The organism is Mycolicibacterium agri, from assembly GCF_002553505.1.
Lineage (GTDB): Bacteria > Actinomycetota > Actinomycetes > Mycobacteriales > Mycobacteriaceae > Mycobacterium > Mycobacterium agri.
This window is the reverse complement of the sequence record NZ_PDCP01000021.1, coordinates 1-95,612: the sequence shown is the minus strand read 5'-3', so window position 1 is coordinate 95,612 and position 95,612 is coordinate 1. Positions and strand designations below refer to the sequence as shown.

Below are 95,612 nucleotides of genomic sequence, written 5' to 3'. Positions count from 1 at the left end.
GCCACCGCCACCGCCGCCGCTGAAGCCGCCGCCGCTGCTTCCACCCGACGATGATGACTGCGATGCGGTGTAGGCGCCGATCGACGACGACAACGCCGACTCGAAGCTGTCAAAGCTCGCGCCGCCGGACCCGCCGGTCAGACCCCACCCCGACGACGTCGATGAGGACGTGCCGAACCAGTCCGGTTGCGGCGCAGGCGCACCCATCGACATCTCATACTTCTTGGCCCACAGCGCCGCGGCGCCCGCGGCGACCGCGAACGGTACGTAGGCGGTGTAGAGATCCTTGCGGGCGGCGAAGTCGAACCGCGACTCGGCCGAATCCGTGGTCAGCAGGCGATGGAATCCGCCTGCCTGCGACCACAATTCGCGTCCCGCCGCGGTACGGCGGGTGCCGACGCCGGGCAACCAGCACCGACTGGTGGCCAGGAAGAACGCCGCGAACGGCAGGCCCACCGCGGTGAACGGGATGCCGAACCACAGCAGGAAACAACACCCCGCCGCCAGGAATGCGATCGCGTTGGCCGTGCGGACCCACAGCTCCTTCTTGCGTTTGACCAGCAGGCCGCTGTCGAAGGCCCATTTCTCGACCGCCTTGGCCACGTCGGTCTTGGCCTTGTTGAGTTTCTCACCGGATTTGACGGTTTTCTTCGCCTCGAACTGTTCGCCCGGCCGGTTCACCCGCAGCGCAAGCCCGACCTTGCGGCTGACGGGATCGAGCCTGTCCCAAGCGGATTTCTCGGCCAGGCCGGTGATGCGCCAGTGCTGCTCGTTGATCTGCTGCAGCTGGATCATCTTGCGTTCGGCGAGATAGAACAGCGTCGCGGTGAGCGCGTTCTTGGGAACGGCTTCGGTGCGGATGTATTCGGTCTGCACCGGACCGAGGCCCGGCGGCGGCGCGTACTGCAACGGGAATCCCGGCGAGGGCTCCACGGTGGTGCGGTACCAGAGGAACCCGCCGAGCCCGAACACCACGGTGAGCGTCAGGATCGCCACCATCTCGGCCAGCGACGAGCCGAAGATGCGGTCCCACGTGTAGGGCCACCACACCTCCTGTCGCGGCGGGGTCGGCACGTCGACGCCTGCGCGCAACGTCACCGGTGTGCGTGAGCCCAGATAGCTTTTGGACAAGTCGATTTTGTTGCCGCTGACGGTGAGACCGTCGCAGGGTTCGCCGACGCCGTAGCCGACCGAACACTGCGCGCCGGTGACGTCGGACGGCACCGTCACCGAGATGTCGACCTGTTGCATCCGGTTGTTCCACGACCCCGCGACGACGTTCCAGTAGAACACCGACTGCGCCGCGACATCGCCGACCGATTCGGCGAACTGTCGGTCGGCGGCGGTGTCGCCGGGGTCGAGCACGCCCGGCACCGTGTAGCGGATCTCGAAGACATGGGTGCCGTAGCTGAGGTACTTGTCGGGATCGCCGATCTTGGCGACCCTGACCCGCCTGCCCTCGGTCCACAGCATTTGATACAGCGCGGGCTCGCCGTCGATGGTCACCGAGGTGACGTCGGGGATCTGCCGGACGTAGGGGTGGTTGGGATTGGCCGTGTCCCACCACTGGAACAGCCCGTGCCTGTCGGAGGGGAACTCGGCGGTGATGGTTTCGACGGCCTCCATGCGGCCGTCGGCGTCGATACGGAAGTCGGCCTTGAAATTGCTGAACACCACCGGGTCGTCGGCGGGTGTCTCCACGCTCTGGCCCTTGAAAACCAGCGGCCACAACAGCCCAATCGCGATGAGCATCAAGGGGATCGACCAACCGATCAACCGCCGCATGTCACCTCCCGGGTCCGGCCCCCGCGATCACCCTATGTGCAGCGGGTCGATTTGCACGCGAACTGGCTGCTGATCGTGGCGAGCGCTGAGCACGCCGGTGGCCCGGCGCAGCGCCGCGGCCAGCTTCAGCCCCTCGGTGCGCGGCACCCGCACCAGCATCCGGTTGATTGGGCCCGCGGCAGGGACGCCCGGTGGCCTGCGGGCTCCGAGCGGCAGGTCGACCGGGCCGAGCAACTCCGCCGAGTCGGGCAATTCGGCGGTCTGCAACAGCGCGGCCACGGCCTCGGGTGCGCCGTCGACGGCGGCCATGTGCACACCGGGCGGCAGGCCGACCTCGTCGCGGGCCGCGAGCTCGGCCTCGGCGTGGCCCACCGGATCCCAGCGGATCAGCGCCTGCACCGTCGGCACCGCCGATTCGGCCACCACCGCCACCACGCCGCCGTCGTTTCGGCTGCGCACCAGCGTGGCCGCCGCCATCCAGCGGCGCAGTGTGTCCTCGGCCGCCCGCAGATCCTGGCGGCCCAGCAGCGCCCACGCGTCGAGCAGCAGCGCGGCGCCGTACCCGCCCTCCGCGACGGGTTCGGCGCCCGGGGTGGCGACAACCAGCGCCGGCTGGGCCGACACCGCGGCCACGACGGCATCGCCGCCGGAGGTGACGACCGTGGTGCCGGGGAACGCCCGGCCGAGTTCCTCGGCGGTGCGGCGCGCGCCGACCACCACGGCGCGAACCGCGTCGGATCCGCACCGGGCGCAGCGCAGCGCGGGCTGCTCGCGACCGCACCACCGACACAGCGCGCCCGCGGCGTCCCGGTCCGGCAACGACAGCGGGCCGGTGCAGTGCCGGCAGCGGGCGATGGTGCGGCACCGATTGCAGGCCAACGCGGGCACGTAGCCGCGGCGCGGCACCTGCACGAGAACCGGGCGGCCCGCCTCCAGCGCCGAGCGCGCGGCCTGCAACGCCATCGACGGCAGCCGCGCGGTGTGCGCGGCGGGGTCGCGTTCCTGGGCGAAGCCGCTGTCCTCCAGAGCGATGACCCGCGGCGCCCTGGTCCGCACCACCGGCCGCGGCGCCACCAGGTCGTGGGCCCACCCGCTGCGCACCAGCGCCTGCGCCTCGGCGGTGCGCGAGTAGCCGCCGATCATCGCCGCGCACCGCAGCTGATGGGCCCGCAGCATGGCGACCTCGCGGGCGTGCGGATAGGGTGCGCGGGGTTCGGCGAGCGAGTCGTCGCCGTCGTCCCACACGAGCACCAGCCCCAGGTCGGCGACGGGTGCGAACACCGCGCTGCGGGTGCCGATCACCAACCGTGCCGAGCCGCGCAGCACCGACAGCCAGCGCCGGTACCGCTGGGCAGGCCCGAGCCCGGCCGACAGCGCCACCAAGGCGGCTTCGTCGATGAGGCGGATGCTGGCCTCGTGCAACGCGTCCACATCGCGCTGATCGGGCACGATGGCGAGCACACCGCGTCCGGCGTCGACGGTGGCCGCGGCGACCTCGGCGAGCCGGTCGGCCCACCGCTCGCCGGGCAGCGCCTGCCACACTGCGCGGGCGGCGCGGCCGTCGCGAATTGCGGCGAAAAACTGTGCGGCCCTGCCGTATTGGTCCCAGTGCGTCATGTCGACGGGTGCCACGGTGACGGGCGCAGGACCGGCGGGCGTTTCCTTCTCGACGTTGGCGTGCCGCGGCGGGATCGCCAGCCGCAGCACGTCGGCGCGGGTGCCCGCATAGCGCGCCGCGACGGCGTCGACCAAGCGGCGCACGTCCGGCGTCAGCACCCGTTCGGCGGAGATGACCCGGTCGAGCCAGCCGAGTTTGCCGACATGGTCTGTCTCCGAACGTCTTTCGAGGATGAACGCGTCGACCAGCCTGCCGTGGAAGCGCACCCGCACCCGCACGCCCGGCTGCGCGTCGTCGGACTGCTCGGCGGTGACCAAGTAGTCGAATTCGCGGTCCAGGTGTGGCACCGACAGCATCGGCAACACGCGGGCGATCGGTTCATGCTCCGCGGGAGATTTTCTGCTCCTCGCGTCCGCCGAACTTTTTCTGCTCCTCGCGTCCGCCGAACTTTTCACCCCCCGCGCTTTGCTCACACCTACCGTCTAGCAGACGTGTCGGACGTGCGGCCGAAGAAAAGGCCCGCGGTGATCAGCACCAGCGACGCGGCGTACATCCACCAGATCGGCACCGCGAGCTTCTCGGATCCCAGCACGAACTTGTTGATGCCGATCATCGCGTCCGACACCGCGAAGCACACCGCGCCCAGCGCCGTCCATGGCGTCGGCAGCCGCGCCAACAGCGCCGCGCACACCATCGCGCCGAGCACCGCGATGTACACCACGACCGGCGGCGCCATGCCCTCGGCGATCAGGCTCGGCCAGAACCAGATCAGCAGCGCGACGCAGGCCGCTACCACCGCTGCGGCCGCGACGAGCCGCGGCGGTGACGGCGCAACCAGCGGCAGCAGCGCGGCCAGAAAGCACAGATGGGCCACCAGGAAGGCGGCCAGCCCGAGCACGAAGGAGGGCTGCCACCACGGCAGGGCCAGCAGGAAGTCGCCGGCGGCAGAGCCCAGCAGCGCGCCGATCAGCCAGCGCCGCTCCCTGGCGATCGGGTGAGAGGTTGCCGCCGCGGCCAGCAGAACGGCGGCCGCGGCCTTGACCACCGGCTGCAGCCAGAACTGGCCGGTGAGGTCGGCGCCAAAGGGCAGCCGCGCCGCGGTGACGATCAGGAAGACGCCGTAGGCCGCCGCGACGAGGACGGCCGCCAGCCACAGGCCCCGGGTTCGCCGGTGCGCGTTGGTTACCGAGGAAAAGCCGGCCATTCCGGCATCGGTGGACGCCATCCTGCTGAAGGTACACAGGTTGGATTCGCTAGTGTCGAACTCGGAGGCCCTATGACAGCGCCCGACTACGAGACCCGTCATCGTCGGTGCCGGATTCTCCGGGATCGGCACCGCCATCCGCCTGGACAAGTCGGGCATGGGCGACTACCTGCTGATCGAAGCCGCCGACGGGCCGGGCGGCACCTGGCATTGGAACACCTATCCCGGTATCGCCGTTGACATTCCGTCGTTCTCCTACCAGTTCTCGTTCGAGCAGAGCCCGAACTGGACGCGCAGCTACGCCCGCGGCAGCGAACTGAAGGCGTACGCCGAGCACTGCGTCGACAAGTACGGGCTGCGGGCCAGGATCCGGTTCAACACCGAGGTGCTCGGCGCCGCGTTCGACGACGACGCCCGCCTCTGGCGGATCGACACCGACGCCGGCGACCGCATCACCGCGCGGTTCCTTATCAACGCGTGCGGAGTGTTGACCACGCCGCAGCTGCCCGACATCGACGGTGTCGACTCGTTCGCCGGGGTGATGATGCACACCGCCAGGTGGGATCACAGCGCCGACCTCACCGGCAAGCGCGTCGCGATCATCGGCACCGGCGCCTCAGCCGTGCAGGTGATCCCCGAGATCGCGCCAATCGTCAAGCAGCTTACGGTTTTTCAGCGCACACCGATCTGGTGTTTTCCGAAGGCCGACGTGCCGCTGTCGCTCACCGCGCGGCGACTGATGCGCATACCCGGCGGCAAGGTCGTGCAGCGGCTGATCAGCCAGTTCTACGTCGAGTTGACGTTTCCGCTTGCCGCGCAGTACTTCACGATGAACCCGATGGCCAAGCGGGCGGCCAAGGTCGGCAAGGCGTATCTGCGCCGCGAGGTCAAAGATCCGGTCGTGCGCGACAAGCTCACCCCGCGCTACGCGGTGGGATGCAAGCGGCCCGGGTTTCACAACGGTTATCTGTCGACGTTCTCAACCGCGACAACGTCGAGTTGGTCACCGAGCCGATCGAGAAGATCACCGGCTCGGGCGTCGTCAGCGCCGACGGGTCAGCCCGTGATGTCGACGCGCTGATCCTGGCGACCGGCTTCAAGGTGACGGACCCCGACGAGGCGCTGACCTACCCGGTCACCGGCGCTGGCGGACAGTCACTGGCCGGCTACTGGAACGAGAACCGCCTGCAGGCCTACGAAGGGGTGAGCATTCCCGGTTTCCCGAACTTCTTCACGGTATTCGGGCCGTACGGGTATGTCGGCTCGTCGTATTTCGCGCTGATCGAGGCGCAAAGCCACCACATCGTGCGCTGCCTTCGGCACGCCAGGCGTCGCGGCGCCACCCGGGTGGAGGTCAGGCGGGAGGCCAACGACCGCTATTTCGCCGAGATGATGCGCAAGCGGCACCGCCAGATCTTCTGGCAGGACAGTTGCAGGCTGGCCAACAGCTACTACTTCGACAAGAACGGCGACGTGCCGCTGCGGCCCGCCACGACGTTGCACGCCTACTGGCGCAGCCGCCGCTACCCGCTCGCCGACTACCAGTTCTCCCCCTAACGCCCAAACCGACATTTGGGCGTGAAAGTGCGAGTAGGACGCGCCATTTCGTCGATCTCGGCGCGCGGACCGACTAGACGGCTCTCGTCGCGTCCGACTCCTCGACGCGGCTCGTACCTCGCCGCTTGATCGTCGTCAGACGGAGGCTTTCAGGTCGTCGACCTTGTTCAGCTGCTCCCACGGCAGCTCGATGTCGGTGCGCCCGAAGTGGCCGTACGCCGCGGTCTGCGCGTAGATCGGCCGCAGCAGGTCCAGGTCGCGGATGATCGCGCCGGGACGCAGGTCGAACACCGAGGTGATGGCCTTCTCGATGCGGGCCGGGTCGACGGTCTCGGTGCCGAAGGTCTCGACGAACAGCCCGACCGGGGCGGCCTTGCCGATCGCGTAGGCGACCTGCACCTCGACGCGTTCGGCCAGACCCGCGGCGACGACGTTCTTGGCCACCCAGCGCATCGCATACGCCGCCGAACGGTCCACCTTCGACGGATCCTTGCCGGAGAACGCGCCGCCGCCGTGGCGGGCCCAGCCGCCATAGGTGTCGACGATGATCTTGCGGCCGGTCAGCCCGGCGTCACCCATCGGGCCGCCCAGCACGAACTTGCCGGTCGGGTTGACCAGCAGGCGGTAGTCCGAGGTGTCCATCGACTCGTGGCCGAGGTCGTTCAGCACGGTGTTGACGACCTTCTCGCGGATGTCGGGGGTCAGCGTCGCCTCCAGGTCGATGCCGTCGGCGTGCTGTGTGGAGAGCACGACGGTGTCCAGCCGCACCGGCGTCGTGCCCTCGTACTGCACGGTGACCTGCGTCTTGCCGTCGGGCCGCAGGTAGTCCAGCACGCCGCTCTTGCGGACCTCGGTGAGCCGCCGCGACAGCCGGTGGGCCAGCGCGATCGGCAGCGGCATCAACTCCGGGGTGTCCTTGATGGCGTAGCCGAACATCAGGCCCTGGTCACCTGCGCCCTGCAGATCGAGCGGGTCGGCCGCGCCACCGACGCGGATCTCGTGCGCGGTGTCGACGCCCTGGGCGATGTCGGGCGACTGCGCACCGATGCCGATGTTCACCCCGCAGGTGGTGCCGTCGAAGCCCTTGTCCGACGAGTCGTAGCCGATCTCGAGGATGCGCTCCCGCACCGTCTTAGTGATGTCGGCGAAGGCCTCCTTCGCGTTCGTCGACACCTCGCCGACGACGTGCACCTGACCGGTGGTGACCAGCGTCTCGACGGCCACCCGGGACTTCGGGTCGTCGGCCAGCAGCGCATCGAGCACCGAGTCGCTGATCGCGTCGCAGATCTTGTCGGGGTGCCCTTCGGTCACCGACTCACTGGTGAACAGCCGACCTTCGCTCACGGTGTCATTCCTCTCGAAAGTTAGGTAATCAAATTATAGGTGCGCTCAGTTGCACCCAAGCGTGCGCCCCCGGCCGCGCGCAACCGTTATGCGCAGGCGGATGCGTACGCCGTGGTCAGCCGCTGCTGTTGCGCAGGAACGCCACGATCGCGTCAACAATACGGCTGGCCATCAACGTTTTCGAACCGTGCTCCAGCGCGACCTCGGTGCCGTCGGACGCCAGCAGCCAGCCGTCGTTGCTGTCGACCTCGAACGCGCGGTTCTCGCCGACGGCGTTCACGACGAGCAGGTCGCATCCTTTGCGGGCGAGCTTGGCGCGGGCGTGGAACAGCACGTCGCCGTTCGCGTCGCCGGTTTCGGCGGCGAATCCGACGATGGCCCGCATGTTCGGCAGCTGGCCGTCGGCGCGGGCGCGCACGGCGCCGGCCAGCACGTCGTCGGTGCGGGCCAACTCGATCGACGTCGGCTCGGAGGCGCCCTTCTTGATCTTGCTGGTCTGCACGTGGGCCGGCCGGAAGTCGGCGACGGCCGCGGCCATCACGAGCACGTGGGCGTCGGGCGCGTGCTTGGACACCGCGTCCTTGAGCTGGGCCGCCGAGCCGATGTGCTCGACGTGGACGCCGGCTGGGTCGACGAGCCCGGCGGTGTTGCCTGCGATCAGCGTGACGTCGGCGCCGCGCTGAGCGGCGACGCGAGCCATCGCATAGCCCTGCTTGCCCGAGGAGCGGTTGCCGATGAAGCGGACCGGGTCGATCGGCTCGCGGGTGCCGCCCGCGGACACCAGCACCTTGACGCCGGCCAGGTCGTAGGGCAGCGCGTCGGCGCGCTCCAGAAGCAGATGGGCCAGCGTGGTGATCTCTTCGGCCTCGGGCAGGCGTCCCGCGCCGCTGTCGGCGCCGGTGAGCCGGCCCGACGCCGGTTCCAGGACCACAGCGCCGCGGCGGCGCAGTGTGGCGACGTTGTCGACGGTGGCGGGGTGGAACCACATCTCGGTGTGCATCGCGGGTGCGAACATCACCGGACATCGCGCGGTCAGCAGAGTGGCCGTCAGCAGGTCGTCGGCCCGACCGGCGACGGCACGGGCCAGCAGGTCCGCGGTGGCCGGTGCGACGACGACGAGATCGGCCTCCTGGCCGATCCGCACGTGCGGCACCTCGTGCACGTCATCCCAGACACCGGTGTGCACCGGGTTGCCGGACAGGGCCTCGAAGGTGGCGGCGCCGACGAACCGCAGCGCCGATTCGGTGGGAACGACGCGCACCGAGTGGCCGGCTTCAGCGAGTTGTCGAACGACGGTGCACGCCTTGTAGGCGGCGATTCCTCCGGATACGCCGACGATGATCCGCTTGCGGTCCACCACCTCGGGGGCGCCTAGCTACTCGCCCTCGGTGTGCTCGAGCAGGTCTGCGTGGATCTCGCGGAGAGCGATCGACAGCGGCTTCTCCTGCAGGCCCGGCTCGACGAGAGGCCCGACGTACTCGAGGATGCCGTCGCCGAGCTGGTTGTAGTAGTCGTTGATCTGACGGGCGCGCTTGGCGGCGTAGATCACCAGCGCGTACTTGCTCGACACGCGCTCGAGCAGCTCGTCGATCGGCGGGTTCGTGATGCCCAGCGGCGTGTCATATCTGCTGTTGGCGGGATCGTGCTCGTTGTCGTCGACGGCGGCCAACGGCGCGTCGGCGTGCGGGGTGCTCACTAAGGATTCTCCTGGCGTTTTGGTGAAAAAGCTCAAGGGGCTTTCGGGGCGCCCCGACGAGAACAGGCGCCGGTTCGGCGTTTGGCTATCGGGGGTCCACCAGCAAGGATACCAATTCGGCGCACGCCGACTCCAATTCGCTGTTGACGACGACGCGGTCGAAGTCGTCCCTGGCAGCCATTTCGGCCTTGGCGGTGGCCAGCCGGCGGTTGATCACCTCGGGCGTTTCGGTGCCGCGACCGGTCAGCCTGCGCTCCAGCGTCTCCCAGTCGGGCGGGGCCAGAAACACCGTCAGCGCCTCGGGCATCGCCGCTTTGACGGCGCGCGCCCCGGCCAGATCGACTTCGATGAGAACCGGATGACCCGCGGCGATCGCGTCCCGCACCGGCTGAGCCGGTGTCCCGGACCGGTGCAGACCCCCATGGATCTCGGCCCATTCCAGCAGCGCGCCTTCGTCGATCAGCTGCTGAAACTGCTCGGCCGAGACGAATTTGTAGTCGACTCCGTCGACCTCGCCGGGGCGGGGAGCCCTGGTCGTCACCGAAACGCTGAAGTGCAGATTCGGCACGCGCTCCCGCAGACAGCGGACGATGGTCGACTTGCCGACGGCAGACGGGCCGGACAACACCACGACCGGAGCCTTCTGGTTGCCCGGCCCTCCGCCTTCGCTCACTGACTCCCTACGACTGGTCGAACTTCTCCAGCAGCGCCTTCCGCTGACGATCACCCAGACCGCGCAGCCGGCGTGTGGGGGCGATCTCGAGCTCGGTCATGATCTCCTGCGCCTTGACCTTGCCGACCTTGGGCAACGCCTCCAGGAGCGCGGAAACTTTCATCTTGCCCAAGACCTCGTCGGTCTCGGCGTCCTTCAGCACCTGCTTGAGGTTGGTGCCGCCGCGCTTGAGCCGATCCTTGAGTTCGGCTCGTGCTCGACGTGCGGCAGCAGCCTTCTCCAACGCTGCCGCGCGCTGTTCGTCGGTCAACTGGGGAAGGGCCACGGGTTCCTCCGTCTCATCACCATCACTGTTTTTGCCTTGCCTGGTGATAACACCAGCCAGCAGCGACGACCGTACCCACGCAATCTGACGAAAGCGAACCCCACCCCCCTCTTCGGCGGCCAAAACCCCAGCATGTAAGGCCGACGCCGACGCGTCCTTCGAGCCGGGCCGAAAACCGGTCATCATCTGCCATTTCTGGAAAAGCCCAGGTCACTGCGCCTTTTCGCGGCAGCGTCGCGGTGTGATCTTGGCGTCACACCGCCAGCGGGACCGCCGAGCCGTTGTGTGAACCTTCAAAAAAAGAAATTTTCGCTGGTCATCGAGTTTCGGGCGTGTCGTGGACCGTTTTGAACCCTCTTCCGCGGGCGATCCCGACTGACTACGACGTTGCGTAATACAGCGCCGTTCGGCTTGCTGTCCCGGGGTGTCCCAGCGCGCCGGCGGATCGGCACGGGGTGTTCGGCTGCCGTGCGCCCGAGCCTGGTTTAGGCAAGGTAGGCCACCGAGTCGCGCATCTTCTCGGCCGCGGCCTTCAGGGCGGTGCGGTCGGGACCGGCACGCAGAATTTCCCGCGACGCCGCGGGCAGCAGCTGGCCCGGCCGTGCTCCGCCGAAGCCGCGCAACGCATCAGGGCGACCACCTTGGGCGCCCACGCCGGGCACCAGCACAGGGCCGCCGAGCGTGCTGACGTCGGGCGGCTCTGCCAGCGTGGCGCCGACCACCACGCCCACCGAACCGGGCTCACGTGATGAGGCATTGAGGGTGGCCGCGGCGTCGACGATCGATTGCGCCACCGTGCGGCCGTCGACCGTCGCGCGCTGCACCTGCGCGCCTTCCGGATTGGACGTGGCGGCCAGCACGAACACCCCGCAGCCGGTGGCCGCGGCGTTGTCGAAAAGCGGCTGCAGCGAGCCGAATCCGAGGTACGGCGATGCCGTGACGGCGTCGGCGGCCAGCGGTGACTCGCCACACCAGGCGGCGGCATAGGCGGCCATCGTGGAGCCGATGTCGCCGCGCTTGGCGTCGGCCAGCACCAGCGTGCCTGCACTACGTAGCGACGCGATGGTGTCTTCGAGCGCCGAATAGCCCGCGGAGCCGTAGGCCTCGAAGAACGCCACCTGCGGCTTGACGATCGCGAATCCGGCGAACACCTCGACGCAGATGTCGCAGAACCGCCGCAGACCGTCGGCGTCGACGGACAGGCCCCAGGCCTCCAACAACTCCGGATGCGGGTCGATACCAGGGCAGAGCGGGCCGTGCTCGGCCACCGCGTCGGCGAGCCGTCGGCCGAACGACGGCGCCGTCAACCCGACCCCAGCGAGCTGTGCAGCTCCTGCAGCGACATCACGCCGATGTCGCCGCGGATGCCCGATTCGATGCCCTGCACCGCCGCCGACGCACCCTGCACTGTGGTGACGCACGGTATGTTTCCGGCGACCGCGGCCGACCGGATCTCGTAGCCGTCGATGCGCGGGCCGGAATTGCCGTACGGGGTGTTGATCACCATGTCGACCTCGCCTGCCTTGATGGCGTCGACGGCGGACCGGAACGGGCGGTCGGCGGTCGGCTCCTCGAAGTGCTTGCGCACCTCGTCACACGGAATTCCGTTGCGCCGCAGCATTTCCGCCGTTCCGCTGGTGGCCAGCACGCGGAAGCCGAGGTCGGCGAGCCGTTTCACCGGGAACACCAGCGAACGCTTGTCCCGGTTGGCCACCGACACGAAGACGGTGCCCTGCGTGGGCAGCGAGCCGTACGCGGCGGACTGGCTCTTGGCGAAGGCGCTGCCGAAATCGTGGGCGATGCCCATCACCTCGCCGGTTGACTTCATCTCCGGTCCGAGCAGCGAGTCGATGTTGGAGCCGTCGGCCCTGCGGAAGCGGTGGAACGGCAGCACCGCCTCTTTCACCGCCACCGGCGCGTCGGGAGGCGTGGTGGCGCCGTCCCCCGTCTTGGCCAGCAGGCCTTCTTCGCGGAGCGCAGCGATGGTGGCGCCCAGCATGATTCGCGAACACGCCTTGGCCAGTGGCACCGCGGTGGCCTTGGACACGAACGGCACCGTGCGGCTGGCCCGCGGATTGGCCTCCAGCACGTAGAGCACGTCGTCCTTGAGCGCGTACTGCACGTTGAGCAGGCCGACGACGCCGATGCCGTGGGCGATCGCCTCGGTGGCGCGGCGCACCGACTCGATGTCGCTGCGGCCCAACGTCACCGGCGGCAGCGCGCACGCCGAATCGCCGGAGTGGATGCCGGCCTCCTCGATGTGCTCCATGATTCCGCCGATGTAGACCTCGGTGCCGTCGCACAGGGCGTCGACGTCGATCTCGATGGCGTCCTCGAGGAAACGGTCGACGAGCACCGGGTGCTCGGGCGACAGTTCGGTGGCGCGGGTGATGTAGCCCTGCAGCGTCTCCTCGTCGTAGACGATCTCCATGCCGCGCCCACCCAGCACGTAGGACGGCCGCACCAGCACGGGGTAGCCGATCTCGGCGGCGATGCGGCGGGCCTGCTCGAAGCTGGTGGCGGTGCCGAACCGCGGCGCGGGCAATCCCGCGGTGTTGAGTACTTCCCCGAACGCGCCGCGGTCCTCGGCCAGGTCGATGGCCTTGGGACTGGTGCCGACGATCGGAACGCCGGCCTTCTCGAGACGCTCGGCCAGCCCCAGCGGTGTCTGCCCGCCGAGCTGCACGATGACGCCGACGACGCCGGGACCGCCTGCGCCGGAAGCGGATTCGGCGTAGTACACCTCGAGGACGTCCTCGAACGTCAGCGGCTCGAAGTACAGCCGGTCGGCGGTGTCGTAGTCGGTGGACACGGTCTCGGGGTTGCAGTTGACCATGACGGTCTCGAAGCCGGCCTCCGACAGCGTCGTCGCGGCGTGTACGCAGCTGTAGTCGAACTCGATGCCCTGGCCGATCCGGTTGGGCCCCGAACCGAGGATCAGCACCTTGGGCTTCTCGGTTTGCGGCGCCACCTCGCTCTCGGCGGCGGGGTCGAGTTCGTAGCTGCTGTAGTGGTAGGGGGTTTTGGCCTCGAATTCGGCCGCGCAGGTGTCGACGGTCTTGAACACCGGATGGATTCCCAGCCGTTCGCGCAGCGCCCGCACACCGACCTCGCCCGCCAATTCCGGTCGCAGCGAGGCGATCTGGCGGTCGGACAGGCCGCTGTACTTGCTCCGCCGCAGCAGGTCCTCGTCGAGCACCGGCGCGTCAATCAGCTCGGCGCGCAGCGCGACCAGTCCGTTGATCTGCTCGACGAACCACGGGTCGACGCCGGAGGCGGCCGAGACTTCCTCGACGGTGGCGCCGAGCCGCAGGGCCAACTCGATGTCGTAGAGCCGGCCGTTGGTCGGGGTCTTGAGCCGATCCAGCAGCTCCTCGACGGTGACGTCCGGGTCCGGTGCGGTCCAGAAGCCGGCCTGACTGGTTTCCAGCGAGCGCATCACCTTGCCGAGCGCTTCGATGAAGTTGCGGCCCAACGACATGGCTTCGCCGACAGACTTCATCGTGGTGGTCAGCGTCGCGTCGGCGCCGGGGAACTTCTCGAACGCGAACCGCGGCGCCTTGACGACGACGTAGTCCAGTGTCGGCTCGAAGCAGGCAGGCGTTTCCTTGGTGATGTCGTTGAGGATCTCGTCGAGCGTGTAGCCGATCGCGAGCTTGGCGGCGATCTTGGCGATCGGGAAACCGGTGGCCTTCGACGCCAGCGCCGAGGACCGCGACACCCTGGGGTTCATCTCGATGACGATCAGCCTGCCGTCGTCGGGGTTGATCGCGAACTGGATGTTGCAGCCGCCGGTGTCGACGCCGACTTCGCGCAGCACGGCGATCCCGAGGTCGCGCATGCGCTGGTACTCGCGGTCGGTCAGTGTCATCGCGGGTGCGACGGTGACCGAATCACCGGTGTGCACACCCATCGGGTCGAAGTTCTCGATCGAGCAGACCACTACGACGTTGTCGTGGCCGTCGCGCATCAGCTCGAGCTCGAATTCCTTCCAGCCGAAGATGGATTCCTCGATCAACACGTTGGCCGACGGCGATGCGGCAAGGCCGTTGCCCGCCATCCGGTCGACGTCTTCGGCGGAGTAGGCCATGCCCGAGCCCAGTCCGCCCATGGTGAACGACGGCCGCACCACAACCGGCAGGCCCAGTTCGGCGACGGTTTCGCGGACCTCGTCCATGGTGAAACACACCCGCGAGCGCGCCGATTCACCGCCCACCTTGGCGACGATGTCCTTGAAGCGCTGCCGGTCCTCGCCGCGCTGGATCGCCTCGAAGTCGGCGCCGATGAGTTCGACGCCGTAGCGGTCGAGCACACCGTTCTCGTACAGCGCGACGGCGGTGTTCAGCGCTGTCTGGCCGCCGAGGGTGGCGAGCAGGGCGTCGATCTTGTTGCCGCGCTCGGCCTGCTGGGCGATGACCTTCTCGACGAACGCCGGCGTGATCGGCTCGACGTAGGTGTTGTCGGCGTACTCCGGATCGGTCATGATCGTCGCCGGATTCGAGTTGATCAGGGTGACCTGCAGCCCCTCGGCCCGCAAGACCCGGCAGGCCTGGGTGCCCGAGTAGTCGAACTCGGCGGCCTGCCCGATGATGATCGGGCCCGACCCGATGACCAGCACGTGCTGCAGATCGGCGCGCCTCGGCATCAGCACCCACCCCCCTCATTCCGGCGAGCGTGCGTGTCTGCAGGCGACACGCCGGTCATTTTCGATAGTTCACGCACGCTCGCGGTCACCGGTCCTCCGCCATCAGGTCGACGAACTGGTCGAAGAGATAGTTCGCGTCGTGCGGACCGGCCGCGGCCTCGGGGTGGTACTGCACCGAAAACGCCCGCCCGTCAAGAAGTCTGACGCCTTCGACCACCCCGTCATTGGCGCAAGTGTGGCTGACCTCGGCGGCGCCGAACGGCGTGTCGAACCGCTCGCCCGCTTCGCCCTCCAACGCGAAGCCGTGGTTCTGCGCGGTGACGGCGACGCGGCCGGTGGCGTGGTCCATGACCGGGATGTTGATGCCGCGGTGGCCGTAGACCATCTTGTAGGTCGACCGGCCCAGCGCGCGGCCGAGGATCTGGTTGCCGAAGCAGATGCCGAACAACGGGATTCCGGCGTCGAGCACTTCGCGCGTGACGCCGACGATGTGGTCGGCCGTGGCCGGGTCACCGGGCCCGTTCGACAGGAACACGCCGTCGGGCTTCAACTCGGCGATCTGGTCGAAGGTCACCCCCGACGGCAGCACGTGGGTGCGGACACCGCGTTTGGCGAAGTTGCGCGGCGTGTTGGTCTTGATGCCGAGGTCGATCGCGGCCACTGTGAACCGTTGCGGCCCATCGGGTTCCACGATATAGCCACCGTCGGTGCTGACCTGCCCGGCCAGATCGGCGCCCAGCATCGACGGCTGGTCGCGGACCCGGGCAAGAAGCTCGTCGGGTTCGGCGAGCGCGGGTCCGCTGAAGATTCCGGCCTTCATCGACCCGAAGTTGCGTAGATGCCGCACCACCGCGCGGGTGTCGATGCCGGCGATGCCGACGATGTTCTGCCGGACGAGTTCGTCCTCGAGCGTTCCGGTCGAGCGCCAGTTCGACGCCCGCGGCGACGGGTCGCGCACGGCGTACCCGGCGACCCAGATCTTGTCCCCGCGGCTTTCGGCGTCCTCGTGGTTCCAGCCGGTATTGCCGATCTGCGGCGCGGTGGCGATCACGATCTGCCGGTGATAGCTGGGGTCGGTGAGCGTCTCCTGATATCCGGACATTCCCGTGGAGAACACCGCCTCGCCGAGCGTCTGACCGATGGCACCGAACGACGTTCCGGTGAAAACCCGGCCGTCATCCAGGACCAGCAACGCCTTGTGTTGCTGGCGGCGCGCACCCGTCGGTGCCATTTGAGTCAAGCCGCCTCTTCCTCCTCAAGCCATCGTGCGTATTCCGAACGGTCATCGCCGCGGAAACCGGTGTCGATTTCGGTGCCGGATGGCAGTCGCCACCTGATAGCCAGGATGCCTTGATGAGTGAGGGCTTTGCCAGCTATGCCGCGCTCGGTGCGGATCGCGGTGATCGACTCGTCGGGGATCCAGATCGGATGAGCGCCGCTGCGCTGCAGCATGATGCCCTCCGGATAGCGGGTGAGCACCGCTTTTGTCCGGAAGCCGAGGTCGCCGACCACGATCCGGTCCTGCCAGCTGGGCGCGATCGTGCTGCCGACATACAGCCCCTTCATGGCAGGAACTGTGACCGGACCGACAGTGTCCGGCAGCGGCGGCAGCGTGCCGATCAACTCCGCCTGCCGCTCGGCGCGGTGTCGCCAGCCACGGATCATCGCCCGGACCGCCAGCCCGATCACCGCCGCCAGCGCGGCGGCCATGATCAGCGACGTGACCAGCGTGGGGGTGTTCATGCAGGCGATTTTCCGTCTCTGGCGGTGACCTTGCCACGCAGCATCGTCAGCGTGACCGCGCCGGGTAGCGTCATCGCCTCGTACGGGGTGTTGTCGGACCGGCTGGCGAGCGCGGCGCCGGTGACCGTCCACGTCGCGTCGGGGTCGACGACGGTCAGGTTGGCAGGCTCGCCGACCTCCAACGGGCGGCCCTGGTCGGGCAGCCCGACGATGCGGGCCGGGTTCTCGCTCATCACCCGGGCGACGTCGCGCCAGCCGAGCAGCCCGGGCCGCACCATCGTCTCGACGACGACCGACAGCGCGGTCTGCAGTCCCAGCATGCCGGGCCTGGCGTTGGCGAACTCGCACATCTTCTCGTGCTCGGCGTGCGGCGCGTGGTCGGTGGCCACGCAGTCGATGACGCCGTCGACGAGCGCCTGCCGCAGCGCTTCGGCGTCGGTGGACTCACGCAGCGGCGGGTTGACGCGGTTGCGGCCGTCGTAGGTGGCCAACCGGGTGTCGTCGAGCAGCAGGTGGTGCGGTGTGACCTCGGCCGTGATCGAGATGCCTTGTGATTTCGCCCATTTCAGAAGCTCGACGGTGCCGGCGGTGGAGGCGTGGCAGATGTGCACTCGCGCACCTGCGTCGCGGGCCAGCAGCGCGTCGCGGGCCACGATGGACTCCTCGGCGGCGCGCGGCCAGCCGGACAGGCCCAACCGGGCGGCGTTGGGGCCCTCATGGGCGACGGCGCCGACGGTCAGTCGCGGTTCCTCGGCGTGCTGGGCGATCAGGACGCCCAGGCCGGTGGCGTACTCCAGCGCGCGGCGCATCACCAGCGGGTCGTGCACGCAGACGCCGTCGTCGGAGAACATCCGCACCTGGCCCGCGCCGGCGGCCATCATGCCCATCTCGGTCAACTGCGTGCCTGCCAGCCCCATGGTGACGGCGCCGACGGGATGCACGTCGACAAGGCCGACCTGCTGACCGCGGTGCCACACGTGGTCGGTGACGACGGGACTGTCGGCCACCGGAGTGGTGTTGGCCATTGCGAAGACGGCGGTGTAACCGCCCAAAGCCGCTGCCGCCGAACCTGTTTCGATGTCTTCGGCGTATTCGCGGCCGGGCTCGCGCAGATGGGTGTGCAGGTCGACGAAACCGGGCAGCAGGATCTGGCCGGTGGCGTCGACGACGTCGGCGTTATCCGGGATCGCCAGATCGGCCCCGATGTCGGCGATCTGTCCGTCGTCGACGAGCACGTCGACCCGGTCGCCCTCGCCGTAGAGCTGCACCCTTCGAATCAAGACGCTCATGCGCTGATCCCTACCTCTTCTGCGCCGACCAGCAGGTGGAAAAGCACGGCCATTCTGATATGCACGCCATTGGAAACCTGTTGCAGCACAGCGGATTGCGTGGAGTCCGCCACCGAGTAGGAGATCTCCATGCCGCGCAGCATCGGCCCGGGATGCATCACCACCGCGTGGCCGGGCAGCATCGCCTGCCGCTTCTCGGACAGCCCGTAGCGCACCGAGTACTCCCGCGCCGACGGGAAGAACCCGCCGGTCATGCGCTCGGCCTGCACCCGCAGCATGAGCACCGCGTCGGCGACCGGCAGTTCGGCGTCCAGGTCATAGGACACGGTCGCGGGCCATTCCGACACCCCGACCGGCAGCAGCGTCGGCGGCGCGACGAGGACCACCTCCGCGCCAAGCGTGTGCAACAGCGAGACGTTCGACCGGGCCACCCGGCTGTGCAGCACGTCGCCGACGATCACCACCCGCTTGCCCTCGATGCTGCCGAGCCGCTGGCGCAGCGTCAGCGCGTCGAGCAGCGCCTGCGTCGGGTGCTCGTGGGTGCCGTCGCCGGCGTTGATGACCGACGGGCCACCGCCGTCTTCGGTGGCGGTCCACCCGGCCAGCTGCTGGGCCGCTCCCGATGCGGAGTGCCGGATGATCAGCGCGTCCGCGCCTGCAGCCCGCAGCGTCAGCGCCGTGTCGCGCAGCGACTCCCCCTTGGCGACCGACGATCCGGAGGCGCTGACGTTGATGACGTCGGCGCTCATCCACTTGCCCGCCACCTCGAACGACACCCGAGTGCGGGTGGAGTTCTCGTAGAACATCGTGATGACGGTGCGGCCGCGCAGGGTCGGCAGCTTCTTGACCTCGCGGCCGAGCAGCGCCTCACGGAACCGGTCGGCGTCGTCGAGGATCGCGGTGGCCTCGTCGCGCGTCAGGTCGACCGCCGCAAGCAGGTGGCGTGGACTCATCGGGGTTGCTCTCTCTTCGCGCAAGCACTCATCGGGGTTGGTCTCTCTTCGCGCAAGCGCTCATCGGGGTTGGTCTCTCTTCGCGCAAGCGCTCATCGGGGTTGGTCTCTCTTCGCGCAAGCGCTCATCGGGGTGGACCTCCGTGCGAGGCGATGCTGACGCCGTCGTACCCGTCGTGCTCGGTCAGGCGCACTTTGATGTTGTCGCTGCGAGATGTCGGCACGTTCTTGCCGACGTAGTCGGCCCGCAGCGGGAATTCGCGATGTCCTCGGTCGACGAACACGGCGAGCTGCACGGCACGGGGCCTGCCGATGTCGCGCAGCGCGTCGAGTGCGGCGCGCACCGAGCGGCCGGTGTAGAGCACGTCGTCGACCAGCACGACGATCGTGCCGTCGATGCCCTTGTCGGGAATCGACGTCTCCTCCAGCGGCCGCGGCGGCTTGGTGTTGAGGTCGTCGCGGTAGAGCGTGATGTCGATGGCGCCGTGCGGCACGTCGACGCCGGAGAACTCGCGGATCTTGGCGGCCAGCCGGGCAGCCAGCGCGACGCCACGGGTCGGGATGCCGAGCAGGACGACGCGCGGCGCGTCGGGACCGTCAAGCGCGGTCTTCTCGATGATTTCGTGGGCGATGCGGGAAACGGTCCGATTGACATCCGCCGCGGTCATCAATTCGCGGTCGGTGTCGGAAGAGTCGGTGGCGCCCAAGGGCCATGACCTCCTTCTCCGCCTCACGGGACGGATCGTTAAAGGACGTCGAACTGCCGGGCAGCTTAGCAGGCTTCTCCCGGCAACCGTGCAAGCTAGCCTGGCGTGCGTGAATCTCGACGCGAACAAGGCGTCCATCAGTGACGCGATCGATGCGGGCCTGCTCTCCGGAGCGGTGACGATGGTGTGGCAGGCCGGCGAGGAGCTGCAGGTCAACGAGCTCGGGTACCGCGACGTCGAGGCCCGCCTGCCGATGCAGCGAGACACCTTGTTCCGCATCGCGTCGATGACCAAACCGGTGACGGTGGCCGCGGCGATGACGCTCGTCGACGAGGGCAGGCTGTCGCTGAGCGATCCCATCACGAAGTGGCTGCCCGAGTTGTCCACGCTGCGAGTGATGAAAAGCACCCGCGGCGCGTTGGACGACACCGTGCCTGCCGAGCGGCCGATCACGATCGACGACCTGATGACCCATCGCAGCGGCTTCGCCTACGCCTTCTCGGTGCTCGGCCCGCTGGCGCGCGCCTACGGCAAGCTGATGCGTCGTCAGGATGAGGACTCGTGGCTGGCCGGCCTGGCCGAGCTACCGCTGGCGCATCAACCGGGTGCGCGGCTGACCTACAGCGTGTCCACCGATGTGCTGGGCATCGTGCTGTCGCGGATCGAGGACAAGCCGCTGTCACAGGTCCTGTCGGAGCGGATCTTTCAGCCGCTCGGCATGACGTCCACCGGTTTCAGCGTCGGCCAGGACGGGCGCAAGCGCGCGGCGACGATGTATCGCCTCGGCGACGACGAGACCCTGCACCACGACACGATGGGCCCCGCGCCCATCACGGATCCGCAGTTGTGCAGCGCCGGGGCGGGTCTGTGGTCGACGGTCGACGACTATCTGCGGTTCGCGCGGATGCTGTTGTCGGGCGGTGAACTCGACGGCGTGCGGGTGCTCTCCGAAGCCTCCGCGATGGCGATGCGCACCGACCGGCTCACTGACGAGCAGAAGCGCTATCCCTTCCTGGGCATGCCGTATTGGGTCGGCCGCGGTTTCGGCCTGAACCTGTCGGTGGTGACGGACCCGGCGAAGTCCAAGCAGCTGTTCGGCCCCGGCGGCGAGGGCACGTTCACCTGGCCGGGCGCCTACGGGACCTGGTGGCAGGCCGACCCGTCGGCCGATCTGATCCTGATCTATCTGATCCAGAACCATCCTGACCTGTCCGGCGATGCCGGCTCTGCGGTGGCCGGCAACACGTCACTGGCGAAACTGCAAAGCGTGCAACCGAAATTCGTCCGCAGGACGTATCAGGCACTGGGCCTCTAGTTCTGCCTCTAGTCCTCCGCGAGCGTATGGGCTACGGACGAGATTTCCGTCAACCGCATACGTAGGCCATACGCTCGTGGCGCTGTCAGGCCGATGTTGCTTGCGCTAACGAAGGGCTTCTCGCTACCAGCAACTTGCCCGCAGTTGACCCTGCCGATGGCCGTCAGCATTTAGATTGAATTCGTGGCACAACCAACCGTCCTGATCAGCGGCGCGGGAATCGCCGGACCATCGCTCGCCTTCTGGCTCACGAAGAACGGCTACCGCGTCATCGTCGTCGAAATCGCCCCGGGCATTCGTCCGGGCGGCCAGACCGTCGACCTTCGCGGCGCCGGCGGCGACGTCGTTGAACTCATGGGCCTGATGCCGCAGATGCGGGCGCACGCCCTCGAGCAGAAAGGCCTGGCGTGGGTGGCATCCGACGGAAGCCGCCGCGGCGAGATGCCGGTCACCGCCTTCGACGGCAACGGCATGGTGTCCAAACTCGAGATCCTGCGCGGTGATCTGGTCGGCGTGCTCTACCAAGCCACCAAGGACATCACCGAATACCGCTTCAGCACACGGATCTCCGCGCTGGAGCAGGACGAAGACGGCGTCGACGTCACCCTTTCCGACGGCACCCGGGAACGGGTAGACATCGTCGTCGGTGCCGACGGCCCGCATTCCTCGGTGCGCAGCATGGTGTTTGGGCCGGAAGACAAATTCGCCAAACCGCTTGGCGGATACAACGCCTGGTTCACCGCGCCGGACACCGTCGGGCTTGACGGCTGGTACCTCATGTACCTGGCGCCCGGCGGCCTCAACGCCTCCATGCGCCCCACGCACGATCCCGCAACCACCAAAGCGGGCTTGGCTTTTGCGTCTGAACCGATCGTCTACGACCGCCACAATCTCGACGAGCAACGCAAGCTGCTGATCGACCGCTTCGCGGGTGCCGGATGGCAGTGCGACGCGCTGCTGGCCGCCGCGCAGGAGGCCGACGACTTCTACTTCGACGCGTTCCTGCAGATCCACATGCCGGCGTGGACATCGGGCCGAGTCGCCCTTGTGGGCGATGCCGGCTACTGCGCATCCCCGCTCAGCGGCATGGGCACCAGCCTGGCGCTGGTCGGCGCCTACATCCTCGCCGGCGAACTCGGCTCCGCGGAAAACCTTGACGCCCAACGCATCAAGGAGGCCTTCGCGCAGTATCAAACCAAGATGCGACCCTACGTCGACAAGTGCCAGGACCTGCCCAACCGTGTCGACCGGTACGCCCCCAACACCGCCAGAGACATTTCCATGCAGATCAAGGCGATGACATGGATGCAGCGCTGGCCGCTGCGGCCGATCGCGCAACGGTTGTGGTTCAAAGTCGCCGATTCGATTGAGCTGCCGAAGTATTCGACGGTCTGAGCTAGATCGAGCGCGACAGCACCCGACCGAACTGCAGCAGCCGCTCCATCTGGGCCAGGCCGCCGTTGTCGACCGACTTGTCGTAGCGGAACGACTCGCAGAAGAAATCGGTGTCGGTGGCCGACTTCTCGTGGCTGCGCGTGATCAGCTGCGTGTACATCCGCAACCGCACTTCCGCGAGCCGCCGTGTGCCGTCGTTCAGGATCTCGAACTCGGTCGTCAAGATGTGGTCGGTGATCGTCGACAGCAGGATCGTGCGCACCGACGCGTTGAGCACCTGGCGCTGCTGCCCATCGCTGGTCGACAGGTCATCGTCGGCGCGCCACATGATCAGCCGACGCCCGTCGGTCAGCACCACTTCCTGGGACAGGGCCTCGCCCCATGACTCCTCGGTCACGCGCCGGGACATGAAGAACGACTGGATCGACGGGAATTCCACCACGCCCCGAAGCTGGTCGAGCGCCATCGTGGGGTCGCGCAGATACACCTTGGCGGCGTCTTCGATGCCGTAATACGGCGCCCAGTCCTGTGGTGCAGGCACCGGACAAGCGTAGACCCGGCCGATTGACTTAGCTGTCGTCGGATCCGCCGCGGATGGCGGCCGCCGCGGCGCGGATCTGCGGCGTCACCAACATCACCTGTCCCAGTACACCGTTCACGAATCCTGGCGAGTCATCGGTGGACAGATTCTTGGCCAACTCCACCGCCTCGTCGACGGCGACGGGTTCGGGAACGTCGTCGGCATGCAGCAACTCCCATACTGCGACGCGCAGGATCGCGCGATCGACCGCGGGCAGACGGTCCAGCGTCCAGCCCTGCAGATGCGACGAGATCAGGTCGTCGATGTGGGCCGCGTGCTGCGTGACACCGCGCGCCACCTTGATCGTGTACGGGTTCAGCGGTGACACGTCAGGTTGCTTCTGCGCCAACTCTTCTCGCGCCTCGGCTGCTTCCGCCGGAGTGATCCCGCGGGCCTCCGCCTCGAAAAGCAGGTCGACTGCCCGCTTGCGGGCCTGGTGCCTGCCTCGCTCAGGCTTGGCCATGGTCAGTTGACTCGCCCCAGGTAGCTGCCGTCGCGGGTGTCGACCTTGATCTTGTCGCCGGTGTTGATGAACAACGGCACCTGAATCTCCGCGCCGGTCTCCACCGTCGCCGGCTTGGTGCCCGCGCTGGAGCGGTCGCCCTGCAGGCCCGGTTCGGTGTGGGTGATCTCCAGTTCGACGCTCACCGGCAACTCGATGTACAGCGGCGTGCCGTTGTGGAACGCCACCTGCACGGGCAGTCCCTCCAGCAGAAAGCGCGCGGCGTCGCCGACCATCGACTCGGGCAGGTGGTGCTGCTCGTAGTCCTCGCTGTCCATGAACACGAAGTCCGAGCCGTCCTTATACAAGTAGGTGGTGTCGCGGCGGTCCACCGTCGCCGTGTCGACCTTGACGCCCGCATTGAACGTCTTGTCGACGACCTTGCCCGACAGCACGTTCTTCAGCTTGGTCCGCACGAACGCCGGACCCTTGCCCGGCTTGACGTGTTGGAACTCGACGATGGACCACAGCTGGCCATCAATCTGCAGGACGAGCCCGTTCTTGAAGTCGGCGGTCGATGCCACGGCGGTACTACTCCTAGTCTCTCAGCCGAGAATGGCCAGTTCCTTGGGGAACTGGGTAAGCAGTTCTGATGTCTGATGCCGCCGGTCCTCCGGCTCCTCGCACACGACCAGAGTGTCCTCGATGCGGACACCGCCGCGATCGGGCAGGTAGACACCTGGCTCCACGGTCACCGCAGAGCCAGCAAGCAGTGTACCGGCGGCCGAGGAATTGATTCCTGGCGCTTCGTGGATCTCCAGGCCGACGCCGTGTCCGAGGCCGTGGGTGAAGTTGTCGCCATAGCCGGCCTCGGCGATCACCCGACGCGAGGCGGCGTCGATATCGCGCAGCGGCGCCCCGGCGACAACCGCCTCGCTGCCCGCCCGCTGCGCCGTGGCGACCAGCTCGTAGAGGTCGAGCTGCCACTGCGCGGCCGGCGCCAGCACGAAGGTGCGGGTCATGTCGGAGTGATAGCCGCAGACCAGAGCCCCGAAATCGATTTTGACGAAGTCGCCTGCGGCCAGCACGGCATCGGTCGGCCGGTGGTGCGGAATCGCGGAATTGGCCCCGGCGGCGACGATGGTCTCGAACGACACCCCGTCCGCGCCGTGGTCGAGCATCAACGACTCCAACTCGCGGCCCACCTCGCGTTCGGTGCGGCCCGGCCGCAGCCCGCCGCGCTGCACGAGGTCGGTCAACGCGGCGTCGGCCGCCTCGCAGGCCAACCGCAGCAGGGCGATCTCGCCCGCATCCTTGACCTCGCGCAGCTGTTCGACGATGCCTGCGGCGCGGACCAACTCGGTGTTGCCCGCCGCGGTGGTCAGCGCGTCGAACCCCTCCACCGTGACGACATGGCTCTCGAAGCCGAGCCGTCCGACGCCGGCCTCAGCGGCCCGCCGCGCCAGGTGCGGCCCGCACGCGCGTTCGATGACGATCTCGGCGTCGGGCACCTGCTGCGCGGCCTGCGTGCGATAACGCCCATCGGTGGCCAACACCGGTGTGTCGTCGTCCACGCGGATCAGCAGGGCCGCGTTGGAGCCGGTGAATCCGGACAGATAACGCACATTGACCAGGCGCGTTACCAACAACGCGTCAAGTCCTTCTGCCTCCAGCCGCTGCCGCAGCCGGTCTCGGCGCGCAGATATAGTCACAGGTATTGACGCTACTCGCTAAGGTGATGGCCCATGAGTAAGTGGTTGCTGCGCGGACTGGTGTTCGCCGCCCTGATGATTTTCATCCGTTTGGTGCAGGGCGCCGCGATCAACGCGTGGGAAACCAAGGCGCTCACAATCAGCATCACACTCGTTGTCATCTTCGCGATCGCCGTGTTCATTTGGGGATTCCTCGACGGCCGCGCCGACGCGCGGGCCAACCCGGACCCCGACCGGCGTGAGGATCTGGCGATGGCGTGGCTGCTGGCCGGCCTGTTCGCCGGCATCGTCAGCGGCGCCCTGTGCTGGCTGATCTCGCTGTTCTACCGCGACCTCTATGTCGGTGGGCTGGTCAACGAGCTCACCACCTTCGCGGCATTCACCGCGCTACTGACCTTCGTCGCCGCCATCGCGGGCGTCGCGATCGGGCACTGGCTCATCGACCGGCACGCCGAAGATGTGCCGCGCAAGCGTCACGGTCTGGCCAGCGACGACGACGACCGCGCCGACACCGACGTCTTCGCCGCCGTCAGCCACCCCGACGCGCCCAGCGACGCGACCCAACCTGTGGCCACAGACGAACGTCGCGGGCAGGGTCAGCCCTAGGCTGTCTGCCACGGCGAAACGCGTTGCGCGACAGCCCGAAAGCAATCGGGGCGTGCGAAACGCCACACCGCCGCGTCGCTGACGGTATTACCCGGGTTGCCTGTAGAGTCGCCGCGTGCCACAGAGTTCGACCGTGACAATGAAATCTGTAAATGCCCGTCTTGCCGAGGAATTGGCCGTCGCCGAGACGCAGGTCGCCGCGGCCGTCCGGCTGCTCGACGAGGGCGCGACCGTGCCGTTCATCGCCCGCTACCGCAAGGAGGCGACCGGTAGCCTCGATGATGGTCAGCTGCGCCTCCTCGAGGAGCGTCTGCAGTATCTGCGTGAACTGGACGCTCGCCGCGCTGCGGTTATGGCGTCCATCGAGGAGCAGGGCAAGCTCACCGATGAGTTGAAGGCCGCGCTGCTGGCCGCCGACACCAAGTCGCGCATCGAGGACATCTACCTGCCCTACAAGCCGAAGCGGCGAACGAAGGCGCAGATCGCCCGGGAAGCCGGGCTGGAGCCGCTGGCCGACCGGCTGCTGGCCGATCCGACCCAGGTCCCCGAAGAAGCCGCCGGGGAATTCGTCGGCGACGGCGTGGCCGACGCCGCAGCAGCGCTCGAGGGCGCACGGCACATCCTCGCCGAACGCGCGGCCGAGGACGCCGAACTGGTCGGGGCCATCCGCGAGAAGTTCTGGAAGAACGGGTCGCTGCGCACCGAGCCGTGGTCGGAGGAGGTCGCGAAAAGCCCGGCAGCGCAGAAGTTTCGGGACTACTTCAACTTCCGCGAGCCGCTCGAGACCATGCCTTCACACCGCGTGCTTGCCGCCATGCGCGGCGAGAAAGAGGAAGTGCTGGCGCTGACGTTCGACGGCGGCGACGACGCGGGCTATTACGCCATGATCGCGCAGACCCTTGGCGTCGACATGACCGCGGACGCCGCGGCGACCCCGTGGCTGGTCGGCACGGTCGAGTGGGCGTGGCGCACCAAGCTGCTGATCTCAACCCGGGTCGACGCCAGAATGAGGCTGCGCAAACGCGCCGAAGAAGAGGCCGTCGCGGTGTTCGCGAAGAACCTCAAGGACCTGCTGCTGGCCGCGCCCGCCGGTAACCGCACCACGCTCGGCCTCGATCCCGGCTACCGGACCGGTGTGAAGGTGGCGGTCGTCGACGGCACCGGCAAGGTGGTCGATACCGCGACGATCTACCCGCATCAGCCTCAGCGCCAGTGGGATTCGGCCAAGGCCACGCTGGCCGCGTTGGTCGCGCGCCACGAGGTCAAGCTGATCGCCGTCGGCAACGGCACCGCATCCCGCGAAACCGATGCCCTGGCAGCCGAACTCATCGCCGACATCCGCACCGCAGCCGCCGAGCCGCCGACCAAGGTGATGGTCAGCGAGGCTGGCGCGTCGGTGTACTCGGCCTCCGCCTATGCCGCGCGCGAGCTGCCCGATCTCGACGTGACGCTGCGCGGAGCGGTGTCGATCGCTCGGCGGTTGCAGGACCCGCTGGCCGAGCTGGTGAAGATCGACCCGAAGTCGATCGGTGTCGGCCAGTATCAGCACGACGTGACGCCGGGGACGCTGGCGCGCAGCCTGGACGCCGTCGTCGAGGATGCGGTGAACGCGGTGGGTGTCGACCTCAACACCGCGTCGGTTCCGCTGCTCGCGCGGGTGTCCGGTATGACGGAGTCGTTGGCCGAGGCGATCGTCGCGCACCGGGACAAGTCCGGCCGGTTCCGCAACCGCAAGGCACTGCTCGACGTTCCTCGGTTGGGCGCCAAGACTTTCGAACAGTGCGCCGGCTTCCTGCGGATTCTCGACGGCGACGATCCCCTCGACGCGTCCGGTGTGCACCCGGAGGCCTACCCGGTCGTCCGCCGCATCCTCGACCGCGCCGGTATCACGCTCGCGGAACTGATCGGCAATGAGCGAGTGCTGCGGTCGGTCAAGCCCGTCGATGTCGCCGACGACCGGTTCGGCATCCCCACGGTGACCGATATCCTCGCCGAACTCGAGAAGCCCGGACGCGATCCGCGGCCCGCGTTCACCACCGCCAAGTTCGCCACAGGGGTCGAGACGGTGGCCGACCTGAAGGTCGGCATGGTGCTCGAGGGTGTGGTGACCAACGTCGCGGCATTCGGGGCATTCGTCGACATCGGCGTGCATCAGGACGGCCTCATCCACGTCTCGGCGATGGCGGATCGCTTCGTGTCCGACCCGCACGAGATCGTCCAGTCCGGTCAGGTCGTGCGGGTGAAGGTCATCGATGTCGATGTCGAGCGCCAGCGGATCGGGCTGAGCCTGCGGCTGAACGACACTCCGCAGAGCCAGCGCGGCCCGCGGCCGGATCGCGCCGGCGCCAAAAACCAGCGAAACCCGCGCCGCGGCAAGGACTCTGGTCGGCAGGCCGCGAAACAACCGACGGGAGCGATGGCCGAGGCGCTTCGCAAGGCCGGCTTCGGGAAGTGACGACGCTAGGACGCGGTGGCGGCGAGGTAGCGCAGGGCCAGCAGATAGCCCTGCACACCGAGGCCGACGATGACTCCCGTGGCGACACCGCTGAGATAGGAGTGATGCCGGAACTCTTCGCGGGCATGCACGTTGGAGATGTGCACTTCGATCAGCGGGGCGCGCAGTTCGGCGCACGCATCCCGCAGCGTGATCGAGGTGTGGGTGAATGCGCCGGCGTTGAGCACCACCGGTTCACCCGCGTCGGCGGCGCGGTGGATCCAGTCCAGCAACTCGGCTTCGCTGTCTGACTGCCGCACAACGACTTTCAGTCCGAGTTCGGCCGCCTCGCGCTCGATGAGCTCGACGAGGTCGTCGTGGGTGGTGCTGCCGTAGACGTCGGGTTCGCGGCGGCCCAGCCGGCCCAGGTTGGGGCCGTTGATCACGTTCACCGTGGAGATCGAAGTCGTCACATCCCCACCTGCTTTCCCACCTCCGCGTATGCCGCCGCCAGAAGCGACGGGTCCGGTCCCTCGAGGCGCCCGGGTTTCGCCAGGCCGTCGAGGACGACGAAACGCAGCACGCCCGAACGGGTCTTCTTGTCGCCGGCCATGTATTCGAGCAGCTGCGGCAGCGCGTCGGCGTCATAGCCGACCGGAAGGCCCAGCGACGTCAGGACGGCACGGTGGCGGTCCGCGGTCGCGTCGTCGAGGCGTCCGGCCAACCGCCCCAACTCGGCCGCGAACACCAGACCGACCGACACTGCGGCCCCGTGGCGCCACTGGTAGCGCTCGCGCCGCTCGATGGCGTGCGCCAAAGTGTGCCCGTAGTTGAGGATTTCGCGCAGCTGCGATTCCTTCTCGTCGGCGGCGACCACCCCGGCCTTCACCGCGACGGCGCGGCGGATGAGCTCGGGCAGAACGCGGCCCGACGGGTCCAGTGCGGCCTGCGGGTCGGCCTCGATCAGGTCGAGGATCACCGGGTCGGCGATGAAACCGGCCTTCACGATTTCGGCCATGCCCGCGACGATCTCGTTGCGGGGCAACGTCTCCAGCGTCACGAGGTCGACCAGCACAGCCGCCGGCTGGTGGAAGGCCCCGACGAGGTTCTTGCCCGCATCGGTGTTGATGCCCGTCTTGCCTCCGACGGCCGCGTCCACCATGCCGAGCAACGTCGTCGGCACATGCACAATGTCGACCCCGCGCAACCAGGTGGCTGCGACGAAGCCGGCCACGTCGGTCGCCGCTCCCCCGCCCAGGCTGATGACGGCGTCCTTGCGGCCGAGGCCGATGCGGCCGAGAACCTCCCACACGAAGCCGACGACCGGCAGATCCTTGCCCTTCTCCGCATCCGGAATCTCGATGCGGTGGGCATCGATTCCCCTGTCGGAGAGCTGGTTACGGATCGCCTCGGCTGTCTGTGTCAGCGTCGGCTGGTGCATGATCGCGACCTTGTGCCTGTCCTCGACCTGGGCGATCAGCTCCCCCAGCAGGCCGGTGCCGATGATCACCGGGTAGGGCGGGTCGGTCTTCACTTCGACGGTGACGGGTGTGGTCAGATCAGTCATGGCGAGCCTCTGCGCGGCGGGCCAACTCCGCGGGACTGGTCGGAGTCGGCGCCTCGGATGTGGTGGGTGACAACGACACCGGCGTGCGACGCCACGGCGGGCGGCGACGTCGGCGCGGTTTGGCTTTCGGCTTCTGGGCGGCCTGCTCGTCGTCGGGGTTCTCCAGCCGCGCCGCGATGTAGCGCACCACGGCGCCGGGGTTGCGTCGGTTGGTGTTCACGCGGATGGTCGCGGCCCGCCGGTACAGCGGAACCCGCTGCGCCATCAGCGCCCGGAACTTCTCGGCGGGATCGTCGCCCGCCAGCAGCGGACGGACCGTACTGCCGCTGGTGCGGCGCACCCCCTCGGCAGCGCTGATCTCCAGATAGACCACGGTGTGACCGGAAAGGGCTTCTCGCACACCGGGGCTGGTGATCGCCCCGCCGCCGAGCGACAGCACGCCGTCGTGGGTCTGCAGCGCCTCGCGGATCACTTCTTCTTCGATGCGGCGGAATTCCTGCTCGCCGTCGTTGGCGAAGATGTCGGGAATGGTGCGGCCGGTCTTCGTCTCGATTGCCACATCGGTGTCGAGCAGCTCGACGTCGAGCGACTTGGCGAGCCGGCGACCGATCGTGGACTTGCCCGAACCGGGCAACCCGATCAGAACCGCCTTGGGTGCCATCAGCCCGACGCCTGCGCGCGTTGGGCAGGCTCGCGCTGCTCGCTCTGCTGTGCTCCCCGCATGTGCACCGAACGCAGGTAGTTGTCGATGTTGGCGCGCGTCTCGTTCAAAAAGTCGCCGCCGAACTTCTCCAACGCCGCGCGCGCCAACACAAGCGCCACCATCGTTTCGACCACGACCCCGGCCGCCGGGACCGCGCACACGTCGGAGCGCTGATGAATGGCGACGGCCTCGTCGCCGGTGGCCATGTCGACGGTGGCCAGCGCCCGCGGCACCGTCGAGATCGGCTTCATCGCCGCACGCACCCGCAACGGCTGGCCGTTGGTCATGCCGCCTTCCAGTCCGCCCGCGCGGTTCGTCGAGCGCATCACCCCGCCGGGGCCTGGATACATCTCGTCGTGGGCGACGCTGCCGCGACGGCGGGCGGTCTCGAAGCCGTCGCCGATCTCGACGCCCTTGATCGCCTGAATTCCCATCACCGCGCCTGCCAGTTGGCTGTCGAGTCGGTTCTCGCCGCTGGTGAAGGAGCCCAGCCCGATCGGCAGGCCGCTGGCGACGACTTCCACGACGCCGCCGAGTGTGTCGCCGTCGGCCTTGGCTGCCTCGATCTCGGCGATCATCCTGGCCTCGGCGTCCTTGTCGTAGGCGCGCACCGGGCTGGCGTCGATGGCGGCCAGGTCGGCGGGTTCCGGCGGCGGGCCGACATAGGGGTCGGACGCGCCGATGGAGATGACGTGCGACAGCACCTCGACGCCCAGCGCCTGCCGCAGGAACGCCCGCGCGACGGTGCCCGCCGCGACACGGGCCGCGGTCTCCCGCGCGCTGGCCCGCTCCAGCACCGGGCGGGCGTCGTCGAAGCCATACTTGAGCATCCCGGCGTAATCGGCGTGGCCGGGCCGCGGCCGGGTGAGCGGCGCGTTGCGGGCGCTGTTCTCCAATTCGGCGGGGTCGACCGGGTCGGGGGCCATGACGGTTTCCCACTTCGGCCATTCGGTGTTGCCGATCTCGATGGCCACCGGGCCGCCCAGCGTCACCCCGTGTCGAACCCCGGCCAGCATCGTGACCTGGTCCTGCTCGAACTTCATCCGGGCGCCGCGGCCGTATCCCAGCCTGCGACGGGCGAGCTGCCTGGCGATCTCATCCGAGGTGACGCCGACTCCGGCGACCATGCCCTCCAGCACGGCCACCAGCGCGCGGCCGTGGGATTCACCAGCAGTCGTCCATCGCAACACGCGTCCCATCTTCCCACGCTCGGCCCAGACGGAATCTACGCAGGTGTCTTCTCGGCCTTTCGCGGCGCGGATTCCGTCTCGCGAGGTCAGGCCCGGGGGCCCTGCCGTCGACGGGCCTGGTCATCACGTCTTCGATCCGGCGAGTCGGCGCAACATCTCCGGGCTGCCTGGCCACGCGTCGGCGAGCACGTCGTGCGGGATCCGCTTGGCGGCATAGCGGAGCAGCAAGGCGACCACGATGATGTCGTCCAGCGGTCCGATGACGGGCAGGAATTCAGGGATCAGGTCGACCGGTGAGAGCAGCCAAACACCAGCGCAGACGACTGCGATCTTGACCCGGCGCGGAACCCGAGGATCTTTGCGGAGCCGCCGCACGGTCGTGACGCAATCGGGCAAGAAGGCCGCTAGATCCCTGGCGAGGCCGGGCGGCAGCGACCGCGCCAGCACGATCAACGCCAGCCAAAGGCAAACGAGCACCGCCGCCGCGATCAGTACTGACTGCAACCACCCCGGCATCACACGAGCCCTTCGTCGTTCGTGCCGTGAGCGGCTTGGAAGACCCGCTCGGTGTAATCCTCGAGCCGTTCAGCGCACCTCTTTAGTTGCTGTTCGGCCTGGCGCGCTTCCGGTGCGCTGAACACGTCGCGAAGCTTGATTTCGCGATACCACCGACGCAACCGATCGAGGCTCTGCTCTTCTTCTTCAAGTTCGGCGACGGTGAGCTTGCCCTTGCCGATCTCCTTGTCGATCTCGGCGTCGAATTTGTGGCACTCCGCAAGGAATTCGCTCCACTCCTCCTGTCGGGCGGAGGTGAACATGGTCTCCAACCTGGCATTGTCGGACTCGTCGCGGCCAGCAGCGGCAAGCGTCACGACCTCGCCATCGCCGCGGCGGACCAACTCCAGCACACGCTGCACGCCGTCGTCGAAAACCGGCAGGTCGGGCACGGCCCACGTACCTTGACCGAGCTGGATCGCGCCAGTCCTGCGTAACTCGCGCCAGACGGCAACTCTGTGTCGCGAAGGCCCAGCCGGCAACCTCGTCGCCAGCACCCACCAACGTGGGGTTGTATCGTCTGTCACAGCTCCTAATGTAACACTGGTTACATGTGCCGTGTTAGTGTCAGCGCTACGGCGAGAAGACGACGAGGGCCAACGCGGCCAGGGTAGCCGTACACATCGAAACACCGTGCGGCACCGAAGAATTAGGTCGGCGCACAACAGCGACCGCGACGAGCGCCCACATCGCGCTCAGCAGCGGCGCGCCGATGGCGGCCAGCACCCACACGTCGTAGCCGAACGCACCCGTCAGTCCGCCGACGCCGGCGGCCAGCTTCACATCACCGGCGCCCATCGCGGCCGGCGCCACCAGATGCACGACGAGGTACAGCCCGACCAGAGCGACCGCCCCGCACCATGCAGGCGTCCCGCGTCCGGCACACGCCGCCACCGTGAGGATCACGACCGCGCCAGGGATCGTCAGCCAGTTCGGCAGCCGGCGCTGGCGAATGTCGTAGCAGCTCAGCGCCGAACACCAGGCCAGCGCGCTTACGCAGGCCGCCCCCACCCCCACTCGAAAAGGCTAAGCGCCCTGCAGCGCGGCCTTCATCGCTTCTTTGGGCGCAGGCATCCCGGTGAATTGTTCGACCTGCGCGTAGGCCTGGTTCAACAGCATCTGCAATCCGCTGATGACCTGTCCGCCCGCCGCTTGTACGGCCGCGGCCAGCGGCGTCGGCCACGGGTCATAGATCGCGTCGAGTAGGACGGGTGTGCCCGCAAGCGCGGTCGCGTACCGGGCGGCGGCCTCCGCCGGGATGGTGTTCACCACGACCGAGACGCCCGCGACGACGGACGCCAGATCGGGGTCGTCGATGTCGTGCCACCGGCTTTCCACACCGACGCGGCCGGCCAGTTCGACAACCGGCGCCGCCTTGGCACGATTGCGCGCGGCGACGGTGATCCGCTGCACGCCCAGCGACGCCAACCCCACTACCACCGCGGGTGCCGTGCCGCCGGAGCCCACGACGACCGCGTGTCCCGACGCCTCGCCCAGCGCACCTGCCACGCCGTCGACGTCGGTGTTGTCGGCGCGCCATCCCGTCGCGGTCCGCACCAGCGTGTTCGCCGAGCCCACCAGTTCGGCCCGCGAGGTGCGCTCGTCGGCGAAGCGCAGCGCCGCAAATTTGCCGGGCATCGTCACCGACACACCGACCCACTCCGGCCCGAAACCGCCGACCAGCCCGGGCAGTTGTTCGGCGGTGCATTCGATGCGGTCATACGTCCAGTCGACGAGGCCGAGGGCACGGTAGGCCGCCAGATGCAGTTGCGGCGAACGCGAGTGCGTTATCGGCGAACCCAGCACCGCGGCCTTGCGTGCCTTAGCGGGCGCTGTCGAGGACACCGTTGCGCTTCGCGAGTTCGATGTTCGCCAGGTGCTGCGGATAGTCCCGGGTGAAGAGCGTCGTGCCCTGCATGTCGATGGTGACGAAGTAGAGCCAGTCCCCCTCGGCGGGGTGCTCGGCCGCGACCAGCGCGTCCGAACCCGGCGAGCAGATGGGGGTGGCCGGAAGGCCTTGCCGCACATAGCTGTTCCACGGCGTCATCTCCGCCCGGTCCGCATCGGTGGTGGCGACCTCTTGCCGGTCCAGCGGATAGTTCACCGTCGAGTCGAACTCCAGCGTGCGCTGCTCGTGCAGACGGTTGTAGATCACCCGAGCCACCTTGCTGAAGTCCTGCGGCTTGGCCTCGCGCTGCACCAGCGACGCCACGGTGAGGATCTGGTACGGCGACATGCCCAACGTCCGTGCCGTTTCCAACAGTCCGGCCTGCGCGTACCGGTAGCTGCTGGCACCGATGAGCTGCGAAAGGATCTCCTGCGCCGACGCCGACGGGTTGATGTCGAAGGACCCGGGCGCAATGAGGCCTTCGAGGCGGCGGTGGTCATCGCCCATGGCGGCGACGGCCTTGCTCGCCCATTCCGGCACCGAAAGTTCCGCTGGTGTCGCCGTGCTCGCCACCTGGCGCAGTTCGTCTTTCGGCACGCAGCGCCGGTCGCCGTCGAGATCGACGCATGTCGCATCCGAGATCAGCGTGAAGATCCCGTCGGTGACGTCGTTGGTCTTGACGTCCTGGATGTCGTCGAGTTGACGCCCCTCCGGGATGACGAGCTTGCCCACCCGGTTCTGCGCGTCGGTGAGCCGGGCTACCGCATCCGATGCCGATATCTCGGTGCGCATCTTGTAGAACCCGGGCTGAATGGACGACATCGCCGAATTGTTCTCCGCGGCAGCGACAAAGGCCCGCACCGTCGCGATCACCTGGTGGTCACGCAGCGTCTCGCCGATCGCGGTGGTGGAGTCGCCGTCGTGGATCTGGATCACCACGTCGGCCTTGCCCGCCCCGGAGTAGTCGCCGCCGCTCTGCCCGAACACGGTGTGCCACATCCGCGAGCCGAGGAACACCGCCCCGACCACGACGACGATCAGGATGGTCAGCATCGAGCCGCGCACGATGCGGCGACGACGGCGGCGACGGGCCTCGCGGATGCGTTCGGCGCGGCTCATGCGCCGTCTCGGCGGGCCCACGGCGACGGGCTCGGGACGCTCGCGATCCCAGGCGTCACGCATTGTCGACCTCATCCACGACGACCCGCCGCTGGTCCAACCAGCTCTGCAGGATGCCGACGGCCGCGGCCTGATCGATCACGCCCTTCTGGCTGCGCGCCCGCACCCCGGCTTCGCGCAGCGAGCGCTGGGCGGTGACGGTGGTCAGGCGTTCGTCGGCCAGCCGCACCGGCACCGGCGCCACCCGGCGCGCGAGCGCGTCGGCGATGTCGATGGCGTCCTCGGCGGACGGCCCGGTGCGGTCGGCGAGCGTGCGGGGTAACCCCACCACCACTTCAACGGCCTCCAACTCGTCGACAAGCTGAGCCAGCCTGCGCAGATGGCGGTCCGAGCGGTCACGTCGCACCGTCTCCACCGGCGTGGCGAGAATGCAATCAGGATCGCTCACCGCGACACCGATGCGCACCTTGCCAACGTCGACTCCGAGCCGACGTCCCCGCCCTGGGTCATCGCCCCCGGGACGATCCGGCAGACGGTCTTCTGCGTTGGGCACGTACTTAGCTCCGGCCTATCTCCGCACGTAATGCAGCTAACGCCGCGTCGATTCCGGCGGCCCCCTTGCCGGATCCCTGGGCCAACTCTGCCTTGCCGCCGCCGCGGCCGTTCACCGGCGCGCCGAGCACCTTGACCAGTTCGTTGGCCTTGAAGCCGAGGTCCTGCGCGGCCGGGTTGACGGCCACCACGAACGGGACCGTGTCGTTGTCCCCCTCCGCGATGAGCGCGATGACGGCGGGGTCCGAGCCGAGCTTGCCGCGAATGTCGCCGACGAGGCTTCGCAAGTCCGCGGCCGAAGTGCCACCAGCCATCCGCTGCGCCACGACACGGACCTTACCGATTGTCTCAGCGCCGGCCGCGGCATTGGCGGCCGCGGCGCGCGCGTTGGCCAGCCGCATTCGGTCGAGTTCCTTCTCCGCGGCCTTCAACCGCTCGACCAGCTGCGCGACGCGGTTCGGCACCTCCTGGGAGGGAACCTTCAGCGTCGACGCCAGCGCGGCCATCAGCGCCCGCTCCTTGGCGAGGTGGCGGAACGAGTCCAGCCCGACGTAGGCCTCGACCCGGCGCACGCCGGAGCCCACGGACGACTCGCCGAGCAGCGTGACGGGGCCGATCTGCGCCGAGTGGGCCACATGCGTGCCGCCGCACAGTTCCAGCGAGAACGGTCCGCCGATCTCCACCACGCGGACCTCCTCGGGGTAGACCTCGCCGAACAGGGCCATGGCCCCCATCGCCTTGGCCTTCTCCAGTTCGGTGGTGAAGCTGTGCACCTCGTAATCCGCTTCGACGGCCTCGTTGGTGACTTCCTCGATCTGGTTCCTCTGCTCCTCGGTGAGCGGACCCTGCCAGTTGAAGTCGAACCGCAGATAACCGGGACGGTTCAGCGAACCGGCCTGGACGGCGTTGGGCCCCAACACTTGTCGCAGTGCGGCATGCACCATGTGGGTGCCGGAGTGGCCCTGGGTGGCGCCGTGACGCCACCTCGGGTCGACGGCGGCGATAACCGTGTCGCCCTCGACGAACTCGCCGGACTCCACGGTGATGCGGTGCGCCCACAGGGTTCTTGCGATCTTCTGCACGTCGCTGACCACGGCCTTGGCGGTGCTGGACGCGCCCGTGCCGGTGATCGTGCCCTCGTCGGCGATCTGACCGCCGGACTCCGCGTAGAACGGCGTGCGATCCAAGATCAGCTCGATGCGCTCGGCCTGCTGTCCGTTGCGCGACACCACCGGCACCCGCTTGCCGTCGACGAAAATCCCGAGAATCGTTGCCTCGGAGGTCAATTCGTCGAAACCGGTGAACTCGGTCGGGTGCTTGTCGACCAGTTCGCGGTAGGCCGACAGGTCGGCGTGGGCCTGCTTTCGGGCGGCGGCGTCGGCCTTGGCGCGCTCGCGCTGCTCGGCCATCAGGCTCCGGAAGCCCTCTTCGTCGACGGACAGGCCCGCTTCGGCGGCCATCTCGAGGGTCAGCTCGAGCGGGAAGCCGTAGGTGTCGTGGAGGGTGAACGCGTCGCTGCCGGACAGCACGGTGGCGCCCTTCTGCTTCGTCGCGCGCGCGGCCTCCTCGAACAGCCGCGACCCCGAGGCCAGGGTGCGGTTGAACGCCGTCTCCTCGGCCACCGCGATGCGCTGGATGCGCTCGAAGTCGCTGACCAGCTCGGGATACGACGGGCCCATCGCGTCGCGCACGGTGGCCATCAGCTCCCCGACGATCGGGTCGTTGATGCCCAGCAGCTTCGCCGACCTGATCACCCGGCGCAGCAGGCGGCGCAGCACGTAGCCGCGGCCGTCGTTGCCGGGACTGACGCCATCGCCGATGAGGATCGCGGCGGTGCGGCTGTGGTCGGCGATGATGCGGTAGCGGACGTCGTCGTCGTGGTTGCCCTGCCCGTATCCGCGGGGTGCGACCGCGGCGACCGTGTCGATGACCGGGCGCAGCAGGTCCGTCTCGTAGACGTTGTCGACGCCCTGCAGCAGGCAGGCGACCCGCTCCACGCCCATGCCGGTGTCGATGTTCTTGCGCGGCAGCGGCCCGAGGATCTCGAAGTCCTCCTTGGAGGTGCCTTCGCCGCGCACGTTCTGCATGAACACGAGGTTCCAGATTTCGATATAGCGGTCCTCGTTGGCGATGGGCCCGCCCTCGACGCCGTAGTCAGGCCCGCGGTCGTAGTAGATCTCCGACGACGGGCCGCACGGGCCGGGGATGCCCATCGACCAGTAGTTGTCGGCCATGCCGCGGCGCTGAATGCGCTCCGGCGGCATGCCGGTGACTTCCTGCCACAACTGCGCGGCTTCGTCGTCATCGAGATAGACGGTGGCCCACAGCCTTTCGGGGTCGAAGCCGTAGCCGCCCTCATCGACCGGGTTGGTCAGCAACGTCCATGCATACTCGATGGCTTCGCGCTTGAAGTAGTCGCCGAACGAGAAGTTCCCGGCCATCTGGAAGAACGTGTTGTGCCGGGTGGTGTGGCCCACCTCGTCGATGTCGGGCGTCCGGATGCACTTCTGGATGCTGGTCGCGCGGCTCCACGGCGGGGTTCGCTGGCCGAGGAAGTACGGCACGAACTGCACCATGCCGGCGTTGACGAACAGCAGGTTGGGGTCGTCGAGGATCACCGAGGCACTCGGCACCTCGGTGTGACCCCTCTTCACGAAGTGATCGAGGAATCGCTTCCTGATCTCGTGTGTCTGCACGTCGCTTTCCTTAGTCGTTGTCGCAGTCGGCCGGGATCAACCAACCGCACTACAGTACCGGCCTGACTTGTCATGTCCGCGTCAGCCGCGTCAGCCGTCGATGAAGCTGAACCGCACCTTTCGATGCGAATTATCCCTGTTCAAGTCAACGAGCACGACACTCTGCCATGTTCCCAGCAGCGGCTTTCCGCCCTGGACCGGCAGCGTGACCGAGGGCGCCACCAATGCGGGCAACACGTGGTCGGCCCCGTGGCCAGGCGAGCCGTGCGCGTGCCGGTACCGGTCGTCGCGCGGCAGCAGCCGCTCCAGCGTGTCGACCAGGTCGGCGTCGGAGCCCGCCCCGGTCTCGATGATCGCCACGCCCGCGGTGGCGTGCGGCACGAAGACGTTGCACAGCCCGTCGCCGTGGCCAGCGCAGAAGGCCCGCACCTCCTCCGTCAGGTCGACGGTGCGGCGTCGCGACGTGTCGACCTCAACTACATCGGTCTGCATATCGAAAGCCTACGGGCCGAGCCCGCACCTGTTGATTGACGGCGCCGTTTATTACGCGGGTGCCTCGGGTATCTCATCTCCACCCCGTTACCCCCTGGAGGAGAAAATGACCATCACCGGTGTCATCACCGCAATTCTCATCGGCATCGTCGTCGGCGTGCTCGGCCGCCTGCTGGTTCCCGGCAAGCAGCGCATCGGCATGCTGGTGACGATCCTCGTCGGGATCGTGGCGGCCCTCATCGGCACCGCTATCGCCCGCGCACTCGGTATCCCTACTGCCACCAGCGGAATCGACTGGCTCGAACTGCTGGTACAGGTGATCGTCGCAGCCATCGGCGTCGCCCTTGTCGCGGCCCTGATGGGGCGCCGACGGAGCGGCCTCATGGGCGGGCGACGCTCGGGCCTGCTCAGGTAATAAGTAGATAACCTTGTCCCACAGGCGATCCCGGCGGCACCCCTGGCCGCCGGGGTCGCGCATGTTCAGAGGTTGAAAGCCGGCAGGTCGATGCCGACAGCCGCGTTCTCCTCGGATGTGCCCAACTGATAGCCGTAGCGCAGCGCGGTGTGGACGAACCGGGTGACTTCCTCCGGCGTCGGCGGCGGTGCGCCGACGGGACGGCCGATCTCCTTGAAAAACCGGCCCATTCGCGGCGTGGTGATGATCAGGTCGACAGCGGGCCGGTCGGACAGGTTGCGGTGGGCGTGCGGCACGGATCCGGGGACTCGGACGTAGTCGCCGGCCTGTGCGTCGCGCCATTCGAGGCGGCCGCCCTCCTCCACCAATACCTGATGGCCTCCGGCGAGGATGTAGAAGTCCTCGAAGTCGTCGTGTTGGTGCAGCGGAACCGTCACCCCCGGCGGTATCACGCCGCGCATGACGCACACCTCATTCGACCCATCCTCGATCATGGTGAGGAATTCGACTTGCGGCCCGAACACGTCGAGAGCGGGCAGGCCGGCGCCCTCCGCAAGGCGGGTGAGGATCGCGGGGTGGTCCAACGGTGACGTCATCAGATCACTCTGCCATCGCTGGCGGCATCAGTCGACGCGCGGTCGAGGGCTTCGATAGCGTGCGCGACGCCGGCGCCGTAGTCGGGATCTGCCTTGGCGCAGTGCGCGATCCACCGCTGTTGTATCTGGACCGGGACGCCGCGCATGGCGCGCGCCGTGTTGTCGAACAACCGCTTTTGGGCGTCCGGCGTCATCAACCGGAACAGATTGCCCGGCTGCGTGTAGTAGTCGTCGTCGTCCTCGCGGAAGTTCCAGTTGTAGGCCGACACGTCACCGAGCGGTTCCGGCGGCGCCTGGTAGGCCGGCTGCTCCCGCCACTCGCCGTAGCTGTTGGGCTCGTAGTTCAGGGTGCCACCGTGGTTGCCGTCCACCCGCATCGCACCGTCGCGGTGATAGGCGTGCACAGGGCAGCGCGCGGCATTGACCGGGATCTGGTGGTGGTTGACGCCCAGCCGGTAGTTCTGCGCGTCGTTGTAGGAGAACAGCCGGCCCTGCAGCATCTTGTCGGGTGAGAAGCCGATTCCCGGAACAATTCGCGCAGGCGAGAACGCGGCCTGCTCCACCTCGGCGAAGTAGTTGTCGGGGTTGCGGTTCAACACCCACTCGCCCACCTCGATCAACGGGTAGTCGGCGTGCGGCCACACCTTGGTCAAGTCGAACGGGTGGTATGGCACGTTGGCGGCATCCGCTTCGGGCATCACCTGCACGCACAGCTTCCAGCGCGGGAAGTCGCCCCGCTCGATGGCCTCGTACAGGTCGCGCTGATGGCTCTCGCGGTCCTTGCCGATGACCGCCTCAGCCTCGGCGTCGGTGAGGAATTCGATGCCCTGCTGGCACACGTGATGGAACTTCACCCAGTACCGTGCGCCGTCGGCGTTGACGAAACTATAGGTGTGCGAACCGAATCCGTGCATGTGACGGTACGAGCGCGGGATGCCGCGGTCGCTCATCGTGATGGTGACCTGGTGCAGCGTCTCGGGTAGCAGACTCCAGAAGTCCCAGTTGTTGCGCGGGCTGTGCAGATTAGTCCGCGGGTCGCGCTTGACGACGTGGTTGAGGTCGGTGAATTTCAGCGGGTCCCGAAAGAAGAACACCGGCGTGTTGTTGCCGACCAGATCCCAATTGCCTTCCTCGGTGTAGAACTTCACGGCGAACCCGCGGATGTCGCGCGTCGCCTCGGCCGCACCGCGTTCACCGGCCACCGTGGAGAACCGGACGAACATCTCGGTCTGCTTGCCGACCTCGGAGAACACCTTCGCGCGGGTGAACCGGGTGATGTCGTTGGTCACCGTGAAGGTGCCGTAGGCACCCGAGCCCTTGGCATGCATGCGGCGCTCGGGAATCACCTCGCGGTCAAAGTGGGCCAACTTCTCCAGAAACCACACGTCCTGCAACAACATCGGTCCCCGCGGGCCCGCGGTGATCACGTTGTTGTTGTCGACGACGGGTGCGCCCGCGATCGTGGTCAGCTTGCCCTCGGGCAGGCCGTTGTTGCCGTTTGGATTGGTGTTGCTCGTCATGGCATCGACTCAAGCACCGGCGGGCAGCTCCCAGCGCCAGGGAAACCCCCGGGTCCGTCATACCCGTGCATTGCACGGGCGCTTCGGGGCCATCGCGAGTGTCACTGTCGAAGCAGCGAAGGGAGATTCTGATGAATACAGCCGACCGACGAATGATGTGGCATGGCGTTTTCCTGTTCCTGATCGGATTGCTGACCGGCATGCAGGAGCGGCGATTCACCAACATGCGGATGGCGCTTTCCGCGCACCTGGAGGGGGTGATGAACGGCACCTTTCTGATCGCGCTCGGCGCCATCTGGGGCAGCGTGAAGCTGCCGCGTCCGGTGGCCCGTGTCGCGCGCTGGACGGTGTTGTTCGGCACATACGGCAACTGGTTCTTCACCGCGCTGGGGGCCGCGATGGGCACGGCGGCGGCGAATCCGATCCTGTCGCGGGGCCATCACGGAAAGCCGTGGCAGGAACGGGTTGCCGGCGCAGGTTTCCGCAGCATCGCGTACTCGATTCTGGTGTCGGTCGTGCTGATCCTCTGGGGCCTCATCCGGCCGGACTCCGGCGTCGACCACGCAGCCGAAGGACACTGACGATGCGTCTCGTGGTGGCGATGACCGGCGCCACCGGCGCCACGTTGGGCATCCGGCTGCTGGAGGTGCTCGCCAAGCTCGACGTCGAGACCCTCCTGATCCTCAGCGATTGGGCGCGCGCGACGATCAATCTCGAAACCGACTACAGCGTCGACGATGTCCGCGCGCTGGCCACGCGCGCTTACAGTGCGCGCGATCTCGCCGCCGGAATCTCCAGCGGGTCGTTTCGCACCGACGGCATGGTCGTCTGCCCGTGCAGCATGAAGACGTTGAGCGCTATCCGAATCGGCTTCAGCGACAACCTGATCACCCGCGCGGCCGATGTGACGCTCAAAGAACGCCGCAGGCTTGTGCTCGTTGCACGTGAGGCGCCGCTGAGCGAGATCCATTTGGAGAACATGCATTACCTTGCGCGCGCGGGAGCCGTCATCTTCCCGCCGACGGTGGCTTACTATGCGGGTCCGGCGACGCTGGATGAGATGACGACCCACATCACCGGCCGCGTCATTGATCAATTCGGCATCGAACATTCGCTGATCAAGCGGTGGAAGGAAACCGACGGTGAGTACACACACACCCGACCTGCGTAGCTGGTTGGCCACGCTCGACCGTGCCGGCGAATTGCACCACGTCACAGCGGCGGTCGACTGGGATCAGGAGATCGGAGCGATCGCTCGCGTCGCGCTGTCCCTCAACGGGCCGGCGTTGTTGTTCTCCAACATCATCGGCCACGAGAACACCCGCTGCACCAAACTTTTCACATCCGGTATCGGCAACCGGCGCCGAATCCAGTTGATGCTCGGGCTGTCCGGGGATTACACCGACGCCGAGATCGTCCGCCACCTCAAGGACGTCTTCAAAAATCCCATTGCGCCGCGCGTGGTCGAGACCGGACCGGTAAAGCAGAACATTGTCGCCGGCGACGACATCGACCTGTGGCAGTTTCCCGCCCCGCGGTGGCATGCCTCCGACGGCGGCCGCTACATCGACACGTTCTGTGGTGTCGTCACCGAAGACAAGGTCACCGGACGCGACAACATCGGCGTCTACCGCGGCATGATCGTCGACCGCGACAGGATCGTGAAACTGCTGGCCACCACCCAGGGTTGGGGCGGTCACCTCGAACAGTACAAGCCCGAACCCATGCCGGTGGCCGTGGTGTATGGCTGGCACGATGCGCTGCCGTTCTGCGCGGGCAGTCCGTTCCCGAAGGATGTGTGTGAATGGGACATGATGGGCGCCATCCTCGGCCGTCCCGTCGACCTGGTGGCCTGCGAGACGGTTCCGCTGCACGTGCCGGCCAGCGCGGAGATCGTGGTCGAAGGCTTCCTTGACCCCGACCCGGCGAGCTACGCCGAAGAGGGACCGTTCGCCGAATATCCCGGCTTCGTCGACGGCCACGCCGCGCCGACGCCGGTCCTGCGAATCACCAGGATCACCCATCGCGACGACCCGGTGCTGCGGGGCTCGCTCGAGGGTATGCGGCCGGGATTTCTCGTCGAGGACTCGATGCTCAACTATGCGCGCTCGGCGATTGCCTGGAATGTGCTCGAGGCCCAGGGCGTCCGCGGCGTCACCGATGTGTGGATGACGCAGGTGTCCAACGGCACCAACATCGTGGTGCAAATCCGGAAGGGGTACCGCGGCCACGCGCAGCAGGTCGCCGCCGCGTTGTGGGGAACCAGCGGATCCATCTGGTTCTACAAAAACGTCATGGTCGTCGAGGAGGACATCGACATCCACGATCCGCAGGCGCTCGACTGGGCGATGGCATATCGCGTCAACGCCGGCCAGGGTGATATCTGTGTGTACGGGCCGACGATGGGTTCGCCACTGGATCCGTCCACGCCGTACCAGCGGACTAACATGGCCAAGTACGGCTCCGGCGAGTGGCATCGCGTTCTCATCGATGCCACCCGAAGCTGGGACAACGATCCGCGCCCGGAATGGGGCGGCCGCCACTATCCGCCGGTCAACAAAATCGCGCCGGAGTTGGAAGCCCGCATCGCCGCACGATGGCAGGAGTACGGCATCGGAATTCCCTACCTCGATGACGCGCGACGCGAGTTGCTGACGATGGAGAAGCTGAGCAGACGATTCCCCGATGTGTAGTGGGCTAGCCGACGGGAAGTTCGGTCTTGCGCAACTCTTTGCGCGAAGTGACACCGAGTTTGGTGAAGATCTTGCTCATGTGCCATTCCACGGTGCGCGGGCTGATGAACAGTGCGGCGGCGATCTCGGAATTGGTGCTGCCCGCCTGCGCGAGCTTGGCGATGTGGGTCTCCTGTGTCGTCAGCTCCGCCTCGGCGCCCATCCGCTTCCTGCGGACCGTCTCGCCGGTGGCTTCCAGTTCGCGGCTGGTCCGTTCGGCGAATCCGTCGGCACCCATCTCGGTGAACATCTGGAATGCGGTGCGCAGTTGGCCGCGTGCGTCGACGCGGCGGCCTTGCCTGCGCAGCCATTCGCCATACACCAGATGGGTTCGCGCCAGGTATACGACGGCAGGGCTCCGCGTGAAATGACTGATGGCCGTATGGTATTCGGCTTCGGCGACCGGGCCGTCGCTTGTCAGGGCGCGGGACCGGGCCGCTAATCCGAGGGCGGTGTCGGTGCCGCTGGCGGTCGCGCGTTCGACCAGCGCGTCACGCGCTTCGGCCGATTTCGCGAGGTCGCCGCAGTGGATCGCCGCCTCGACCGTCTCGGCCAGTGTGTAGTTGACCACAGCGAAATCGTCGTACTCCAAGGCGGTTTCGCACGCCTTCAGCGCTTCGGCGTACTGCCCCATGCCGTTGTGCAGGACCGCGAGCGCGAACAGTCCCGCCGCAATGGACAATCCCTGGCCGTGGTCGACGGCTCCGTCGGTCGCCTGCGCCATTTCGCGGCATCGCGCCTCCTGCCCGCGGTACGCGGCCAGCAGCGGATCGCTGCGCCGCAGCGGCGGTCCGCCGATCGCGGTCGTGATGGCCTCTGCCTCGGCCAGATGCGCTGCCGCCTCCGCTAGCCGGCCACCGAAGATGGCCGCCGCGGCCGAAGTGGCCAGGCCGACGGGCAACAACGCCAGCACCCCTGCGGCGCGTAGACGTTCGAGTTGCCGTGCGGCGATCCGGCCGAATGCGTCGTGGTCGAACAGGTCGAGGCAGATGCGGGTGGCCATGTCGTACCACCGCAGATCGACCGCATCGGCGGCATCGCACCGTACGAATTCCTCGATCGCGCGTTTGAGCACCGGCGTGCCTGCGGTGTAGCCGTCGGTGACGCGGGTGACCAACGCGTCGAGCATCAGGTCGACCACGCGCTGCGCACCGTCCGTCGTCGCGGCGTGGCGCGCGGCGCCGGCGACCCCCATCACATTGGTGTCCGGCGTATTGGCCAGCCTGCCGGCCAGGATCGCGGTGGTGAGCGCCTCGAAGTAGGTTTCCTTGGCCAATTCCGGGTCGAGGTCGTCCAGCCGTTTGGCCGTGGCCAGCAGCAGCGAGGTCGCTTCTCCCCCACGGCTCGCCGCGAACGCGGCCTTCGCGCGCAGGAGGTCGGTCTTGGCGCTGAGCAACTCGTCCTCGACGCCATTGCTCGCGCCCATCAACAAGCGCGAAGCGGCCTCTGGCGCACCGGAGTTCAGTTTCGCCGACGCGGCGAGCAGGGCCCGCTCGGCACGCGTGCGCTGTTCCGGGGTGAGTTCGACCGCGCACGCCAGGAACGCCGCGGCGGCAGCGGCGCCGCTGCGGGCGCAGGCCTGCTGGGCCGAGCGCACAAGCTGTTGGGCGAGGTCTTCGTCGGGCTTGTTCGCGGCGTGGGCGAGATGCCAGATGCGGTGTTCCTGCGCGGCGGGCCCGTCGACGACGTCGGCGAGGGCCTGATGGGCGCGACGGCGCTCAGACGTCCGCGCGCCGCGATAGACCGCCGACCGGATCAGCGGGTGCCGGAACCGCACGCGGGAGTCGACCGTGATGAGATCGGCCTTCTCGGCGGCCTCGATTGCACTTTCAGCGATGCCGAGTTGGTGCGCCGCCGAGGACAGCCACCTCGGCTCGCCCGATGGTTCGGCGGCGGCGATCAACAGCACGGTCGCCGTCTCGTCGGACAGTTCTTCGAGCCGTCGTCCGAAACCCCGCTCCAGCCGGCTGGTCAGCTGGCCCGCCTCGGCCAGGCCGAAGCCGCCGGCCAGCTCGGCTGGTGAGAGCACGCGATGTAACTCCATAAGCGCCAACGGATTTCCGCCGGCCTCGGCGATGATGTTCTCGCGCACTTGCTCGTTGAGGTCGCCGGGCACGGTCGTGGTCAGCAGGGCGCGGGCGTCGTCGTCGTTGAGCCCGCGCACCTGCACCTCGGGCAGGTCGGAGATGAGCCGGTCGTCACGGCGTTGGCACGCGGCGAAGATCATGACGATCGGGTCGGCGAGGATCCGCCGCGCGACGAACGACAACGCCTGCAGTGACGCCGCATCCACCCATTGCGCGTCGTCGATGACGCAGATCGTCGGTCGCTCGCTGGAGGCCTCCGACAGCAGCGTGAGCACCGCGAGGCCGACCATCAGCCGGTCCGGCGGGTCACCGTCGGTCAACCCCAGCGCGATGCGCAGGGCCCGCTGTTGCGGGTCCGGAAGCCGGTCGAGCCGGCCGAGCAGCGGCGCGCAGAACTGCTGCAGACCCGAGTAGGACAGCTCCATCTCCGACTCGAAGCCGGCGATGCGGATCGCACGGAATCCCGACGCGCGGGCGAGCACGTAGGTCAGCAACGACGTCTTGCCGATGCCGGCCGCGCCGCGCAGCACAACCACCCCGCTGCGGCCCTCGCGCGCCGCCGTCAGCAGACCCGCGAGGACCTGCTGTTCGCGCTGCCGACCCAACAGGCGGCGAGGACCGTCTTCCATCATCTTTTTTGCGTTGTGGATCTGCCGAAGTCTACTCAGCCCGGCAAGGTGTTGCCCTCGATCATGCCGACGAAGTCGGCGCGGACGAACGCCGGGTCGAAGTGGGCCAGCACGTCGTCGTTCATCGTGCCGAAAGTGGTGTCGGGGCGGTGTTTCATCCCGTCGTAGAACGCGTGCAGGATGCCGGCCTTGAAGTCGATGCGCGGGTGCGCGGCGATCACCTCGGAGATCTCGGCCTGGGACAGCGCGTCGAGGTTGAGGCCCAGCACGTCGGTCTCAACACCGGCGGTGACCAAGGCGACCTCGGGCTCCAGGCGATCCGGTATTCCGGGGGTGGTGTGCAGCGCGATGCCGAGCCAGACGTTGCGGGCTTCGTCCTCGGCGATGCCGTGGCCGCGCAGGAATTCGCGGGCGGCGTCGGCGCCGTCGAGTTCGAACCGCTGGTCGGTGCTGCGGTACTCGTCGGTCAACCCGAGGTCGTGAAACATCGCCCCGGTGTAGAGCAGTTCGGGGTCGGCGATCAGGCCGCGACGGCTGCCCTGCAGGCTGCCCCACAGGTACACCCGCCGCGAATGATGGAACAACAGGTCGTCGGCGACCTCTCTGACCAGTTCGGTCGCTTCCCGAACCAGAGCCGTATCTGGGATGAGGATCCCTGCAATCTTTTCTGACATAGCTCAATGGTCAGCGAGTCCGTGGTGACGCCGCGCCCGTGGAAATCCCCGGGCCGCACCCGGGTTCCGGACCCGGGTGCCGGGGGGGTTCGATCAGAGTGACTTGAGCAACACGTCGAGCTTCTCGTAGCCCTCGACCATGCCGCCCTCCATGCCCGAGGACAGCAGCGCGTCACGCGCTTCGGTGTTGGGGCAGATCGACCGCCCGCGCAGCCGGCTGCGGCCGTTGCCGAGGTCTTCGAACCACATGAATTCGATGTTGACCATGTCGGGCGCACCCTCGAATTCGAAGGTCTGGATGATCATCTCGTTCTCCCGCACGGTGTGGAACGTGCCGTTGAAGCGGTAGTCGGCGTCGGACGTCGAGTGCACGTAGCGATAGCCGCCGTGGCTGCGAAAGTCCCACTCCTCGATGCGCATCTCGAGGCCGTGCGGGCCGAGCCACTGCTTGACCAGATCGGCCTCGGCGTGCGCGCGGTACAACGCCTGTACGGGTGCGTCGAACTCGCGGGTGAATTCCATCGCCAGGGTGTCGACGGGGGCGTTGAGGTCGAGTGCGTTGGTCATCGTTTCTTCCCTTCGGTTGTGGTGATCTGTGCCAGCAGCTTGTCGAGCCTGCGGTAATTGCGTTCGGCGTCAAGCCGATACCGGTCGATCCACGCCGTCAGCCGTTCCAGAGCCGCCGCGTCGAGGTGCACCGGCCTGCGCTGCGCATCGCGCGTGCGGGTGACCAGCCCTGCCTGCTCGAGTACCTGAATGTGTTTGGAGACAGCCTGTTTCGTTATGTCGAACGGCTCAGCCAATTCGTTGACCGTGGCGGGCCCGCGGGACAGTCGCGCGACCATGGCTCGCCGAACCGGGTCGGCGAGCGCCAGGAAGGCGCGGTCCATCCGCGCATCCGGGTCGTCACTCCCCACTAGTCAACCTACTCTTTGATCAATGAATTGGTTGACTACGACGCTATGCCTCGCTGCCGCCAGCTGTCAAGGGCTGCCGCCCTTGACGCCCAAACCGACATTTGGGCGTGAAAATGCGAGTGCGCGTCCGCGTAGATTCCGTCTCGCGGAGAGATAACCGCGGCGCGTCAGCGCTTGCGGCGGATGATCGCGCGCAGCTTGTCCAGCCGCGACGCGATCTCGCGCTCGGCGCCGTGGCTGGTCGGCCGGTAGTAGTCGACGCCGACCAGCTCGTCGGGCGGATACTGTTGCGGCACAACGCCATCCGGATCGTCATGGCTGTACTTGTAGCCGACCGCGTTGCCGAGCGCCTGCGCGCCGGAGTAGTGCCCGTCGCGCAGATGCGCGGGCACCAGACCGGCCTTGCCCTCGCGGACGTCGCTCATCGCAGCGCCCAGCGCGGTGGTCACGGCGTTGGACTTCGGCGCGGTCGCCAAATGGACCGTGGCGTGCGCCAGCGTGAGTTGCGCCTCGGGCATGCCGATCAGCTGCACCGTCTGCGCGGCGGCCACGGCGGTCTGCAGCGCCGACGGGTCGGCCATGCCGACGTCCTCGCTGGCCAGGATCATCAGCCGCCGCGCGATGAACCGCGGGTCCTCCCCCGCAACCAGCATCCGGGCCAGATAGTGCAGGGCGGCGTCGACGTCGGAGCCGCGCACGGACTTGATGAACGCGCTGATCACGTCGTAGTGCTGGTCGCCGTCGCGGTCGTAGCGCACCGCGGCCTTGTCCAGCGACTGTTCGATGACGTCGACGGTGACCTTGCCGCCCGACTCGGCGGCCACCTCCAGCGCGGTCAGCGCCCGCCGGGCGTCGCCGGCCGACAACTGCACCAGCAGGTCGATCGCGTCGTCGGCGACCTCGACCTTGCCTGCCAGGCCGCGGGGGTCCTCGATGGCGCGGGTGACGACGGTGCGCACGTCGTCGGGGGTCAGCGGCTGCAACTGCAGGATCAGCGACCGCGACAGCAGCGGCGCCACCACCGAGAACGACGGGTTCTCCGTCGTCGCCGCCACCAGCAGCACGATCCGGTTCTCGACGGCCGACAGCAGCGCGTCCTGCTGCGTCTTGGAGAACCGGTGGACCTCGTCGATGAACAGCACGGTCTGCTCGCCGTGGGCCGCGGCGCGTCGGGCGATGTCGATGACCGCGCGGACCTCTTTGACCCCCGCCGACAGGGCCGACAGCGCCTCGAACCGGCGGCCGGTGGCCTGCGAGATCAGCGAGGCCAGCGTCGTCTTGCCGGTGCCGGGCGGCCCGTAGAGGATGACCGACGCCGCACCCGACCCCTCGACCAGGCGGCGCATCGGCGAATTGGGCTGCAGGAGATGGTCCTGCCCGACGACCTCGTCGAGGGTCGCCGGTCGCATGCGCACCGCCAGCGGGGCCGAGGCGCCGACGGGGCCCATCGCACCCCCGGCCGATGGCGGCTCACCCGGGACGTCGAACAGACCGTCGGACACGCTCCCTGCTTACCACGCAGTTACGACTCGCACTGCGTCACGAAGTCGATCAGTTCCTCGACCCGGCCGATCAGGGCAGGCTCCAGGTCGTTCCAGTCGCGGACCCGGCCGCGGATGCGCTGCCACGCCTTGGCGATGTCGGCTTGGCTGGAGTGCGGCCAGCGCAGCGCCTCGCACACGCCGTGTTTCCAGTCCACGCCCCGCGGAATCGTCGGCCACGCCGGTATGCCGAGCCGTTCGGGTTTGACGGCCTGCCAGATGTCGACGAACGGGTGACCGACGACGAGCGTGTGCGCGCCGCCGGGTCCGCGGCGCACCGCGTCGGCGATGCGGGCCTCCTTGGATCCGGCCACCAGATGGTCGACGAGCACGCCGAGGCGACGGCCCGGGCCGGGGCGGAACTCTTCGACGATGCCGGCCAGATCGTCGACGCCGCCGAGGTATTCGACGACAACGCCCTCGATGCGCAGATCGTCTCCCCACACCTGCTCGACGAGCTCGGCGTCATGGCGGCCCTCGACATAGATGCGGCTGGCCAGCGCCACCTTCGCCTTGGCGCCATGCACTGCGACCGAGCCGGACGCCGTACGAGCGGGCGCCTTCGGCCCGGTTTTGCGCGGCGCGGTCAGGATCACCGGCTTGCCGTCGATCAGGTAGCCCGGCCCGACGGGAAAGGGCTTGCGACGGCCGTGCCGGTCCTCGAGTTCCATGCGCCCGTACTCGACGCGCACCACCGCGCCGACGTAGCCGGTCTGCGCGTCCTCGACGACCATGCCGATCTCCACCGGCCGCTGGGTCGACCTGGGCTTTCTGTGCGGATTGTTGGCAAGGACATCGGAGCCATAGCGATCAGCCACCGGGCGATCGTAGGGGCACACCCCGCGAAGGCCGGAGCGCGACACGGCCAGACCACGCCTCCGCGAGCGCGCACCTAGGTACAGATTCCGGGCCGGAAACCGTACAAGGGTGAGCGCTCGCGCGGGAGAAACAGGGCCAAGGCAGGATCGAGCGGTGACTGATCTGCAGAACTACGGCCCGTGGGCCGTCGTCGCGGGCGGTTCGGAGGGCGTGGGCGCGGAGTTCGCCCGCCTGCTGGCCGCCGCGGGACTGAACCTGGTGCTGCTCGCCCGCAAACCGGAGCCGCTGCACGCGACGGCCGAAGCGTGTCGCCGTCGAGGCGTCGAAGTGCGCACGGTGGCAGTCGATCTCGTCGCGCCCGCAGGCGTCGACGAGTTGTTCGAAGCGACTGCCGACCTCGAGGTCGGGCTGCTCATCTACAACGCGGGCGCCAACACGTGCAGCGAGCGGTTCCTCGACGGCGACCTGGCCGACTTCCAGAAGGTGATCGACCTGAACGTGGGCGCTGCGCTGCGCCTGGTGCAGCACTACGGCAGGCCGATGCGCGACCGCCGCCGCGGGGCCATCCTGCTGGTCGGATCGATGGCGGGCTACCTGGGCTCGGAGCGTCACACCGTCTACGGCGGGGTGAAGGCGTTCGGCCGGATTTTCGCCGAAGGCCTGTGGCTGGAGCTGCGCGACTACAACGTCCACGTTCTGGAACTCGTGCTCGGCGTGACCCGCACGCCCGCGATGGAACGCGTCGGGCTGAACTTCGACGTGCCGGGACTGCGCGTCGCCGACCCGGCCGACGTGGCCCGCGAAGGCCTCGAGCAACTGCCCCACGGGCCTGTTTACGTGGCGGGCGGCAACGCCGACGACGTCGAACGCCGCAACCATCCCGACCGGGCGAAGGTCGTGTTGGGAACGCACAAGATAATGCAGAAGCTGATCGGCGGTGACCGATGATGAGCACGCTCGCCGAACTCGAAAAGCGCTTGCAGCGCATCGAAGATGAACGCGCGATCGAACGTTTCATCGCCTCCTACGGCCCGCTCGTCGACGCCGGCGAGGCCGAGGCCACGGCCGATCTGTGGGCCAAAGACGGCAGCTACGACGTCGAAGGCTGGCATATGCGTAGCCGTGACGACGTCGCGGCGATTGTGCGATCCGATGCCCATCAAGACCTGATCAGCCGCGGCTGTTGTCACTTCCTCGGGTCCGCCGTGGTGACCGTCCACGGCGACGACGCGGTCGCGGTTTGCGAGTCGGTGCTGTTGCTGCGCCGCGACGACGGATACATCGCGGCCCGCGCAGGCGCGAACCACTTCCGGTTACGCAAGAACGCCGGACGATGGCGGATCGTGGAGCGCGTCACCCGCGCGCTCAACGGAAGTGCAGAGCCGCGGGACTTGTTGGCCAAAGGCGTTCTCGGCGCACCGTGACGTCTAGAAGTCAGCGGGATCCGGCCGCACAACCGAACGCGGGGCCAGCCCCAGGCTTCGCACGTGGCTTGCGATCTCGCGCAGGCTCGCGACCCACACGTCGTCGTGGGAGCGCACGTACTCGATGAGGCCGTCCAGCGCCCGTGCCCGCGACGGCCGTCCCGACAGGAACGGATGGTTGGTCAGCACCCACGAAGCACCTTCGGCCCGCATCGCATCGAACTCGAGCTTCCACATCTGGATTGCCTTGACCGGACTCTCGATCAGCCCGCTGCCGCTGAACTCCGGCACATAGCAGTACTGCTCCCAGTCGTCGAGCGCCCACTGAATCGGGATCTCCACCAACCGCTCACCGTCGGGGACCGCCAGCTCATACGGGTGATCGGTGTCCATCAGGCTGCTGTCGTAGAGAAATCCCCTGTCGTGCAACAGCTTCGGTGAGTGCCAGTTCAACTCCCACATGGGCGCCCGGTATCCGACGGGGCGGGACCCGGCGACCGACTCCAATGCGTCCAACCCGCGGTCGAGGATAGCTGCCTCTTCCTGTTCAGTCTTGCCACGCATGGGTTCATGAAGATAGCCGTGGTGTGCGATCTCGTGGCCGTGATCGACGATCGCACGGACCACGTCGGGGTACCGCAGCGCGGTATACCCGGGTACGAAGAACGTCGACGTCACGCCATGTTCGGCAAGGAGTTTCAGCAGCCGCGGCACCCCGGTCAGCGGGCCGTACGCCTGGTGGCTGATCACCGACATCCGGTCCGCGTGCGAGGTGTCCACCCCCAACAACGCCGATTCGGCGTCGACATCGAAGGTGAACGACGCCGCACAGCGGGCCCCGTTCGGCCATGGAACAGGCGCGACCGTCATCCCGTCTCCCGCGCGCGGGCCAATTCGGCCAGGAGTTCGTATGCCAGGAATGCGGCGGCGATGCCGGTCAACTCGGCGTGGTCGTAGGCGGGGGCTACCTCCACGATGTCGGCGCCGACGAGGTTGAGGCCGTCGAATCCGCGCACCAGCTCGAGCAATTCGCGGCTCGTCAGGCCGCCGATCTCGGGGGTTCCTGTGCCGGGTGCGTGCGCAGGGTCGAGCACGTCGACGTCGATGGACACGTAGAGCGGGTGATCACCGATGGCATCCCGCAATTGCGCAATCACGTCATCGACGGTGCGCCTTTGGAACTCGCGGCAGTGCACGACGGTGAACCCGAGTTCGGCGTCGGAGGACAGGTCGTCGGGCGAGTACAACGCTCCTCGAATACCGACATGCGCGCTGTGGCCCGCGACGAAGAGCCCCTCATCGCGGCGCGGCGAAACGGGGTGCCGTGGGTCATCGGTGCGTCGAAATAGGTGTCCCAGGTGTCCAGATGCGCGTCGAAGTGCACCAATGCCACCGGCCCGTAGCGGCGGTGATGGGCCCGCAGCAGCGGGTAGGCGATGGTGTGGTCACCGCCGATCGTGATCAGGCGTGCACCGTCTGCGATCAGCGCGCTGGCCTGCTCCTCGATCTGCCCTACCGCGGTGGCGATATCGAATGGTGTACAGGCGATGTCACCCGCGTCGACCACCTGCTGGCTGGCGAACGGCGACACCTCCAGCTGCGGATGGTACGGCCGCAGCACCCGCGAACACTGCCGAACATGAGCGGGCCCGAACCTGGCGCCGGGCCGGTAGCTGACACCGGCATCGAACGGAATGCCCACCACCGCAACGTCGTAACTCGGCACATCGCCTATGCGCGGTAACCGCGCGAACGTCGAGAAGCCCGCATATCTGGGCACGACGGTCCCGTCGACCGGCTGCACCGGCTGGTGCGCATCCCTTATATCCGGGTTCATGTCCGACACCGTGTGGTCCCTCCGTTGATCTGAATGGTCTGGCCGACGAACGCGGTGAGGTCGTCGCGCGCCAACAGCGAGACCGCGGCGGCGATTTCAGCGGGCCGCCCGATGCGGCCTAGCGGAATTTCACGTGCGTACTCCTCGTGCATCTGCGCCAGCGTGAGTCCGGCGTCGTCGGCGTCGACCTGAAGTTGCGGAGTGTCGATGATTCCCGGCGCGATCGCGTTGACGGTGATGCGCTCGGGCGCGAGCTCACGGCCGAGGGCTTTCGTCAAGGAGATCAGCCCCGCCTTCGAGGCCGAGTAGGCGCTCGCATTCGGCCAGCCGATCACTCCCCACTCGGAAGCGATGATCACGATGTTGCCGCCACCGCGGCGGCGCATCCCGTCGAGGACCGCCTGCACCAGATAGACGGTGCCCGACAGATTGGTGTCGAGAATCTTCCACCAGTCGTCATCGGGGTGCTCCACGAACGGGCCCATGGTCATGTACGCGGCGTTGCACACCAGGATGTCCACTGGCCCACGGGTGCGCTCGATGTCGGCGACCATGGCCGTCACGGCGTCGGGATCGGAAACATCTGCCGCCGCGGGGAATCCACCCGTCCCGCGCACCACGGCGTCCATCCGATGGTCACGCACGGGGCCGTTGACGCCGACGGTTGCGCCCTCTGCGGCCAAGCGTTCGGCGATCGCCGCCCCGATGCCCTGCGTGGCGCCTGTGACGAGGGCGACGCGCCGGTCGTGGCGTTTCGTGGTGTCAGAGGTGATGTCAGAGGTCATGTCAGATCACCGCACCACTGTTCGGCGAGAGCACCTCACCGGTACAGAAACCGGCGTCCTCGCTCACCAGGTACCGGACGACCTCGGCGATTTCGTCAGGACGGGCGAGCCGCCGCGCCGGCAACGTCGACAGGTATTCGGTTGCTCGCCAGGGCGAGTCGGGCGCAAGCAACGGCGTGTCGGTCGGGCCGGGCGCGACGGCGTTGACGCGGATGCCATGAGGGGCCACCTCGGCGGCGAGGCTGCGCACCAGTCCGATGATCGCGCCCTTGGCCGCGCAGTAGTGCGCCTCTGCGTCGCCGCCGCCAACGGCGAGTTCGGAGGTGATGGCCACAATAGCGCCTCTGCGACGGTCGATCATCGACGGCAGGGCGGCGCGTGTGACGTTTCGCAACCCCCCGAGATGCACTCGCAGCATGCGGTGCAGTTGTTCACGGGTGATCTCGGCGATCGGCACGGACTCGTAGTGCCCCGCCGCGCTGACCACCGCGTCGACCGGCCCGAGATCTGCGGCGACAGTCTTCACGGCGGCCGCAACGGCCGCCTGGTCGGCGACGTCGACGACGTACGGTGCGGCGGCGTTACGGTCCAGTGCCGCAACACGATAGCCATCTTCGGCGAGCGCCGAGGCGATCGCGGCGCCGATGCCGGAGGACGCGCCCGTGACGACGGCGACGCGGGTCATTCTGCTGGCGGTGGTGTGTCAGCCAGGCGTTCCGCGATCGGGGCCTGGATGTTGCGACGCACCGACAGGTAGATGCCCATCCCCACCAACGCCAGCACCACGGTGGTGAGCACGCTGGCCCAGTTGATGAACCAGGGTTGGCCCGGCTGGGTGCGGGGCCACGCGACGTTGACCGTCTCGAAGATGATCCACAGCGACGCGATGTAGGTCACCGGCGCGCCCCACCGCCCGAGGTTGAACGGGCCCGGCCGCCACTTGCCCGTGAGCCGCGCCAGGGCTGCGCCGATCACCGGCACGCCGAACGCGATGTAGAACCCGATGATGTTGAAATTCACCAGGATGTTGTAGAACTGCGTGCCCGCCAGGACAACGAAGATGACCGCGACGAGCGCGGTCATGGCGATCGCGTTCACCGGCAGCCGCTCCGCTCCGGCCAGTCTGCCCAGCACCTTCGAACCCGGCAGGCTGCCGTCACGGGCCGCACCCCAGATGCACCGCGACACCGCGGCCTGCACGGCCAGAAAGCTGGACACGAAGCCGATGACGAACATGGCCAGCAGCGGTTTGGTCACGCCCGCACCGAGGTGCGCAGCGAGGGTCTCGGCGACGACATCGCCGGACTGCGAGGCCACGACGCCGGGCAGGTCGGGAATCGAAAGAATAAGCGCTGCAGCAGAAAACATCACGACCATCCCGACGAGGAACAGCGCGAGAATGATCGCCTTGGGGACGTTGCGTTCAGGCTCGTCCACTTCCTCGGCCACCGAACCGGCGGCCTCGAATCCCAAAAACGACCATCCGACGTAGGCGATGGCCAGCAACATGGGGCCCGATGCCCACGATGCCGCGTCGGGAATGCCCGCATTCGAGAACAGCACCGAGAACGGGTTTTCCCGATAGAACAGCAGCAGCACCAGGCCCAGGCCAACCGAGCCGATGACCTCGCAGGTGAGGCTGGCAATCACCATCGCTTTCAAGACTTTTCGTCCGACCATGTTGATGCAGGTGCCGGCCAGGATGATGGCGATCGCCACCGTCGCGATCTGCCAGCGGCCGGGTTCGGCGACGCCGAAGATGTTGAGCAGGAAGCCGCCTGCCGCGTACGACAGCGTGCCGAGTGCCAGCGTTAGGCCCCACATGTACGCCCACGCCGCCACCCAGCCCCATGTCGTGCTCTGGACGTGGCGCGACCACTGGTAGACGCTGCCCGCATACGGCCAGCGCGATGCCAGTTCCCCGAACACGGCCGCCACCATTAGCTGGCCCACCAGCACAATCGGGAAGGCCCAGAAGAACTTCGGCCCTGCCGCGAACAACCCGAGGGTGAAGATCGCGTACACCGCCGCGATCGGTGACACGTCGGCGAATGCCAGCGAAAGCGCCGAGCGGAAGCTGAATCCGCGCAGCAGACGTTCCGGCGCGGGTTGTCCAATGGTGGTCGTATCCGTCGTCTCAGCCATGTCGGCTCCCGTCGCTAAGAGACATACCAGCGGCAACTTTGGGCCGGTCGGGCGCGAAACGGAATACGCTTACGGTATGAATTTCAGGCGACTATTCATACGCTCATCTAAAGTGGATGGGCGCTCGGCTCGATGACACCGGCTCGGGAGCCTGAGTCGATGTGCTCGACCTGCTCATTTACGTCCGATGCGGTGTTGAGGCGGCGCCGTAAACGCATGTTTCGATCAGGTGACTGATGGCGTATCGGGTTCGCGATCTGCTCGAGACCCCGCATCTGCGGCTCACGCTGAAGGGTGGCGGTGACGGCCTTGACACGCCGGTGACGTGGGCGCAGACCTCCGATCTCGAGGAGCCGTGGAGCTACCTGGCCGGCGGCGAGTTGTTGATGAAGAACGGACAGACGCTGCCTGAATCCGTGCGCGGCCAGACGGCGTTGATCCGCGGGGCTGCGGAGAACGGCATCTGCGGCATGGTGATCGGGCTGGACGCCGCCACCCCGGAACTGACCCCCGAGGCGGTGGCGCTGGCCGACCAACTGGCCTTTCCGCTCATGGTGGTGCCCTATTCGGTTGGCTTCTCCTCGATCGGGCGGGCCGTGGCCGACGCTGCCGGCAGCGGGCGGATCGCCGTAACCGAGCGTGTCTACAACGTGATCCGCCAGTCGATGGCACATCCCGCGCCCGCAAATGTGTTGGCACAGCTGGAGCGCGACCTGTCGTGTCGGATCGCGGTTCTCGACGCCGCCACCGGCGCCGTCGCACTGGACGCCTCGGATCCGCCGCCGGACGACCTTCGGGATGCGATCGTCTCCGAGATAGCGCACCGCCGCGGCGCGATCCCCGGTGTCCTGCACGTGAATGCCGCGCAACAGCGCGCCCTCGTGGTCGAGGTGCCCGACGAGCAGCCGACGGTGTTGTCCACGTACGCGTTTCGCGGCCCTTCGACAGAGTTGGTTCATCTCCAGCACCTTGCGTCCGCGGTTGCGGTGCTGCTGGCGCAGCAGAATGCGCGCCGCGAGCACGACCGGCGCATCGGCGCCGAGGTGATGAGCCAGCTGTGCGACGGCAGGATGAGCGACCGCGAGGGCGACCGAGAACTCGGCGAACGTGGAATCGACGCGGTGACAAGCTGTGTGGTTGCCGCCGAGGGCGTTTCGGCGACGGCGGAGCGCCGGCTGCATCTGGGCCTCGGCCGTCGCTCGGTGCCCCACCTACTGCTGCGCCGGGGTGAACTGCTCTACGCCCTGATGCCCGTCACCGACACCTCGCTCGAGGTGCTCGAACAGCGGCTCGGCGACCAGGCCACCCTCGGCATCAGCGAGCCGCTGGGACGCCCGTCGCGCGCTCCGAATGCGGTGCGTGAGGCGACGTGGGCGGTGCGCCTGGCCGTCAGCACCTCGCGGCGAACTGCGCGGCTCGCCGACGCCCGACTGTTCTCGGCGTTGGGCGATCCGGAAGACGCGCGCGTCGTCGTCGACAGGGTCTTGGGTGTCCTGATCGACTATGACGCAACGCATTCCAGCGAGCTAGTCACCACTCTGGACACCTACCTGCGATGTGAACGTTCGTGGTTGCGCACCAGCAGGGAACTCGGGGTACACCGCCAGACCGTCGTATACCGCATTCAGCGGATCGAGGAGATGACCGGCAGGCGCATCGCCGACACGGCGACGCTGGCCGAGTTCTGGTTGGCCCTGCGCGCCCGAGACCTGCTCGCCGTTCCCGACTGACGGCGCTACCCGAATTCCTCGTCGATGATGGCGACGACGCGCTCAACCAGCCATTCGGTGAGTAGCTTGCCCACTTCGGCGCTGGCGCCCATCGGCGAGGACAGCGAGCCGCTCGCGGTCGACATGCGGGTGTCGATCGGCAGCACGTCATGATTGACCACGCGTTGCGGGGCGTCGGGCGCCATCCGGTCGGTGCGCACCGCGGACTCGTCATGATACATCCACAGCGACGTCTCGATGACGGCGGCATGCTCGAGCGCCAACCCGGGAAAACCGTCAGGCCACAATATATTTCGCCGCTCAGACGTGAATTCGGGAAATACATCCTCGACGACGACGACCTTGAGGCCGGGATGCCGTTCCGACACGAGGAAAGCCGGCTCGTAGACGAATCCGGTGTTTTCGAAATGCCAGTTGTAGAGCACGATGTTGTTGAAGCCGCCGCGCTTGAGCTCGCTGAGGATGTCTTCGAGCACACTCATGAACGTCGTGGCGCGCAACGAGATCGTGCCGGGAAAGTGCTGTCCCCCTCCGCTGCCCGGCCGGCTGCGGTAACCGAACGGCACGAACGGGCCGACGACGAAGTCGCGCAGACGGGCCGCCTCGCACAGCACCCGCTGCGGCAGCACCCAGTCGGTGCACACCGGAAGATGGCGGCCGTGCTGCTCCGTGGCGCCGATCGGTATCGCGACGGGAAGGTCGGCGGCCGCGGCGGCGGAGATCTCCTCCCACGTCATATCCTGATAGACCCGCGGCCCGGCGTCGGCGCTCATTTTAAACTCTCCTTCCATGAACGGCTTTCGGCGCCGTCCGCGATTGACATTCCGGTTGCCAAGGTTTTCACGCGATCGGGTCCAGCCCCCGCTCCGACACGTCGTGCGGCACGGCGGGCGCAGGTCGCGGCGACCACCGCTTGGAACCGGCCCAGGCCGCCAACGCTAGCGCGATCAGCACCACTTCGGCGACAAGGTACTGCGTCTCCTGGGTGGCCAACGCAATTCCGGTGAAGACGATCACCGCCACCGGCGGCAGCGGCCACAGCGGCATCCGGTACGGCCGCGGCTCGTCGGGCATCGACCGCCGGCTCCAGAACGCGGCCATGCCGATGCAGAAGTACACCGCCGCGATCACGGTGCCCGCGAAGATGATCAGGAAGTTCAGCGCGGAGGTGAACACCAGCACCGCGGCGGGTACCGCAAGGCACATGATGCCTGCGCCGGGCACATGGAACCTGTTGATGGAACCGAGCACCCGGTTCACCGCTGCCGGCCACATCGCGTCACGGCCGGTGGTGTAGACGCCGCGCCCGAAGTACATCAGCAGGGACACCATCGCGTTGAACAACGCGATCGCCACACCGATGTCGACGATGATGCGCGCCCTGTCGCCCAACGATGCCTCCACCGAGTACACGACGGGGGCAGGGGCGCTGAAGAACTCCTTCAGATCGGGCGCAGCGATCAGCGCCGAGATCAGCGGAACCATGATCAGCACGCATGCCAGCACCGCCGAGATGATGACCGCCTTGGCGATGTTGCGCTCGCCGCCCTTGAGTTCTTCGGAGAAACCCAGCGCGGCGTCATAGCCGTTGATCACATTGAACGCCGGGGCCAGCGTCGCCAGCATCACGGCGAAACCGACCGCGACGAGTTCGCCGTTGCTCAACACCGTGGGATGAAAGGTGACCTCGGCGAGGTTCTGATGCGGATGCGCCAGCGCCGCGACCGTGACGATGCCGAGCACGATGCACTCGACGATCACCATCGCCCCGGTAGCCCACGCGCCGACCTCCACCTTGGTCAGCGCGATCGCCGTTGCCAGCCCTAGCAGCACGACGGCAACCACAGTGTCGGGAAAACCCAAGCCCGGAAACAGGTCTCGCAGAAAACCCACCATGCCGAGGGCGATGCTCGCCGGGATCACGATCCCCTGGATCAGGTAGTTGAACATGGTGATCCACGAGAACGGTCCTGGAAGCACCTTCCGCACCAACGAGTACATGCCGCCCGCGATCGGGAACATGCCCGCCAACTCGGCCAGACACAGCGAGATCAACACGACGACGGCCGACAGGATCAGGCCCGCGCCGATCGAGAATGTGCCGCCGATGACGAACACCCCGGCCGACAGGAACAGCACCGCCATCGTCGGTGACACGTCCGCCATGGCGAGCCCGACGACCTCCGGAATGTTGAGTCGACGGACCAGTTGTTGCGAGTAGCCCAGCTGCTCGAGGCGCGAAGACGGTGGCGGCGTTGAGGATTCGCTCATCAGGATTCTCCGGTTGTGTGCGACGGTGGTGTTGCGACTCCGATGGATCCGGCGGACACGCACGAGGTGCGACCGCCATCGGCGACTAGATGGGTGCCGGTGATGTAGCCGGCGCGCTGCGACAGCAGAAAGACGACGGCCTCGGCGATCTCGGCGGGCTCGGCGATGCGCTGCATGGCGACGCTGGCGGCGTTGTCGGCCAACTCCGCGTCCGGATCGGCGGCACCGTCGAACTCGGCGAGAAACATCGGCGTCTTCGTGGTGCCGGGGCACACCGCGTTGACCCGAATTCCCCAGGAGGCCAATTCGGCTGCGGCGCTGCGGGTCATGGCCAGAATCGCGCCCTTGGTGGCGGTATAGGCCACATAGCCGGCCTGCCCGATGAGGGCCAACTCGGAGGCGGTGTTGACGATCGCGCCCGATCGTCGCGGCTGCATCACCCGCGCCGCCTCGCGCAGCACGAAAAACGTTCCCGCGAGATTGGTATCCACGAGTCGGCGAAACACCTCGTCGCTGGTGTCGACAAGGGGGGAAACCACTGAGATCCCCGCGTTGTTGTGGACGGCGTCGATCGGGCCCAGATCCCGTTCCACCCGATCGAATGCCTCTCGAACGGCGGCGGAGTCGGCGACGTCGGCGGCGACTGTGACAACGCTGCCGCCACAACCGCGGACGCGAGCCGCTGCCGTTTCCAGGTCATCGCCGGGACGGGACAGCAGCGCCACGGCCGCGCCGTTGCGCGCGAGGGCTTCGGCGCTGGCCAATCCGATGCCGGAGGCCGCGCCGGTGACCAGCGCGACGCGGCCGCTCATCTCAGCCATGTTGACCCCGCAGCCACTCGATCTGGTCGACGATGCCGCGTTCCAGCGACCACGACGGCGAGTAGCCGAGATCGCGCTTGGATGCGGTCAAGTCGTAAGGGCCTTGGCTGTCCCACTGCGGAAGCAGACCCGGGCCGATCTCGTAGCGGCTGCCCGGAAGGTGCCGCTCGAGCAGTTTCGCCGTTTCGGCCACGGTGATCTGACGCCCGCCCGAGACGTTGTACACCGGCTGGGTCAGGGTCGAGGCTGTGGCGGCCAGCCGCGCCGCGGCGGCCACGTCGCAGACGTGCACGAACTGGAATGGGTGATCACCGCCTGCTTCGAGCCGGAAGGTTTCGCCGCGCAGGCCGGCGCGAATCATGTCACCGAGCAGGCTCGGCATCCACAAGCCGGGGCCGTAGATCTCGGTGATCCGCAGCGACACGATCTCCATGTCGTAGAGCGAGTTGTAGACGGCGCCGAACATTTCACCGGCGACCTTGGTGACCCCGTACGGCGTGGTCGGTCGCGGCGTGACGTCCACCGTCACCGCGACATCGGTCGGCAGATTACCCAGCGCGCATTCGGAGGAGAAGTTCACGATGCGGCGCACTCCCGTCGCTCGCGCGGCTTCGTAAACGGCAAGGGTGCCTTCGGCATTGGCCTTGAACGTCGTCCACGGCAACTCGACGGACACGCCGGGATGACTCTGCCCCGCGGTGTGGATGATGCGGTCGACGCTGTGGCGGTTCAGCGTCTCGGTCAGACGCGGAAAGTCGAACAGTTCGCCCTGAACCACGGTCAGGCCGTCTCGGTCGTCGACCGCGAAGTCGCGGTTGTAGCTGACGACCTTGACCCCGTCGGCCAGCAGCTGGTCGACCAGCTGGCGTCCGACGAAGCCGCGGCCGCCCGTTACCAGAGTGGTCATCTTGCGCTCCTGAGATCGACGTCGAGATCGAGGTCGCCTCAGCATGCAACCGCTGCTGGCCATCAGCAACGGACGCGATGTCACATATTTGCGGCGTGTTATGGGTCACAATGTCTCATGGCCCTGATCCTTCGCCATGTCCTCGAGCACCCGCTGTTGCGGCCCGCCCGCCCGTCGGTGCTCAGCGGCCACGATCACCTCGACCACGCCGTGCGCTGGGTGCACACCGCCGACCTCTACGACATCGCTCCCCTGCTGCGCGGCGATGAACTGCTGTTGACCAACGGCGTCGGACTTGTCGGCGTCGACGAAACCGCGCGTCGGCTCTACGTGCGCAGGCTCGCCGAAAGCGGCGTCGCCGCACTGTGTTTCGAGGTGGGCAGAACATTCGCGAACGTTCCCGACGAAATGGTCGACGAGGCCGTTGCGGTGGGGCTGCCGATCGTCGAACTGCAGCCGGTGCTGCGCTTCACCGAGGTCGCCGAGGCCGTCAACAGCGAGGTCATCGACCGCTCGGTCGCCCGGCTGCGCCACGCCGACGAAATCTCCCGCGCCCTGTCCGAGGCGCTGGCCCGCGGCGCATCCCTCGAAGAACTCATCGACCACGTCGCGTCCGCGCTGGGCACCTGGGCGCGGCTCAGCGACTACGCAGGCCGGGTCGTCGTCGCTGCGGGCCGCACCGAACCGCGCGATGACGAGCCGACCTCCGAGGCGCCCGTGCTCGTGGAGGGCACGGCGTGGGGCCGGCTGACGGTCGGTACGGCCGGGATTCCCGTCGGGCTGGTCGAGGCGGTGATGGATCGCGCGCCCACCGTCTTGGGCCTGTGCCTCATCCGCGAACAGAAGGACGTCTCCGCGGGTTTACGCGCACAGCAGGTGCTGCTGCACCACCTCGTCGCCAACGAACCCACCGACCTCCGGACCCTCGAGTCGCGGCTGCTGGCCGCAGGCGTGGCAACGTCGGATCACCAATACGCGTGTATCGCAGTGGATCCGACGCGAGTCGAATCGGGCGCGCGCATCGTCGACGCGATCGTTGGCAGCGTCGGTTACGGCGTGTTCGGCCTCGTTGACGGTGTGCTGTGCGGGCTCCTGGCCCGACCCGACGAGGCGGTGGAGCCCAATCTCGCCCATTCCGTGCGTCATACGGCGCTGGCCGAACTGTGGCCGCAGTCGCGGCTCTGCGCGGCCGTCAGCCGCACGGTGCGCGATGCCGCCGAGCTTCCGCAGGCGATGGCCGACACCCGCGCCACGTTGAGCCTCGGGCAGGACCTGCGCATGACCCAACCGGTGATCAGTGTGCAGGCACTGGCGCTGGAGCGGCTGCTGACCGCGCACGGCAATCACGACGCCACTCGGCAATTCGTCGAGGATCAGATCGGCGTGCTCGTCAAGGCGGACTCCACCAAGCACAGCCAACTGCTCCACACTCTCGAAGTGCTGGCGGCATGCGGCGGAAGCAAGGCGGAGGCGGCCAAACGCCTTCATGTGCGGCGCCAGTCGCTGTACTACCGGCTCAATCAGATCGCCAAGATGCTGGACGTCGACATGGACGATCCGAAGCAGTTGATGACGCTGGCGGTGGCGATCACCGCGAGCCGCCTGGTGCGCTGACGACCATCCTGCTCAGTGGGCCGTCACCTCTTCGATGACGGTGTGCAGGAACCGCATCTTCTCCAGCACCGCAGGTGGGAGCACGAACGGATAGAGGTCGTCCTTGCCCATCGACCGGTTGATCATGTTCAGTGACCAGGCCAACGGCAACCACATGTCGATGATTTGATCGAATCCGCTCGGTCCCAGCATCTTTCGCTCGAAGGTGGCAGCTGCAGGCGCGAAGCCGAACGCTGCGGCGGTGTCCAGCGTGTCGCGGATGTGCAGATAGTGTGCGAAGGTTTCGGCCCAGTCTTCTGCGGGATGCATGGTCGCGTACGAGGAAACGTAGTCGTTCTCCCAATCCGCGGGCGGCCCCTGTTGATAATGGCGGTCCAGCGCGGCCTGATAGTCGGCGTCGGGGTCGCCGAACAACTCGCGGAATCGTTGCGAGTACTCCTGCGACGGGCCGACCAGTCGATAGAAGTAGTAGTGGCCGATCTCGTGACGGAAGTGCCCCAGCAGGGTGCGGTACGGCTCGTCCATCGAGATGCGCAACTGCTCGCGATGGACGTCGTCGCCCTCGGCGAGATCAAGCGTGATGACGCCGTTCGCGTGGCCGGTGAACACCTTCTGCTCCTCGCTGGAGAGCAGGTCGAACGCCAGCCCGTACTCGGGGTCCTCGTCGCGGTCGATGATCGGCAGTTTCAGCTCGGCCAATTCGACGATCAGGCGCCGTTTGGCCCGTTCCGCGGCTGCGAATGCCTCCAGCGCCTTGGTGTCGGCGTCGGGCGGTCGGGTGCGGGTGAGCTCGCACGAGGCGCACAACTTGCGCACCGGGGCCTTCTCGACGAGCCAGTTGCATTCGGCCAGATGCAGATTGGCGCACAACTCGTAGGAGTCGGCGTCGACGAAGCCGGCATGCGATGCCTCTTCTGAAGGTGCGATGACCAACAGCGACATGTGCTCGAGCGAATAGCCGAGCGGCCGTTTGCAGGACAGGCACAGGGAGTTCTCAAACGCCAACCGCTGACCGCAGTTCGAGCAGATGAAGTCACGCATGGACGACCTCGCCCTGATGCGGCACCACGTCGACGGCGACCTCGATGGAGCTGCTCTCGGAGTCGGTGTAGATGATCCCGCGCAACGGAGGCACGTCGGCGTAGTCGCGGCCCCAGGCCACCACGATGTAGCGTTCGTCCACCATCTGATCGTTGGTGGGGTCCAACCCCAGCCACTGATTCTGCGGGGTCCACACCGAGGCCCACGCATGGGTCGCGTCGATGCCGATCATGCGGTCCTTCCCCGGCGGCGGATCGGTGGCCAGATATCCCGAAACATAGCTGGCGGCAAGCCCGTTGGCGCGCAGGCAGGCGATCGCCAGCCGCGCGAAGTCCTGGCAGACGCCCTCCCCGGCGGCCAGCACGTCGCTGACTTTGGTCGACACCGTGGTCGACCCGGACCGATAGGTGAAGTCGGTGTAGATCCGCGTGGTGAGGTCGCGTAGCGCCTCGATCAGCGGGCGGCCGGGGGGAAAGCTCGGTGCGGCGTAATCCCGCACCTCGCCGGTGATCTCGGGTGGCTGCAGGTCAAGGGTGAACTCCGTGGCCAGCGCGCCGTCGGAGCCCACCGGGCGCGAGATCTCCCACGGTGCCAGCGCCGATCCGGCGCCGTATAGGTGGGGCGGCGGTGGATCCACCTCGACCACCGACTCACTGGTGACCGAAAGCCTGCGATGGGGTTCGGTGACGTGGAAGTAGGACGTCACGTTGCCGTAGACGTCCTTGCTCGTGGAGCTGTCGGCGGGCTCGGGGTCGACGCGCAGGCGATGCGACAGGCAGCGTTGGGTGTCGGTGTCTCGGGGCGTGAGGTAGCCACGGCCATAGGAATTGGTCACCACGTCGGAGTACCCGTAAATCGTCGTGTGTGTCACCTGATATCGCCGCGACGTCATGGCATCTCCCGGCGGTGGTCGGGTCCCCACAACGGCTGCATGCCACCGGGCAGCGACAGGTGTGTCGCGGTGATGACCTTGGCGAGTTCGCGGAGGTCGGCGTGCACCCCGTCGAGCAGGTCGGCGAGCGCGGCCCGCCGACCGTCGGTCACGTCGTCCAGATCGGCCGGGTCGACGCGGCGCAATCGAGTGCCGATCTCGTCGACCAGCCGCTCGGGTCGCGACGAACCCGACGAGCCCGGCAGCGCCTTGAGGTCGGTGCGCAGCCGCTCGAACTGATACACCAAAGAGCGTGGGTTGTCGGGGTCCAGCAGCACCAAGTCCGCGACGGCGGACACGGTGAACACGCCGAGGTTGCGCCTGCGGTAGATCACTGACGACTCGCAGGCCACCAGGGTGGACTCGATGACGGTCTGTTCGGCACCGGGGCTGCGGACGGACGTCAACGTCGCGCTCATCAGGGCGGTGAGGGCGAGCCCGCGCTCGATCCGCTTGCCGATGTCCATCATCGTCCACCCGACGTCGCGCACCACCGACTCGGCGGCCACCCCGGCCAACGCGAGCATGCCGGCCAGCGTCTCCGCGTGCGCCGTCACCAGATAGGCCTCGCCCTCGTTTTGGGATTCCGGCAGCGCCCGTCCGCGGTGCAGGACCGCCCGTTCCACCGCCGCCAACACCATCCACGTGTCGTTGGACAGCTGGTCGCGAACCGCGCGCGCCGCCACCGCCAGGCGTTCCACCGACTCCGCCAGCGAGCCCGGGCGGCGCCGGTCGACGGTCAGCGACCACAGCGTCGACTGTGCGGTTGCGACCATCTCGTGGGCATCGTCGTCTGCGCCGTCGTCGGCTCCGGTGATGCGGCCCAGCGCGGACAGCAGCACCGGCACACACTCGCTGCCGTGGGAGTCCTGTCGGTAGTGGAACTCGTGATAGCGCTCGCGGGTGACGGTCAACAGGCGGGCCATGTTCTCGGCACGCTCGGCGTAGCGGCCCATCCAGAACAGATCCGACAGCACGCGCGGCGAACTGACGGCACGGGTCGGGCTCGGCGTCATCGCCGGAAGCTGCGCCGGTGCCGACGTGGGGATCCGCTCGGCCGTCACGCGCGTCGGCGTACGCACCCAGATATCTTTGGCCGCAATGGTTTTGCCTTTGTATGCGGCATTGCCCGTCGCGAGCAGATAGCCGAGCCCGCCGATCAGCGGCGCGTATCCGCCGCGCTGGGCCACCGTGAACAGCCGCATGCCGACGCTCGCCGACGTCAGCCCGACCCTCGAGAAATTGGCTGGCGCCGAGGAGAACTCCGGCAGCTCCTGGCCGATCCACTGCCACGGGTCGGCCTCGATCCGGGCGGCCAACTCGTCACGTTGTTTCGCGCTCAGCATGGGCGCGACGATGGTCTCACCGCCGGTCACGGGTTTCAGCAGTAGCGAGGACATCTTGCTGAGAATGTGGGAACGCTCGGCGTTGATCCCGCCCCAGTACACCGGCGCGGTCTCGAGCAGCGGCGTCTCACCGACGAGCGCCTTGGCCAGTTCCGGCAGGAACCGAAGCAGCCCAGGGCTTTCCAGGATGCCGCTGCCAAGCGTGTTGACCACCGTCACCGCTCCCCTGCGCAACACCTCCACCAATCCGACCACACCGAGCCGCGAATCCGCGCGCAGGTCAAGCGGATCGGCGTAGTCGGCGTCGACGCGCCGCAGCAGCACGTCAACCCGCTTCAACGTGCCGAGCGAGCGCATCCACAGCTGGCCGTCACGCACGACGAGGTCGGCGCTTTCCACCAGCGGAAAACCCAGCACGCTGGCCAGATAGGCCTGATCGAAGGCGGTCTCGGAATGCGTTCCAGGGCTGAGCACCACGACCATCGGCTCGTGCGCGGACTCCGGCGCGACGTCGATCAGCGCCAGCCGCAGCGCCTGCGCCCAAGGCGAGGCGGGTCGCGGCGCGATGCGCTCGTAGAGGTCGGGGATGGCGTGCGCGACCACGCGCCGGTCGGCCAGCGCGTACCCGGCGCCCGATGGCGCCTGCGTCCAGTCGGCGTTGACTCGAAACGTGCCGTCGGCAGCGCGGCTGATGTCGCAGGCATGCATGAAGAGTTGGTGGCGCCCCGGCACCTCGATGCCGCGCGCGGCCCGGACATAGCCCGGGTGCGCGAACAACAGCTGCGGGGGCAGCACCCCACCTGTCACCGACCGGCACGGGCCGTACAGGTCGGCCAATATCGCGTCCAGCAGCTGGGAGCGCTGCACCAGTCCGGTTTCCAGCGTGTCCCAGTCCTGCGCCGAGACCAGCAGCGGCAGGGCGTCCAGCTGCCAGGGCACCGGGGTGCCGTCGCCGTTGGTGTCGGCCTCGCCGTTGGCGCCAAGTGGGGTGTAGGTGATGCCGTCGTTGTCGACGAGATCTCGCACCACCGCCCGCAGCTGTTCCAGGCCGTCGCGACCGCGCTCGCCGACGCATTCGGCCAGCTCGGCCCAGGCGGGCCGGACATTGCCTGCCGCGTCGACGAATTCGTCGTACCGGCTGACGGTGCCGCCGCGAGGATCGAACAACGCCTGCTGGGCCCGCGCGGCGCGGTAGCCGGCCAGCAGGTTGTCGATGTCGTGCGGGTTCGCCACGGATCGTGCCATCACTGCAGAACGGTACGCATCGCCGGTCGGAGGCGTGAGCCTGTCCTCGGTGGCGTTCGGCACAGCGGTCGTGGCGGGGACTGCGCCGCGGTTCGCACCGGTGTAGTACTGCAAGTTGCTGCTGGGACATGCGTCTTCGGCGCTGTGGCCGGACAGCGCGCTGCGCCGGTCGCCACACATTTTCGCGGGACTCTCCCTCTACCGGGGTCTGCTGCTTTACTGTCTGCTGTGTTGGCGACCAGTTCCAGAGGGGGATTTGAACGCTCATGAAGCGCCGGTTCAGCGCCGTAGCCGCTCTCGTCGTCGCCGTCGGCCTGGCCGGCTGCTCGAGTCCACCCAGCGCACTGGGCACAAGTGACGCCCGCGTGCTCATCAACGGGAAAGCCACCAACGCGCTGCAGCCGGTCACCTGCACACAGACCGGCACGAACTGGACCATCGAGACCCTCGAAGAGGAACCCGGATTCACCGCGACGATTCGGCTCGGCGACACCTTGACGCCCGAGTCGGTGACCATCCGCAACATGGGGAACTTCACCGGCACGTTCTGGGCCGACAATCTCGGCAAGGCGCAGGCGCGGGTGAGCGAGGGCGGTTTCAATGTCAGCGGCGAGGCCCAGGGTTCTTTCGCCGACAAACCCAACCAGACCACGACGGCGTCGTTCGACATCTCCGCCGACTGCTGACCGATGGCGTCCTGGGCGGACGGATCCCGGATCGTGGCCGGCCTGCCGGAGACCGGTGAGCCGACGCCGCGCACGTGGCGAGTCCGCAAGAAACTGCTCGTCTGGGAGCGCCCCCTACGCAGGGCCGACTACGAGGCACTGGGCGACGCCGCACCCGACGGCGACATCCTCGGCGCACGGGTCCCCGACGAAGGCGTCAAGTTCGCGCTGATCGCCGACGACCCGGACGTGTACTTCACCACCCCGCACTTCGACGGGTATCCCGCCGTGCTGGTGCGGTTGGCGCGGATCAGCGTCGCTGAGCTCACCGAGTTGATCACCGAGGCGTGGCTGGCGCACGCGCCGAAGACATTGGTCAAGGCATTCCTGGCGAACGACGAATCCTGACGCGGCAACAGAGGATCATCGGACGCATCGCTGACAGTCGCGTCAATTAGCGCCTCTCGCGAATCCGAGGAGGAACCATGCCCGCCACTGATCCCACCTTCTACCGCACCCCCGGCGCCGCCATCACCGCCGCACCCGAACAACTCGCCTATGTCGCTGCGTACGACCCCGACGGCCGGGCCAACGATGCGCTGGCCGTCGTCGACTGCGCCGCCGACTCCCCCGGCTACGGCCGCGTCGTCGGCTGGGCCGAGATGCCGACCGCAGGCAACGAGCTTCACCACTTCGGCTGGAACGCGTGCTCTAGCGCACTGTGCCACGACGGCCACCATCATGATCTCGAGCGCCGCTTCCTGCTCGTTCCCGGGCTACGGTCGTCGACCACATATGTGTTCGACACCAAGCCAGACCCGCGAAACCCCGTGCTGGCGCACACGATTGAGGCCGGCGAACTGGCGGCCAAGGCCGGCTACTCACGACCCCACACCGTGCACTGCGGGCCGGGAGGCATCTTCATGTCGGCGCTCGGCGGCGCAAACGGCGACGACGGGCCCGGCGGCGTCGCACTGATCGACCACGACACGTTCGAAGTGCTCGGACCGTGGGAAAAAGACAGGGGCGAACAGTTTTTCGCCTACGACGTCTGGTGGCACCTGCAGCACGACACCGTCGTGACATCCGAGTGGGCCACACCGTCGATGATCGAGAACGGCCTCAACCCCGAGGACCTGCTCGGCCGCAAGTTCGGCCACCACCTGAATTTCTGGAGCATGTCGGAGCGCACCCTGACCCAGCGCATCGATCTCGGCGACGAGCATCAAATGGTGCTCGAGCTTCGACCGGCGCACGACCCGACCAAGTCTTATGGGTTCGCCGGCGTGGTGATCAGCGTCGAAGACCTCTCGGCCTCAATCTGGTTGTGGCAGAAAGACGGCGATCGTTGGACGGCGGAGAAGGTGATCACCATTGGAGCCGAGCCCGCGGACGCCGACGATCTGCCCCCTGCGCTCAAGCCGTTCGGCGCCGTCCCACCGCTGGTCTCCGACATCGACCTGTCGGTCGACGACCGGTGGCTCTACGTGTCATGTTGGGGCACCGGCGAGCTCAAGCAGTACGACGTCAGTGACCCCTCCCGGCCGCAGGAGACGGGATCGGTCAGGTTGGGCGGCATCGTTGAGCGCAGGCCCCACCCGGCGTCTCCCGACCAGCCGCTGCGCGGCGGGCCGCAGATGGTGGAGATCAGCCGCGACGGCCGGCGAGTCTACGTCACCAACTCGCTGTACGCAGCGTGGGACGAGGTCTTCTATCCCGACGGCGTCGGCGCGTGGATGGCCAAACTCGACGCCGATGTCACCACGGGCGGCCTCGCCGCCGACACCGGATTCTTCCCGCACGGCGACGACTTCCGCGGGCGACGGGTGCACCAAGTGCGCCTACAGGGCGGCGACGCCTCCAGCGACTCCTACTGCTTCGCGGACTGAGTGAGCGCGCCCGCATCGAGACGGCTGAGCAGGCGCTCGGTGGCGCCGCGCATGTGCTTCTCCATCGCCGCGCGTGCCGCGTCGACGTCGCGCCGTTCGATGGCGTCGAGGATCGGCGGGTGCTCGGCGTAGGCGACGCTGGTCGTCTTCGACGCGGCGATGTTGTGGCCGATCCAGGCGAACACGAGCGCGCGGATCCGCTCGAGCATGTTGGCGAGCACGGAGTTGCCGGACGCCTGGGCGATGCGCAGATGGAATCCGACATCGGCCTCGGCAAACCGGTGCGGCTCCTCGATGCTCGCGGTGCGCATCGCGTCGAGCAGCTCGTGTAGGGCGCGGACGTCGTCGTCGGTCCGGTTCTGGGCGGCAAGCCCGGCGACCAGGACCTCGAGATGGCCCCGCGCGTGGATCAGGTCGACCGTGCGCTGCTCGCCGAGCGCGATGCCCCATTCCAGGATCCGCGAGAAGATGCCGGGCTCGGTCCCGCGGAAGTAGGTGCCTGCCCCCTGTCGTATCTCGAGCAGCCCAAGGAAGCCGAGGGCCTTGATGGCCTCACGAACGACGGCGCGCCCGACGCCGAGGGTCTCCACCAGCTGCCGTTCCGACGGGATCCGCTGCCCCGGCTGAATCTCTCCGGAGAGCAGCAGATAATCCAGCAGTCGGCGCACCACCTCGGCGGACACCGGTTCACGGGGCGCAATCTCGACCCTGGTCAGACCGTTCACGACGGCAACACTAGCAGCACTTCTCTAAATTGGTTAACCAGTCAACCGGTTGACAAATCCGACACGGCCTACCTACATTCGCCGCACCGGCCGCATCCACAACCTGATCGAAGCGGCTGGCACCGCGGTCCTGATCCGCCCTGAAGGAGCGAACATGCCGGCACCGAGGCCCCCGCTGGATTTCTTTGGCTCGATCGCACGCATTCACCGGTGGAAATTGACGCTCATCGGCGTCGTGCTCGCCCTGGTCGCCACAGCGTGCGGAGGAGGTGGCGACAGCCGGCCGGAGGTGGTCGCCGACAGCGAGTTGCCAAGCGCGGCAAAGACTGACGGGCAGGTCGTCTGGTATTCGTCGCTGCCCGAGCAGTATTCGAAGGTCATCGCCGATGCGTTCACCGCCAAGTACGGTGTGCCGGTGGATCTGTTCGTCACCGGGTCGCTCGGCCTGCAGAACAAGATCGCCGAGGAGATCAAGGCGAACAAGCTCGCCGCCGACGTGTTCCACTCCTCCTACCCGCCCAGCTTCGTGCAGCTGAAGTCGCAGGGGCTGCTGGCGTCCTACGACTCGCCCGAATACCCGGCGTACCCGCCGGAATACGTCGACCCGGACAAGACGTACGGCACATTCCGTGCCACCGCCGTCGTGATCGCCTACAACCCAACCGCGCTCGACGGGCGCCCGGCGCCGAAGGCCTGGCAGGATCTGGCCAACCCGGAGTATCGCGGCATGATCGCGGCGGCCGATCCCAAGTACGGTGGCACGCAGTTGATCGCCGACCATCTGCTCACCCAGAAGTACGGCGACGAAATCCTCCGCCAGATCGGCGCTCAGCAGCCTCAACTCGTCGACTCCCAATCCGCCGAGGCGAATCTCATCATCACCGGCGAGCGGGCCATCGGCATGGACATGAACGACTACGAGGCGTGGGCGTCGAAGTACAACAAGAAGGCGCCGATCGAGTACGTCTATCCCGAGGATCACGTCACGGTCGTTCCCGGATACGTGGGCATCCTCGAGGGCGCGCCGCATCCCAACGCTGCGCGGCTGCTGCAGAACTTCCTGCTCTCGGCCGAAGCGCAGCAGTTGGTCCAGGACAAGGTGGGCGCCTACTCGACACGCAAAGACGCCAAGCCGATCGAGGGACGGCCTGCGTTCTCCAGTCTTCCTGTGTCACAGGCTAATTGGGAGGAAGTCGGCCAGGACACCACTGAGATTCAGGACAAGCTGAGCTCGCTGATGCACCAGTCCTGACCGACACACAGGATAAGGAGAGCGCCGTGGGTGTCAGCACCCGGCCGCGGCCGGACGATCAGCTCGTCGCACCGGCCGACGCGACCCGTACCCCGCTGCCCTCGTGGTCGCGATGGCCCCCCCGGCTCAGCACGCTGGGCCGGTGGACACTGATCGCGGTCCTGCTGCTGCTGGTGGTTTATCCCCTGGTATGGCTGCTGATCCGGGGGCTGCAGGGGCCGGACGGCTCGGTGGCCGTCAACAAGTTCTTCGAAACCTTCACCCGCCCAGACGTACACGAGGCGCTGGTGAACAGCCTGAGCGTCAATGTTCCGGCCACGTTGTTGGCCGGTGCGATCGGCAGCTTCCTCGCATGGGCGGTGTCGCGCACCGATGTTCCCGGTCGCGGCGCACTCGACAAGCTCGTGGTGGTGCCGTTCATCACCATGACGCTGGTCGGCAGCTTTGCCTGGGTCGTGCTCGCGGCGCCGCGGACGGGGCTGCTCAACGTGACTGTCTTCAATCACATCGGCGTGACGCTGAACATCTACTCCACGCCGGGGCAGATCTTCGTCATGACGGTCTATTTCATGCCGTTCGTCTACCTGCTCACCTCGCGCGCCCTGCGTCGGGTCGATCCGGCGCTGGAGGACGCGGCCGTCATCTGCGGTCGCCCCCGGTGGACAGCGTCGCTTCGGGTGATGCTTCCGCTTGTCGCGCCCGCGATCCTGGCGGCACTGATCCTCACCTTCGCAATGACGATGGAGGAGTTCGGCGTCTTTGCGATTCTGGCTGCGCCGCAGGGTGATTATGTTCTCACCACGCTGATCTGGCGCTACATGAACACCTTTCCGGCCGACTACACCAGCGCCAGTGCGCTGGCCTGCCTGCTGCTCGCGCTGACCGGGCTGGTGGTGGTGATCCAGCGCCGTGTCATGGGCTCGCGTCGCAGCTTCGTGGTGATCGGTGGCCGGGAGTACCGGCCTGGCGGGATCGAGCTGCGCGGCGGCGGCAAGGCGCTGCTGACCACAGTGTGCTGGGGCTACGTCACTGTCAGCGTGATTCTCCCCGTGCTCGGACTGCTCACGGTCAGCATGTACTCCGTATACACGGCCGAACTCACGACAACCGGCCTGGGCCTTGCCAATTGGCGCCGGCTCATCGAGGACGGCTCGGTGATGCAGGCGGCCCGCAACAGCACCGTGCTTTCGCTGGGCGCGGCGCTGGTGGCGCTGACCCTGACGACGGTCGCAGCGTACATGATCCATCGCCGCTCCACCCGCGGCAAGGGGTTGATCCTGTTCCTCACCACCGTTCCCGTCGCGGTGCCTGGCGTCGTTCTGGCCGTCGGCGTCTTCCAGGCCTACATCCACCCGCCGCTGGTGCTGTACGGCACGATCTGGATTCTGTTCGTCGCCTACGTCACTCGTCATCTGCCCTACGGGATGCGATCAGTCGAGGCGAGCCTGGAGCAGCTGCACGAGAACCTCGAACAGAGCGCGGCCATCGCTGGCGCGAGCGGTTTTCGGGTGCTGCGCACAATCGTGTTGCCGCTGCTGGCGCCGGGAATGGTCGCCGGGTTCTCGATCATGTTCATCGCAATGTTCCGCGAGCTGAGCTCGTCGGTGCTGCTGTACTCCAGCGGCAATGTCGTCAACTCCGTGCTGATGCTGGAGATGTACGGGCAGGGCAACAACGGCGAACTCGCCGCGTTGGCGCTCACGCTGACCGTGGCGACCATCGCCTTCCTGGCCGTGATCCAGCGCCTCACGCACGTCAACCTCACCCATCGCGGCTGATGCCGTTCATGCGCAAAGGATTTTGCCGATGCCAGGACTGACGCTGTCCCACATCTCGAAGAAGTACGACGACGTGACCGCCGTCGCGGACGTCGACCTCGATGTCGCCGACGGCGAGTTCGTCGCACTGCTGGGTCCCAGCGGCTGCGGCAAGAGCACCACGTTGCGGATGGTCGCCGGCTTCGAAGCCCCGACGACCGGGTCCGTTCGCATCGGCGATCGGCTGGTGTCATCCGGCGACGACGGCATCAGCGTGCCGTCCAACCGCCGCGACATCGGCCTGGTGTTCCAGTCGTATGCGCTGTGGCCGCACATGACGGTCGGGAAGAACGTCGGCTACGGACTGCGCACCCGCAAGGTGAGCAAGGACGAGCTCGCGTCACGGGTGCGTGAGGCGCTCGACCTGGTGCACATGGCCGACTACATCGACCGCTACCCGTCGGAACTCTCCGGCGGACAGCAGCAGCGCGTGGCCCTTGCCCGCGCGGTGGCCTACAACCCGTCGCTGCTGCTGCTCGACGAGCCGCTGTCCAACCTCGACGCGAAGCTGCGCGAACGCATGCGGCTGGACATCTGCGAGTTGCAGCAGCGGCTCGGCCTGACCGCGCTGTACGTCACCCACGACCAGGCCGAGGCGATGAGCATGTCCGACCGGATCGCTTTGATGTGCGACGGCGTGCTGCATCAGGTGGGTGCGCCGGAGGACGTCTACGCCAACCCCCGCACGCCGTTCGTCGCCCGCTTCATCGGCACCAGCAACCTCATCGACTGCCGCGCGCAGGACGAGGCCGCCGAGGGCGGCCGACCGCACGTCAAGATGCCCGACGGCACGGTTCTGATCGGACGCGCGACCACGACGATCGCGCTCAACCAGGCTGTCGTCGCGTGCGTGCGCGCCGAGAGCATCCGGGTGTCCACCGACGAGCCGACCACCCAGACCGAGACGCAGTGGCATCGCGGAACCGTCAGCAAATCAAGCTTTTTCGGCGACACCCGCGAGTACCTCGTCGAGGTGTTCGGATCGACACTGCAGGTGCGCACGTCGGTCGGTCGCGCCTTGCCGCCCGGTGCCGAGGCGTGGCTGGGCATCGACCCCGACGACCTGATCGTGATCGGGTCCAAGTGAGTATCGATGCCGACGCCACTGCGACGGTCCGCGGGCTCATCGACTTCCACCTGCACGCCGCCCCCGACGTCCGTCCCCGCCGGCTCACATGGCTGCAACTGGCCACCGACGCTCGCGCGGCGGGAATGGCGGGCCTGGTGGCGAAATCGCACCATGCCGTGACCGCTGACGTCGCTGCGGTGGTCCAGGAAGCGGTGCCGGAGCTACGGCTCTGGGGCGGGGTGACGCTGAATCGCGCTGTGGGAGGTATCAACCCGGATGCCGTGGCCGCCGCGCTGGCGATGAACGGACGCATCGTGTGGATGCCCACGCACGATGCACTCGCCCACGCGGCCGGGCCACCCCTGCCCGTACTGACCGACCGCGGCGCGCTTCGCGACGAAGTCGTCGAGGTGATCGATCTGGTGGCCGAGGCGCGAGCGGTGCTGTGCACCGGACACCTTGGGCAGCGCGAGGTGATGGCGGTCGCGGAGTACGCCCGTGGTCGGGACTGCAAGGTGGTGGTGACGCACCCCGAGCATCGGGTGAACCACATCGACGTGGCGGCGCAGAAAGAGCTCAGCGCGGCAGGCGCGGTGCTCGAGCGGCTGCTTCCGCGTGCGCACACGGTCACCGACCTCGCGGGTATCGCGGCCCGCATCAGTGGGGTGGGCTGCGAATCCTCAATCCTGGGAAGCGATCTCGGCCAACCGGACCAACCGCACCCGGTCGACGGATTCGCCGGCTTCATCAGCGGGCTGACCAAACTCGGCTTCAGTGACCGAGAGATCGGCCGTATGGCGCGCGAGTTGCCGTTGGCACTGCTCGACGAGGCGGCGCCGCGGTGATCGAGAAGATACGGGTCGGTCTCGTCGGGGCGGGTTTCGTCGCGCCGATGCACGTGCGCGGATGGCGCGCGGCGGGCGCGGACGTCGCCGCGGTGGTCAGCGAGGACGCCGACATTCGGCAACGGGCCGACGCGCTCGGCATATCCGACGTGTTCCCCACGGTCGCTGCGATGCTCGACGCCGGGGCCGTCGACGTGCTGGACGTCGCCTCGCCGCCCGCGACACACCACCGCTACGTCGAATTGGCCGTCGAGCGGGGCCTTCCGGTGATGTGTCAGAAGCCGCTCGCCGACAACCTCGAGGACGCGCGTGCCATCGCCCGCACGGCGGCCGCGGCGCGCGCACCGGTGATGGTGCACGAAAACTGGCGGTTCCGCTCGTGGTACCGCGCCCTGCACGACGTGCTCGCGACCGGTGAGCTCGGAGACGTGCACTGGGCTCGGCTGGCGATGCGGTTCGCGGGCACCGTCACAACGGCCAGACACCCCGAGGTGCCGTACAGCCTGGATAGACAACCGTTCTTCGCCGACGCGCAACCGCTTCTCGTGCTGGAGTCGGTCATCCACCAGATCGACATCGCCCGGTTCCTGTTCGGCGAGCCGACCGACGTGTACGCGCGGTTACACCGGGTCAGCCCGCATGTCCGGGGCGAGGACTGCGCATTGGTGGTGCTCGGGTATCCACAGCGCACGGTCGTCCTCGAACGCAGTTACGCCGCAATGGGATACCCCGATCCCCCGGTGCGCTCCGAGGACGTTGCCGTCGAAGGGACACTGGGTTCGGCGTTCATCGACCGCACCGGCCGGTTGAGCGTCGTCGTCGACGGCCCCGCAGGCGCCTCGTGCCGCACCGCCCATGAGCCTGCCGCCACCGCATACGAGGACAGCTACGCCGCCGCCATCGCCTCGTTCGTCGACGCAGTGCGCTTCCACGGGCAGGTGGAGACCACACCGGCAGACAATCTGCGCACCCTCGGCCTGGTGTTCGCCGCCTACCGCTCCGCGCAAACGGGTGATGTCATCCGCGGCGACGAGGCTCAATGTTTTTGTCTCGCTTGACAATACGAGGCTTGACAATACGAGGCTTGACAATAGGAAGGAGGTATCGTGACCGAATCCGGTCCCCTGGTGGCGCTCGTGCACGCTACCCCGTTGGCGATCGCCCCCGCCGTCGAAGCGCTGCGGGAGGAGATCCCCGACGTGCGGCTGTGGAACCTTCTCGACGACCGGCTTCTCGTCGACCTCGCCGAAACGGGTGTGATGACCGCACCGCTCAAGGATCGGATCGCCGGTCTGGTGGGACACGCGATGCGGGCGAAAGCCGACGCGGTCGGCCTGACGTGCTCGGCCTACTCCGCCGTTGTCGACGAGGTCGCGCCGCGCTACGACAGGCCCGTGATCAAGCCGGACGCGGCGATGTACCGGCAAGTGGTCGCCGATGGCCACAGCCGCGTCGGGGTGTTGTGCTCGACACCCGCGGCGGCCGACCCGGCGCTGCAGCTCGTCCACGAAGCGGCGGGCGGATCCGACGCCGTCACCGGCGATGTAGAGGTGTGCACCGAGGCCGCGGCGGCCGCCGAGGCCGCAGACCAGGCCGCACTGGTGACAGCGTTGACCAAACCGGCAGAGCGGCTGGTGAACAGCGGCGCTGCGGCGCTGCTGCTGGCCCAGTACTCGCTCTCCGCCGCCGCGGGTGCGCTGCAGGAGCGGTTCGGCGTCCCGTGTTACAGCGGACCACGGGCCGCGGCAAAGGAATTGCGCGCCAAGCTAACCGAGGAGGCATGACGACAGTGGTGGCGAATTGGTCCGTCGCTTACACGATTTCTTCACCCGAGTGCCGTGCGATACCCGAGCTCGCCTACCAAGCGGAGCTGCCTGCAGCCCTCGACGACTTGGCCGCGCTCGGCTACGACGGCGTCGAGATCCAGGTCCGCGACGCGGACGCGGCGGCCTCGGCCGGTCTCGTCGAGCAGGTGCGGGCCCGCGGCCTCGGCATCGCCGCGCTGGCGACCGGACCGGTGGCGACCGACGACGGTCTCACCTTCACATCGACCGATCCGCAGGTGCGGGCGGAGGCGCTTCGGCGGTTGAGCGGCATTATCGACCTGGCCGTCCAGCACGGGGTGCCGGTGACGCTGGGTCGCGCTAAGGGCGAGTTGGACGCCGGTAGTGAAGAGCTGCAACGTATTTGGGCTCGGGAGGCGATCGCGGAACTGGCCGAACGCGCCGCGGCGGGTGGACAGGCCATTCTGGTCGAGCCGCAGAGCGGCAGCTTCTTGTCCACGGTCGGCGCGACGGTCGACTTCCTGGGCGTCGCGTCGGCGCCGATGCCGGGCGCGGGGTTGGTCTTCGACCTGTGGCATGCCGCCAAGGAGGAGGACGATGTCGTGGTCGCCGCAACCGACGCGGGCGCGCTGCTGAATCACGTCCAACTCGCCGACTCGGATCGGGGTCCGCTCGGTGAGGGAACATTCGACATTGCCGGGTTCTTGGCGCTGTTGGAGCGGCTCGATTACAAGGGCTGGCTGACTCTGGAGCACAGTCAACGCGGCGATAGCCGGGCCGCAGCCGAGACGTCGCTCACCACACTGCGCACGTTGCGAGGAGCAAGCTGAGATGTACACCGTTGCAGTCATATCCGGTGACGGAATCGGCCCCGAGATCACCGATGCCGCGCTCACCGTGTTGCGGGCCACCGGCGTCGAACTGGATTTCGTGTTCGCCGACGCCGGTGCAGCGGCCGTCGACCGGTGGGATGAACCGGTGCCCGATCAGACGTTGGAGATCCTGCGCGAGGCCGACGCCATCCTGAAGGCGCCGCTGTTGGCGCCCAAAGGCACCGGCCGGATCACCAAGCAGCGCCACGGGCGCGACGTGGTGTACCCCAGCGTCAACAACGCGCTGCGCAGAGAACTCGAACTCTTCGTCAACGTGCGGCCGGTCCGCGCATATCCCGGCGTTCCCGCGCGCGCACCGCAGATCGACGTGGTCATCATGCGGGAGGTCACCGAAGGGCTTTACTCCGGAATCGAGCACACCATCGGCGATTCCGCCGCGGTGGCCGTCAAGGTGGTGACCGCGGGCGCCTGCGAGCGGCTGGCCCGCTACGCGTTCGCGTGGGCGCGGTCGAAGTCGCGCCGACGGGTCACGCTCGGGCACAAGGCCAACGTCCTGAACCTCTCCGACGGTCTGATGTTGAGCACCACGGCCGCGGTCGCGCAAGCGAACCCGGACATCGAGTTCGGCGACATGATGGTCGATGCCGTGGGGCTGTGTCTCGCGAAATCCCCTGAGCTGCTTGACGTCATCATTCTCGACAATCAGTACGGCGACATCCTGTCCGACGTCTGTGGCGGCCTGGCAGGCGGCATCGGGCTGGCACCCGGCGCCAACATCGGCGAGCGGCACGCCATGTTCGAGGCCGCCCACGGCGCGGCGCCCGACATCGCGGGCACGGGTACTGCCAACCCGGTGGCGTTGATCCTGTCGGCCGGGATGCTGCTCGACCATCTCGGGGAGACCGCCGCGGCCAAAGCGGTCGAGCAAGCGGTCGGCGATGTCCTCGCGGTCGAGGACACGCGCACACCGGATCTGGGTGGCTCGGCCGACACTGCCACCGTCGGCAAGGCGGTCGCAGCGCGAGTGGCCGAACTCATGGGCCGCGGCTAGGGAAGCCGGACCACGAGCTCGTCGGGGGGCACGGGGTGCCCCTCTGCACAGCGGATCTCGACGCTGGCCTCGGCGCCGCAGGTGTGGGCGAGCCGCAGCGTCGAACGGGTGGGCAGGTGCTTGCGGCCCCACTCGAACATCGCCCAGACCACCGGCATGAAATCCACGCCCTTCTGCGTCAGCACATACTCCTCGCGCGCCCGCTGCCCGGGTTCGCGGTAGGGCCGCCGTGTCAGCAGCCCCGCGTCGACGAGTTCGTTCAGCCGCGCCGCCGCGGCAGCCCGGGTGATGCCGACGCGGGTGCAGAAGTCGTCGAACCGCGTCGTGCCGTAGTACGCCTCGCGCAGGATCAGCATCGCCGACTTGGTGCCGAGCAACCCCATCGTCTTCTCGATCGGGCATTCGCCCACCGCCGACCATGCGCTGCGGTCGGCCAACTTGCCCTGCAGAACAGTCATGGAATTCTCCCCGCTCCTGAGTTGTTCTAAGTATACCCAGGTGGTATAGCTGGGTATAGATAGCTTCACTCAGCGATGAGGCACAGGAGGCAGAAATGGCCGGATATGCAGGCCGCGACGCGGTCATCGTCGGTGCGGTACGCACCCCCATCGGAAAGGGCAAGGCCAGCGGCGCACTGCACGACGTGCGCTCCGTCGACCTGCTCGGCCACAGCCTCAGGGAACTGGTCGCGCGCACGGGCGTCGACCCCGCCCAGATCGACGACGTCATCGCCGGGGCCGTCACCCAGGTCGGCGACCAGGCCGCCAACATCGCCCGCAACGCGCTGCTCGGCGCCGGGTTCCCCGAATCCGTTCCCGGCACCACCGTCGACCGCCAATGCGGCAGCAGCCAGCAGGCCATCAGCTTCGCCGCCCAGGGCGTCATCGCCGGCGCGTACGACATCGTCGTCGCCGCGGGCGTCGAGTCGATGGGCCGGGTGCCGATGGGCTCGAACATCACACCGGGCAGCGACCCGTTCGGCGCGATGGTGCAGCGCTATCCCGAAGGCCTTGTGCCGCAGGGCATCAGCGCGGAACTGATCGCCGCCAAGTGGGGCTTCTCGCGCCAGCAGCTCGACGAGTTCTCGGCGAGCAGCCACGAAAAGGCCGCCGCCGCAACGAAAGAGGGCCACTTCGACAACGAGCTGGCACCCATCGCGGGGCTGACCACCGACGAGATCATCCGTCCGGAAACGACGGTCGAGACGCTTTCAGGTTTGAAGCCGGCCTTCTACAACCCGGCCTACGAGCAGCGCTTCCCACAGATCACATGGTCGATCACCGCGGGCAATTCGTCGCCGTTGTCCGACGGCAGCGCCGCAGTGCTGATCACCACGTCGGAGGTGGCCAAGCGGCTTGGCCTGCGGCCGTTGGCCCGTATTCACACGGCCACCGTCGTCGGCTCGGATCCGCTGTACATGTTGACCGGCGTCATTCCCGCCACCGAGAAGGTGCTGCGGCGGGCCGGGCTCACGCTCGCCGACATCGACCTGTTCGAGGTCAATGAGGCATTCGCCCCTGTGGTGCTGGCGTGGGCGCACGACACCGGCGCCGATCTGGCGAAGACGAACGTCAACGGCGGCGCGATCGCGATCGGTCACCCGCTGGGCGCAAGCGGCGCGCGGATCATGACGACGATGGTCAATGCGCTCGAGCAGCGCGGCGGCCGCTACGCGTTACAGACCATGTGCGAAGCCGGCGGGATGGCCAACGCCACCATCATCGAGCGACTCTGACATGACGAGAGTTCTGGTCACAACCGCGAACGGTGATACGGGGCGGCCGATGGTCGATGATCTGCTCGAGCATGGATTGCAGGTCAGGGCGATGGTCCGCAAGGATGACGCGCGAGCGCAACGCCTTCGCGACAGTGGTGCCGAAGTTGTGTTCGGCGACTTGCTGACGCTCCGCGACGTTCGGGCTGCCCTCGATGGCGTGCAGCGTGCGTACTTCAACTTCCCGGTCGGGGAGGGACTCGTCGAAGCGGCGGTCATGTTCGCACAGGCCGCGAAGGAAAATCACGTCGAACTGATCGTCAACATGTCGCACATTCAGTCGCGCCCGCAGGCCCGCAGCAAAGCGACACAGAACCACTGGCTCTCCGAGCAGCTGTTCGCCTGGTCCGGGATCCCGACGACCAATCTGCGGGTGACGTTCTTCATGGAATGGCTGACCTACATCGCCGATCTGATCCGACACGGCCGCTACGTCATGCCCTTCGATGCGGACAGTCGCTTCGCGCCGATCGCCGGCAGCGACATCGCGCTGACCGCCGCCACCATTCTGGGCGACCCCGAGCGACACGCCGGTCGCACCTATACCTTGACGGGCCCCGTCGAGTACAGCCACCAGGAGCTGGCTGCCGAGGTCGGCCGTGTGCTCGCGAAAGAGCTTCCGTTCGAACAAGTCACGGTTTCGACGTTCCTGGATCTGCTCGGCATGCCCGATGACACCGCCAGGCTCAGGCACTTCGAGGCGGTCACTGTCGACCAACGAGAGGGACGGCTGGCAGGCGTGAGCGGCGCCGCCGCGACGATAACCGGGCGACGTCTTCGCACGGTGGAGGAGTTCGTCGACGAACGCCGCTCGTTGTTCGAAGTCGGTTATGCGACGACTTCCGCCTGATAGCCGCTCGATACTGCGTTTTCAGCAAGTCGCGGGAAAGCGTCAGGCCTTCTGCAGCTCGAAGATCGGGATGACCCGGCTGGTCTTGGCCTCATACTGGGCGAACACCGGCGCGATCTCGACCAGCCGCGGGTAGAGCTCATCGCGCTCGGCGCGCGGCAACTCACGCGCAGCCACGTCGTAGGCGTCGGTGCCTACCTCGACGCGCGCCTGCGGATAGGCCCGCAAATTGTGCGCCCATGCGGGGTCCACGTCGGAACCGGCGTAGGAGCCGACGACGAAGATCGTGTCGTCGACCGGGAAGTAGGCCAGCGGCGAGATCCGGGGCTGGCCGGACTTCGCGCCGGTGGTGTGCAGCAGCAGGATGTGGCTGCCCTCGAAGGGCGGGCCGACCTTGCCGCCGTTGGCGCGAAACTCCTCGATGACGCCTCTGTTGAACGACTGGAAGTCGGAGATCTCTGTCATCTCTTGTCCAGCTTCTCGGGTATGGCGTCTATTCCCGATTCCTTGCGCTGCTGCGGCGTGATCGGGGTGGGCGCACCGGTCAGCGGGTCGACGCCGCCGCCGGACTTCGGGAACGCGATCACCTCACGGATCGAGTCGACGCGCGCCAACAGCGCGGTGATGCGGTCCCACCCGAACGCGATGCCGCCGTGCGGCGGCGCGCCGAACATGAACGCCTCCAACAAGAAGCCGAACTTCTCCTCGGCCTGCGCCTTGTCCAGACCCATCACCGCGAAGACCCGCTCCTGGATGTCGCGGCGGTGAATACGGATCGAGCCGCCGCCGATCTCGTTGCCGTTGCACACCACGTCGTACGCGTCGGCCAGCACGCTGCCCGGATCGCTGTCGATCTTGTCCTCGTGTTCGGGCTTGGGCGCGGTGAAGGCGTGGTGCACGGCCGTCCACGCGCCCGAGCCGACGGCGACGTCACCGGCCGCGGTCGCCTCGTCGGCCGGCTCGAACAACGGCGGATCCACCACCCAGGTGAACGCCCACGCGTTGGGATCGATGAGGTTCAGCCGCTTGGCGATCTCGACCCGAACCGCGCCGAGCAGCGCCCGTGACGGCTTCGCCTGGCCGGCCGAGAAGAAGATGCAGTCGCCCGGTGACGCGCCGACATGTGCTGCCAGACCGTCGCGTTCGGCATCCGACAGGTTCTTGGCGACGGGCCCGCCGAGGGTGCCGTCCTCCCCCACCAGCACGTAGGCCAGGCCGCGATGCCCGCGCTGCTTGGCGAAGTCCTGCCAGGCGTCGAGCGTGCGGCGCGGCTGCGACGCCCCGCCCGGCATCACGACCGCGCCGACGTAGGGCGCCTGGAACACCCGGAACGGGGTGTCCTTGAAGAACTCCGTGCACTCGACGAGTTCGACGCCGAACCGCAGATCGGGCTTGTCCGTACCGAATCGGCGCATCGCGTCGGAGTAGGTGATCCGCGGCAGCGGCAGCGGCACCTCGTATCCGATCAGCGCCCACAGCGCCGCGATGATCTCCTCGGAGATCGCGATGACGTCTTCGGCGTCGACGAAACTCATCTCCATGTCGAGCTGGGTGAACTCCGGCTGCCGGTCGGCGCGGAAGTCCTCGTCGCGATAGCACCGCGCGATCTGGTAGTAGCGCTCCATGCCCGCGACCATCAAAAGCTGCTTGAACAACTGCGGGCTCTGCGGCAGCGCGTAGAACTCGCCGGGCTGCAACCGCGCGGGCACCAGGAAGTCGCGGGCGCCCTCGGGCGTCGACCGGGTCAGCGTCGGGGTCTCGATCTCGACGAAATCGTGTTTGGTAAGCACATCGCGGGCCGCCGCATTCACCTTGGAGCGCAACCTGATTGCGTTGCCCGGCCCTTCGCGGCGCAGATCCAGGTAACGGTACTTCAGCCGCGCTTCCTCGCCCGCGGGCTCGTCGAGCTGGAACGGCAGCGGTGCGCACTCCCCCAGCACCGTCAACGACGTTGCGTTGACTTCGATTTCGCCGGTGGCGATTTCAGGATTCTCGTTGCCCTCCGGCCGGATCTCCACGACGCCTTCGACGGCGACGCAGAACTCTGCACGCAGCCGGTGCGCGGCCTCCAACACGTGGGGCTCGCGGAACACCACCTGCGAAATCCCGGAGGCGTCGCGCAGATCGATGAAGATCACCCCGCCGTGGTCACGGCGACGCGCAACCCACCCGGCCAGCGTCACTTGCTGACCGGCATCGGTGGCCCGTAACGAACCGGAGGCGTGGGTGCGCAGCACAACAAACTCCCTGGGAATTGCCTGACGATAGGACTGCCACAGTCTAGAGGCAGCCGCTCCGCCGGTAGTTTTGCCTTATGGGGACCAGCATCGCAGTCGTCGGCCCAGGGGCGATCGGGGCGACCATGGCGGCGCTTCTGCACACCGCAGGCCATCAGGTGGTGTTGTGCGGGCGCACGCCGCGAGACCACATCGAGGTCAAGCCCCACCGTAAGGACCCGATTGTCGTGCCCGGACCCGTGCACACCGACCCCGCCGATGTCGACGGCTCCGTCGACGTCGTGCTGGTGGCGGTCAAGGACACGCAGAACCAGGACTCGGCGGGCTGGCTGGCGAAGCTGTGCGACCAACGCACCGTCGTGTATGCGCTGCAGAACGGGGTCGAACAAATCGAGCGGGTCGGGCCGCTGTGCCCGTCGTCGACAGTGGTGCCGGCGGTGGTGTGGTTCTCGGCCGAACCGCATCCCGAGGGCGGGATTTGGCTGCGCACCGGCGTCCGACTGGTGCTGCCCGAGGGAGCCGCCTCGCAAACACTCGCAGACCTGCTGCGCGACACCGGGGCCACCGTGGAACTCGAACCCGACTTCGTCACCGAGGCGTGGCGCAAGCTGTTGGTCAACGCGGTGGCCGACCTGATGGTGCTGACCGGGCGGCGCTCCGGCATGTTCCGTCGCGACGACATCGCGGCGTTGTCGCGCCGGTATCTGGCCGAGTGCCTCGCGGTGGCCCGCGCAGAGGGTGCCAACCTGGGCGACGAGGTCATCGACCAAGTCATCGACCTGTTCGTGTCCAAGACCGACATAACCACCTCGGCGCTCACCGATCGGTTGGCCGGCCGCCCGCTGGAATGGGACATCCGCAACGGCGTGATCTCCCGCAAAGGCGCCCAGCACGGAATCGCCACGCCGATCAGCGACGGGGTGGTTGCATTATTGGCCGCAGCGAGCGACGGCCCTGGTTAGAGTGCATGCGTGCGCTGTCATGCGTGCGGTAGCACAGCGTTGCGCGCGACCGCGCGGTTTTGTGACACATGCGGGGCGCGGCTCGAGCGTGTCGAGCAGCACGCCGAATACAAGCACGTAACAGTCCTCTTCGCCGATGTGGTGCGGTCTATGGACATCGCCGCCACTCTGGGCGCGGAAGGCCTGCGCGAGATCATGACTGAACTCGTCGAGTGCTGCGGAGCGGTGGTGCGACGCTACGGCGGCGCGGTGACCCAATTCACCGGCGACGGCTTCATGGCCCTGTTCGGCGCGCCGATTGCGATGGAAGACCACGCTGTACGGGCCTGCCTGGCCGCGTTGGACGTCCAAGCCGAGGCGCAGAGACTCGCGGCCGAATTCGACGCGCGCTACGGCGTCGCGTTGAAGTTGCGTGTGGGGCTGAACTCGGGTGCAGTCGTGGCCGGCGACATCGGATCAGGCCCGATGGGCTACACCGCCTCGGGTCGGCACGTCGGGATGGCTCAGCGAATGGAATCGGTGGCTCCGCCCGGCGGGGTGATGCTCAGCGAATCAACGGCGCGCCTCGTCGAACTTTCGACCGAACTCGGCGAGCCGGAGGCGGTTCGGATCAAAGGCTCGGCGGAACCGGTCGTCGCGCGCCAACTGCTTGCGGTCAAGTCCGGCCACGCCTTATCGGATCGGCGCCTGTCGCCGCTCGTCGGGCGAGCATCCGAGATGCGCGCATTGGCTGACCTCATGGAGAAGGCGATCAGCGGCCAGGGAGCCGTCGTCGGCGTGGTGGGACCACCGGGGATCGGCAAGAGCCGGCTGGCCGGCGAGGCTTCGAGGATGGCGAAGAACCGTGGTATCGACGTCTTTCAGACATATTGCGAGTCCCATTCCAGAGATGTCCCCTTTCATGCCGCGGCAGGCTTGCTGCGCCAGTTCTTCGCCGTCGGCAACCTGAGTCCCGAAGCTGCGCGCACGAAGATTCGTGCAACGTTGCCGGCCTCGAACGAGGACGACCTCGTGCTCCTCGACGACTTGCTGAGGATCGGCGACGCTGGTTCGGCCGTTCCGATCGACCCCGACGCACGGCGACGGCGGCTGGCAAGCCTGCTGAACGCGGCGTCGCAGGCACGCGACGCGCCGGCTCTTTTCGTCATAGAAGATGCGCACTGGATGGACGCGGTAAGCGAATCGATGCTCGCCGAGTTCATCTCGGTCGCGGTGCAGACGCCGTCGCTGGTCCTCATCACCTACCGCCCGGAATACCGCGGCGCCCTACGCGCCGACTCCGGCGCAACGACGATCTCGTTGTCGCCTCTCGACGCGACCGACGCGTCGACACTCGTCACCGAACTCCTCGGGTCTGATCCGTCGGTGGCCGACGTGGCTCCACACGTCGCAGAACGCAGCGCCGGCAACCCGTTCTTCACCGAGGAGATCATCAGAGATCTCGTCGAACGCGGCGTGGTCGAGGGTGAGCGGGGTGCCTACGTCCGTCGGGCCGAAGGTGACGTCGCGGTCCCCGCAACCGTGCACGCGACGATCGCTGCCCGCATCGACCGCCTCGACGCGGCTGCCAAGCGCACGCTCTGCGGCGCCGCCGTCATCGGATCACGGTTCAGCGCGGATCTGCTCGCAGCGGTACTCGACGACGTCGCCCTCAAACCCCTGCTGGATGCAGAACTCCTCCAGAAGGTGACGGAGTCGCAGGCGCGGGACTATGCCTTTCGGCATCCGCTGCTGCGTGCCGTGGCATACGAATCACAGCTGAAGTCGGATCGCGCGACACTGCACCGCAAGATCGCGACCGCCCTGGAGGAGGGCGATCCCGAATCGGCTGAGGCGAACGCCGCACTGATCGCCACGCACCTCGAATCGGCAGGTGAGCTGGCAGCGGCCTTCGAGTGGTACATGCGCGCAGGGGCGTGGTCCACCCACCGTGACATCACCGCTGCCCGCATCAACTGGCAGCGGGCACGTACGGTCGCCGACCGACTACCCGAGGACCACCCCGCGCGAACGTCGATGCGGATCGCCCCGCGCACATTGTTGTGCGCCACGTTCTGGCGCGTCGGAGGTGAACTCGCCGACATCGGTTTCGACGAATTGCGTGAGCTCGCAACCGCTACGGGCGACAAGCGATCGCTGGCCTTCGGCATGACTGGGTTGATCCAGATGTTGAACTTCTACGGCAAGTACGCCGAAGCAGCGGAAATGGCTGACGAATTCGTGGCATTGCTCGAGTCCATCGACGACGCTGAGGTGACCGTCGGGCTGATGCCCATACCGATCGTCGCCAAGTGGGACGTCGGTGAGATGGCCGAGGCGCGCAGGCTCGCCCGACGCACCATCGAGTTGGCCGACGGCGACCCCACAATGGGCAACCTGGTTATCGGATCACCCTTGGCGTTCGCTCTGGCGCTGCATGCGTCGGCGTCATGCATCTCCGGGATCGACGGCTGGGAACGGGACTACGACCGGGCCGTGGAATTGGCACGCGCCGCAGATACTTTCACCTTCTGCGCAGCCGTCATGTTCAAGTACATCGCGATTGAGAACTGGGCGCTGTTGGCGGACGATACAGCGCTGAACGACACTGCCGAAGCGCTGGAAATCGCACGGCAATTCGGTGATGACTTCTCGTTGACCACGTGCGAATTCGTGCGTGGCACAGTACTTGTTCGACGAGATGACGTCGATCGGCAGCTGGGGTTCGAATTGCTCGAGAAGTGCCGCCGAGTCGCGGATAACCACCGGTTCACCATCATCACCTCGTGGTGCGCAGATCTGGAACTCGCCGCGGAGAAGGTCCGGACCGGCGACTACGACGCAGCCATCGAACTGTGTCGGGGCGTGCTGGCCGAAGAGACCCGCAGCGGCGAGATGATGAACCGGGGCTGGAGCACGACGGTCCTGGTCGATGCGCTGCTTCGGCGCGGGCTGCCCGGGGACGTCGTACTGGCGCAGGCCGCTGTCGACGAGCTGGCGGCGACGCCGACCGAACCGGTGTATCTCTACCACGAACTGCCATTGCTGCGGCTCAACGCGATGCTCGCGTCGGCGCGAAGTGACCACGAGCGCTACCGCCATTTCAGGGATCGGTACCGAGCCAGGGCCGAGGAGACGGGCATGTTGGGCCACATCGCGATCGCCAACGCCATGGACTAGACACCATGACCTAACCTGTATGGCCATGAAGCCGTGCGAGCGCGTCGGGTTGGACTTCATCGACACCGCGCCCTATCGATTCGTTTCCACCGTCGATCTGGCGATCACCCCGAAACAACTCTGGGAGGTGCTCGACGACGCCGAATCGTGGCCGCACTGGGCGACGGTGATCACCAAGGTGACATGGACCAGTCCGCAGCCGCACGGCGTCGGCACCAGCCGGGTGGTCAACATGCGCGGCGGCATCGTCGGCGACGAAGAGTACTTGGCGTGGGAGCCCTACTCGCACTTGGCATTTCGATTCAACGAGGCATCCACCGGAAGCATCGCGGCGTTCGCCGAGGACTACCGCATCGAACCCACGGCCAACGGCTGCCACCTGACCTGGGTGATGGCGATGAAACCGAACGGGACCGCCGCGCGGCTGGGAATGTCGCTCGGACGCCCGGCGATGGGCTGGATGTTCGGCAAGTTCCTGTACAACCTGCGCGACTACGCGCGGCGCCGCTACCCGGCGACCGCCTAGTACAGCCCGACCCAGGCGAGCCGGCGATCGCGGTCGGGATCGGAGACGACCTTGTCGCGGGCGGACAAGATGATGCGGGTGCACCGCCGCTCGGTCTCGTAGATCGGCCACTCCTGGCCGCTGGACCAGCAGATCTCGCCGCTGTCCCAGCCCTGCGCGGCGAAATCGAGCCACGCGCGCTGCATGCGCTTGCCGACCGCGGGTGCCAGCCGCCGACCCAGCGGATGCATCTTGCGGCCGAGGAACGAGCCGTAGCTGTGCTGAATGTGCACGATCTCGCTGCCGTGGGTGGCGCCGAGACCGAGCACCCGCAGGCTCCAGCCGAAATGGTCGAACCGGTACATGTGCGTCGGCGCGTGCGCGCTGTAGGCGTCGGCGAAGGCCCAGGTCGGCCCGCCGAACATGACGTCGGAGCCCAACGCGACCAGCGCCCGTCGGCGCGGATAGTCCGGATACGCCGCCAAGAGTTCGTCACGCCGGTCGGGCGCGACACGGTCGATGTAGGCGTCGATCGACGCTGTCGTCGTCGGCAGCATCGGCGGCTTGGTCCACGCGAACATCGACGCCTCGTGGCTGTTGGTGCCGATGATCAGCGGCACCTTGGCCAGCGCGCCTGCGCGTGCCGCGGCCACGGGATGCCGCGGCAGCAGGTCGGTCCCGTAGGTCAGGCCGTACGCCAGCGTCGGCGTCGTGGCGGCGCTCTTGAGCTGCAGGCGGCCCGCGGCGCGGCGCAGCTGACGTTGCGGAAGCGATTTCACCTCGGCGGCGCTCACACCCAGCCGTGCCAGGAACTCGTGCGCTCGCCTGGCCCGCAGCTCGCGGTCGGCGATCAGCGGCAGCGCGGGGCTCTGCGCGATCGCGCGGCGGAACAGGCCGTCGGCGGCGGGGCTGGCCAGCAGCGCAAGCACGGACGTGCCGCCCGCCGACTCCCCGAAGATCGTGACCCGGTCCGGGTCGCCGCCGAATGCGGCGATGTTCTCCTGGATCCAATGCAACGCGGCCATCTGGTCGCGCAAGGCCAGGTTGTCGTCGAAACCGTCGCCGAGGTCGCCGAGTTCGAATCCACCGAACACGCCGATGCGGTAAGTGATGTTGACGACGACAACATTGCCGTTGGCGGCCAGCCGCGACCCGTTGTACAGCTGAAACTGGCCCGCGCCGAACACGAATGCGCCGCCGGGAATCCACACCATCACCGGAAGCGATCCGCTGGTGTCGGGCGACCACACCGTAAGCGTCAGGCACGCCTCGTCGCGGACCTTCGGATCGTCGCGGCCACCGCCGACGAACGATTTGCTCTGCGGCGGCAGCGGCCCGTGCTCGACGGCGTCGCGCACACCAGACCACGGCTTCAGCGGCGCGGGCGCGAGGAAGCGCCGCTCACCGACCGGCTGCTCGGCGTACGGCACGCCGCGCCAAACCCCGACCGAGCCCTCGGTGGTGCCGCGCAGGTCTCCCGCATTCGTGTGTGCGACGGTGGAATGTCCGGCAACGACGGCCACACCGAAATCGTAGTGTGCAAAGCTTGCAGCTATGACCTTCAACGAGGGCATGCGGATCGACACCAGCACGACGTCGACCAGCGGAGGTGGCGGCCGTGGCCCTGGCCGCGGACTCGCGGTCGGCGGCGGTGTCGGCGGCCTGCTCATCGTGGTCGTGGCGTTGCTCCTGGGGGTCGATCCAAGCTCGGTGCTCAGCCAGCAGGACAACCCCTACGCGGGTTCGGGTGTCGAGGCTCCCGGTTTCGACCTGAGCCAGTGCCGCACCGGCGCTGACGCCAACGAGATCGTGCAGTGCCGGGTGGTGGCGACCGGAAACTCCCTCGACGGGGTTTGGGCGCAGCACATGCAGGGCTATACCCGTCCGCATGTGCGGTTGTTCACCGATTACGTCGACACTGGCTGCGGCGGGGCCACCAGCGACGTCGGCCCGTTCTACTGCCCCGCCGACCAGACCGCGTATTTCGACACCGGCTTCTTCGACGTGCTGCGTGACCAATTCGGTTCCAGCGGAGGCCCTCTCGCGCAGGAGTATGTGGTGGCTCATGAGTTCGGTCACCACATCCAAAATCTGCAGGGCACGCTCGGGCGGGCGCAGCAGGGCGCTCAGGGCGCCACGGGTGCAGGGGTGCGCACCGAGTTGCAGGCCGATTGCTATGCCGGCGTGTGGGCGCACTACGCGACGATCACCAAGCAGGAAGGCACCGACGTGCCGTTCCTGAACCCGTTGACCGACCAGGACATCGCCGATGCGCTGTCGGCGGCAGCGGCCGTCGGTGACGACCGGATCCAGAAGCAGGCGACCGGACGGGTCAACCCCGAGTCGTGGACGCACGGCTCGTCCGAACAACGACAGAAGTGGTTCACGACCGGATACCAGACTGGCGATCCGAACAAGTGCGACACCTTCGCAGTGCCCGATCTTGGTTAGGCGCACCACCGCCGTCGATGCCGTAGCCGAGCGCTATCTGGCGACGTTCGCCGCGCTGGATCCGTGTGCGGCAACGGAAATGGGCATCATCGGCGACGACTCCGAGTACGAGAGCGAGATCACCGACTACTCGCCCGACGGCGTCGCCGCGCGCGCAGAAGCCGCCCGCGCCGCGCTTCGTGAGCTCGACAGCGTGGCTCCGGTTGACGATGTCGACCGAGTGACGATCGCGGCCATGCGCGACCGCTTGGGAATCCAGCTCGAACTGCACGCGGCGGGTCTGGACGTCGGTGAGCTCAACGTGATCGCCTCGCCGCTGCAGACGATGCGCAACGTGTTCGACCTGATGGCTGTAGACACCGAGGACGAATGGCGAATCATCAGCCGGCGCTTGTCGCGTATCCCCGAGCGGATCGAGGGGTATGCGGCCGCGCTTCGGGTCGCGGCAGCGGCAGGTCATGCGCCCGCCGTGCGCCAGGTCAGCCGAGGCATCGAGCAGGCGTGCCAGATCCAGCAGTTGTTCGTCGACATGGCCGCAGCCGCCACGCCCGGCAACGACGTGCTCTACGCCGAACTGCAAAACCGGGCCTCCGCAGCAGCCGATGCGTACAGCCGGCTGGCGTCGGTATTGCGCGACGAGATCGCGCCGCGTGCGCGTGGTGTCGACGCGTTCGGCCGCGACGCCTACCGGCTGTTCTCACGACTGTATCTCGGCGCCGAGGTGGATCTCGACGAGACCTACGAGTGGGGGCTGCGGTTTCTGGATTCCGTTGTAGCCGAACAGGAGTCGATCGCTCACCGGTTGTATCCGGGCTCGACGGTGGCCGAGGCGTTGACTCGGCTGGACGAGGAGCCGCGCTACGTCGTGCACGGCACTGACGCCCTGCAAGCATGGATGCAGGACCTGTCCGATCGCGTCGTGGATGCGTTGGCGGACACGCACTTCGAGATCGCCGAGCCGTTACGGAACCTGGAGTGCCGTATTGCGCCCACCAGCACCGGCGGCATCTACTACACCGGTCCGTCGGAGGACCTCGCCCGGCCGGGCCGGATGTGGTGGTCGGTGCCGCCTGGCGTCGACACGTTCCACACCTGGCAGGAGATGACCACCGTCTTCCACGAAGGAGTGCCGGGCCATCATCTGCAAGTCGGACGCGCCGTCGTGCTGGCCGACCAGTTGAACCGGTGGCGCCGGCTGGGCTGCTTCGTGTCCGGACACGGCGAGGGCTGGGCGCTGTACGCCGAGCGGCTGATGGCCGAGCTGGGCTGGCTCGACGACGCAGGCAACCGGATGGGAATGCTTGATGCGCAACGTTTCCGGGCGGCGCGAGTGATCATCGATGTGGGCGTGCACTGCGGCATGACCGCCCCCGACGGCGGTATCTGGGACGCCGACAAGGCCTGGATTTTCCTGCAGGTGCACAGTGCGATGGGGGAAGCCAAGCTCCGCTTCGAGCTGGACCGCTATTTGGGGTGGCCCGGGCAGGCGCCGTCGTATGCCATCGGGCAACGGATCTGGCAGGGACTGCGCGACGAGATGTTAGCCCGCGGCCTGTCGTTGAAGGAATTCCACCGGCGCGCATTGGATCTGGGCGGCCTGCCCCTGGATGTGCTCAGGTCCGCGTTGACGGAGAATTGAGCCATGCGCGTTTGCTCCGGTGCATGGCACGGTTCACCGAAAGCGAATCGACTTTCGACACGACGCCCCAGATCGTAGGGTCGGGCCATGGAATCGGTGGCCGTGACGCCCAGTCTGACGATGCTGCGGGTGGACGGCTGGCAGTTCTACGCCTGGCGCGACGACGACTCGATGACGCTGATCGACACCGGCGCGCCCGGCCACGGCGCCGCCATCAGAGGCGAAGCCGAACTCGCGCCGCCGGTATTCGAGGACTGGGAGATCCCGATCTTCCAGCGCGTTGCGGCCGAGCTCCCCAGACCGCTCCCCCTGTGCCTGTCGACCATCGTCTCCGGTGCCGCCGACCAAATCCGCGCAGTAGATGACACGCTGACATGATCGTGCCCGACACCAAGGACTGGACGTGGGTCATCGACCGTCGCTGCCCGGAGTGCGGATTCGACGGGCCCGCGGTGCATCACACCGACGTGGCCGACCGCATCCGCGCCGACGCCGACCAGTGGCCGCGCAGGCTCAGCGCGCCCGAGGCCCGCATACGGCCGAATCCCTCGGTGTGGTCGACGCTGGAGTACGGCTGCCACATTCGCGACGTGCACCGGATCTTCGATGAGCGCGTGCGGCTGATGCTCGCCGAGCACGCACCGCGCTTCCCGAACTGGGACCAGGATGCGACCGCGATCGAAGACGACTACGCCTCACAGGATCCCGGCGTCGTCGGCGCGCAACTCGTCGACGCGGCCTACCGTGTCGCCGACACCTACGATCACGTGCCGGATGACGGGTGGACACGGCGCGGCCTGCGCAGCAACGGCAGTGAGTTCACGATCGCATCGATGGCGATCTACCACCTGCACGACATCGTGCACCACGCGCACGACGTCGACCGTGGCTGACGGCGCTCGTCGCTAAAGCTGCAGAGGCACAGGTCATCTCACGATCAGAGTGCCCGCGGAGGTGGCGCGGTCACACCGCAGTGCAACACCGCCTCCGTCGGCGCCACCGCGTCAGTCGGCAGCCCGAGTGCGAGCAGCGCCTGCGCTTTGAACGCTCGCGCCGCCGAACTCATCCGGTAGCCGACCGCGCTGACGTCGAGCCCGAGCGAACCCGCCTCACCCCACAGCGCCACCTCTGCTCCGCTGCGGTCGAAGTCGGAGACGAATTGCCGCACCCGGGCGTCGGTCGCATAGGCGTCGGCGGCGACGACGACGGTGGCGTGAGCCCGTTCCGGATCGCGAACGACCGCGTCGAGGTTGTCGGCGAGGTCGAAGACGTCGGCGCCGAGAATCTCGAGTGC

At 67.6% G+C, this 95,612-nt stretch carries 88 protein-coding genes and 2 pseudogenes; 33 read left to right on the top strand and 57 right to left on the bottom strand.

Annotated elements, in window-relative coordinates:
• The 3 genes from CQY20_RS13920 to CQY20_RS13910 form a co-directional block, all read right to left on the bottom strand.
• Window positions 1-1,785 (bottom strand): DUF2207 domain-containing protein (locus tag CQY20_RS13920; RefSeq protein ID WP_097940672.1); only part of this gene is annotated, 1,785 nt, incomplete at its 3' end.
• A 27-nt stretch (window positions 1,786-1,812) separates the two neighbouring features.
• Window positions 1,813-3,759 carry a primosomal protein N' gene (locus tag CQY20_RS13915; protein WP_097940679.1) on the bottom strand — a complete coding sequence of 649 codons (1,947 nt, stop codon included), beginning with the start codon at window positions 3,757-3,759 and terminating at the stop codon, window positions 1,813-1,815.
• 119 nt (window positions 3,760-3,878) lie between these two features.
• Complete coding sequence (locus CQY20_RS13910; protein WP_097940671.1) at window positions 3,879-4,628, bottom strand: lysoplasmalogenase; 750 nt, start codon at window positions 4,626-4,628, stop codon at window positions 3,879-3,881.
• A 79-nt stretch (window positions 4,629-4,707) separates the two neighbouring features.
• On the opposite strand from CQY20_RS13910, the pseudogene CQY20_RS13905 reads away from it, so the two are divergent.
• A pseudogene (locus tag CQY20_RS13905) lies at window positions 4,708-6,164 on the top strand (flavin-containing monooxygenase).
• Window positions 6,165-6,299: 135 nt separating this feature from the next.
• On the opposite strand, the gene metK reads toward CQY20_RS13905, so the two are convergent.
• From metK to pyrR, 12 genes are all read right to left on the bottom strand, one after another.
• On the bottom strand, window positions 6,300-7,508 hold the full coding sequence (metK, locus tag CQY20_RS13900; RefSeq protein ID WP_097940670.1) for a methionine adenosyltransferase: 1,209 nt from the start codon (window positions 7,506-7,508) through the stop codon (window positions 6,300-6,302).
• 115 nt (window positions 7,509-7,623) lie between these two features.
• Window positions 7,624-8,868 (bottom strand): bifunctional phosphopantothenoylcysteine decarboxylase/phosphopantothenate--cysteine ligase CoaBC, encoded by a 1,245-nt coding sequence (coaBC, locus tag CQY20_RS13895; protein ID WP_097940669.1) that lies wholly within the window; start codon window positions 8,866-8,868, stop codon window positions 7,624-7,626.
• A 15-nt stretch (window positions 8,869-8,883) separates the two neighbouring features.
• Window positions 8,884-9,204: a DNA-directed RNA polymerase subunit omega gene (gene rpoZ / locus CQY20_RS13890; protein WP_097940668.1), complete on the bottom strand. Its 321-nt coding sequence runs from the start codon at window positions 9,202-9,204 to the stop codon at window positions 8,884-8,886.
• Between the two features lie 85 nt (window positions 9,205-9,289).
• Window positions 9,290-9,877 carry a guanylate kinase gene (gene gmk, locus CQY20_RS13885; RefSeq protein ID WP_097940667.1) on the bottom strand — a complete coding sequence of 196 codons (588 nt, stop codon included), beginning with the start codon at window positions 9,875-9,877 and terminating at the stop codon, window positions 9,290-9,292.
• 7 nt (window positions 9,878-9,884) lie between these two features.
• Window positions 9,885-10,202: an integration host factor, actinobacterial type gene (mihF, locus tag CQY20_RS13880; RefSeq protein WP_003889986.1), complete on the bottom strand. Its 318-nt coding sequence runs from the start codon at window positions 10,200-10,202 to the stop codon at window positions 9,885-9,887.
• Between the two features lie 485 nt (window positions 10,203-10,687).
• A complete protein-coding gene (gene pyrF / locus CQY20_RS13875; RefSeq protein WP_097940666.1) occupies window positions 10,688-11,509 on the bottom strand; it encodes an orotidine-5'-phosphate decarboxylase in 822 nt (273 codons plus the stop codon).
• Window positions 11,506-14,847: a carbamoyl-phosphate synthase large subunit gene (gene carB, locus CQY20_RS13870; RefSeq protein ID WP_097940678.1), complete on the bottom strand. Its 3,342-nt coding sequence runs from the start codon at window positions 14,845-14,847 to the stop codon at window positions 11,506-11,508. Before carB ends, pyrF begins: the two co-directional genes overlap by 4 nt.
• 85 nt (window positions 14,848-14,932) lie before the next feature.
• Complete coding sequence (carA, locus tag CQY20_RS13865) at window positions 14,933-16,078, bottom strand: glutamine-hydrolyzing carbamoyl-phosphate synthase small subunit (protein WP_097940665.1); 1,146 nt, start codon at window positions 16,076-16,078, stop codon at window positions 14,933-14,935.
• Window positions 16,079-16,083: 5 nt separating this feature from the next.
• The gene (locus CQY20_RS13860; RefSeq protein ID WP_097940664.1) at window positions 16,084-16,590 is read right to left on the bottom strand and encodes a PH-like domain-containing protein; all 507 of its coding nucleotides are present in this window, start codon (window positions 16,588-16,590) and stop codon (window positions 16,084-16,086) included.
• Complete coding sequence (locus tag CQY20_RS13855; protein ID WP_097940663.1) at window positions 16,587-17,879, bottom strand: dihydroorotase; 1,293 nt, start codon at window positions 17,877-17,879, stop codon at window positions 16,587-16,589. The genes CQY20_RS13860 and CQY20_RS13855 overlap by 4 nt, the downstream gene beginning before the upstream one ends.
• On the bottom strand, window positions 17,876-18,832 hold the full coding sequence (locus CQY20_RS13850) for an aspartate carbamoyltransferase catalytic subunit (RefSeq protein ID WP_097940662.1): 957 nt from the start codon (window positions 18,830-18,832) through the stop codon (window positions 17,876-17,878). Before CQY20_RS13850 ends, CQY20_RS13855 begins: the two co-directional genes overlap by 4 nt.
• A gap of 124 nt (window positions 18,833-18,956) precedes the next feature.
• A complete protein-coding gene (pyrR, locus tag CQY20_RS13845) occupies window positions 18,957-19,538 on the bottom strand; it encodes a bifunctional pyr operon transcriptional regulator/uracil phosphoribosyltransferase PyrR (RefSeq protein ID WP_097940661.1) in 582 nt (193 codons plus the stop codon).
• 109 nt (window positions 19,539-19,647) lie between these two features.
• Here pyrR and CQY20_RS13840 point away from each other — a divergent pair, with 109 nt between their 5' ends.
• Together CQY20_RS13840 and CQY20_RS13835 are read left to right on the top strand one after the other, a co-directional pair.
• Window positions 19,648-20,853: a serine hydrolase domain-containing protein gene (locus CQY20_RS13840; RefSeq protein ID WP_097940660.1), complete on the top strand. Its 1,206-nt coding sequence runs from the start codon at window positions 19,648-19,650 to the stop codon at window positions 20,851-20,853.
• 183 nt (window positions 20,854-21,036) lie between these two features.
• Window positions 21,037-22,248 carry an FAD-dependent monooxygenase gene (locus tag CQY20_RS13835; protein ID WP_097940659.1) on the top strand — a complete coding sequence of 404 codons (1,212 nt, stop codon included), beginning with the start codon at window positions 21,037-21,039 and terminating at the stop codon, window positions 22,246-22,248.
• A gap of 1 nt (window position 22,249) precedes the next feature.
• Here the strand turns inward: CQY20_RS13835 and CQY20_RS13830 are convergent, their stop codons facing one another.
• From CQY20_RS13830 to CQY20_RS13815, 4 genes are read right to left on the bottom strand one after another with little or no spacing between them, the layout of a single operon-like run.
• Window positions 22,250-22,789: a hypothetical protein gene (locus tag CQY20_RS13830; protein ID WP_097940658.1), complete on the bottom strand. Its 540-nt coding sequence runs from the start codon at window positions 22,787-22,789 to the stop codon at window positions 22,250-22,252.
• Window positions 22,790-22,817: 28 nt separating this feature from the next.
• The gene (gene nusB / locus CQY20_RS13825; protein WP_097940657.1) at window positions 22,818-23,291 is read right to left on the bottom strand and encodes a transcription antitermination factor NusB; all 474 of its coding nucleotides are present in this window, start codon (window positions 23,289-23,291) and stop codon (window positions 22,818-22,820) included.
• Window positions 23,292-23,293: 2 nt separating this feature from the next.
• Window positions 23,294-23,854: an elongation factor P gene (efp, locus tag CQY20_RS13820; protein ID WP_097940656.1), complete on the bottom strand. Its 561-nt coding sequence runs from the start codon at window positions 23,852-23,854 to the stop codon at window positions 23,294-23,296.
• Between the two features lie 21 nt (window positions 23,855-23,875).
• On the bottom strand, window positions 23,876-24,982 hold the full coding sequence (locus tag CQY20_RS13815) for a M24 family metallopeptidase (protein ID WP_097940655.1): 1,107 nt from the start codon (window positions 24,980-24,982) through the stop codon (window positions 23,876-23,878).
• Between the two features lie 33 nt (window positions 24,983-25,015).
• On the opposite strand from CQY20_RS13815, the gene CQY20_RS13810 reads away from it, so the two are divergent.
• Both CQY20_RS13810 and CQY20_RS13805 read left to right on the top strand, forming a co-directional pair.
• Entirely contained in the window at window positions 25,016-25,588 is a 573-nt protein-coding gene (locus CQY20_RS13810; RefSeq protein ID WP_165789257.1) for a B-4DMT family transporter, read from the top strand.
• A 139-nt stretch (window positions 25,589-25,727) separates the two neighbouring features.
• Complete coding sequence (locus tag CQY20_RS13805) at window positions 25,728-28,043, top strand: Tex family protein (protein ID WP_097940654.1); 2,316 nt, start codon at window positions 25,728-25,730, stop codon at window positions 28,041-28,043.
• Window positions 28,044-28,048: 5 nt separating this feature from the next.
• Here CQY20_RS13805 and aroQ read toward each other — a convergent pair whose 3' ends face one another.
• From aroQ to CQY20_RS13745, 12 genes are all read right to left on the bottom strand, one after another.
• The gene (aroQ, locus tag CQY20_RS13800; RefSeq protein ID WP_097940677.1) at window positions 28,049-28,483 is read right to left on the bottom strand and encodes a type II 3-dehydroquinate dehydratase; all 435 of its coding nucleotides are present in this window, start codon (window positions 28,481-28,483) and stop codon (window positions 28,049-28,051) included.
• An 8-nt stretch (window positions 28,484-28,491) separates the two neighbouring features.
• On the bottom strand, window positions 28,492-29,580 hold the full coding sequence (aroB, locus tag CQY20_RS13795; protein ID WP_097940676.1) for a 3-dehydroquinate synthase: 1,089 nt from the start codon (window positions 29,578-29,580) through the stop codon (window positions 28,492-28,494).
• A 1-nt stretch (window position 29,581) separates the two neighbouring features.
• Window positions 29,582-30,250: a shikimate kinase gene (locus tag CQY20_RS13790; RefSeq protein WP_097940653.1), complete on the bottom strand. Its 669-nt coding sequence runs from the start codon at window positions 30,248-30,250 to the stop codon at window positions 29,582-29,584.
• Window positions 30,250-31,482: a chorismate synthase gene (aroC, locus tag CQY20_RS13785; protein WP_097940675.1), complete on the bottom strand. Its 1,233-nt coding sequence runs from the start codon at window positions 31,480-31,482 to the stop codon at window positions 30,250-30,252. The genes CQY20_RS13790 and aroC overlap by 1 nt, the downstream gene beginning before the upstream one ends.
• Before the next feature lie 123 nt (window positions 31,483-31,605).
• Window positions 31,606-31,998, bottom strand: a complete 393-nt coding sequence (locus CQY20_RS13780; RefSeq protein ID WP_097940652.1) for a YkvA family protein — start codon at window positions 31,996-31,998, stop codon at window positions 31,606-31,608.
• Complete coding sequence (locus CQY20_RS13775) at window positions 31,998-32,534, bottom strand: Chromate resistance protein ChrB (protein ID WP_207767276.1); 537 nt, start codon at window positions 32,532-32,534, stop codon at window positions 31,998-32,000. Before CQY20_RS13775 ends, CQY20_RS13780 begins: the two co-directional genes overlap by 1 nt.
• 76 nt (window positions 32,535-32,610) lie before the next feature.
• Window positions 32,611-33,054 carry a prepilin peptidase gene (locus CQY20_RS13770; protein ID WP_097940650.1) on the bottom strand — a complete coding sequence of 148 codons (444 nt, stop codon included), beginning with the start codon at window positions 33,052-33,054 and terminating at the stop codon, window positions 32,611-32,613.
• 9 nt (window positions 33,055-33,063) lie between these two features.
• The gene (locus CQY20_RS13765; protein WP_097940649.1) at window positions 33,064-33,882 is read right to left on the bottom strand and encodes a shikimate dehydrogenase; all 819 of its coding nucleotides are present in this window, start codon (window positions 33,880-33,882) and stop codon (window positions 33,064-33,066) included.
• Window positions 33,860-35,107 carry an endolytic transglycosylase MltG gene (locus CQY20_RS13760; RefSeq protein ID WP_097940648.1) on the bottom strand — a complete coding sequence of 416 codons (1,248 nt, stop codon included), beginning with the start codon at window positions 35,105-35,107 and terminating at the stop codon, window positions 33,860-33,862. The genes CQY20_RS13765 and CQY20_RS13760 overlap by 23 nt, the downstream gene beginning before the upstream one ends.
• Window positions 35,100-35,597 (bottom strand): Holliday junction resolvase RuvX, encoded by a 498-nt coding sequence (gene ruvX, locus CQY20_RS13755; protein WP_097940647.1) that lies wholly within the window; start codon window positions 35,595-35,597, stop codon window positions 35,100-35,102. The genes CQY20_RS13760 and ruvX overlap by 8 nt, the downstream gene beginning before the upstream one ends.
• A 4-nt stretch (window positions 35,598-35,601) precedes the next feature.
• A complete protein-coding gene (gene alaS / locus CQY20_RS13750; RefSeq protein ID WP_097940646.1) occupies window positions 35,602-38,292 on the bottom strand; it encodes an alanine--tRNA ligase in 2,691 nt (896 codons plus the stop codon).
• 90 nt (window positions 38,293-38,382) lie between these two features.
• Complete coding sequence (locus CQY20_RS13745) at window positions 38,383-38,784, bottom strand: secondary thiamine-phosphate synthase enzyme YjbQ (protein WP_097940645.1); 402 nt, start codon at window positions 38,782-38,784, stop codon at window positions 38,383-38,385.
• A gap of 106 nt (window positions 38,785-38,890) precedes the next feature.
• Between CQY20_RS13745 and CQY20_RS13740 the strand changes: the two genes are divergently transcribed.
• On the top strand, window positions 38,891-39,199 hold the full coding sequence (locus tag CQY20_RS13740) for a GlsB/YeaQ/YmgE family stress response membrane protein (RefSeq protein WP_097940644.1): 309 nt from the start codon (window positions 38,891-38,893) through the stop codon (window positions 39,197-39,199).
• Between the two features lie 65 nt (window positions 39,200-39,264).
• Here the strand turns inward: CQY20_RS13740 and CQY20_RS13735 are convergent, their stop codons facing one another.
• Window positions 39,265-39,795: a cupin domain-containing protein gene (locus CQY20_RS13735; protein WP_097940643.1), complete on the bottom strand. Its 531-nt coding sequence runs from the start codon at window positions 39,793-39,795 to the stop codon at window positions 39,265-39,267.
• Window positions 39,795-41,315, bottom strand: coding sequence for a catalase (locus CQY20_RS13730; protein WP_097940642.1), 1,521 nt, complete (start codon window positions 41,313-41,315; stop codon window positions 39,795-39,797). Before CQY20_RS13730 ends, CQY20_RS13735 begins: the two co-directional genes overlap by 1 nt.
• Before the next feature lie 131 nt (window positions 41,316-41,446).
• Between CQY20_RS13730 and CQY20_RS13725 the strand changes: the two genes are divergently transcribed.
• From CQY20_RS13725 to CQY20_RS13715, 3 genes are read left to right on the top strand one after another with little or no spacing between them, the layout of a single operon-like run.
• The gene (locus tag CQY20_RS13725; protein WP_097940641.1) at window positions 41,447-41,896 is read left to right on the top strand and encodes a styrene oxide isomerase; all 450 of its coding nucleotides are present in this window, start codon (window positions 41,447-41,449) and stop codon (window positions 41,894-41,896) included.
• A gap of 2 nt (window positions 41,897-41,898) precedes the next feature.
• On the top strand, window positions 41,899-42,486 hold the full coding sequence (locus CQY20_RS13720; protein ID WP_097940640.1) for a UbiX family flavin prenyltransferase: 588 nt from the start codon (window positions 41,899-41,901) through the stop codon (window positions 42,484-42,486).
• Window positions 42,458-44,008 (top strand): UbiD family decarboxylase, encoded by a 1,551-nt coding sequence (locus CQY20_RS13715; RefSeq protein ID WP_097940639.1) that lies wholly within the window; start codon window positions 42,458-42,460, stop codon window positions 44,006-44,008. Before CQY20_RS13720 ends, CQY20_RS13715 begins: the two co-directional genes overlap by 29 nt.
• Before the next feature lie 4 nt (window positions 44,009-44,012).
• Here the strand turns inward: CQY20_RS13715 and CQY20_RS13710 are convergent, their stop codons facing one another.
• The 6 genes from CQY20_RS13710 to CQY20_RS13685 form a co-directional block, all read right to left on the bottom strand.
• Window positions 44,013-46,766, bottom strand: coding sequence for a helix-turn-helix transcriptional regulator (locus CQY20_RS13710; protein WP_097940638.1), 2,754 nt, complete (start codon window positions 46,764-46,766; stop codon window positions 44,013-44,015).
• Window positions 46,767-46,798: 32 nt separating this feature from the next.
• A complete protein-coding gene (locus tag CQY20_RS13705) occupies window positions 46,799-47,437 on the bottom strand; it encodes an HD domain-containing protein (protein ID WP_097940637.1) in 639 nt (212 codons plus the stop codon).
• Between the two features lie 93 nt (window positions 47,438-47,530).
• Window positions 47,531-48,004: an SRPBCC family protein gene (locus tag CQY20_RS13700; protein ID WP_097940636.1), complete on the bottom strand. Its 474-nt coding sequence runs from the start codon at window positions 48,002-48,004 to the stop codon at window positions 47,531-47,533.
• The gene (locus CQY20_RS13695; RefSeq protein WP_097940635.1) at window positions 48,001-48,327 is read right to left on the bottom strand and encodes an ArsR/SmtB family transcription factor; all 327 of its coding nucleotides are present in this window, start codon (window positions 48,325-48,327) and stop codon (window positions 48,001-48,003) included. Before CQY20_RS13695 ends, CQY20_RS13700 begins: the two co-directional genes overlap by 4 nt.
• A 194-nt stretch (window positions 48,328-48,521) precedes the next feature.
• Window positions 48,522-49,856, bottom strand: coding sequence for a replication-associated recombination protein A (locus tag CQY20_RS13690; protein WP_097940634.1), 1,335 nt, complete (start codon window positions 49,854-49,856; stop codon window positions 48,522-48,524).
• A gap of 20 nt (window positions 49,857-49,876) precedes the next feature.
• A complete protein-coding gene (locus CQY20_RS13685) occupies window positions 49,877-50,713 on the bottom strand; it encodes a DUF3097 domain-containing protein (protein WP_097940633.1) in 837 nt (278 codons plus the stop codon).
• Between the two features lie 154 nt (window positions 50,714-50,867).
• Between CQY20_RS13685 and CQY20_RS13680 the strand changes: the two genes are divergently transcribed.
• Window positions 50,868-51,662, top strand: coding sequence for an SDR family NAD(P)-dependent oxidoreductase (locus CQY20_RS13680; RefSeq protein ID WP_097940632.1), 795 nt, complete (start codon window positions 50,868-50,870; stop codon window positions 51,660-51,662).
• Window positions 51,662-52,138: a nuclear transport factor 2 family protein gene (locus CQY20_RS13675; protein WP_097940631.1), complete on the top strand. Its 477-nt coding sequence runs from the start codon at window positions 51,662-51,664 to the stop codon at window positions 52,136-52,138. The genes CQY20_RS13680 and CQY20_RS13675 overlap by 1 nt, the downstream gene beginning before the upstream one ends.
• A gap of 3 nt (window positions 52,139-52,141) precedes the next feature.
• Here CQY20_RS13675 and CQY20_RS13670 read toward each other — a convergent pair whose 3' ends face one another.
• From CQY20_RS13670 to CQY20_RS13650, 5 genes and pseudogenes are all read right to left on the bottom strand, one after another.
• Window positions 52,142-53,008 carry a polysaccharide deacetylase family protein gene (locus tag CQY20_RS13670; protein WP_097940630.1) on the bottom strand — a complete coding sequence of 289 codons (867 nt, stop codon included), beginning with the start codon at window positions 53,006-53,008 and terminating at the stop codon, window positions 52,142-52,144.
• Window positions 53,005-53,975, bottom strand: a pseudogene (gene speB / locus CQY20_RS13665) (agmatinase). Before speB ends, CQY20_RS13670 begins: the two are co-directional and overlap by 4 nt.
• Window positions 53,972-54,760: an SDR family NAD(P)-dependent oxidoreductase gene (locus tag CQY20_RS13660; protein WP_097940629.1), complete on the bottom strand. Its 789-nt coding sequence runs from the start codon at window positions 54,758-54,760 to the stop codon at window positions 53,972-53,974. The pseudogene speB and the gene CQY20_RS13660 overlap by 4 nt, the downstream one beginning before the upstream one ends.
• 1 nt (window position 54,761) lies before the next feature.
• On the bottom strand, window positions 54,762-55,445 hold the full coding sequence (locus tag CQY20_RS13655; RefSeq protein ID WP_097940628.1) for an SDR family NAD(P)-dependent oxidoreductase: 684 nt from the start codon (window positions 55,443-55,445) through the stop codon (window positions 54,762-54,764).
• Window positions 55,442-56,905, bottom strand: coding sequence for an APC family permease (locus CQY20_RS13650; protein ID WP_097940627.1), 1,464 nt, complete (start codon window positions 56,903-56,905; stop codon window positions 55,442-55,444). The genes CQY20_RS13655 and CQY20_RS13650 overlap by 4 nt, the downstream gene beginning before the upstream one ends.
• A gap of 236 nt (window positions 56,906-57,141) precedes the next feature.
• Between CQY20_RS13650 and CQY20_RS13645 the strand changes: the two genes are divergently transcribed.
• Window positions 57,142-58,635 (top strand): PucR family transcriptional regulator, encoded by a 1,494-nt coding sequence (locus CQY20_RS13645; RefSeq protein ID WP_097940626.1) that lies wholly within the window; start codon window positions 57,142-57,144, stop codon window positions 58,633-58,635.
• A 5-nt stretch (window positions 58,636-58,640) separates the two neighbouring features.
• On the opposite strand, the gene CQY20_RS13640 is transcribed toward CQY20_RS13645, so the two are convergent.
• The 4 genes from CQY20_RS13640 to CQY20_RS13625 all read right to left on the bottom strand — a co-directional run bounded on the left by CQY20_RS13640 (window position 58,641) and on the right by CQY20_RS13625 (window position 62,634).
• Entirely contained in the window at window positions 58,641-59,408 is a 768-nt protein-coding gene (locus CQY20_RS13640; protein ID WP_097940625.1) for a creatininase, read from the bottom strand.
• Between the two features lie 67 nt (window positions 59,409-59,475).
• Window positions 59,476-60,906, bottom strand: a complete 1,431-nt coding sequence (locus CQY20_RS13635) for an APC family permease (protein ID WP_097940624.1) — start codon at window positions 60,904-60,906, stop codon at window positions 59,476-59,478.
• Complete coding sequence (locus CQY20_RS13630) at window positions 60,906-61,727, bottom strand: SDR family NAD(P)-dependent oxidoreductase (protein WP_234816235.1); 822 nt, start codon at window positions 61,725-61,727, stop codon at window positions 60,906-60,908. Before CQY20_RS13630 ends, CQY20_RS13635 begins: the two co-directional genes overlap by 1 nt.
• Complete coding sequence (locus tag CQY20_RS13625) at window positions 61,720-62,634, bottom strand: NAD-dependent epimerase/dehydratase family protein (RefSeq protein ID WP_097940622.1); 915 nt, start codon at window positions 62,632-62,634, stop codon at window positions 61,720-61,722. The genes CQY20_RS13630 and CQY20_RS13625 overlap by 8 nt, the downstream gene beginning before the upstream one ends.
• Window positions 62,635-62,751: 117 nt before the next feature.
• Between CQY20_RS13625 and CQY20_RS13620 the strand changes: the two genes are divergently transcribed.
• A complete protein-coding gene (locus CQY20_RS13620) occupies window positions 62,752-64,248 on the top strand; it encodes a PucR family transcriptional regulator (protein ID WP_097940621.1) in 1,497 nt (498 codons plus the stop codon).
• Window positions 64,249-64,260: 12 nt separating this feature from the next.
• Here the strand turns inward: CQY20_RS13620 and CQY20_RS13615 are convergent, their stop codons facing one another.
• The 3 genes from CQY20_RS13615 to CQY20_RS13605 are packed head-to-tail and all read right to left on the bottom strand — an operon-like array spanning window position 64,261 to window position 68,811.
• On the bottom strand, window positions 64,261-65,289 hold the full coding sequence (locus CQY20_RS13615) for a zinc-binding metallopeptidase family protein (protein WP_097940620.1): 1,029 nt from the start codon (window positions 65,287-65,289) through the stop codon (window positions 64,261-64,263).
• The gene (locus tag CQY20_RS13610; RefSeq protein ID WP_097940619.1) at window positions 65,282-66,181 is read right to left on the bottom strand and encodes a transglutaminase family protein; all 900 of its coding nucleotides are present in this window, start codon (window positions 66,179-66,181) and stop codon (window positions 65,282-65,284) included. The genes CQY20_RS13615 and CQY20_RS13610 overlap by 8 nt, the downstream gene beginning before the upstream one ends.
• Window positions 66,178-68,811: a circularly permuted type 2 ATP-grasp protein gene (locus CQY20_RS13605; RefSeq protein ID WP_097940674.1), complete on the bottom strand. Its 2,634-nt coding sequence runs from the start codon at window positions 68,809-68,811 to the stop codon at window positions 66,178-66,180. The genes CQY20_RS13610 and CQY20_RS13605 overlap by 4 nt, the downstream gene beginning before the upstream one ends.
• A gap of 266 nt (window positions 68,812-69,077) precedes the next feature.
• On the opposite strand from CQY20_RS13605, the gene CQY20_RS13600 reads away from it, so the two are divergent.
• The 3 genes from CQY20_RS13600 to CQY20_RS13590 all read left to right on the top strand — a co-directional run bounded on the left by CQY20_RS13600 (window position 69,078) and on the right by CQY20_RS13590 (window position 71,365).
• A complete protein-coding gene (locus tag CQY20_RS13600) occupies window positions 69,078-69,497 on the top strand; it encodes a lipoprotein LpqH (protein WP_097940618.1) in 420 nt (139 codons plus the stop codon).
• A 3-nt stretch (window positions 69,498-69,500) separates the two neighbouring features.
• Window positions 69,501-69,884 (top strand): MmcQ/YjbR family DNA-binding protein, encoded by a 384-nt coding sequence (locus CQY20_RS13595; RefSeq protein WP_097940617.1) that lies wholly within the window; start codon window positions 69,501-69,503, stop codon window positions 69,882-69,884.
• A 77-nt stretch (window positions 69,885-69,961) separates the two neighbouring features.
• Window positions 69,962-71,365, top strand: a complete 1,404-nt coding sequence (locus tag CQY20_RS13590) for a selenium-binding protein SBP56-related protein (RefSeq protein WP_097940616.1) — start codon at window positions 69,962-69,964, stop codon at window positions 71,363-71,365.
• Here CQY20_RS13590 and CQY20_RS13585 read toward each other — a convergent pair.
• The gene (locus CQY20_RS13585; protein ID WP_097940615.1) at window positions 71,347-72,090 is read right to left on the bottom strand and encodes a FadR/GntR family transcriptional regulator; all 744 of its coding nucleotides are present in this window, start codon (window positions 72,088-72,090) and stop codon (window positions 71,347-71,349) included. The two genes, CQY20_RS13590 and CQY20_RS13585, sit on opposite strands and share 19 nt — an antisense overlap.
• A 154-nt stretch (window positions 72,091-72,244) precedes the next feature.
• Between CQY20_RS13585 and CQY20_RS13580 the strand changes: the two genes are divergently transcribed.
• From CQY20_RS13580 to CQY20_RS13545, 8 genes are read left to right on the top strand one after another with little or no spacing between them, the layout of a single operon-like run.
• Window positions 72,245-73,342 (top strand): ABC transporter substrate-binding protein, encoded by a 1,098-nt coding sequence (locus CQY20_RS13580; protein ID WP_133119071.1) that lies wholly within the window; start codon window positions 72,245-72,247, stop codon window positions 73,340-73,342.
• A gap of 26 nt (window positions 73,343-73,368) precedes the next feature.
• Window positions 73,369-75,120 (top strand): ABC transporter permease, encoded by a 1,752-nt coding sequence (locus CQY20_RS13575; protein WP_097940613.1) that lies wholly within the window; start codon window positions 73,369-73,371, stop codon window positions 75,118-75,120.
• A gap of 28 nt (window positions 75,121-75,148) precedes the next feature.
• Complete coding sequence (locus CQY20_RS13570; RefSeq protein WP_097940612.1) at window positions 75,149-76,246, top strand: ABC transporter ATP-binding protein; 1,098 nt, start codon at window positions 75,149-75,151, stop codon at window positions 76,244-76,246.
• Entirely contained in the window at window positions 76,243-77,073 is an 831-nt protein-coding gene (locus CQY20_RS13565) for a DUF6282 family protein (RefSeq protein ID WP_097940611.1), read from the top strand. Before CQY20_RS13570 ends, CQY20_RS13565 begins: the two co-directional genes overlap by 4 nt.
• Window positions 77,070-78,131 (top strand): Gfo/Idh/MocA family protein, encoded by a 1,062-nt coding sequence (locus tag CQY20_RS13560; RefSeq protein ID WP_097940610.1) that lies wholly within the window; start codon window positions 77,070-77,072, stop codon window positions 78,129-78,131. Before CQY20_RS13565 ends, CQY20_RS13560 begins: the two co-directional genes overlap by 4 nt.
• 48 nt (window positions 78,132-78,179) lie before the next feature.
• On the top strand, window positions 78,180-78,857 hold the full coding sequence (locus tag CQY20_RS34505) for an aspartate/glutamate racemase family protein (protein ID WP_097940609.1): 678 nt from the start codon (window positions 78,180-78,182) through the stop codon (window positions 78,855-78,857).
• Window positions 78,854-79,687 (top strand): sugar phosphate isomerase/epimerase family protein, encoded by an 834-nt coding sequence (locus CQY20_RS34500; RefSeq protein ID WP_097940608.1) that lies wholly within the window; start codon window positions 78,854-78,856, stop codon window positions 79,685-79,687. The genes CQY20_RS34505 and CQY20_RS34500 overlap by 4 nt, the downstream gene beginning before the upstream one ends.
• Before the next feature lies 1 nt (window position 79,688).
• Window positions 79,689-80,741 (top strand): isocitrate/isopropylmalate dehydrogenase family protein, encoded by a 1,053-nt coding sequence (locus tag CQY20_RS13545; RefSeq protein WP_097940607.1) that lies wholly within the window; start codon window positions 79,689-79,691, stop codon window positions 80,739-80,741.
• Here CQY20_RS13545 and CQY20_RS13540 read toward each other — a convergent pair.
• Window positions 80,738-81,199, bottom strand: coding sequence for a winged helix-turn-helix transcriptional regulator (locus CQY20_RS13540; RefSeq protein WP_097940606.1), 462 nt, complete (start codon window positions 81,197-81,199; stop codon window positions 80,738-80,740). The two genes, CQY20_RS13545 and CQY20_RS13540, sit on opposite strands and share 4 nt — an antisense overlap.
• 95 nt (window positions 81,200-81,294) lie before the next feature.
• Between CQY20_RS13540 and CQY20_RS13535 the strand changes: the two genes are divergently transcribed.
• The gene (locus CQY20_RS13535) at window positions 81,295-82,476 is read left to right on the top strand and encodes a thiolase family protein (protein ID WP_097940605.1); all 1,182 of its coding nucleotides are present in this window, start codon (window positions 81,295-81,297) and stop codon (window positions 82,474-82,476) included.
• Window positions 82,385-83,365 carry an NmrA family NAD(P)-binding protein gene (locus CQY20_RS13530; protein WP_337425281.1) on the top strand — a complete coding sequence of 327 codons (981 nt, stop codon included), beginning with the start codon at window positions 82,385-82,387 and terminating at the stop codon, window positions 83,363-83,365. The genes CQY20_RS13535 and CQY20_RS13530 overlap by 92 nt, the downstream gene beginning before the upstream one ends.
• A 42-nt stretch (window positions 83,366-83,407) precedes the next feature.
• Here CQY20_RS13530 and CQY20_RS13525 read toward each other — a convergent pair whose 3' ends face one another.
• Both CQY20_RS13525 and aspS read right to left on the bottom strand, forming a co-directional pair.
• Window positions 83,408-83,830: a nitroreductase family deazaflavin-dependent oxidoreductase gene (locus CQY20_RS13525; RefSeq protein WP_097940603.1), complete on the bottom strand. Its 423-nt coding sequence runs from the start codon at window positions 83,828-83,830 to the stop codon at window positions 83,408-83,410.
• Window positions 83,827-85,602: an aspartate--tRNA ligase gene (aspS, locus tag CQY20_RS13520; protein WP_097940602.1), complete on the bottom strand. Its 1,776-nt coding sequence runs from the start codon at window positions 85,600-85,602 to the stop codon at window positions 83,827-83,829. The genes CQY20_RS13525 and aspS overlap by 4 nt, the downstream gene beginning before the upstream one ends.
• 77 nt (window positions 85,603-85,679) lie before the next feature.
• Here aspS and CQY20_RS13515 point away from each other — a divergent pair, with 77 nt between their 5' ends.
• From CQY20_RS13515 to CQY20_RS13505, 3 genes are read left to right on the top strand one after another with little or no spacing between them, the layout of a single operon-like run.
• Window positions 85,680-86,564, top strand: a complete 885-nt coding sequence (locus tag CQY20_RS13515; RefSeq protein WP_097940601.1) for an oxidoreductase — start codon at window positions 85,680-85,682, stop codon at window positions 86,562-86,564.
• 9 nt (window positions 86,565-86,573) lie between these two features.
• Complete coding sequence (locus tag CQY20_RS13510; protein WP_272938811.1) at window positions 86,574-89,723, top strand: ATP-binding protein; 3,150 nt, start codon at window positions 86,574-86,576, stop codon at window positions 89,721-89,723.
• A 19-nt stretch (window positions 89,724-89,742) separates the two neighbouring features.
• Window positions 89,743-90,249, top strand: coding sequence for an SRPBCC family protein (locus tag CQY20_RS13505; RefSeq protein ID WP_097940600.1), 507 nt, complete (start codon window positions 89,743-89,745; stop codon window positions 90,247-90,249).
• Here CQY20_RS13505 and CQY20_RS13500 read toward each other — a convergent pair.
• Complete coding sequence (locus CQY20_RS13500) at window positions 90,246-91,751, bottom strand: carboxylesterase/lipase family protein (protein ID WP_097940599.1); 1,506 nt, start codon at window positions 91,749-91,751, stop codon at window positions 90,246-90,248. The two genes, CQY20_RS13505 and CQY20_RS13500, sit on opposite strands and share 4 nt — an antisense overlap.
• A gap of 31 nt (window positions 91,752-91,782) precedes the next feature.
• Here CQY20_RS13500 and ypfJ point away from each other — a divergent pair, with 31 nt between their 5' ends.
• The 4 genes from ypfJ to CQY20_RS13480 all read left to right on the top strand — a co-directional run bounded on the left by ypfJ (window position 91,783) and on the right by CQY20_RS13480 (window position 95,211).
• Window positions 91,783-92,679, top strand: coding sequence for a KPN_02809 family neutral zinc metallopeptidase (ypfJ, locus tag CQY20_RS13495; protein ID WP_097940598.1), 897 nt, complete (start codon window positions 91,783-91,785; stop codon window positions 92,677-92,679).
• Window positions 92,672-94,318, top strand: a complete 1,647-nt coding sequence (locus CQY20_RS13490; protein WP_097940597.1) for a DUF885 domain-containing protein — start codon at window positions 92,672-92,674, stop codon at window positions 94,316-94,318. The genes ypfJ and CQY20_RS13490 overlap by 8 nt, the downstream gene beginning before the upstream one ends.
• A gap of 87 nt (window positions 94,319-94,405) precedes the next feature.
• The gene (locus CQY20_RS13485) at window positions 94,406-94,696 is read left to right on the top strand and encodes a hypothetical protein (RefSeq protein WP_234816233.1); all 291 of its coding nucleotides are present in this window, start codon (window positions 94,406-94,408) and stop codon (window positions 94,694-94,696) included.
• Window positions 94,693-95,211, top strand: coding sequence for a DinB family protein (locus CQY20_RS13480; RefSeq protein ID WP_097940596.1), 519 nt, complete (start codon window positions 94,693-94,695; stop codon window positions 95,209-95,211). Before CQY20_RS13485 ends, CQY20_RS13480 begins: the two co-directional genes overlap by 4 nt.
• Window positions 95,212-95,255: 44 nt before the next feature.
• On the opposite strand, the gene CQY20_RS34845 is transcribed toward CQY20_RS13480, so the two are convergent.
• Window positions 95,256-95,612: hypothetical protein (locus tag CQY20_RS34845; RefSeq protein WP_097940595.1), on the bottom strand; the 357-nt coding region annotated here is incomplete at its 5' end.

Bases quoted from the DNA above. Each gene is read 5' to 3' on its own strand.
- CQY20_RS13720 (WP_097940640.1), top strand. From the start codon at position 41,899: ATGCGTCTCGTGGTGGCGATGACCGGCGCCACCGGCGCCACGTTGGGC.
- CQY20_RS34500 (WP_097940608.1), top strand. From the start codon at position 78,854: ATGACGACAGTGGTGGCGAATTGGTCCGTCGCTTACACGATTTCTTCA.
- CQY20_RS13645 (WP_097940626.1), top strand. From the start codon at position 57,142: ATGGCGTATCGGGTTCGCGATCTGCTCGAGACCCCGCATCTGCGGCTC.
- CQY20_RS13655 (WP_097940628.1), bottom strand. From the start codon at position 55,445: ATGACCCGCGTCGCCGTCGTCACGGGCGCGTCCTCCGGCATCGGCGCC.
- CQY20_RS13480 (WP_097940596.1), top strand. From the start codon at position 94,693: ATGATCGTGCCCGACACCAAGGACTGGACGTGGGTCATCGACCGTCGC.
- CQY20_RS13710 (WP_097940638.1), bottom strand. From the start codon at position 46,766: ATGATGGAAGACGGTCCTCGCCGCCTGTTGGGTCGGCAGCGCGAACAG.
- carA (WP_097940665.1), bottom strand. From the start codon at position 16,078: ATGGCACCGACGGGTGCGCGCCGCCAGCAACACAAGGCGTTGCTGGTC.
- nusB (WP_097940657.1), bottom strand. From the start codon at position 23,291: ATGGCCAAGCCTGAGCGAGGCAGGCACCAGGCCCGCAAGCGGGCAGTC.
- CQY20_RS13540 (WP_097940606.1), bottom strand. From the start codon at position 81,199: ATGACTGTTCTGCAGGGCAAGTTGGCCGACCGCAGCGCATGGTCGGCG.
- CQY20_RS13760 (WP_097940648.1), bottom strand. From the start codon at position 35,107: ATGCGTGACGCCTGGGATCGCGAGCGTCCCGAGCCCGTCGCCGTGGGC.
- CQY20_RS13650 (WP_097940627.1), bottom strand. From the start codon at position 56,905: ATGGCTGAGACGACGGATACGACCACCATTGGACAACCCGCGCCGGAA.
- CQY20_RS13810 (WP_165789257.1), top strand. From the start codon at position 25,016: ATGAGTAAGTGGTTGCTGCGCGGACTGGTGTTCGCCGCCCTGATGATT.
- CQY20_RS13860 (WP_097940664.1), bottom strand. From the start codon at position 16,590: ATGAACACCCCCACGCTGGTCACGTCGCTGATCATGGCCGCCGCGCTG.
- CQY20_RS13780 (WP_097940652.1), bottom strand. From the start codon at position 31,998: ATGCCGGGGTGGTTGCAGTCAGTACTGATCGCGGCGGCGGTGCTCGTT.
- CQY20_RS13640 (WP_097940625.1), bottom strand. From the start codon at position 59,408: ATGAGCGCCGACGCCGGGCCGCGGGTCTATCAGGATATGACGTGGGAG.
- CQY20_RS13910 (WP_097940671.1), bottom strand. From the start codon at position 4,628: ATGGCGTCCACCGATGCCGGAATGGCCGGCTTTTCCTCGGTAACCAAC.
- CQY20_RS13850 (WP_097940662.1), bottom strand. From the start codon at position 18,832: ATGAGTCCACGCCACCTGCTTGCGGCGGTCGACCTGACGCGCGACGAG.
- CQY20_RS13535 (WP_097940605.1), top strand. From the start codon at position 81,295: ATGGCCGGATATGCAGGCCGCGACGCGGTCATCGTCGGTGCGGTACGC.
- CQY20_RS13530 (WP_337425281.1), top strand. From the start codon at position 82,385: ATGCGCTCGAGCAGCGCGGCGGCCGCTACGCGTTACAGACCATGTGCG.
- CQY20_RS13790 (WP_097940653.1), bottom strand. From the start codon at position 30,250: ATGGCACCCAAGGCGGTTCTGATCGGGTTGCCCGGTTCGGGCAAGTCC.
- CQY20_RS13670 (WP_097940630.1), bottom strand. From the start codon at position 53,008: ATGACGGTCGCGCCTGTTCCATGGCCGAACGGGGCCCGCTGTGCGGCG.
- CQY20_RS13735 (WP_097940643.1), bottom strand. From the start codon at position 39,795: ATGACGTCACCGTTGGACCACCCCGCGATCCTCACCCGCCTTGCGGAG.
- CQY20_RS13600 (WP_097940618.1), top strand. From the start codon at position 69,078: ATGAAGCGCCGGTTCAGCGCCGTAGCCGCTCTCGTCGTCGCCGTCGGC.
- CQY20_RS13660 (WP_097940629.1), bottom strand. From the start codon at position 54,760: ATGACCTCTGACATCACCTCTGACACCACGAAACGCCACGACCGGCGC.
- CQY20_RS13580 (WP_133119071.1), top strand. From the start codon at position 72,245: ATGCCGGCACCGAGGCCCCCGCTGGATTTCTTTGGCTCGATCGCACGC.
- CQY20_RS13590 (WP_097940616.1), top strand. From the start codon at position 69,962: ATGCCCGCCACTGATCCCACCTTCTACCGCACCCCCGGCGCCGCCATC.
- CQY20_RS13725 (WP_097940641.1), top strand. From the start codon at position 41,447: ATGAATACAGCCGACCGACGAATGATGTGGCATGGCGTTTTCCTGTTC.
- CQY20_RS13805 (WP_097940654.1), top strand. From the start codon at position 25,728: ATGAAATCTGTAAATGCCCGTCTTGCCGAGGAATTGGCCGTCGCCGAG.
- CQY20_RS13635 (WP_097940624.1), bottom strand. From the start codon at position 60,906: ATGAGCGAATCCTCAACGCCGCCACCGTCTTCGCGCCTCGAGCAGCTG.
- CQY20_RS13545 (WP_097940607.1), top strand. From the start codon at position 79,689: ATGTACACCGTTGCAGTCATATCCGGTGACGGAATCGGCCCCGAGATC.
- CQY20_RS13695 (WP_097940635.1), bottom strand. From the start codon at position 48,327: ATGGACCGCGCCTTCCTGGCGCTCGCCGACCCGGTTCGGCGAGCCATG.
- CQY20_RS13570 (WP_097940612.1), top strand. From the start codon at position 75,149: ATGCCAGGACTGACGCTGTCCCACATCTCGAAGAAGTACGACGACGTG.
- ypfJ (WP_097940598.1), top strand. From the start codon at position 91,783: ATGACCTTCAACGAGGGCATGCGGATCGACACCAGCACGACGTCGACC.
- CQY20_RS13740 (WP_097940644.1), top strand. From the start codon at position 38,891: ATGACCATCACCGGTGTCATCACCGCAATTCTCATCGGCATCGTCGTC.
- CQY20_RS13915 (WP_097940679.1), bottom strand. From the start codon at position 3,759: ATGCTGTCGGTGCCACACCTGGACCGCGAATTCGACTACTTGGTCACC.
- CQY20_RS13515 (WP_097940601.1), top strand. From the start codon at position 85,680: ATGGGGACCAGCATCGCAGTCGTCGGCCCAGGGGCGATCGGGGCGACC.
- CQY20_RS13595 (WP_097940617.1), top strand. From the start codon at position 69,501: ATGGCGTCCTGGGCGGACGGATCCCGGATCGTGGCCGGCCTGCCGGAG.
- CQY20_RS13675 (WP_097940631.1), top strand. From the start codon at position 51,662: ATGAGCACGCTCGCCGAACTCGAAAAGCGCTTGCAGCGCATCGAAGAT.
- CQY20_RS13525 (WP_097940603.1), bottom strand. From the start codon at position 83,830: ATGACAGAGATCTCCGACTTCCAGTCGTTCAACAGAGGCGTCATCGAG.
- CQY20_RS13605 (WP_097940674.1), bottom strand. From the start codon at position 68,811: ATGGCACGATCCGTGGCGAACCCGCACGACATCGACAACCTGCTGGCC.
- CQY20_RS13730 (WP_097940642.1), bottom strand. From the start codon at position 41,315: ATGACGAGCAACACCAATCCAAACGGCAACAACGGCCTGCCCGAGGGC.
- CQY20_RS13745 (WP_097940645.1), bottom strand. From the start codon at position 38,784: ATGCAGACCGATGTAGTTGAGGTCGACACGTCGCGACGCCGCACCGTC.
- CQY20_RS13620 (WP_097940621.1), top strand. From the start codon at position 62,752: ATGGCCCTGATCCTTCGCCATGTCCTCGAGCACCCGCTGTTGCGGCCC.
- CQY20_RS13625 (WP_097940622.1), bottom strand. From the start codon at position 62,634: ATGACCACTCTGGTAACGGGCGGCCGCGGCTTCGTCGGACGCCAGCTG.
- carB (WP_097940678.1), bottom strand. From the start codon at position 14,847: ATGCCGAGGCGCGCCGATCTGCAGCACGTGCTGGTCATCGGGTCGGGC.
- CQY20_RS13855 (WP_097940663.1), bottom strand. From the start codon at position 17,879: ATGAGCGTCTTGATTCGAAGGGTGCAGCTCTACGGCGAGGGCGACCGG.
- CQY20_RS13485 (WP_234816233.1), top strand. From the start codon at position 94,406: ATGGAATCGGTGGCCGTGACGCCCAGTCTGACGATGCTGCGGGTGGAC.
- CQY20_RS13505 (WP_097940600.1), top strand. From the start codon at position 89,743: ATGGCCATGAAGCCGTGCGAGCGCGTCGGGTTGGACTTCATCGACACC.
- CQY20_RS13705 (WP_097940637.1), bottom strand. From the start codon at position 47,437: ATGTCAGAAAAGATTGCAGGGATCCTCATCCCAGATACGGCTCTGGTT.
- CQY20_RS13615 (WP_097940620.1), bottom strand. From the start codon at position 65,289: ATGCGTGACTTCATCTGCTCGAACTGCGGTCAGCGGTTGGCGTTTGAG.
- CQY20_RS13610 (WP_097940619.1), bottom strand. From the start codon at position 66,181: ATGACGTCGCGGCGATATCAGGTGACACACACGACGATTTACGGGTAC.
- CQY20_RS13700 (WP_097940636.1), bottom strand. From the start codon at position 48,004: ATGACCAACGCACTCGACCTCAACGCCCCCGTCGACACCCTGGCGATG.
- CQY20_RS13630 (WP_234816235.1), bottom strand. From the start codon at position 61,727: ATGGCTGAGATGAGCGGCCGCGTCGCGCTGGTCACCGGCGCGGCCTCC.